A 110780-nucleotide genomic window follows, 5' to 3' on the forward strand; every position below is an offset into this window, starting at 1 on the left:
GCTTCCGTCAATGTTTCCCCTTCCGCGCATTTGGAAAGCAACCGCTTTAACATACGATCTGTTCCCCTTTCGCAAATAATCGTTCCGCTTGTTCGATGGCGTAAATGAGGGCGCTCGCCTTGTTGCGCGTCTCTTTCCATTCAAGCTCCGGAACCGAGTCGGCGACAATGCCGGCGCCGGCCTGCACGTACGCATAACCGTCTTTAATGACCGCCGTCCGGATGGCGATGCACGAATCAATGCTGCCGTCAAAGCCGATGTACGCGATCGCTCCAGCGTACAATCCTCGGGCGGTCGGCTCGAGCTCCTGCAAGATTTGCATCGCCCGCACTTTGGGCGCCCCGCTCACCGTTCCAGCCGGAAAAGCAGCCAAGAGCGCGTCGATCGGGTGGATGTCGTCGTCAAGCACGCCGACGACTTTGGAAATTAAATGCATCACATGAGAGAACTTGCCGATTTCCATCAACACCGGCACCTCGACCGTTCCGTACTTCGCCACCCGGCCGATGTCATTGCGCGCCAAATCGACGAGCATATAATGCTCCGCCCGCTCTTTCGGGTCATGGTACAGCTCGTCGGCGAGCTTTTCATCCTCCGCCGGCGAGCGTCCGCGCCGCCTTGTTCCGGCGATCGGGTCGATCTCGGCGCGCCGGTTGCGCACTTGGATGAGCTTTTCCGGCGAACTACCGACAATTTCAATGCCGTCAAGCCGAAAATAAAACATGTACGGCGACGGGTTGATGTGGCGCAAGATGCGATAAATGGCGAACCCACCCGCTTGCACCGGGACGGAGAACCGCTGCGACAGCACCGCCTGAAATACATCGCCGGCCGCAATATACTGTTTCACCGCCTCGACGTCACGCAAAAATTGCTCTTTTTCGTAATTGGACGACGCTTTCGAGAACAAGGCGGCCCGCTCGGCCTCGTCTTCGGCCGGCAGCAGCGGCTGTTCGGCCCGGGGGCGCGACGCTTTCGCTGCCAGCGCGGCGATGCGTTCTTCGGCGGCTCGGTATATCGCGATTTTCTCCCGCATCGTTTCATGACCCTTCAACCGGATATAATGAATGAGAGACAGCTCGCGTTTTTCGTGATCAAAAGCGAACAGCGACTCGCAAAACACAAAATGCCCGGCTTTCATGGCTAGGTCGGGGGCACGATGGCGCGGCACCTTTTCAATGGCGGAAATGAAATCATAGCCTAAAAAGCCGACCGCGCCGCCCGTAAACGGCGCCGCTTCGGCGAGCGGCTTAACGCAAAGCGCCCGCTCGACCGCTTGAAACGCTTCTTTCAACGTCGACGCCGTCATTTGGACATTTCCGTTCTCGTCTTTGATCAAAAACGTTTCTCCTGTCTCGCTCTCAAGCGTCAAAAATGGGGCCACGCCGATAAACGAATAACGCGCCCATGGCGATTCGTCGTCTTTGCTTTCAAGCAGAAACACCGCTTCCTCGCGCAAATTGGCAAACACTTGCAACGGTTCGATGACATCGGCTAAAAATTTGCGCATGATCGGGATGGTGCGAAACTGGCGAGCATCCGCTAAAAAAGCGGCTAGCCGATCAATGGACATCCCTTTCTCCTCCCTTTCTGATTCATCGGGCGGAGAATGAGAGTTTATGAGGCGAAAATGGGGAAAGAAAACGCCCAAAGACCATCGTCTTTGGGCAGATGCAAGCGAAAGGGAACCAATGCTCACCTCAGCTAAACTCGCTCATTCTCATCTACCCTGCACTCGTTCTCAGCTCTTGCTCGGCTTCTGGCAGCCCGCCGGCGGCGGGCAAAGAAGTTATTTTAACTATATTACATTTCTGTTTTTTTTGTCAACGACAAATCCGGCCGCAGCATGGCTGCATCCTTTAAATAGACGTGGCAAATCTCATCTTGCCGTTTGTCTGTCTCCACCGTCATCATGACGCGGATGCAGCGCGGCAGCGAACCGGGCACTGGAATTTCTCGCGTGCACATGACAGGCACGTACGTCCAGCCGTCAAGGCGGCGCAAAGCTTGAGCCGGAAACGCAGCCGTGATGTCGTCAGTGACGGAAATGAGCACGAACGAAACGTCATGGGCGGCAACATCGTTGGCGCGGACCATTTCGCGCAGCAACGTTTCCGTTGCCGCTATAATTTCTCCGGCCTCGTTTCGCTCCACTGTAATCGCCCCGCGAATGCCGCGGATCATCGCTCTCCCCCCTGTCCAGCAAACTCGCACAGCCACGCGAGCAGCTTGTCATCTTCGAGTTCCACGACTTCCACATCGCCGATTTCACGCAAAAGAACCATCCGCACCGTCCCAGCGTACGCCTTTTTGTCGCCTTTCATTTTCTCGAGCAACCGGTGAGGCGCCAGCCCGTCGGGGAGCGAAACCGGAAAGCCGTACGCAGCGAACCATTCGGCAAAGCGGTGCTCGGCAAATGACCGGCCGTAAAGCCGCTCGCTGACCAAGATGGCAAACAGCATGCCGACCGCCACCGCCTCCCCATGGGTCAGCACGCCGTAGCCGAGCTCGCTCTCGAGCGCATGGCCGAGCGTATGGCCGAAATTCAAATGGGCGCGCACCCCGGTTTCTTTTTCATCTTCACGCACGACGGACGCCTTAATATCAATGCCCTTTTCAATGCAATAGGCGAGCTTGCCGCCCTGCAAGTCGGCGAGCGTCTTGATTTCTGCGCGCAGCCAGTCGTAAAAGCGGCGGTCGCGGATGAGCGCATGTTTGATCACCTCGGCAAATCCTGAACGGAGCTCGCGCTCAGGCAGCGTGCGCAAAAAGGCGGTATCATAGACGACCGCTTCCGGCTGGTGGAAAGCGCCGATCATATTTTTGCCAAGCGGATGATTGATGGCGACTTTGCCGCCGACGGCGCTGTCGTGGGCCAAAAGCGTCGTCGGCATTTGAATGTAGCGGATGCCGCGCATATAGGTGGCGGCCACAAATCCGGCCAAATCGCCAACGACGCCGCCGCCAAGCGCGACAATGAGCGAGCGGCGGTCAAGGCCGCACTGAAGAGCCGCCGTCTGGCAGGCGTAATAGTTGTCAAACGACTTCGCCGCCTCGCCGTTTGGAATGATGTAGGCATACACATCATAACCGGCAGCGGCAAGCGTGGCGCGCACTTCATCCAAATAAAGAGGCGCCACCACATCGTCGGTGATGATCAACATCTTCGTCCCCGGCGGGCAGGAGAGCGCCCGAAGCAGGCACGGCAACGCGCGGACCGCTCCGTCGCCTAAGAGGAGCGGGTATTGCTTCGTCGCCGTTTCAATCGTCCGTTCGATCATCGTTAAAACTCCTTTGCATAGCGGCGGGCGCGCTCGATGTTTTCTTTAATCAAATCGATCCGGTCTTGCCCGAACTGGCTGACGATCGCCGCCGCCACTTCCCAGGCGACGACCGCTTCGGCGACGACGCTCGCCGCCGGCACAGCGCAGCTGTCCGACCGCTCGATGCTTGCCGCAAACGGTTCTTTCGTGTCGATGTCGACGCTTTGCAGCGGTTTGTACAGCGTCGGAATCGGCTTCATTACACCGCGCACGACGATCGGCATTCCCGTCGTCACCCCGCCTTCAAAGCCGCCCGCCCGGTTCGTCCGGCGCGAAAAGCCTTGTTCCGGGCTCCAAATGATTTCGTCGTGCACTTCGCTTCCCGGGCGGCGCGCCGCTTCAAACCCGATCCCGAATTCGACGCCTTTAAAGGCGTTAATGCTGACGATCGCCGCCGCGATTTTCGCATCGAGCTTCCGGTCGTAATGAACGTAGCTGCCGACCCCGGCGGGAACGCCTTCGACAATCACTTCGACGATGCCGCCGATCGAATCACCGTTTTTCTTTGCCAAATCGATCGCTTCCATCATTTTTTGTCCCGCTTCCGGATCAAAACAGCGCACCGGCGACTCTTCTGTCACATTTTGCAATTCCTCCAGGGAGCGGTAATCAAGCTTCTCGGCGCGCACCCCGCCGATTTCGATGACATGCCCGGCGACGCGGATGCCCACTTCCTCCAAAATGCGCTTCGCCACCGCTCCGGCCGCCACGCGCACCGTCGTTTCCCTTGCCGATGAGCGTTCAAGCACATTGCGCATATCGCGATGTCCGTATTTCAGGGCGCCGTTTAAATCGGCATGACCCGGGCGCGGACGCGTCACTTTTCGTTTGATCTCCGTTTCATCATCGATCGGTTCAACGGCCATAATCGTTTGCCAATGTTTAAAATCACGGTTTTCCACAACCAGCGCAATCGGCGAGCCGAGCGTTTTCCCGTGCCGGACGCCGGCGGTGATATTCACCACGTCCTTTTCGATTTGCATGCGCCGCCCGCGCCCATACCCTTTTTGCCGGCGCGCCAGCTCCTTGTTGATATGCTCGGCGCGCAGCTCAAGCCCAGCCGGCACTCCTTCCAAAATCGCCGTCAATTGCGGCCCGTGCGACTCCCCTGCTGTCAAGTAGCGCATGTTTGTCTCTCCCTTCAGCTCTTTAACGCGTTTATGTAAAAATATATCATAAATTTGAAAAATGAAAATAGTTTCTGTAAAAAAAAGAGCGCGGCACCCGCTATTTTCTCCGATAAAAAAACGTCTCCTCGACTTCGAAACCGTATAAGGACGGGTTAAAAATTTGCTCCGTGCTCCCCACAAACAGCACGCCCCCGGGCCGGAGCGCATCATGAAATTTCCGATACAGCATCCGCTTCGCCTCTTCAGTGAAATAAATGAGCACGTTGCGGCAAACGATCAAATCCATGTTGCGCGGAAACGGATCCGCGAGCAAGTTGTGCTTTTGAAACTTGACCGTTTGTTTCAGCCTTTCGTCTATTTTATAATACTCGCCTTCTTTCGTAAAAAACTTTTTTCTCATTTCCTCGGGCAACTCTACAAGCGACCGTTCGCTGTACAAGCCGAGGCGCGCGCGGGCGAGCGCATTATCATCAATGTCGGTCGCCAACACCGACACGCGGTGAAGCGGCAATCGTTTTGCGAGCACCATCGCGAGCGTGTACGGCTCCTCGCCGGTTGAGCAGGCGGCGCTCCACACGTTCGGGCGCGGATGTTTCGTCAACAGCCGCGGCAAAATGACGCGTTCAAGCACCTCCCATCGTTTGGCGTTGCGATAAAACTCGGACACGTTGATCGTCATCCGATCAAGACATTCATGCCAGAGCGACAAGTCTTTTTCCATCGCTGCAAACAGCTCGGCAAAGCTCTTTAGCCCTTTTTTCATGTACAACGACGCCAAACGCCGCCTCATCTGGGCTTCCTTATATAGCGATAAGTCAATGCCGGTTTTTCGCTTCACTTTAGCAATGAATTGCGCATAATCGTCCATCTTCCCCTGTTCCTCTCTCCTGTCAATGTACAAAAACGGCAAAAACCGGCCGATGGGCGGCCGGTCTTTTTGTTAATAGAGCCATTCGTTCAACAATTTTGTATAGTTGAGAAGCTCTTCTTCTTTGAAAAACAGGTTGATCTCGCGTTCCGCGCTTTGCGGCGAATCGGAGCCGTGAATGACGTTTTTGCCGACCGTCAAGCCGAAGTCGCCGCGAATCGTGCCCGGTGCGGCTTCCTGCGGGTTCGTTTTCCCCATCATTTGCCGGGCGGCGGCGATTACATTTTCGCCCTCCCACACCATCGCAAACACCGGTCCGGATGTAATAAAGTCGACAAGCTCGCCGAAAAACGGACGCTCTTTATGTTCGGCATAGTGCTGCTCAGCCAGCTCGCGCGACACTTGCATCAGCTTCGCGCCAACAAGCTGGAAGCCTTTTTTCTCAAAGCGCGAAACAATTTCGCCGATCAAATTGCGCTGAACCCCGTCTGGCTTTACCATTAAAAATGTCCGTTCTGCCATTCATTCTCCCCCCCTACTGTCGTATGTACTAGGAAACGGATTCCCAACCACCATAGTATCATTGTTTCGCGCCATTAGCAACAACGTCCTTGAAAGCGTTAATAATCCCTTTTCCCGATGTAAAGGGCGAGGTCGCGCAACAGGCCGCGCGCCTCATTCATCGGCAGTCCGTCAAGAAGGTGAAGCGCCTTGTCAAGGTAACGGTCGCTTAACGCATACGACCGCTCAATGGCGTCCGTCCGCTTAATGGCGGAAATGACCGCCGCCATTTCCGCAACGTCCGTTTCCGGACCGACAGCTGCAATGGCCGCCTTCACCCGCTCATCGCTCAAGGCATACAGCACAGGAAGGGTGACGTTTCCTTGTAGCAAGTCGCTTCCGGCCGGTTTGCCGAGCTGTTCCTCCGTCCCAGTGAAATCGAGAATGTCGTCGGTAATTTGAAACGACATGCCGACATAATGGCCGAACCAGTACAGCCGCTTCACAATCGGCTCCGGCGCGCCGGCAGCGAGGGCGCCAAGCTGGCAGCTCGCGGCGATGAGCAGCGCCGTTTTCCGACGGATGCGCCGCAAATACGTGCGCAGCGGCTGATCAAACCGGTACTTGTCTTTAATTTGCTCAATTTCCCCGCGGCACACTTCCACGATCGTTTTCGCCAACACTTGATGGGCGCGCGGGTTGCCGAGCTCCGCCATCCGTTCGAGCGAGCGGGCAAACAAATAATCCCCTGTGTACATGGCGAACCGGTTGCTCCATTTCGCCTTGATCGTCGGCCGGCCGCGGCGCAAATCGGCGTCGTCGATCACATCGTCGTGGACGAGCGAAGCCATATGAATGAGCTCGAGCGCAACGGCAACATGCTTCATCCGCTCAAGGTCATATTGGCCGAAGCGGGCGGCAAGCAAGACAAAAACGGGACGGATCCGCTTTCCGCCCGCCTGCAACAGATGGAGCGCCGCTTCCCCAAGCGGCCCGTATTCCGACTGAACCGCCCGCTCAAGCTCCTCTTCGACCGCCGCTAAATCATCGCTTAAAAACGAATACATCGCCTTTAACTTCATGTTGTTCACCTTAACTCACCGTTTATAGCCCAAGTGCATCGCCGCCACGCCAAACGTGTACGGTTTGACCTCGACATCGACAAAACCGGCGGCGCGGAACATCTCGGCCAGCTCGTCCCGCCCCGGAAACTCGCGCGCCGATTCCTGCAGCCACGAGTACTCCTCATAGCTTTTCGCCAGCAGCTTGCCAAATAGCGGCATAATAAACCGGAAGTAAAAATAGTAAAGCTGGCGAAACCCGAACAGCGTCGGCTGCGACGTTTCCAGGCAGACGGTTATGCCGCCCGGCTTCGTCACCCGGTGCATTTCCTTAAGCACGGTCATATAGTCAGGGACGTTGCGCAAACCGAAGCCGATCGTCACATAATCGAACGAATTGTCAGGAAACGGCAGCTGCATCGCATTGCCGTGAATGAGCTTCACATTATGCAACCCGCGCGCTTTTACCTTCTGTTCGCCGACTTTCAGCATGTTTTCGCTGAAATCAAGGCCGTACACTTTCCCTTCCGGACCGACCGCCTCCGCCAAGGCGATCGTCCAGTCAGCCGTCCCACAGCACACATCGAGCGCTTTTTTGCCTTTTTGCACATTCATCCGCCGCATCACGTCTTTGCGCCACTTCAAGTGGCGGCGGAAGCTGATGACGGAGTTCATCCGGTCATAATGCGCAGAAATGTTTTCAAATACGCGATGGACTCGCTCTTCTTTCGATTGATGCATCGTTCTACCCTTCTTCCACCGTCTTTTTGGCGATGGCTTGAAACCCGCCGGAAAGCTCGGCCACGCGGAGCTGCAGCAGGCCGTTGACCGGCAGTTTCGCCGCAAACAGCGCCTCCCGGCAGCCGTCGATATAGCGGCGGCAAAAGCGGAGCAAATGCCGCTTTTGCTCTTTCGTCAACGTTTTCGCGCGCGGGAACGCGATTTGCGCCATTTGCTCAAAGAGCACCGAAGCTCCCGTGCGGATGAACGCTTCCTGCTCGAGCAGCAGACGCCGCATCAGCAAATACGAATAGGCAAACTGCCCCCACTGCGGCGCCGCCATGCGGTCGGCGAGCTTGACAAGCAACGCCGATTCGATCGTGCCGACCGCCGCAAACAACGACTCGATCCGCTCTACTTTTTTTTCGTAAAGCCGCACTTTTTGCTCGTTAATATCGCGGACCGCCTCGGCGAACGAGCGGATGAGCGCCGTTTCGCCCGAACGCGCCAACAACTCATAGTACAGCCCGCTGTACAAGTCGCCGGCCAGGACGACAAGCTGCCGCGCCCGCAAGTCGCCGCCGTCATCTGTCACCTCATCGTGGGTATCAAGGGCGATCTGCATGAGCATCATGGCGATGATGCACCGCTCCGCCTCACTCGGCGCCGTTGAAGCGCCATCGAGCATTGACAGCGAGAGCAGCAGGCGATCTTCATCGATCGCCGGCGCCGGCAAATGCTCGCGCAAATATGGGTGATGGAGCAGCTGCTCAATTTGTTCTTTCAATGACGCCAATTTCACCGTGATGTCATCCACATGAACCACCCTTGTCCCCGAAAATATCCGCACCACCATAACGGACTCATTATAACATAATTTTGTCGAAAACGCTCTAGTTTGCTAGACATTTGCCAACTTACTTTTTCCCTTCCGACTCAATGACGCCATGGCGCGTTTGAATATACGCCTTGCCTCTCACTTTAATCGCCGACGTGTGCTCTGTAAACTGGGCGATCAACACTTCGCCTTTATCGAGCTTTTCCGAGTGATGGAACCGTGTATCCGCCCCGCGCGTCAATCCAATGACGTTCACTCCGTCTTCAAGCGCTTTAATGACAACAAAGTCGCTGTTCGTATACATCCTTTCCCCCTCCTTATGCTTTAATGAGCGAAAGCACTTCCGAACGGGCGGCAACATCCGTTTCAAACACGCCGCGCACTGCCGTTGTCACCGTTTTCGCCCCCGGCTTTTTCACGCCGCGCATCGTCATGCACATATGTTCCGCCTCGACGACGACCATCACCCCGTGCGGTTCGAGCGCTTCGACGATCGAATCGGCGACTGTCGCCGTAATGCGCTCCTGTAGCTGCGGGCGGCGCGCCACCGCTTCGACCGCCCGGGCGAGCTTGCTTAGCCCGGTTACTTTTCCTTCCCGTGGGATGTAGGCGACGTGGGCAACGCCGAAAAACGGCACTAAATGGTGCTCGCACATCGAGTAAAACGGAATATCTTTAACGAGCACAAGCTCCTCATGTTCCTCGCTGAATACGGTTTGAAAATGCTCCTTGGGGTCTTCGTGCAGTCCGGCGAACACCTCGGCGTACATTTTCGCCACTCGTTTCGGCGTGTCGACAAGCCCCTCACGGTTTGGGTCTTCCCCAATCGCTTCCAAAATCAAGCGGACTGCATATTCAATTTGCGCAAAATTGATCTCCGGCATGCAAACAACATCCTCCTGCATTAGAAAAACTGCATGTAATCCGATTCTAACATAGAGAGCAAAAAAAAACAAAAAAGAAGGGCGGTGCAACACCAGCCCTTTCCTCCTAGCTCCTGCCTCAGCTATGTAGGCTTATTTTACGGCATCTTTTAACGCTTTACCCGGTTTGAATGCAGGAACTTTGCTCGCCGGAATTTCCATTTCTTCGCCCGTTTGCGGGTTGCGTCCTTTCCGGGCAGCGCGCTCGCGCACTTCAAAGTTCCCAAAGCCGATTAATTGCACTTTATCGCCTTTTCGCAACGCTTCTGTAATCGAGTCAAATACCGCATCAACGGCTTTTGTTGCATCTTTTTTGGAAAGACCGCTTGTTTCGGCTACCGCGTTGATCAATTCCGTCTTGTTCATGTCATTCACCTCCTCCCAAGGAGCTGTTCTTGTTTACTACCATTTGTGCACACTTTTCTGCTTTTCTATACATAGACGTTGACGGCTTCGGCGGCGAAAAGGCCGGCGCATGAAAGGCGTCGCACCGGTGCAGCCAATGATTCTGCCTTCGTTCAGAAAGACTGACAGAACATGCGCCCGTGCCGCCGATGGAAGCGTCCCCTTGACCGTTCAGCGCCGCCCGCCGCTTTTAGGCGGAACTGCCTTGATTCCGCCAAGATGCAGTGACATGTCTAATCTTAACCAATTTATCGCGATAATTCAACATTTTTTTCGCCAAAGCGGCCAATTTTAGGCATATTTCACCAAAACAACGATTTCAGATAAAAGATTACCATAACGCCATGCGCATAATCAAGTGCCAATCCTTATTTCTCAAGGGTTTCAACGATTTTTCCCCCGTGAAAGATCCATGATTCAAAAAAAACAAAAAAAAGCCCCCGACCGGGGGAGCAAATCTCGACGCCTCCGCTTTTCTTATTGTCTAGCTCCGGCTCGCCGCCGCTTTTCTATAAAATAATCGCGATGAGGCCGCCGGAGCCTTCGTTGATGATGCGTTCAAGCGTTTCTTTCAGCTTGTAGCGGGCGTTTTCCGGCATGAGCGCGAGTTTCGCCTGAATGCCTTCGCGGACGATCGAGCTGAGCGAACGGCCGAAAATGTCGGAGTTCCAAATCGACAGCGGATCGTCTTCAAAATCTTGCATCAAATAGCGGACAAGCTCTTCGCTCTGTTTTTCCGTTCCAATAATGGGAGAAAATTCGGATTCGACGTCGACTTTGATCATATGGATTGATGGAGCCACCGCCTTGAGGCGGACGCCAAAGCGCGACCCTTGGCGGATGATTTCCGGTTCGTCAAGACTCATGTCAGACAAAGCGGGCGCAGCGATGCCGTAGCCGGTTTGTTTGACCATTTTCAGCGCGTCGGCGATTTGGTCATATTCCGCTTTCGCATGGGCGAAGTCTTGCATGAGCTGAAGCAGATGGTCTTTGCCGCGAATCTCGACGCCGACGATTTCTTTTAAAATTTGATCGTACAACTCATCCGGTGCATACAAGTCAATTTCGGCGATCCCTTGCCCCATTTCGATGCCGGCAAGCGCCGCTTTTTCGATGAAATCGTACTCGGCAAACTGCTGCACAACCTGGTCGACGTCGCGCAGCCGTTTGATGTCTTTGACGGTGTCGCGCACCGCTTCTTGATAGCTTTCGCGCAGCCAATGATCTTCGCGCAGCACCATCACCCAGCTCGGCAAGTTGACGTTCACTTCAAGCACCGGGAATTCATATAATGCTTCACGAAGCACGTTATACACGTCGGCTTCGCGCATGCTTTCCACACTCATGGCGAGCACCGGAATGTCGTACTTTTCGGCGAGTTCGCGGCGAAGCGCCTCGGTTTCCGGATGGTGCGGCCGAACGGTGTTGACGATCATAATGAACGGCTTTCCGACTTCTTTGAGCTCGCTAATGACCCGTTCTTCCGCTTCTACATAGGCTTGGCGCGGAATTTCCCCGATCGTGCCGTCCGTTGTGATGACGACCCCGATCGTCGAATGTTCTTGGATGACTTTTCTTGTCCCGATTTCCGCCGCCTCTTGGAACGGGATCGGCTCTTCATACCAAGGCGTGTGGATCATCCGCGGCCCGTTTTCGTCTTCGTACCCTTTCGCGCCGGAAACAGCATAGCCGACGCAGTCGACAAGACGGATGTTGACTTCAAGCCCCTCGTCGACTTTCACCGTCACCGCCTGGTTGGGCACGAACTTTGGCTCCGTCGTCATGATCGTTTTGCCCGCGGCGCTTTGCGGCAGTTCGTCCTGGGCGCGCGCCTTGTCGGCTTCGTTTTGAATGTTCGGAATGACGACAAGCTCCATAAACCGCTTAATAAACGTCGATTTCCCGGTGCGGACAGCACCGACGACCCCTAAGTAAATGTCGCCGCCGGTCCGCTCGGCGATATCTTTAAAAATATCGACCTTTTCCAAATGACTCCCCTCCAGTCTTTCGGTCGTTATAAGAAACATTGGAATGAGCTAGCATAGTCGGACACTATATGCATATGATGTTGTCCGATTCGGTTATGACTAAAAGCCATAAATAAAAATCCCTTCTCTAGAATGTATTTTTCCAGAGAAGGGATGATGACTCATTTCGTGAAAAAAATCGGCTCGTTCGTCTTGGCGTCGATCGTGTACGGAAGGGAGTACGCCGGCACGAACAGCGAATGGTCGGTCAAAATCGGGCGAATATCGTCACCCGGCTTGTAGTGATGCGGATATTTTTTCAACGCCGCATACAAATCAGAACGGTAGTCAATGTAAATTTCTCCATTCCCGTCGATGACAAACGGCAAGTTGTTGCCGGAAAACGGGCTGACGACATAAGGCGGCTCTTTATAGCCGAGCTTTTTGTAATCGAGCGTAAATACGCCCGGTGCGACGACATCTTGAAATGGCGGATAACCGTGCCGATCCGTATACATCGAAAGCCGCAGCTTCAAATCGCGGATGCGCTCAGCCAGACGCAGGTCAAGAAGCTTGACCGTCGGGTTCGTTTCCGCATCGATGATCATATACTGGAAAACACCCCCGCTTTCATAGGCGTTTCCCGGCGGTTCCTGCATGTAGCGGGGAACGAGCTTTTGAAAGTCAACCGGATATTTTAAATACATCGGTGTTTTCATGTCGCGCGTCTTGATCGGCAGCAATCCGCCGGTCGCCTTCCGGTATTCGTCAACCGCCGATTGGACGGCCGCCACTTGGTCTTTGTATGGAATTTGGTTTTGCTTAAGCCGCTCTTGCGAATACAAGCAGCCGGAAAGCGGCACGAGAAACAAACAGGCTAAAAGAAAGCGAGCAATCCATTTCATAGTTCCTCCATCCTTTGCCTATTGCTGCGTCGGTCCGCTGAACACGACAAAAATAATGATGATGCCAGCGAGAATCAACAGGACGTAAGCGATAACCGCCAGCAAAAAGCGAAGCCAGCGAATCTTGAGCTTGTAGCGGCTCAAATAAATGAAACCGACGGAAATAAACATGAACACCATTGAGGCGATGGCGATCCACATTTTCGCTAAAGCCGGTGACATACGTGTTCCTCCTTTTTTCGACAACTATTATATCATCGCCATAAAAAAAGCTGAAGTAAAGCGGGGCTTTCTTTACTTCAGCATCACCTTATACCCTTCCGGAAGCTCAAGCCGATGATGGTTCGTCATATTGTATGCAAAACAGGGACGACTTGTACCGCCATCCGCCTATTTTCAGCGTTACGGCTCGGCAAAAATGTTTATGACATCGTCCATTTCCTGCTTTTTTCCGCGCGCCATGAGCGAATCGACTGCTTCTTTCGGCTCTTTCCCTTCGAACAAGACTTCATAGAGCGCCTCGGTAATCGGCATTTTGACGCCGAGTTCTCCCGCCAGCTCGTACGCCGCTTTTGTCGTCCGCACCCCTTCGACAACCATCCCCATGCTTTCGAGCACCTCGTCAAGTTTTTTTCCTTGGCCAAGCATATAACCGGCCCGCCAGTTGCGGGAATGGGTGCTTGTGCACGTGACAATCAAGTCGCCGACTCCGGCCAGCCCGGAAAAGGTGAGCGGGTTGGCGCCAAGCGCACAGCCGAGCCGGGCAATCTCGGCCAACCCTCTTGCGATGAGGGCTGCTTTCGCATTATCCCCGTAGCCGAGCCCGTCGCTGATGCCGGCGGCCAAGGCGATGATGTTTTTCAGCGCCCCGCCGACTTCGACACCGACTAAATCCGGGTTCGTATACACGCGGAAATAGTGATGGTTCATAAATAGATCTTGAATGCGCTGCGCCGCCTCCATATTCGGCGATGACACCGCCACCGTCGTCGGATGGCGGAGCACCACTTCTTCCGCATGGCTCGGCCCCGAAAGAACGACAACGTCTTCCAGCCATTCGCCCATTTCCTCAGCGACAATTTCCGATACGCGCTTGTGCGTCCCCGGCTCGATGCCTTTGCTGACGGCGACCACGGTGACCGGCGCCGCCAGGCACGCGCGCGCTTTTTGCAGCACGCCGCGGATCGCCTTTGTCGGCACAGCGAGCACCGTTACGGACACGCCGTCGAGCGCAGCGCAAAGATCATGATAACCGATGATCGCTTCCGGCAGGCGGACGCCCGGCAAATATTTTTCATTCGTCCGCCGTTGGTTGATTTCCTCGATCTGTTCAGCCCGCTGCCCCCAAAGCCGAACGCGGTGCCCGTTGTCAGCCAGAACGAGCGCCAGCGCCGTCCCCCAGCTTCCTGCGCCCAATACAGCAATGTTCTCCATCGTTTCCCACTTCCTTTATCCGATTGTCGCAGCCTTCCGCTTTTCTTATTTCCGCGGGCGGGCGATGATTTTGATCGGTGTACCCTCGAAGCCAAACGCATCGCGGATGCGGTTTTCCAAAAATCGTTCGTACGAAAAGTGCATCAATTCCGGATCGTTGACAAAGGCGACGAACGTCGGCGGCTTGACGGCGACTTGCGTCATATAATAAATTTTCAAGCGCTTGCCGTTATGCGTCGGCGTCGGGTTCATCGCCACCGCATCCATAATGACTTCATTGAGCACGTTCGTCTGAACGCGCATCGCATGGTTGTCGCTGACAAGCTGCACGAGCGGCAGCAACTTATGGAGCCGCTGTTTCGTCTTCGCCGACACAAATAAAATCGGGGCATAGTCCAAAAATGGGAAGTGGTCGCGAATCTTCCGCTCAAATTCAGCCATCGTTTTGTCATCCTTTTCGATGGCGTCCCATTTGTTGACGACGAGAATCACCCCGCGCCCGGCTTCATGCGCATAGCCAGCGATTTTTTTATCTTGCTCGAGAATGCCTTCTTCGGCGTTTAGCACGACAAGAACGACATCCGACCGTTCAATGGCCCGCAACGCGCGCAGCACGCTGTATTTTTCCGTGCTTTCGTAAATTTTTCCGCGTTTGCGCATTCCTGCCGTATCAATAATAACATATTCCTGCCCTTCACGCACAAACGACGTGTCCACCGCATCCCTTGTCGTCCCGGCAATGTCGCTGACAATGACCCGCTCTTCCCCTAAGATGGCGTTGACAAGCGACGATTTGCCTACATTCGGACGGCCGATGAGGCAAAACTTAATCACGTCCTCTTCATACTCTTCGGCGGCCCTTTTTGGAAAATGGCGGACGACGGCGTCAAGCAAATCGCCAAGCCCCGTCCCGTGCGCCCCGGAAATCGGATACGGCTCCCCGAATCCAAGCGCGTAAAAGTCGTAAATCAAATCACGCATTTCCGGATTGTCGATTTTGTTCACGGCTAGCACGACCGGCTTGTTCGACCGGCGGAGCAGCTTGGCCACCTCTTCATCAGCCGCAGTCACACCGTCGCGGCCGTTCGTCATAAAGATGATAACATCCGCCTCATCGATGGCGATTTCCGCCTGTTGGCGAATTTGCACAAGCAGCGGCTCATCGCCGATGTCGATGCCGCCGGTGTCGATTAAGTAAAATGTATGGTTCAGCCATTCGGCTCTGCTGTAAATGCGGTCGCGCGTCACCCCAGGCACGTCTTCCACAATGGAAATGCGCTCTCCGACAATGCGGTTGAAAATCGTTGATTTCCCCACATTCGGACGGCCGACAATCGCTACAACTGGATTTGCCATGCTACCACCCTTTTGATCCTCATTTTTATTTCGTTTGCTCTTGAAGAGGCGCCTTTTTCCAGACCAGACATCCATCCCTGCCAAGCACGCTTGGGCGATCCGCGCCTTTGCCGCCCACCCGGCTTGAAAAGCGGGGAAGGCGCTGGGCGATGAACCAAAACGTGCTGCAACTGCTTTATTTTATCAAAAAGTGAAACACCCAACAACCGCCTAATGCTTGACGATCACAAGCAGCCCGTCGCTGAGCTCATGGGCGATGCCGTCCAAAATCGCCTCCAAATTGGCGGCGATTCGCTCCATCTCCTCCTTCGTGCGGCAAACAAAGATCGGCGCACCCCCAGCGACGGCTTCACCGTTGATCGTAATGACCGCCAAAATCATTTTTTCATGCGTCATCACCGCTGCCCCCTCTCCGTTTCCAACGCCGCTCGCCCGGCATGCGGATCGCGCTCTCCAACACCGGAACATTCTCAATGACCGCTTTCGCCTTCTCGATATCCTCCACTTGCGGCAAAATGAAAATGCCGACGCGCCCGTCGTTTAAATCACGTTTGGCGAGCGGCACGAGCGCCGGCGTCCCGGAGTCGCGGTAAATGCCGAGCGCCGTCGACACATCGTGCAAAATTGCCTGCCGCTGCCCAAGGTTGGCGATCGTTGTTCGGGCGTTGAAGTTTTTCGGCGTCAAAATAAACCCCATCCCGTAGCGCAAAATTTCTTCCCTCCGCGCCGGCAAGCCGATATTCATAATGTAAATGTTGTCCACATACAGCCCTGCCCCCTCAAAATGGGGTTTGACATATTTCACATCGGCGATATCTTTCAACCGGCTCCCGCTCATAAATCGCCGCGCCACCATCATGCCGATGGCGCTGGCCGCGAGCGCCGCCCAAACGTTCCACACTAAATAAAAAAGAGTCGATAAAAACGAAACGAAAATGACCAAATAGTTCCGCCCTTCAAACACAATCGCAATGCCTTCAATGTATGTTTTTCCGCGCGGCACTAATTCATACTGGTCAAGCTCGTTCAACGTGTTGCGCTCCATGTTGCGCACATCGCGAAACTGTGAGGCGGCCAACGCCAAAAACGTGATGGCGGCAAACTCCTTTTCCATGATCGCCGGCACGGCGACCGTCCCTAGACCGGCAGCGATCACCCCCAATGCGATATGGATCGTCCGCCCGTGCAAGTATGTCGGATACTGCCGGTAATCGGTGCGCAACAAATAAAGGCGGGTCAGCACTCCGACAGCGACACCGTATAAAATGGGAAACGTATATTCGTTCACGACTGTCTCGCCCTCCTTACAGGCCGTTTTTCCTCGAGCTGAAGCGACAGGAAGCGGATCATTTCCCAAATAAGCAAACACGACGCGCTGATCGCCGCCGCGTCGAAAAACGAGAACGAACCGAGCACATAGTCGGGCGCCATGCGGTGAATGGCCATGGCGTATACCGCTTCCCCTTGGCAGCCGCCAAACGCCAGACAAAGAAGACGGGCGGCAAAGCGGCGATGAAACAAACTGCTGACGATAACGAGCCACCAAGCGAGCATCCACTGGCCGTCAAGCCAAATCCAAACCGGATCAAACAAGGCAAGCAGGCGGAAGGCGGCATAGGCAAACGCCAAGCCGGACGCCGACAGCGCCAGAAACGGAAGGCGGCATGGCCGCCGCTCGATGGCCGCATAACATGAACATAAAAAAAGAACGAAAAACGCCAACGTGGCGCGGACAACACCGATTTCCACCGTCAACGACGCGGAACTGATCATCACAAGAGCGAACGCCGCCAGCCTCGTCCGTTCGCCCGTCTTTTTCATCAAAAAGGTGGCGACAATCCATATGAACCAAAAAAAGAGATAAAAATAAGTCCCTTCCATCTTTTCCACCCCTTATTATGTCCATTATGTCATCTTTTATGGCCGTTCATTCATGCATAGAAAAAAGAACGCCCGGTCATAGTAAAAATGATATTCATCAAGAAAGGAGCGGGGTGTATGGGAAAAGACCGTCAGGAGAAAAAGCTGAAACAATCGCGGCGCGTCGAGTCCGACCGCGACCAGTCATTCGCCTACAAAGGCGCAGCCCGGCTTGATACGCCGGAAGAAGCGCGCGAACGGAACGGGCAGTAACAACGCGCCGCCTGTGGAAAACCTCGCTATACGCGATCATAATAAGAAAAGGGTGTTCCGGCCTTTCTCGGACACCCTTTTTTTACACTTAGGTTATTTCAATTTTTTCAACTGCTCGCCGATCACTTCGCCGAGCTGGAAGCCGCGCGATTCCGCCGTTTTCGTATACTGGCTGTAATCTTCCGCCGGAGCGGCCGTTTCTTCCTCAAGCAGCGCGCGGATGCTTAAGGAAATGCGGTGCTCGGCCTCGTTGACATCGAGCACTTTCGCTTTCACTTCATCGCCTTCTTTCAGCACTTCATGCGGCGAACCGATGCGGCGGTTGGCAATTTGCGATACGTGGACCAATCCTTCGACGCCCGGGAAAATCTCCACAAACGCGCCAAATGAAGCAAGCCGCTTCACAGTCCCGGTGACGACATCGCCCGGCTTCACTTTTTCGCTGATGCCTTCCCACGGACCCGGAAGCGCCTCTTTGATGGACAATGACAGACGCCCGTTCTCCGGGTCGACGGCCAGCACTTTCACTTTCACCGCATCGCCTTCTTTCACCACCTCGGACGGATGGGCGACACGCGTATGGGAAAGCTGGGAAATATGTACGAGCCCATCAAACCCGCCGACATCGACAAAGACGCCGAAATCGGCAATGCGGCGGACGACGCCCTCGAGCACTTGGCCCGGCTCAATGCGGGAAAGCAGCTCTTTCTGCTGCCGCTCTTGCTCTTCCTCAACAACAGCGCGGTGTGACAAAATGACGCGGTTTTTCTCGCGGTCAAGCTCCACCACTTTGACGGCGAGCGTTTTTCCTTTGTAATCGGAAAAATCTTCAACATAGTGCGGTTCAACAAGCGACGCCGGAATGAAGCCGCGCACGCCGACATCGGCGACAAGCCCGCCTTTGACGATGTCTTTGATGACCGTTTCGAACGCCTCGCCGTTTGCGAACTTGCGCTCAAGCTCTTCCCACGCCCGCTCGGCATCGACTGCCTTTTTCGATAAAATGAGCAGCCCTTCTTCCCCGTCTTTGCCTTCTTCCACTTTTTTGACTTTCGCCGTCACTTCATCCCCAACAGCAACGGCATCGCTCGGCTTCTCGATATGCAAATTCGACAGCTCGCTGATTGGGATGATGCCATTTTGCTTGCTGTTTTCGACTTCGACAAGCACTTGCTTGTCCTCAAGCTTCACCACTTTGCCGCGGACGATATCGCCCACTCCATACACATTCACTTGCACATTCATTTCTTCTGTCATCGTAAAAACCCCTCCTTCATCGACTGGCGATCCTGCCAAAAGCGCGACTCGCGCCGAGGCCGCGGCCGGCTGTCGGCAAAATAAGGACGCTTTTCTAATTAGTATACCATATTTTCTCAATCAAAATGTACTATAATGCTTACTGATGTTGTTCAAGCAGTTGGCGGATATGATCCATAATGTAGTCGGCCGCCTCCTCCGGGCTCGCCTTCCGCGCGCGCAGCGGCGCCATATCAATCGGCGCCCCGTACACGACTTTGAGCGGCACAAACGGCCGGTACGGGCCAATGATCGCACATGGAACGACAGCCGCATCGGTGCGCAAAGCGAAAAAGCCGACGCCGGGCAGCGCCTTTTTCAGCCGGCCATCTTTGCTGCGCGTCCCCTCGGGAAAAATGCCGAGCACTTCGCCTTGTTTCAGCACCTCAAGCCCTATGCGCAACGCCTGGCGGTCGTTCATGCCGCGCTTTACGGGAAACGCGTGCAAGTTTTTGACGAGCGTTTTCACCACCGGAACGCGAAACAATTCTTCTTTCGCCATAAACCGAATCGGCCGCGGCGCCGTAATGCCGACGACCGGCGGATCTAGGTTGCTGATATGGTTGGCGCAAAGAAGCACCGCGCCTTCTTTTGGAAAGCGGTCAACCCCGATCGTTTGAATGCGGTACAAAGGGGTGAGCACTCCTTTGACGATTCCTTTGGCGAAGGAATAAAAATCCACCGTCATCCAATCCTTTCATTGACAACTTCCATAATGCGCGCCGCCACTTCTTCGACCGACAACGACGTCGTGTCGATTTCCACGGCATCCGGCGCCTTGCGCAGCGGCGCCGTTTCCCGCTCCGAGTCAAGGCGGTCGCGGCGGGCGATCTCTTCTTTCAACGTTTCAAAGTCGGACGGAAAGCCGCGGGCGATGTTTTCCTCATGCCGGCGCCGCGCCCGCTCCTCAACCGAAGCTTTTAAGAAAATTTTCACCTCGGCATTCGGCAGCACGTTCGTTCCGATGTCGCGCCCATCCATGACGACGCCGCCGCCTTTGGCCATGGCGCGCTGGCGGGCGACCATCTCCTCGCGCACCAGCGGATGCTGGGCGACGAACGACACCGCATTCGTCACCGCCTCGCCGCGAATGATGTCCGTGACGTCTTCGCCGTTGACAAACACGAGCTGCCCTTGCGGCGAAGGCTGCAGTTCAATATGCGTATGGCGAAGGAGCGACAAGAGTGCTTGCTCATCATGGACATCGACGCCGCATTGGAGCGCCCGGTACGTCAGCGCGCGGTACATCGCGCCCGTATCAATATACACGTAGGAGAGGCGTCGGGCGATCAGTTTGGCAACCGTGCTTTTTCCGGCTGCCGCAGGTCCGTCAATGGCGATGTTAATCCGTTGTTTCATAGTTCCTCCTGCTTTGTCTAAATCATTTGATCAGGGCACAAAGAAAAATGCAGGAAACTCCTGCATATTCTCATGTTCATTGTACCATATCCGCCGTCAGCGGTCGACGGCCGTTTCGATCGTTTCTGTTTTTGTCGGCTTGGCGACTCCCTCATACTCATATACTTTGCCGATATAAAGCGCCGCCGGCGTGTACAGAACAAGCCATTGGGCGATGAGCAGACAAATCGCCTGAATCGCGACAAGCTTCCATAACAGCTCTTCGATCCGCTTCATGGCGAACAACCCCGCCTTCCGTTTTTTCTAGCAGTATTCCACGCCGTCTCCTTATTTATTCCCTTCTCTTCAAGCTGCCGTTCGAAGTTGTGGCGGATGAGCCGGACGCGATCTTGCGAGGCGAGGCCGGCAAACTCGACCGCCATTCTCGCCCCGCTGTGCTCGTCGACAGCCATGCGGACGACCGTCGCCTTCGTGCGCACATAATGACAGTCGCCGGAGCGCATCGTCAGCACGAGCCAAAGCTCGACTGACATGCCGGGGCGCAGAAGCGGCGCGTGCGTCATCGGAATGTAAAGAACGGCCCCGCCTGCGCTAATATCGGCTGTCATCGTCACAAACGGGGCAAACTCGCCTCCACCAAGCGGGTGGACGGCAGCGTCAACATTCGCTCTCACCCGCACATAGCGGCGGCGCTGAATGCGGATGACATATTCGTCGCCTCGGTAATCCAAGACCACCATTGGCAACGGATCATGCACTTTCCCTTTTACCTCGGTGTCAAACATGTATAACGTTCCTTCTTGGCTGACAAAACTTGCCTTAAACTGCATCCCGTTTAACAAATACACTGTTTTTCCCGTCTGCTCGTCAACGGGGTAGCCAATATGGATCGCCCCGCCGTCGACGGCAAGCACTTTGCTTCGGTATTGGCGTGCCGAGCCATCAAGCGGCTCAAGCCGAATCGGATCCCCAATTTTGATCATCATGTTTCCGCTTCCCCTTTTCAGCTGGATGCCGTTTTTGTACGATCATTATACCACAGAGTGGGCGCTTGAGGCGGACGGAAACAAAAAGGAAGCCTTGTTTCAGGCCTCCCTCTGTTTTCATTCGTAATTCGGTTCGACGCTTTCAAGCTTTTCCACTTTTTCCTCTATGCCGGTTGACGCGTTCATAAACAGCTGATACGTATCATCACCGAGCGTCCCTAAAAACTCGTAGCAAAGCACTGGCTTTTGCAAGTCGTTCATAATGACCGCCTGGCGCTGTTCCATTACCTTTAGATGCGGATTCAACTTTTTCTTCACTTCTTCGGCAGTGATCGCCGGTTTCGGCAGCGGGCGCGGGATGGACGACGACAAATAGTCGCGCGCCGTAAAGCCGACGACATGGCCGTTGTCAAGCGCCACTTTCATTTGGATCGCTTCCGGGTAGATGCGGACGCCGTTTTCGCTTTTCACAAACGTGAGCACGGCGACGTTATCGTACTGTGTGCTGTCATACAGCTCAAACCCGGTGAATTTGTGCCGCTTCAAAAACGCCATTCCGCGGTTGGTCGCCTCATGCAGGCTGATCGTCGGTTTGCCAACCGGCCGGCTGTTTAACACCCAAATCGGATAGCCGCCGTTTTTCGTTATATCCATGTAAATATCGCCTTTTGTTTTCGGATCGTGAATCGTCAAACTGTAAAAGCGTTCGTCGGCCCCTTTGCCGCTTTCCGTCACCTTGATCTTCTCCGTTCCTTTCAAGCCGAGAAAATCGCGTGCGATCCGCTTTGCTTCATCTTTGGAAACCGGGCGGCCCTTCGCGCGGACGAACCCTTTTTCCTCGTTGGCCAGGCCGATGAATGACGGACCAAACTCGGACGAACTTGAGAACGTATCAACATTTTTTTCGACCGCTTTGAAGCCGTCAATGATGATGTTGTCTTCTTTTTGATCGTTCGTTGCCAGCGCCAGTTCGACGTCCATCCAGCGCAAATTGTTTTCCAAGACTAAATGCTGCACATTGCGCAGCTCTTGGCGGATCGCCCCGGCACTTTTATACAGCCCTTGCAGCGTCTTATACTCTTCTTTTGTCAACGGCTCCTCTTGCAAATCACGCACTGCGGTCCGGTAGGTGAATTCACCGATTTGCGACAAAAATTCTTGCGTTTTGTTAAACGGCAAAAGCGACAGCGGCAGCTGGCCGACATCGGAATGGGCTTCCGAGGCAATTTTCCATATTTCAGCGAGCGCCGGCGACAATGACGCATGCGAGTTCATCGCCAGCGTGGCGCCCAGTTTATCGTGAAGCAAGTCAATTTGATTGGCCAGATCGTGAAAGGCGCGCTGATAGTTGTTCTCCGCCTGAATCAAGATCGCATTTTTCTCTTGATGCTCGCGGTAGCCCCAGTAACCAGTGCCGACGACAGCGACGACAAGCGCTGCAATCAGTAAGTTTCGCACCATCTCGTCCCCCTCCTTTATTTGCAGAAAATATGGTTTCCAATCCGTTTGATTTGCGGCCGGCTCCAAATCCAAGCGCTTGTCGCCGTCGCCGGATTAAAGTAGTAAATGGCCCCGCCGGTCGGGTCCCAGCCGTTGATGGCATCGAGCACCGCTTTTTTCGCCGTTTCGTTCGGCGTCAGCCAAATTTGTCCATCGGCCACTGCGGTGAACGCCCCAGGCTGAAAGATCACCCCGGCAACCGTGTCCGGAAACGACGGGTGTTCGAGCCGATTCAAAATGACGGCCGCGACGGCTACTTGCCCGATGTACGGCTCACCGCGCGCCTCGCCGTAGACAGCATTCGCCATGAGTCGAATGTCATTTTGCGAAAACCCTTTCGGCACATTGGATGCTGTCGTTTTCACCGTTCGCCTGCCGCCTCCGCCGCGCTTTTTCACCTGCTGGCTGAGCGGAATGCCGCCGTAATGGGTGAACTCGTTTCCTTGACGGATTTGCTCTTTCACAAACGACTCGTAATATTTCGATGCGTTCACGAGCTTTCGTTTCGTCTCGGCGCCGGCCAGACCATCGACCGGCAGCCCGTATTCGTATTGAAAGTTGCGCAGCGCCCAATACGTGCGCCAGCCGAACACGCCGTCAATCTTTCCGTTGTAAAAGCCGAGATACTGCAGCCGCGCCTGCAATTCAATGACATCGTCGCCAACCGCGCCACGCTGAATCACCTGCGGGGAAAAAGCAGCCGCATGGCCGGCCGGATGCATCCATGTCATCAGGCCGATCAACATGAGCATGACCAATTTCCTTGTCATATGCAAACCTCCCGTCAACCATCGCCGTTTTTACCCCTATTTTTCTTCAACTTCTCCTTTTTATGCAGAAAAAACAAAAAAAGCCAAGCATGTTACGCCTGGCTTTTCACGGATGGCATCTTCTCAACGCGGACGGATTCTTTCGCTTGTTTCACTTTGCGCAACGCCACCCACCATAAGATGAGCATGAACGGCCCCATGTAATACCCCCACTGCTTTTGGGCGAGCAGAATCCAGTCGTAAACGCCGTGAAGGAAAAACGGCAGCAAAAACGACGCCCATAAATAATAGCGGCGCTTTCGGCCGGCAAATTTGGCTTTGCCAAAATAAAACCCCATAATGACGGCAAACAGGGCATGGCTTGAGACCGGCAAGAGCGCCCGGGCGATTACCGTGTCCACTCCGTTGGCGAGCAAATACAAAATGTTTTCGAGCGTCGCAAATCCGAGCGAAACGCTGGCGCTGTACACAATGCCGTCATACGGCTCATCAAATTCGTCATGGTCGTAGACAAAAAAATAGACGACAAACCATTTGACGAACTCCTCAAGCAGCGCCGCCGAGAAAAACGCCTCGGCAGCCGGCGAGGAGACGATCCCTTCGGCAGCGAGCACATACTCAATAAACATAATCGGAAAAACGAGCAAGGCGCCGAAAAAAAACATGCGCAGCACAAAGGAGAGCGGCTCGGCCTCATACTCGTCCTTTAAATAAAAATAGCTAAGCAGCGCCACCCCGGGGGCGACGCCGGCAGAAATCAACGAAAACATGCCGATCCCCGTTTCTTTGTCGGTTTATCTCTATCGTACCACGAAACAGAGCGATGAAAAAGACGAAATTGCCAAGCGGCCCGCCGACCTAATAGGCGAACAAGCCGTCAACGGCGGCGCCGGCGGCGAGAGCGACGGCGAGCTTGATGCGCGCTTTTTTCGCGTCATAGTCGCTACCGAGAATGACCCCTTTTTTATGCAAATCATAGGCGCTTCCCACGTAATCGTACGTTGTATACACCGCCCCCTCCTCAGCGCTCGTCGTCACCACGACCTTAATCCCGTCGTTGACGGCCTTGACGATTTCATCCACCATGTTCGGCGCCACTTGCCCGCGGCCGACTCCTTCAAGCACGATTCCGGCGACGCCGCTTTCCCGGGCCGCTTTAATAAACTTGCCGTCCGCCTCCACGTAACATTTCACAATGTCGACAGGCGGAAGCGGATGCACGAGCCGGAAATGCTCGCGCCGGATCGGCTTTTGGTACACGTACACTTCATCGTTGTCGATAATGCCCAAATAGCCGAACCCGAATGCGTTGAACCCTTGAATGTTGGAAGCATGCTCCTTTTTCACATATTTCGCAGCAAAAATGCGCTCGTTGAATACGACAACCGTCCCCGCCCCGCGCAGCGTTTCAGCGCACGCGGCATAAATGGCATGGCGGATGTTGATATACACATCGCTCCCTAAATCAAACGGAGCTCGCTGCGAGCCGGTGACGACGATCGTCCGCGGATCGTCAATGGTCAAATCAAGAAAATACGCTGTTTCCTCGAGCGCGTCCGTCCCGTGGGTGACGACGATGCCATCCACAGACGAATCGGCGAAATGCGCCTCAATCCGCCTTTTCAATTCAAGCCAATGCGAAAACGTCAAATGCATGCTCGGGAGCTGAAACACGCTCTCAACCACCACTTCAATTTCCTTTGGCAAATGGCAGAGCGAAGCGAGCTCTTCGCCGCTCAATGCCCCGGCCTTTAGGCGGCCGGAGCGCTCATTTCGTTTGCTGGCAATCGTGCCGCCAGTCGTCAGCAGCACAACTTTCCGTTCAGCCACATTCGTCCCCCTCACTTTCCCGTTTTCCATCACAGCGCCCGTTTCCGCCGTGCGGATGCAAGTATAGCGGCTTTCGGGCCGCCGCTTCCCGCTCGCGCCGGGCGATGCAGGCGGCGATAGCGTCCCCATGGAAACGGCCGTTTTCAATAAAAATTTCGTTCGCATTATTGCCGGCCGCAATCACCCCGGCGATAAACACCCCTGGGACGTTCGTTTCCATCGTTTCCGGGTCGTAGTGCGGCCGGCCGCTGTCCGGATCGACGCCGACGCCGATGTTCATTAAAAAGCGATGGTCCGGATGGTAGCCGGTCATAGCGAACACGAAATCATTTTTGATCGTTTTCGTCTCCCCGTTCACTTCGTAAATGACCGCATCTTCCGTGATCTCTTTCACATGGGCATGAAATTCCATGCGAATGACGCCTTTTTTCACAAGGGCGTCAAATTCCGGCAAAATCCACGGCTTAATGCTTTTGGAATATTCCCCGCCCCGGTAGAGAACCGTCACGCGCGCCCCGGCTTTGACGAGCTCCATCGCCGCATCGACGCTCGAGTTTTTGCCGCCGATGACAACACAGTCCGTGTTGAAGTACGGATGCGCTTCTTTAAAGTAATGCATCACTTTCGGCAGCTCTTCCCCCGGCACGTTCATATAGTTCGGATGGTCGTAATAGCCGGTGGCGATGACGACGTACTGCGCGCGGTACGTCCTTTTTGTCGTTTCAATCAGAAATGCTCCGTCTTCCTGCGGCTTGACGGTTTTCACTTCTTCAAAAGCATTGACGCGCACTTGCTTGCGAACCACGACTTCCCGGTAATAAGCGAGCGCTTGATTTCGCGTCGGCTTCCGGTTTTCTGTAATAAACGGCACCCCGCCGATCTCGAGCCGGTCGCTCGTACTGAAAAACGTCTGATGCGTCGGAAAACGGTAAATCGAATGGACGATGTTCCCTTTTTCGATTACAAGCGGCGAAAACCCGGCGTCTTGCAAGGCAATCGCCGCCGCCAGCCCGCACGGTCCGCCGCCGACGATGATGATTGTTTCTTTCCTCATGTTTTTGTCACCTCGCACGAAGCAAAAAATCCCCTATCTTATGATAGGGGATTTCGCGAAAGCTTGCAAACATCACTTGCTTGCTCGCCTCACACCCAGCCGCGGAATCGGCACGCTTCCGCCATTTTGCGAACGCCGACCATGTAAGCGGCAAGGCGCATGTCGACGCGGCGCGTCTGCGCCATTTCATACACGTTATTGAACGCTTTGACCATCACTTTTTCAAGCCGCTGTTCCACTTCTTCTTCCGTCCAATAGTACCCTTGGTTGTTTTGCACCCATTCGAAATACGACACCGTCACGCCGCCGGCGCTCGCCAGCACGTCCGGGACGAGCAAAATGCCACGTTGCGTCAAAATTTCCGTCGCCTCGAGCGTCGTCGGCCCGTTCGCCGCCTCGACGACGATGCTCGCCTTAATGCGCGGGGCGTTTTCAGCCGTAATTTGGTTTTCGATGGCCGCCGGCACTAAAATATCGCAATCGAGCTCAAGAAGCTCTTTGTTCGAAATCGTATTTTTAAACAGCTTCGTCACCGTGCCAAAGCTGTCGCGCCGTTCGAGCAGATAGTCGATGTCAAGGCCGTTCGGATCGTACAGCGCGCCGTACACATCAGAAATGCCGACGACTTTCGCTCCGGCGTCGTGCAAAAATTTGGCCAAATAGCTGCCGGCGTTGCCGAACCCTTGGACGACGACGCGCGCGCCTTCGAGCGACAGGCCGCGTTTTTTCGCCGCTTCACGAATGCAAATCGTCACTCCTTTGGCCGTCGCCGTTTCCCGGCCATGCGAACCGCCGAGGACAAGCGGTTTCCCGGTGATGAAGCCCGGCGAATCGAACTCGCGGATGCGGCTGTACTCATCCATCATCCACGCCATAATTTGCGAGTTTGTAAACACATCCGGCGCCGGAATGTCTTTTGTCGGCCCTACGATTTGGCTGATAGCGCGCACGTAGCCGCGGCTTAAACGCTCCAGTTCGCGGAACGACATCGTGCGCGGGTCGCAGACGATCCCGCCTTTGCCGCCGCCATACGGCAAGTCGACGATGCCGCACTTTAAGCTCATCCAAATCGACAGCGCTTTCACTTCGCGCTCGGTGACGTCTGGATGGAAGCGCACCCCGCCTTTCGTCGGGCCGACGGCATCGTTATGCTGCGCCCGGTAGCCGGTAAAAATTTTCACCGATCCGTCATCCATGCGCACCGGAATGCGAACGGTCAGCACGCGGATCGGCTCTTTCAAGAGCTCATACACCTCTTCCGGATAGCCGAGCTTTTCCAACGCTCTATGTATAACAATTTGTGTCGACGCCAGCACGTCGTCTTGTTGCCCCTTCTCCTCCGTATGCTTATCGGCTGCCATACGTAAACCTCCTACAAGCTCGCTATAATAGTTTGTCGCCTTCCATGTCATAGTATACACCTTCTGTCGGCGTCTGCAAAGGAAAAATGATGAAACGCGCAAACCGCTTTATGGAAGCCTTTCGCGCGAAAAAATAGACTCCTTGTCCATATAAAGGAGTCTTGGCTACGCCCTAGTTGGCCCGAAAATAGTGAACGAGCTGCGCAATGGCGCGCCGTTCGATCAACTGTTTTCCATATTCTTGCACACGGTGTATCGTTATCGTGGCTGGGTTGCCAAACTCGGCCAGCAAGGCGACAAAGTTGTCGAGCGGAATCGGCGGTTCCTCGGCAACGTGCAAGTAAAAGCGGCCTTGATACGAATAAAGCGTGCCGTCGAGGCAGCCGACCGCATGCAGGCGATGAGCGAGCTGGATGACATCTTCGAACGCTTGGAATTCGTAAAATATGTCATCGCTCTCATCGAGCGTTACCTGCATCTCAATGTAATCGTCGGCGAATTCTTCTTCCATGTCGTCGTAGTCGCCTTCATTCGTGACGATAACGACCATGCCCTGTGCCGGTAAAGAGTAGACTTCGACCGCGATCGATCCGTTCACCTCAAAGCCGAGCTCTTCGCTCGCTTCCTCGATCATATCGCGGAACAGCTGATGGACTTTAAACGTGTCCTTCCACAAATCGTCTTTCGTCAACCCGCGGTCCAGCAAATCGTCAAACGTCAAGAAAATTTTAATTTTGTTGTGGGTCAAGCGCTCAAGACGCATCGACACCCCTCCTTACCTACAGAGCCATCTCTTACCGTTATTGTATGACGCAATCGGCAATTGGTTCGTTTATTGTGTTTATTGTTATTAATGAGTTTACATCGTTTTCCCGGTTTTAGACAAGCATTTTTTCTCAGGTGTCGGTTTTCCGGGCACAATCGTGATGAGATGAGTCTCTGCCGGCGCTCCGAGGCGAAGCGGCACCCCGGTCGTCCCGTAGCCGTTACTCGTTAACACCGCCGTGCTGCCCTGCCATTTGAGCCCTCCTTTTTCATACAACCCAATGGAAAAGAAGCGAATTTGTCCTCCATGCGTATGGCCGCTCAGCACGAGTGAAATGTGCTGCTCCTCTCTTAGGCGAGCGACGATCGCTGGGTTATGGCAGGCTAATATACGAAATGATTGAGGCGGAACGTGTTCGAGCGCCCGATCGATATCCGCCTCCTTTCGGCTTACATCGCCGACGCCGATGAGCGCGACCGGCACACCGCCGTGCTCCCATACTTTCGCTTTGTTTTTGAGCACGTGGACGCGCTCTTCCTCAAACACTGATTGAAGATCGTAGTCGACTTCGTCATCATTGTTTCCCCAAACAAAATAAACAGGAGCGACCTCGCGCAACCGACGCACATTTTCACGGACGCGCGCTTCGGGCACCCCTCTTTCGGCCAAATCCCCGCCAATCACGACAAGATCCGCTTTTCCCCTTACTTCCTCAAGCATGCGTGACGAAACGATCCGCCAATGAATATCAGAAATAAAAAAAATCGTAAGCGGCGGCCAATGATCGGGAAAATGAGGAAACGACAGGATCACGTGACGAACCCAGTTGCTGTGCGCTTCTTTCCACATATAACCAAGCAAAACAAGAAAACTCGTGATCATTCCCCCGATGATCATACTTCCTCCTGCTAAAGCCGATCATCTTTGGTCAACCGGCGGTCTCTCATCGTCATCATACCATAAAAAAAGGAAAAAACGAAAAAAAGCGCCGCCAGCGGCCAATGAAACCGAAACGCCCAATAAAAATGGCCGAGCGCCGCCAAACTAGCCACCCATTCCCCGACACGAAACCGCCGGCCGGACAACAGGCGCACCGTCCCGCCGACTGCCACGCGGATGAGCGCCCCGTTGGCAGCCGTCCCGAACCAAAAGCAAACGAGCGCAAGCCATGTCCGCAGCGGGGCAAACAGCAAATCGGTCAAAAACCGCTCCAGCGAGAACGGCTCGAGCGGCGGCAGCCAGCGAAAAAACAAATACGTGCACAAAACAGCGGCCATGGCGGTCATCGATAGACGGCCCATGGTTTCCTCCTTAGCCCGATCCTCATTATTCGTCATGGCAAACAGGCATGAACGACATGGCTCCATCATACATATAGACTGAACTTTGCCAAAAAAGGGGGGGTTTTATGTTTACAACGCGCAAACAATATGAGCCGTACATCAGCCCGTTTGACCCGTGCCCGCCGATCCGCGTCAAAACGTACGTCACCGCGCCCAACTTGTATGTCGGCTTCCAACCGCCGAATTTGCCGCAGTTTCCGCTGCGCGAGGCGTTGATGAAAGGAACGCTCTGGCAAGTGTTTTACGATCCTTACTACAGCCCTTACGAAGGGAAAAGGTGATGGTTCATGAAACAAATGCCCAAGGAGTATTACGAGCAGCTTGAGGAGCTGCAAGCCGTCGATTTTGCCCTCGTCGAGCTGACGCTTTATTTGGACACCCACCCGAACGATTATCAAGCCATTCAACAGTTTAACCAGCTCGCGCAAAAGCGGAAGCAGCTGAAAAAACAGTTTGAAGCCGCCTATGGCCCGCTTGAGCAGTTCGGCCATAGCTATTCGAACTACCCGTGGAACTGGGACGACGCGCCTTGGCCTTGGCAAGTGTAGCTGATTCATCACGAACGCAAGGAGGAACGGATCATGTGGATTTATGAAAAAAAACTGCAATACCCGGTTCGCGTCAGCACGTGCAACCCGCGATTGGCGAAGTATTTAATCGAACAGTACGGCGGGGCGGACGGAGAGCTGGCGGCGGCGCTCCGTTACCTAAACCAGCGTTATACGCTGCCCCCGAAAGTGATCGGGCTGCTTAACGACATCGGCACCGAAGAACTCGCTCATTTGGAAATGATCGCGACAATGGTGTACAAACTGACGAAAGACGCGACGCCGGAGCAGCTGAAAGAAGCCGGCCTTGAGCCTCATTACGTCGATCATGAGCGCGCCCTCTTTTACCATAACGCCGCCGGCAACCCGTTTACGGCAACGTATATTCAAGCAAAAGGCGACCCCATCACCGACTTGTACGAAGACATCGCCGCTGAAGAGAAAGCGCGCGCCACCTACCAATGGATCATCAACATGAGCGACGATCCGGATTTAAACGATGGGCTCCGCTTTTTGCGCGAGCGGGAAATCATTCATGCGCAGCGATTCCGCGAAGCAGTGGAAATTTTGAAAGAAGAGCGCAACCAGAAAAAAATATTCTAAACAAAGCACAGCTGGATGGGCTCCCATTCAGCCGTTTTCATAATATAGGTTGATGTCGTACTCCCGCTTCAGCCATTCAAACAGCCGGTGACGCCCATTCCATTGTTCTTCATTTTTCCATAAATCGATGCTTTTCTGGATAATTTCGCAACGGAGGGCATGAAAGTCGTCTTCCGCCTTTTCACTTTTTCCTTTATAATAATAAACAGCCAGCCAATACACCGTACATAACAGGAGCAAGATGAAAAGGTGGGCCGGGGCGGCAAAAAACCAGGCGAATCGTTCACTCCACGCCGTGATCGCTGCAGCGTTGGCAATGATATAAAGAAGGAACGCGGCCAAGCCGGCCAACGCGGCCGCCTGCAAAAGCGTCGACCGCTTTTCAAGCCGCTCCCATTTTTTCTTTTTTTCAATGACGGCAAGCAACATTTCTTTTGTCACTTCATCGAGGGAAAATTCATCCGGAAACCGGGTCATGGCGCTCTCCCCTTGTCCGTATTCTATTGTCCATCATATGCGGGCAACAGACAGATTAGAACAAAGGGGAACGCGCGCGGCCATTTTTTCGGCCGGCGGGCGCAACCGCTTATTCCGTCTGAGCGGGGAACGGAATGCGCAGCGTTTGCCCCGGCTCGAGCCGGCTCGTTGACAAGCCGTTTTCTTTTTTGATGATCTCCATGGCGGCAGGCGTTCCGTAATATTTCATCGCAATGCTATAGAGCGTTTCGTTCGCCGCCACCACATGGGTGATGGTCTGCGCGTCGGATTCGCTTTTTGCCCCGTCACCCGCGGCGCGCTTCGGCTCTGATGTTTGTTCCGCCTTCGCGCCATCTTCTTGAATAATGCGCACCGTCTCCCGGCTGCCGCTTTCTTCATGGCGGACGACTGTGATCGTTCCAGGCTTTGACTGGGCATAGTAAACAGCCGTCACCGCAGCCGGCAGCGTTAAAAACAAAAACGCGAGCAAACGGATGGGAATGTATTTTCGTTTTTGCTCCTCTTTTTGCCGCCGCCGTTTTAGGCGCGATGGCGGCGCCCCCGCGCTTGACGCCGGGCGTTTTTTCCGCGCCAGGCGCCCCGATGCCTCTTCCATCGCTTCACTCCCTTTCTTCCTCTGCCCCCCGTTTGAACCGAACATGTAAGGCAAGCACAAAATCGATCAAAAAGTGAGCGGTGATGGCGGCCCATAAGCTGTCAGTCTGCTCGTAAAGGACGCCGAGAAAGAGACTGAGCAGCACGACGACCATAAACAAAAACCATTTTTCCAAATACCGGACGTGCAGCACGGCAAAAATGGCGCTTGCCGCCCATAGCCCCCAATGCGTCTGCACAATGCCGCGAAACAGCCATTCTTCCGTCACCGCAATGAGCGCACATAAAAAAAAGAGATGCGGAATCGAGCGGCCGCGGAATATTTTTTCATTGACGCCGCCGTCATCATGCCAATCGTCCGGCAAATAGCGCATCGCCAAAAACTCGGCAGCGAGCACGAACGCCGCCCCGCCGGCTCCGTACACGAGCACATCGCGCAGCTCAAACTGCCAAAGCCGACGCCACTCCTCCCGAGCAAATAAAAACAGCGAGCTGCCGCCGGCCAAAAGCAGCAGCAACCCTTGCGTGATATAAAGATGGATGAGCACTTCGCGGTCTGTCATCTGTTTGATTTGTTCACTTTGCCGCCTCATCGCGCCGCCTCCCGCCAAAAAACATATGCCATAGCTCCTCGCGCCAAGGCCGGACGGGCGCCGGCTCGGGACGGCGCCCGTCCGCCATGAAACGGTCCGTCTCCAGGCCGCAGTTGTCGCAGCAAGCATCCGGTTTGTCCGATAGCTCCTCCCCGAACGCGCGGACAATCGCCGCGCGCCGGCATGAAGAGGCGTGCACCCATTCCTCCATTTCGCGCAATTTTTTTCGCTTCCAACGCCGCCGCGCCTCGATGGCAGCGGCCATCCGTTCATACAGCCGCTCCTTCGCCGCGGCCGTCAGCTGTTCGGGCGCCGCTGTTTGTCCCCATTCTAAAAAGTACGCCAACAGCCGTTTTTGTATGTCCGTAAATCCGCCGGCATCAACCATAGCGCGCCATCCACCGCCGACGGCGTCTTCCGGCAGCCGCCGGCACCACTCGCGGAGCGCAGTCGAGTCGGGAAGCTCCGCTTCGGCGACCGCCTGGGCGATCGCCCGGTCGCCGTCCGCGTAAAACAATACCGCAAGGCTTGGCGCCCCATCACGCCCGGCGCGCCCGATTTCCTGCACATACGCCTCAAGCTGGGCCGGCATATGAAAGTGAAGCACAAAACGGACGTTTCCTTTGTCCACCCCCATGCCGAACGCGCTTGTGCAACAAACGATGTCGAGCTCGTCATATAAAAACTGCTGCTGCACAAGCAGCCGTTGTTCCCCATCCATGCCGGCGTGGTAATAGGCGACCCGACCCGCCCCGTTTTGCGCTAGCCGGCGCGCCATTTCTTCAGCCCACTGCCGGCTTGAAAAGTACACGATCCCCGGTCCTCGGAGCCGTTTCGCGCATTCGGCCAAGCGCGCAGCTTTGTCCTCAACCGATAAGCAATGTTCCACCGCCAAGGCGATGTTCGGGCGGTCGACGGAATAAATATGGCGGCGCGTCCGCTCCATCCCGAGCGTGCGGATGATGTCCTCCTGCACTTCCGGCGTAGCCGTCGCCGTCAGCGCCAGACACGGCGGCGAACCGAGCGCATGGCGGACCGCTCCGAGCTTCAAAAAGTCCGGGCGAAAATCATAACCCCACTGTGAAATGCAATGCGCCTCATCGACGACAAACAACGAAACACGAGCGCGCCGGAGCGCCGCCAAAAACGTTTCAGATTGCAGCATTTCCGGTGAGGCATAAATAAAGAGAAAATCTGGAAGCGAGGCGAGGGCTTGCCATTTTTCTTCCGCATCGAGCAAACTATGGAACGCGACAACGCGCTTTTCACCGCGCCGGCGCAGCTGCTCGACTTGATCTTCCATTAAGGAGACGAGCGGCGAGACAATGAGCACGCTCCCCGGGAGGAAATACGCCGGCAGCTGATAGCAAAGCGATTTGCCGCTTCCAGTCGGCAGCATCGCCAGCACATCGCGCCCGCTGAGCACGTCTTCGATCACATCGCGCTGTCCGGGCCGAAACGACGCGTGCCCGAACCGCTCATGCAATGTTTTCGTTAATTCATCCAACGTCCCACTTCCTTTGCCAACACGAGCCGAATTTCAAAATAACTCGCTATTCCGCCAAGCGCCTCGCGAATACGCTTCAGCTTGCGCGTCCCGAGCGCCCGCGCCGCGGCCTGGATCGCCGCCGCCCTTTCAGCGGCGACAAACGGGTCGATCGAAAAATCGGGCACATTGGCGGCCAACTCGACGACATGATCCTCGATTGTACTTTTTTTCAAGCGCCGAAGGGCGGCGATTTCGTCGATCGTCTTTCCTTTTTGCAGCCATTCGTACGTTTTTTGCGCCGATTGTGTCAGCTGCACCGGCGCCAGCCCGGCCATCAGCTCGGCCATCACCGGGGCGCGCCCGGCTTCGGCTTCAGCCATCATATAATGAAGCGCGTTGCGAAACTGAAACTGCACATACAGCACATCCTTTTGCAGCCAAGCGGCAATTTGCTCCGCCGTCCAGCCGATGCGGCGGGCGCTTGTCAGCCGGAGCGCAAACACCGTCGCCGCTTCTTCAGAAACAGCCGCAAGCAGCCGGATGAGCTCGTCATAAAGCGCCCGCGCCAACGTTTGGCGCGATCCCTTGCCCAGCAAATACTGCTTCACCCATAACAGCGTCCGCTCGTCGCGGCAAATGGGGATAAAACGCTGTCCATGGGAGAGGTTGGACAGCGTCTGCCCAATGAGCGACAGCCGCTGCCAAAAAAGCGGCTCGACCTCATGGTAGCGCCAGCCGTTCACATAGCGGGGGAACGATGCCGCCTGTTCATCGAGCCAATGCCGCCCTTTTTCCGTCAATATATATGTCCGATCATGGACGGGCGCGGCCCGCTGCTTCCGAACGAGCACGAGGGCCGCCTCCTCCAATCGGTCCATCGTCACGTCTTTCCATGTGCCGAAAAACGGCGCAAGTTGAAACCATTTGCAGTCTTGCAGCGTCTGGGCTGATTTTTTTCCAGACAACAAATGGTACACCGCTGCCAGCGTCCGTTCACCGTTTAGGCGGCGCAAGCAGTGGGCAAGCAAAAACGAGGCGTAACCGTGCCGCATCTTTGATTCCTCCCCGCCTCTATTGTAACAAAAATCGCACAAGCCGTTTGCAATGAAAAAACGATTTTGGAACAAAAATAAACAAGGGACATATGTGTAAAAATGGCTCTTCACCACAAGTTGTACTTGATCATTGAAGATCGGTGTGCATAGAGAAAATAGAGGGTACAAAAAATGCGAATTTTCCTGTATGGTAAAGGTGTCCAAACCAAACCATTGGAGGAAAATTCGCATGTACGCTCAGTTTATCAAAGAACTCATCGATTTACCAGATGTTTTGATTCAAAAGGTGCGAAAAGAAGAAGAACGTTGGATTTTCGAACTTTCTCTTCCTGAACAATGCCCGTTATGTCCTGTTTGCTTGAAACGCACGATCAAAATGACAGGAAAAAAGAAGCAATGGATGCATGGGTATGCTCAACGGATCGGCATCTTTTGGGTGGAACTCCCTGTGGAGCGTAGACGTTGTTGTACATGTGGCATGACATTCAGCACGTCTTATCCCGGAATTTCCCCTCGAAGTGCAGCGACGGATGCGTTTCAGCAATGGGTGGCGCAATCTTGCATCGGAACATCCATTCAGGCGGTGGCTCGTATGCTCAAGCTTCCGTACACGACCGTTGAACGCTGGTTTTATACCCATGCCCCTTCCTTCCTATCGAATGACATCCAACCAAAGGCAGTTTGTGTCGATGAGTTTGCGTTTCGAAAAGGACATGATTACGGAGTGGCAGTCATGGATGCCGAAACGGGAGAAGTGTATGCCGTTGAAGCAGGAAAGAACGAGGAAGCCATTGGACGTGTGTTGGCTCCTGTGTCTGGTTCTGTTCAGTATGTCGTGAGTGATTTGGCTCCAGCGATGAAAAAAGCCATTCAAGGGGTGTGTCCGGAAGCGAAGCATGTGGTCGATTATTTTCATGTGATTCAATTGTTTACGGAAGCGTTGGATCGATGCCGCAAATCCTTCGGAAAAGGGAACAAGAAACATGGGCATGTTCGGCATGTTTGCCGCTTATTGACCCAGTGCCCCGAGAAACTCACCGAGGAGGAGCGCCAAACGGTGCGGGAGTGGCAGAAAGAGAGTGATTCCTTGCAGGCTGTCTATCAATCCCTTCAACATTTTCGTTATGTATCCAAAAGCCAAAACGAGCGACAAGCGAAACGTCGTTTGAACGCCTGGGTTCATCGGTATTTGTTTTGTCCTTGTTCTGCTGTTCGCGCCATCGCAAAATCACTCGTCAAACGAACAGACGAAATCATATCGTGCATTTTATCCCCTTATTCAAATGGGAAAATGGAGGGAACAAATAACAAGATCAAGCTGATGAAACGTCGGGGATACGGATACAGAAATATCCAGCGTTTTGCATTGCGGGTTCGGCTAGAAACAGCTAACATACTTTCATGACAGGTGCAAGTACAACTTTTGGTGATGAACCGTAAAAATACAGGAGAGCGATTTTTTTAGTTGAAAAGCGGGGCGAACGGTCTTATTATAAAAAAGTGAAAAGTTCATTTCCGAGCAGGTAACACGGAGATGACCCGTCCGTTTCCAAAAAAATTGGGGAGGTTCGATTTTTATGCCAAAGTATACGATTGTCGATAAAGAAACATGTATTGCCTGCGGAGCATGCGGCGCGGCAGCTCCGGATATTTACGATTATGACGAGGACGGCATTGCCTACGTCACGCTTGACGACAACCAAGGGATTGTCGAAGTTCCGGACATTTTAATCGACGATATGATGGATGCGTTTGAAGGCTGCCCGACCGAGTCGATCAAAGTCGCTGACGAGCCGTTTGACGGCGATCCAAATAAATTCGACTGAAATCTCCCCTCTTGCCGAATCAGCAAGAGGGTTTTTTGACGAAAGCGTGAAAAAATGCCATTTGACAAGTGGCGCGCCGCAAGGGAACATGCTACAATAAGATTGTCTTGCCCGCCCTGGGCGCCGGCGGGCGAGTTTTCATGCGTACATAACAACCAAAAAAGGAGGAACGGGTTGTGGCATTCGAAAATAAAATTGTCGAAGCGTTTATCGAAATTCCAACCGGCAGCCAAAACAAATACGAGTTCGACAAAGAGCGGGGCGTTTTCAAACTCGACCGCGTCTTGTACTCCCCGATGTTTTACCCGGCTGAGTACGGCTACTTGCAAAATACGCTGGCGCTCGATGGCGACCCGCTCGACATTTTGGTCATCACAACGAATCCGACATTCCCGGGCTGCGTCATCGATACGCGTGTCATCGGCTTTTTGAACATGGTCGACAGCGGTGAGGAGGACGCGAAGCTCATCGGCGTGCCAGTCGAAGACCCGCGCTTTGATGAAGTCCGCTCGATTGAAGACCTGCCGCAGCACAAGCTGAAAGAAATCGCCCACTTCTTTGAACGGTACAAAGACTTGCAAGGCAAGCGGACGGAAATCGGCACATGGGAAGGGCCGGAAGCTGCGGCAAAACTGATCGATGAGTGCATCGCCCGCTACAACGAACAAAACAAAAAATAATCGCCTAAAACGTTGTACTTCCAATGCGAACCTCAGCTATTTCCGAACAATCCCGCCTATATCTTTGGATATGGGCGGTTTTCTTTTGGAAACACGAACATTCCCCAAAACAGAAAGCGTTGTCATTGGTATGACTTCTTCGCTTTCCATTGACAGAAAGCGCTTTGCTATGTTAAATTATCAGAAATTTAACATCTTCGAAACAGAAAGGGGCACCTGCTGTGGTTCGCGTACTCGTTTCCGACGCCATTAGCGAAGAAGGCTTGGCGCCGCTCCGCACATCGGCGCACATCGACATCGTTCAAAAAAACGTGAGCGAAGCGGAGGACGAATTGCACACGTTTGACGCCTTGCTTGTGCGCAGCGCAACGAAAGTGACGGAAGAATTGTTGGCGAAAATGCCGAAGCTGAAAATTGTCGGCCGCGCCGGGGTCGGCGTCGACAACATTGACGTCGACGCCGCGACGAAACGCGGCATTGTCGTCATTAACGCGCCGAACGGCAATACGATTTCCGCCGCAGAGCATACGTTTGCCATGATGGCTGCGCTCGTCCGCCGCATCCCGCAAGCGCACATTTCTGTCAAATCGCGGGAATGGAACCGCTCGGCGTTTGTCGGCAACGAGCTGTTCGGCAAGAAATTGGGCATCATCGGCTTCGGCCGCATCGGATCAGAAGTAGCAAAGCGGGCACGGGCGTTCGGCATGACCGTGCACGTCTTCGACCCGTTTTTGACGAAAGAGCGGGCGGAGAAGCTCGGCGTCTCCATCCATTCACTTGATGAGGTGCTGGCAGTCGCCGACATCATCACCGTTCATACACCGCTGACGAAAGAAACAAGAGGCTTGCTTGGCACGGAAAATTTGGCGAAGACGAAAAAAGGGGTATACTTAATCAACTGTGCTCGCGGCGGCATTATTGATGAGCAGACGCTCATTCCGTTTTTGGAAAGCGGCCATGTCGCCGGTGTCGCTCTCGACGTCTTTGAACAGGAGCCCCCGGGCGACCACCCGCTGCTGGCGTTTGATAATGTCATCGTTACGCCGCATTTAGGGGCGTCGACGGTTGAAGCGCAACTGAACGTCGCCACCCAAGTCGCTGAAGAGCTGCTCCACTTTTTTGAAGGGCAGCCGGTCACATCATCGATCAACCTGCCGGCGCTGTCGAAAGACGTCTATGAGAAAATTCAAGCATTCTATCATTTAGGCCGAAAGCTCGGTTTAATTGCTTCGCAGTTTATGAACATTCCGGTTCAAGAGCTGTCGGTCACCTACGCCGGCACGGTCGCCGATTTGGAAACGACGTACATCACTCGCAGCTTGCTTGCCGGCTTCCTGCGGCCGCGCGTCGCTTCCACCGTCAATGAGGTAAACGCCGCCATGGTCGCCAAAGAGCGCGGCATCACATACGGCGAAAAATTCTCTGATGAGACGCACGGCTATGCAAACTGCATTTCGCTCACTGTCCATGGCGAGAACAAAACGTTTACGATCAAAGGAACGCATGTGCCGAACTACGGCGACCGCATCGTCCATTTTGACGGCGTCACGATCGATTTCGCGCCGGAAGGCCATCTCCTTTACATTCAGCACCACGACCGCCCGGGGATGATCGGGAAAGTCGGGAACGTGCTCGGGGCGCATAACGTCAACATCGCCACAATGCAAGTCGGCCGCCAAGAAGCGGGCGGAAAAGCCATGATGATCCTATCGCTCGACAAACCAGTCGATGACGCGGTATTAAAAGCGCTGGCGCAAATTGACGATATTGAAACCGTCAAACGGCTCGAAGCGTAACGAAAACAAAAAAAGCAGGGTTCCCAAACGGGAAGCCTGCTTTTTTTCATCGTTGGCGGCGCAGCGCCTTGCAACAGGCGCCCATGGCTGCCTTCTGTGCATGGCGGCCTGTTTCCGCCGTCCATTCTGCTTCTCATATTTCGCAACCTTTGCATAATATACAAAAAAACACCCCGGATATTCGCATCAAAATAATTTTTATACAAAAATTGTAAAAAAACTAATTTTTATTCGGTCAAATCGGGCTTATTTCGAATTTTTATTCAAGGTGCGAAATGTGAGCTGCTTAACCGAGCGGCACCGCTTTCCGCTCGCCTTTCGAGAACGTCATGAGTTCGGTATAGCCGACGCTGCGGGCGAGTTCAACCGCCTTGTCAAAGTCGGCGCCGACATCGCCCGGCACGTGCGCGTCCGAGGACAACACGATCGGAATGCCTTTGTCATAGCACATTTGCAGCAGCCGCGGATCGGGATACAGCTCGCCGACCGGCTTGCGCAGCCCGGCCGTGCTGATCTCGACGCACGTCTTCGAATTGGCGAGCGCTGTCGTTGCCCGGTCGTATTGCTCAAGCAAAAACTCTTCATCTTCCGGAACGTATTTAAAAATTTTCACCAAATCCAAATGGCCGATAATATCAAATAAGTTCGACTCGGCGAGCGTTACGACTTGGTCAAAGTATTTGCGATATGTATCATACAAATCGCGCCGTTCCCATTCACGGCGGAACTCGACTAAGTCGATGCCGAAATCGTCGACCCAATGGATCGAACCGATGACATAGTCAAACTCGTACGAGCGGATAAACTCAGCCATTTCCTCATGTTTGCCGGGAGTGTAATCCATTTCAATCGACATTTTCACGTCGATTCCGGCATCCCACGCTTCGTGGAACAAGCGGACATAGTCGGCCATATCGTAGCACCGGCGCGCCTCCACCCACGGGTTGGACAAAATGTTTTTCGTTTGGTAAAAATGATACGCATGCTCGGAAATGCCAAAATGCTGAATGCCTTTTTTCGCGGCTTCATCGGTGAACTGGCGCAAATAATCGAGCGTCAGCGTCCCCCGCTCCAAATGGTTGTGATAATCAGTCAGCACAGTGTTTCTCCCCTCCTGCTGTTTTTTTCATTATAACGCATCACCGCAAGAAAGGAAAACCGTTTGGCGAATCATCACCCAATCATCCGTTCGCGCCGACGAGAAACAACAGCCCGACACATACCGCGACGCCGGCGACCGCCAAGAGCCGTGTCATGAGATCATCCATCTGCCACCCCTCCTTGCCTTCTTTGCGCCATATATGTCTTATGCCAATATCATCTCCGATAGAACAACAAAGTGAAGATCGTAACAAAACGACGCAAACGGCGGCGGCTACCAGCCGGCCGCCATCAACAGAGTGTTCGGCTCGGCCGGCACGCGGATTCGCATTCCAACCAGATACGGGCCCAAGTTCGACAACCCGTCAGCCGCAAACGTCACCTCACGGAAGCCAAACTCTTTCGCTGTCAGCAGCACAGCCTCCGCCATGCGCGCCGCGTCCTCTTCATGTGGCTGAGCGGTCAGCTGAATCCGGACCGTCGCATGCCGCGCATCCATATTAGCCAGCTCCACGTTTACTCCTGGCGGAATGGCCGGCTCGAGCCCGCGGATCGTCGATGTTTTCATCTGCTTCAGCGCCTTCGAAAACGTGCGAGCGCTGCCCGGAGCCGGAACGAGCACTGTATAGCCGAATGAAGCGCTGTTTTTATCATACATTCGTTGCCGCTCCTTGATTTTTGTCGCTTTTACCATTCCGAGCGCCGGCAACTCAAGCCCTTCCTTCTCTCCGGTGAAAAAGCGGAGGCGCCGCTCCCCCATTTGTCGCGCTGTTTCGACGAGGGCGTCGACAAACAGCTTCTGCTCTTTGCGGCTGGCCGAAAACACGCGGTGCTGAGCCGGGACGTGCACCATCCATTCCCCCTTCCCCCCGGCGGCCGGCTGAATGACCACTCCATCAAACCAAGCGGACGCCGCCCGCAGCGGAGAGCGCCCAAGCACGCGCAGCGCTGCCGTGAACAGCTCTTCGGGGGCCAATCGGCCGCTGAGCGGAACCGCCACTGGCACCACCCGGCCGTTTGCCGCATCAGGCAAGCCGACCACCATGACGCCGGCATCTTCCTGCGCCGGCGCCGCATCAGCGGCCATTATCGTCTCAACTTGGGGGGGAGAGCTCTCGGCTCCTAGCGTTTTGACGGTAGAGGATCGCTGCTGCTGTTCCGCGCGCTCCGGAGCGGCCGCATTCATTCCGACAGCAACAACCGCAAGAAAGAGGGCCATCGATGCCGCCGAAAGCCAACGCCGTCTCCAGCGCATCTTGCGCTGGGTGCGCTGAAGCCGTTCGTAAACATCTTCTTTTGTGCGCCGGTCTTTCACCATGGGCAGCTGCTCAAGGCTATGTTCGATGCATCGCTCATTCCAGGGAAATTTTTTTCATGCCGCCACTCCTCCCATTCGGCCTCTTCCTCCATATGTTGTTTCAGCGCCTTCAACGCGCGATGCTGCGTTGTTTTCACTTTGCTTTCCGTCCAGCCGAGCGCAGCCGCCGTTTCAGCAATCGACAGCGACTGGATGAATCGGAGGACGAGCACAAGCTGTTGGTCGACCGTGCAGCGCGCCAAGCAGCGGTACATGAGTTGAATTTCCTCGTTTTGAATCGCGATTTCCTCCGGCATCGGCTCGTCAGCGCCGAGCTGCTCCTCGCTCCACTCCGATGCCTTCACCCACTGGCGTCGTTTTTGCTTGCGAAAAAAATCGACCGCCACATGGCGCGCAATGGACAGCAGCCACGTCTTTTCACTACATTGCCCTTTAAACCGTTTGTACGAACGCAGCACTTTCACATACACTTCTTGCACTAAATCTTCGGCATGCTCTCGATTTCGCACCATGTAATATAAAAAATTAAACAAATCATCGTGATATTGTTCGTACAACTGTTCAAAAACGGGGTCCATCTTGTCTCTCCCCCTATTCGTTTCCATGGACCAAAGCCGAACCATTCCATTATCTTCATGATAACGGGTCTCATGCAAAAAGGGAACCATTTTTTTGGACGAAAAAGGAAGAAGGCCGAGCGAACCGGCTATCGCTCGGCAAAGAGCGAAAAAAAGAGGTGGCCGGCTCGCTTCCGCAATGCGCCCTCTGCCGCCCGGTCATAGCTGATCAAAAACGACGTCGCCGGACCACCAGAGGCAAAGAGCGGCAACGGGCAGGCGCAGGCCCGCCCTTGGCGGCCGTTGGCGGCCGACAGTTGCATCCATTCGTAGTAAATGCCTTTGGAACCGATCGGGACGAGCTCATAAACAGACGGAGAGGCGAGAAGCTCAACAAACAGCGAAAGCGGCGCGATCCATTGAGGATGCGCCAGCACGGCCGGGCCGACGAGCGGGCGGCCGATGACGGCAAACTTCGCTCCCTCCGGCGTGACGCCGATCCGCTTCCGTTCGGCCGCCACCGTTCCGACCGCCATCCAAGCCAGGCGACGGCTCATTGCTTCTCCTCCTTGTCGCGGAACACAATGGCGCTCCGCTCATATTCGACATCCTTCACCCCTAAGCGGGCGTTCACAACCCGGGCGGCAGCGAACAAATAGTCGGACAGGCGGTTCATATATTTCAGAACAACGTCGTTGATCGGCTCCGCTTTTTGCAACGAAACGATGCAGCGCTCCGCCCTTCTTATCACCGTGCGCGCCAGATGAAGCGCGGCAGCCGCCTTCGACCCTCCCGGCAAAATAAACTTTTCAAGCGGCGGCGCCTCTTGGACATAGGCGTCAATGCGCTGCTCCAAAAAGGCGACCATCTCCTCGGTCGCTTTATACGGCAGCTTGCCGTTGACGATGGCCAAGTCGCCGCCGCAGTCAAACAGTTCATGCTGAATTTTTTGCAATTCGGCGCAAAGATCGTCAAACCGTTCATCGTCAGCGAGCAGAGCCAGCGCCCAGCCGATGAACGAGTTCGCCTCATCGATCGTCCCATACGCCTCGACGCGCAAATGATCTTTATCGACGCGCCCGCCGATTAAGCTTGTTTTTCCTTTGTCTCCAGTCCGTGTATACAATTTCATAATTCTTCTCCCCTTTATTTTAATCGTTCCGCCAACCCGCACCAAAGCCGGTCGACGCGATGGCATACGGCGGCAAGCCGTTGATAGCACAGGCCGACGGCGTCGCGCCAGCGCCGTTCTTGCCGGTCAGTCGGAACGACGCCTTGCGTTACGTCTGTCCCGATCCAGACGACCGTGCGGCCGGCCGCTCCTTCCTCCCACTGCTTCCAAGCGCAGAAAAACCGCTCCCATTCCTCTGGGTCCGGAAGGCGGCGGATGGCGGCTTCGAGCCCATCCAAGACAACTGTTTTCGCCGTCTTGGCACCATCCGGCCACCCGTATGGCTCCTGATAGCCGTCATGCCATACGATATGAACACCGTCGCTTATTCCGTACCGTTCCCGCACCCATTTTCGCTTTCCTTGGAACGCACCGCCGACAACGAAATGCATCGTTCTCCCCCTTTCCAACGCTCGATCGTTGATTCGAGCGTATACCCGCCGGAAAACGGCACCTTCCATTCCCAAAACGGGCGAACGTCCGGCGCATATTGTTCAAGCACGAAACGGATCGGACCGCTGTGGGTGACGATCGCCACATGGCGGGCGCCCATCCGCTCAGCCAACGCAACCGTCTCAGCGAGCGCCCGTTTGATGCGCGCTTGAAACGAAACATAGCTTTCTCCGGCGGGCGGCGCCGTCGAAAATGGCGACTCGAGCCATCGGTTGTACGCGAGATCCGTTTTGAGTTCGGCGAACGTTTTCCCTTCCCAGACGCCAAAAAAAAGCTCGCGCCATCCGCTCGTACACCAGTCCGGCTCGCGGCTGCCAAACAGCAGCGCCGCCGTCTCCCAGCAACGGCGAAGATCGCTTGTCACGATGCAGTCGACCGGATATGGCCACTCGACCCGCAAACGGCGCAGCCTGCTATGTTCCGCGGCCGAAAGCGGCGCGTCCGTCCAGCCGATATATGCATTGCGCCGATTCAGTTCCGTCATCCCATGACGGATAAGCGTAACAGCCAAAGGACGCCCCATAGCACGGTCTCTCCCCCTTCGATGAGCGCGCCGAGCACATCGCCGCTCACGCCGCCAAACTGCTTTTCCGCCCACGGCTTTGCCGCGAGGGAACAAAGCGCCATCGCCGCAGCCAACACCACAACCGCCGCCGGCGGAACGCCCGCCGCCGGAAGAAGCAAAAGCACAAGGCATGCCAATCCCAGCGCCCATGCTGCATCGCGCCATGAACTATATTCGCGAAGCGAGGCCGCCATTCCTGTCGATTTGGCCAGCTTACCGGCGGAAAGAAGCCAGACAGCCCCGGCTCTCGACAGCAGTGGAATGGCAATAAACAGGGCAGGGGAAATGCCCGCTTTGATCGCTTCATGCAAAAACAGCCAGCGGAACGATAACAAACAAATGAGCGACAACACAGCGAACGCGCCGACGCGCGAATCGGCCATGATCTCTTGCCGCCGCTTGGCGTCCCGGTACGAAAAAAAGGCATCGCTCACGTCCATAAAACCGTCGGCGTGCAGCCCGCCGGCAAGCCAAATGCCAAGCCAAAGAAGAAGGAGAGCCAAAAAAGAAGGCGGACCGAACGAAAGCGCCGCACAGGCGCCGTACACCAAGGCAGCCAGCGTCCCGAGCAGCGCTCCAGCCAGCGGCATTGTGCGCACAAGCCAGCGGACATGAGGGGCATTCCATTCAATCGAACGCTGAATGGGAATGATCGTAAACAGCTGCAGCGCCAGCAGCCAGCCATTCCATGCCCGCTTCATTGCGGCCACCGTCCTTTCTTCACGCGAAGAATACCGCATTCCACCACGGCGGCGGCTTCTGCTTCCGCGACCAACTGTTGATGAAGCCAACCGAGCATTTTCATGTAGCGAAATGTGCCGAGGTCATTCGGCACGCCGCCAGAAAACAACTCATTGGACACAATGACAACAGCGCGGCATGCCGCCGCCCACGCCCGCACTTGGTCGAGCAGGCAACGGGCAGCGGCGAACGCTCCTTCCTCTGTTTTCCATTCATCTCCGGCAAATAACACATTCGCCCACCACATAGTCAAGCAGTCGAGAAGGACAACATCAGGCGGACGAAGTGCAGCCAACAACTGATCAGGCCCTTCCGGCGCTTCCCACACCACCCAAGGCGCCGTCATCCCCATGCGCCGCTCTTGATGGCGGCGAATGCGCTCTTCCATTTCCACATCGGCAGCCCGGGCGGTGGCAACATAATGAAGCGTCTCGCCAGCGGCCAGCCGGATGGCGCACACCTCTGCCGCTTCACTTTTGCCGCTGCGCACCGCGCCGCTCACAAACACGATCATCCATCCCACCTCTCAAGCGCCTCAAGCAGCCGGTCATTCTCCACCTGCGTTTTGACGGCGAGCCGGATGTAGCGGCCGTCAAGCCCCGGGAAATTCATCGTATGGCGCGGCACAACCCCTTCCTTCAACAAATGAAAAAACAGCTCCTCTGTCCGTCCTGAACACGGACGCAACAAATAAAAGTTCACGACCGATGGCGAGACGTCATACCGCCCGGCAGGCAGCGACCGAAACACCCGCTCCCGCTCGGCGGCGATCTGTTCTTTCGTCCACTTGACAAACGATTCCATCGCCATGAAACGAAGCGCCAATTGTTGGGCGATGCCGTTTGTGCTCCATGGCGGCTGATGCGTTTTCAGCGAAGCGATCACCGCCTCGTCAGCAGCGACATAACCAAGGCGCGCGCCGGCCAGGTGATGGATTTTCGTCAACGATCGAAGCACAATGAGGCGCGGATAGCGTCCCAACCAGCGCATCGCCGTAAACCCGCCGCGCCAAAACGGATAAAATGCTTCATCGATGATTACATAGGTGCCAGCCGTGTGCGCCGCGTCCACCAGTGATCTCAATTCACCTTCCTCCATCACTGTCCCCGTCGGATTGTTCGGATGGCATAAAAAGATAATGTCTTGCTTGCCTGCCCAGGCAGTCGCTTCATCCAAGTCATAAGAAAAGCCCCGCGCTTCATCGGCCGCGAATCCCTCCACATCGCATCCATAAGCGAGACAGGCGCGCCGATACTCGGAAAACGTCGGCTCCAAGATGCCGACGCGCCGACCGGCAAATAGCGCGGCCAACAAATAAATCGCCTCCGCCGCCCCGTTCGTCATCAGCACTTGTCCGGGTCGAATCTGCTCCTGCTTGGCAACGAGCTCCCTGAGCGCCTTCGCTTCCGAATCCGGATACTCCCCGGCCCAGCGAATCCACTCCTCACCGCTCGGCCAAGCTGACGGCGGCAGCCGGTACGGATTCGTATTGACGCTGAAATCAATGTATTCGTCTGGAGGGGCCAATCCGCATTGCTCATACAACGCGCGCGGATTCGCCCCATGCGCCGGCCAACGCAACGATTATCCCCCCAATCCATAGCAATAATGTAAACACTAGCACCGTTCCAATCATGATGCGGACCGCTTGGCGAATGTGGGCGGCGCGAAGCGGGGCGGCCGGGTCACCGAGCGTCGGCCTCCTCGAGACCACACCGCCGTATGTATTCGTTCCGCCGAGCTGCACCCCAAGCAGCCCGGCCATCGCCGCCTCAAGCCAGCCGCTGTTCGGGCTTGGGTGGCGGCGGGCATCGCGAAATAAGATCGACAGCGCCAAACGAAAGCGGCGGCCGCCAAAGACCAACACCATCACAAGCGCCGTCAGCCGCGCTGGAATGTAGTTGAGCGCATCGTCCAGCCGCGCGGCCGCCCAGCCAAATTCGCGATACTTCTCATTTTTGTATCCAATCATGGAATCACACGTGTTCACCGCCCGGTACAATAACGCGAGCGGCGCACCGCCCAAGGCCGCATAAAAGAGCGGAGCGGTGATGCCGTCGCTCGTGTTTTCCGCCACCGTCTCCACGCAGGCGCGGGTGATGCCGGCTTCATCGAGCCGCTCGGTGTCGCGGCCGACGATCATGGACAGCGCGCGGCGCGCCGCAGGAAGATCGCCTGCTTCCAGCGGCCGGCGCACGTCCTCAGCCGCCTCAGCGAGGCTTTTCGTCGCAATGGCGGTGAAAATGAGGGCCGCCTCGATCGCCACCCCTACGTATACGGACAGCGCGTAGCCCACATAAACGATGAACGCCGATATCCCGTAAACAGCGGCCAACACGACCGCCACGGCCGCCGCCCCTTTCGTCCGCCGCTTTGTTCCTTGATTCCAGCGGCGATCAAGCCACGCAATCATCATTCCCATCCCGCGCACCGGATGCGGCAGCCAGCGCGGATCGCCCACGAGGGCATCGAGAAACAGCGCCAACGTCAATGCGGCCAAATGGGTCATCGCCGTTTCCTCCGCTTCTCCCAGCGGCCAAGCGCCTCAACTGTTGCCTCATACACAAGCCGGCCGAGCGCCCGGCCAAGCTCCGTCGCCGTTCCGGCATAGGCAAAGACCTGCCCGGTTTGCGTCGCCGCCACAGCGAGCGAATCGGTCGACGTACCGGTGGCAAGCGTCCCGGTTTCCGGGTCGCAAACCGAACGGTCGGCGAGCGCTTTTGCCTTCGCTTCTGTCGCTGTCATCACCGCCTGGACAAACGCTGCTTCCGTCAGCACTCCGTCAATGACCACCACCATGTTGATCATCCCCGGTCTTGCCGCTAGCGGCTGATGCTGGCACGCCCGAGCGGCATCGACGGCATTGCCGACGCCAGCGGTCGCCATGACCGCAACCGAAAACGCTTCCCCTTCTTTCTGAAGCCAAACAGCATCCCGGACATCAACCGCTGTCATCATGCCGACCGTTCGTTCCGGCGGAAACCCGTGCTGCTCCAAATAGCGGCGCATGTCTCCTTCCGCATCACTGCAATCGTAATCCAACCCGACTTGGCGGTTGACAAAATGGGTCGCCCATTGAAATCCGGCGCCGATCAATGCCGAGGACAGGACGCGAAGCGGCGCGGCCGCAGTAAGCACAGCGGCGTCATCAAGAAAGGAAAGCCGCAGCCCGCCGACCGGCGATTCCCCTTGCTTCTTGTTCGGCATGAACGAAAACATCGGCGTTGCCGACGCCGGATGGGCCAGACGCACAATCGGCGCGGCAAACACTTCCTCAAGCAACGCCGGCGTCATGACATCCGCAGGGGCGCCGAGCGCAGCTATTTTCCCTTTGTTCAGCACGAGCACCCGATCGCAATACAAGCTCGCCGCATTCATATCGTGGAAAACGGCGACGACCGTCAAGCCGCGGGCGTGCGCCGCTTCGGCGAGCCGGTCCAAAAGCCGGACTTGGCCGCTCACATCCATATGGTTCGTCGGCTCATCGAGCAAGAGCAGCTTGGGCTCTTGGGCGAGTGCGCGGGCCAAATAGGCGCGCTGCCGCTCGCCGCCGCTCAATCGTTCGAGCGGTTCATCGATTTTCCCCGTCAGGCCGACGGCCGCAAGCGCGTCTCGGAGGGCGGCTTCATCGTCCTCCGTCCACGTCGGAAAGAAGCCGCGCTGATGAGGATAGCGGCCGAGCGCCACCGTTTCCCTCACCGTATAGCCGGGCGCCGCCTCCGCTGTCTGCGGCAAGACGGCGGCCATCCGCGCCCATTGCTTCGCAGACAGCGCCGAGAGCTTTCGGCCATCGATGACGATCTCCCCGCTTGCCAGCGGCAGCTCTTTGCTGATGAGTTTGATCAAAGTCGTTTTCCCGCTTCCATTCGGCCCTAAGATGCCGAATATTTCGCCTTTTTCCACGGCAAACGTCACACCATCAAGCACTTGTTGCTGCCCGTATCGATGCGATACGGCCCGCACCTCGAGCATCGTCATCCCATCTTTCGTTTCGTTTTTCGGAAAAACAAGACGGCAAATAGCGGAGCGCCGATCAGCGACGTAATGACGCCGATCGGCAGTTCGCGCGGTTCAATGATCGTCCGCGCCGCCACATCGGCAAGCACAAGAAACGCACCGCCGTACAAGAGCGACAGCGGCAACAGCACCCGGTAGTTCGGCCCGCACACAAGCCGAACCATATGCGGAACGACAAGCCCGACAAAGCCGATCGTCCCTGACACCGACACCGCCGCGCCGGTGAGCAGCGCCGCTGCCGTCAAAATGATGACTTTTCGGCGCGTAACATCAACGCCGACATGAAGCGCCGCCTCCTCGCCAAAGGCAAACGCGTTCAACTCGCGGCTGTTGGCGATGAGCACTGCGGCCCCAACGAGAAAAAACGGCAGCAACAGCCCGCTGTATTTCCAGCCGCGCATCGCCACGCTCCCCATCAGCCATGAGATGATTTGCCGCAATTCTTCCCCGGTCAACGCGATCATGAGCGAAATGAACGCGCTGAAAAACGCGCCGAAGATAATGCCGGCTAAAATGATCGTCTCAACCGACATGCGCCGCTCCACAGTGCGAGTGAACGCCAAAACGGCGGCAAGCGTCGCCATGCCAAACAAGATGCTCACGACCGGCAGCGTGAACGTGCCAAAGAACGGCCATTGCCAGCCGAGAAAGATGACGAGCACCGCCCCGACCGACGCGCCGGACGAGACACCGAGCGTGTACGGATCGGCGAGCGCATTTTTTAACAGCCCTTGAAACGCGGCCCCGGCCAGCGCCAATGACGCCCCGACCAAAAACGCAAGCACGACGCGCGGCAAGCGGATCGCCATCACGATCGGCACCCAATCAGCCGGAATGTGGCGAGGCAGCGCCGCTCCGAACCATTCAGCCGCCAAAATGCGGACAATAGAAGAAAAGGGAATCGACAGCGATCCTGTCGATACCCCTACGAGAAGCGATAACACGGCCGCGGTGACGGCCAATATATACATCCACATTTTACTTGAACACATCCGGGTAAATGGCTTTGGCAAGTTCCTCGACCCCTTCGACAAGGCGCGGACCCGGTCGGCTTACTAAGTCGGTGTTGACGTCATACACCCGCTTGTTTTTCACCGCCGGCACGTCTTTCCAAGCGGCGCGCGCCAACACTTGCTTCGCTCCGCCGTATGTCGTGATGATGACATCCGGCTTATAGGCCACGGCTTTTTCTTCCGTCACCATCGGCCAGCCTTCCAAGCTGCCGGCGACGTTTTTCGCCGAAATCACTTGAAGCATCTCATCCATAAACGTCCCTTTGCCGGCCGTATAAATTTGCGGCGGCGGCGACACTTCAATCCAGACATTGGCCTGTTTGTCCGCCGGGATTTGTTTCGCTTTTTCTTTGATTTTCGCAAGCTTCTCTTTCATCTCATCAATCACTTGCTTCGCTTTGTCTGTCGTCCCGGTCGCTTTGCCGATCAAGTCGATGGACGCATATACATCGTCGAACGACTTCGCGTCATTGACGACAAGCACGGTAATGCCGGCGTCTTTCAATTGCTTGAGGCCATCGCGCGAGTTATGGGCGCTTGACGCGTGGGCCAAGACGAGATCCGGTTTGAGCGAAATGATTTTCTCGACGTTGAATTCCATGCCGCCGATTTTCGTTTTCGTTTTGACGTCTTCCGGATAATTGTCAAAATCGCTGACGCCGACGATCTTATCGCCCAACCCCAACGCATAGGCGATTTCCGTATTGCTCGGGATGAGCGAGACGATTTTTTTCGGTTCCGCTTTGATCGTGACATCCTCGCCAAGCCCGTCTTTCACCGTCACCGGAAACGCCGCTTGTTCCGTTTTCGGTTCTTCTTTTTTCGCAGGCTGGACGTTGCTATTGGCTCCACTGCTGCAGCCGACCAGCACGGCGGCCAAAAGGAAGAACACCGCCACCACCGCCGGCCATGTCCAACGTTTCATCCGTCATTCCCCCTTCGATGATGTATGTACAACAAAAAAGCCCATTCCGTCCGAACGGGGAATGAGCACGAAACAGACCGCCAATGGGCACAACAATGCCCTGTACGACTGTTTCCACGTCTCACCCCCCGAAGATTCGGAAACTGCGGCAAGCAAGGCAGGTCTACTGGCTCATGCTTCATCCTACTCTGAAGCCTTCCCGTACGGAAAACAGCGCAAGCCATCTGTCCGTACAGTGGCGATTTCATTTCGTCCGCATTGACAGTTGCGGGGACAGCTCCGGATTCCCACCGGATTCCCTATTAAGCCTTTTCGGCGCCTTGCTGCGAGTTGATGAATTTGTCGGATATGGACATTTTTATATTAAAGCAAGGCCTGGCATTTGACAACTGTGAATTTTACAGTGGGCTGGCGGCAGGCGGTCATCGATCACTTTTGCGGTCAGGCAGCTCGGCTCCAGTGTCCGTGTTTTGTACGGAACTCCGCATGCGCCGTTGCATCGAGCTCCGCGATGTCAAATGCCGCCATGTTGCCTATTCATCGATTCCCACAAACCTCATCTTTTGAGTTTCTTCCGGCTGCGGAGAAACGTTCCTTTTCCATATGTCGCTAAAAAAATTAGGAAAGACGCCCCACCTCTGGCACGGCGTCTTTCCCCGATACAACCTTCATCTCGTCACTGTTGAATATATTTGTCAAACACAAAGCCGAAATCCTTCACCGTATAGTTCTTTTTCGCTTCCGTCAGCCAGCGAAAAGCGTATTCATTCACGGCTTGAAAATCCGCCGATACATTGGCGCCGTCACCGCGCATGTTGGCCAACACCTTGGCCGCCAGTTCCAAACTCCGCTCCGCATAGTGGAACTTCGTTTCGTTTTCATGGCAAATCTCCGCGATCGCCAACAGCGATTTATACAAATCTTTCAGTTCCTCAATATGCTTTTTATGCACATCAATGGAGTAGGAATGCGGTCCAATTTTAAATTTAATTTCCGCATCCAAATCGACCGTCCCGGCCGTTTCGAGCGATACGTCGGAAATCGGATGCTTGTAGTAATCGTAGCGGCGCAGCGTCCGTTTTTTGCTCGCGGCGCTCGTGCCGTCCAAATGAATGAGCGCGCGGTTGGTGAAGCAATACTCATCCGATTTTGATTTGATAAGAAAATAGATTTTCTCCCCATCCTCGTGCATCACATAATCATCGGCATCGACTTTGTCATAGTCTTTCGGCTGAATGACCGAACCGATGTCGCTTAACCCAAGCACATCGGCGGCGACTTTTCCAAACATGCTCATGTTCCTCCGGCTCCTTCCACGTTTTATCGGCGCCCGCCTATTGGCGGATGAACGGCGTTTTGCCTTAACAAGGCGCCGTAATCTCATACCTCTCATCTATGTAATACGTCGAGATCGGAAAAACGTTTCATCGCCTCTAAAAATCAAAGACCCAACGCCTTTTATGACGGCGTCAGGCCTTACAAGCGACTACAGTTCCCCGCTTAGACGGGAGTCTTTGTTCGTGAGCCGCAAAAAGATCAGGTAAACGAGTCCAATCGCGATCCAAATCAATCCGAGCTTTTTGCTGAGCGGGTCAAGATTGACCCACACATAACCGATGATGATAAAGCCGATAAGCGGGAACAAGAAATGATTGATGTAATCGTTGCTCTTTTGTTTGTGCAAAAAATAATTTATCACTAACGAGAATAGAGAAGAGCCGGAACGAAAATGTAATCAAGCAAAATGCCCCACCCTGCCATAAAACCGACATATTCATTCCCCGCTGGGCGTAGGAATACACGGAACCAGCGATTGGAAACGCTTCGGCCATTCTAGCGTAGCTCAGGGCAGTGAAAATCATCCCCACCATTCCGATTAAGTATGCTAAGGCGACCATCCCTTTTGACCCTTGCGCTACATACCCGTAAATGCCAAAAGGGGCGATCGGCACCATAAACACCATCCCGTAAATCAACAAATCAACAAATGTGAGCGACCGTTTTAATTCCTGTTTATAACCGAGCGACTCAACCGATGTGTTCGTTTCAAGTTGCGCCATCGCCGTTCCCTCCTCAATCCTCAAACAGGCGGATGCCATACGCTTCAAGCACAAATCGCGGTACAAAGAAACGCGCCGTGACGAGCGGGTCAACGACTTGGCTGATTTGTGTCTGACCGGCAGCGCTGAGCACCATCGTCAAATGGTTCAGCGTCAACGGAGTATGCGGCAACAGCAAATCAACCATTTCCGCAACCGACTGTTTGACCGCTTCATCCAATGTTTTGGCCGAGACGATCGTCGCAATGCCATCATCGTTTTGCAACAGTGGATGGTTGAGCGAATATCCTTTCATCACCCGGACGGTAACCGTCACTTCCCCTGGAATTTCAATTCCAGACACACCGATTTCGCCGTCCCCCATCGCCGCATGCAAGTCACCCAATGCAAACAATGCACCTTTTACAAATACAGGAAAATAAACGGTTGCTCCTGTTGTAATGAGCTTTGTATCCATATTGCCTCCATGCGGCCCGGGCGTCCCGCACGACACATCCTCACCGCTCGGCGCTACCCCGATGACGCCAATCATTGGATTTAATGGAATAGAAAGATGCTCGTCAAATATAGCCCGGTTTTCTTCTACTGGAATCATTTTTGCTTCAAACTGCGGAATCCGGTCTCCAAGCACCCCGAGCCCTGGTCCGACAGTCATGACCCCCTGTCCTTTGAGGCGAATCTGTTCAATTTTTACCGCTAAAATGTCACCGGGTTCCGCCCCTTCAATATAGATCGGTCCGGTCGCCGGATTGATATGATTCCAATCGATCGAGTCAAACGACGTTTCACTTGAAGTAATTTGATTTTGGAAACAGTCGTACGTTTCGATGACAAACGTTTCCCCTGACTGGACTGTTCGAACCGGTTGGTGGTTTTTGCTAAATGCATAAATGGCAGTCGTGCATGGAACAAATGACATGTCCGCTTTCCTCCCTTTCGTTTTTGTCTCATTATAACAGGGAGCAAACAAACGGTTTTGCATTTTTTTAATTCATTGATGCCGCCCAACACAGACATATTGATGTCTTTATCAATCGCGGCGGCCCCTTTTGTCAAGACAAAGTAACCGATCGCGCCGGCCAGAGCGGCGGCGCCGTTGCCGTCTTTCGAAAAACCGATCGCCACGCCGATGGCGAAAATGAGCGCTAAATTGGAAAACACTGCATCGCCTGCGGCTGCGATAAACGGAATATTCAGTGAACTACCCCCACTTAATTTTCTAGCGAAAATTTGAAGTGGGGGCTTCCAAAGAAGTTTGACTGCTTCAAGCAATCCTTATTCTTTGAGGCGTGTCCACTTCGCCGCTAGAGCATAAGACACTCAGGTCTACAGCTTTACTTTTCTTTAAGATGTTTAATGCGCCATTGACATCAGCATTCATTAGTTTGCCAGACTTTGTTCGATACAAGCCGCGCTTAATACGTTTGCCGCTGAACTTATATTCTTTTGGATTGTCGGCATTATATTCAGGAATCTCATCGCCGTCAAAAAAGCTGGCTTGAGACGTATAGGATTCTTCCTGTTTCAAGAATTCAATGCCGTAAAATTCACAAAGATATTCTAGTTTTTCTTTTATGTTACCGAGAGGAATATTGACAAAGTTTTGATTTGTCTTTTTTCCTAGATTCATATTGCGTTGCCATGTTTCCGCATAGCCAATGACAAGTTTGCCAATTTGATTTTCAATACAGTAGTTAATGATGTAACGGCAAGTCTTGTTGATATAATCATTCACTTTATTATTGCGATTCATAGCAAGCAAAGCCTGTTTACGAGTGGTGCCTTTGATTTTTTGCTTATCTTTTATGCTTTGAAGTCTGGCATTTTCTTTGTTAAACCATTGATTTATACTTTTTAATCTCCGCCCATCAATGATGAATGATCTGCCGTCTGATGTGACACAAGTGGCAAAATTGTTTAATCCTAAATCAATTGCCAGTGCTTTTTGGTCATTTAATTCTCTTTGATCTTCAGGCATTTCATATTTGTACTGAATCTCAAAGAACCTGGCATGATGCTTAGGAATGATTTCAATCTGCTTAATCTTTTTGTCCAGTAACACAGGCGGAATCGTTATCGTGATAGGCTTGTGAGTCTTTTTAAATAGGCGAGAATACGGTATCGTGAATTTGTTGCCGTCTATACGAATCTGGCCAATGATCAGTGAATGAAAGCCATCTTTTTTAAGATATTTTGGAATACTGATAGCCTTGTGGTCATATTTTCCTTGTTTGGCAAGACTGATCAAACCAAAGAAAGATTTAAAGGCTTCATTGACCTTTTTTAAAATTTGCTGTGCCATGTTGCTGTTTAACAGCTTATAGTTTTCGTTAGTTTTGGCAAGATGATAATTTTTCTCATAATTAAGAAATTCCTTGTGTTCAAAATAGTATTGTCTGACATTGTACAATCCGACGTTGTACATGTTCTTGGCAATATGGCACAGTTCTCGAAGAGTCAAGTATTCTTCTTTGGTCAAACCATTTAGCTGTTGTTTGATACAAAAATACATTTTTTCACCTCCCATCTAACTATATTATACTATATTTTACTGAATCTATCCTATTTTCAGCAAAATATAGTTAAGGCGATTCATCTCCCACTTACTCCGCTTCGCTTCGTTGAAGTGGGAGTCTTCTCGCCTAATTAAGATAAATCAGACTGACCGAGCCGAAGCAACAATCCTGCCGCCGGCAAAACGGCAATCGGCAGCATTAACGCTTTTCCCAAACGCTGTAAAAAACCTAACATCATGATCCTCCCCTTTTCATCTCAATCATAAATTTGTACCGGTCGCCGCGGTACACCGATTTGACGACTTCAAGCGGCCGGCCGTCGACAAGGTGCGTGCGCCGCTCAAGCAGCAGCACCGGCGCTCCTTCTTTCATCTTCAGATGCTCCGCCTCCACCTGGCGGGCGACCGAGGCTTCCAATGTTTGAACTGCAGAGCCGATGACCAGACCTTTTTCTTTTTCGATAAATTCATAGACGGAACCGCTTACAACATCACGCGTCAGTCCGGGGACGAGATGGACAGGAATGTACAGCGTCTCCAACGCCATCGGCAAGCCATCGGCCAACCGAAGGCGGCGGACTTTGTAAAGATCATCGCCTTCCGCGACGCCAAGTCCTTCAGCGAGCTTCTCGGAAGCCGGAACCGTCTCAAAGCTGAGGACGATCGTGCCCGGCTCCATGCCACGCGCCCGCATATCTTCGGAAAAGCTCGTCAGCCCTTTCAGTGGCTGCTCGATTTTTTGGGCGGCGACAAACGTCCCCTTCCCGCGCCGGCGGATGAGATAGCCATCGTTCACTAAATTGTTGACCGCCTGCCGAACGGTCATTCGGCTGATGTCATACATTCCCGCCAACTCGCGCTCAGACGGGATTATCTCGCCCGGCTGCCATTCTCCTTTTTCAATCTTTTCTTTTATATATTGCTCGAGCTGATAGTAAATCGGAATCGGCGATTGTTTATTGATCATGGCGCATCCACCCGCCGCTTTTCCTTCGGAATGAGCGAGAGCGCCTCCCGGTCGGCAATGATCGTCACGTCCGGATGAAGGTGAAGCGCGGAAGCCGGCAAGTCCGGGGTGACAACGCCTTCTAAAAGCCGAGCCATGGCCTCTGCTTTTTCTCGTCCCGACGCCAACAGAACGAGGCGGCGGCTGCGCAAAATGGTCGCAATCCCCATCGTAATGGCACGGCGCGGCACGTCATCCAACGACCCAAAAAAGCGGGCGTTTGCCTTGCGCGTAGATTCGGCAAGCTCGACGACATGGGTCGGCGATGAAAACGGCGTCCCTGGTTCGTTAAAGCCGATATGGCCGTTGCGTCCGATGCCCAAAAGCTGCAAATCGATGCCGCCCACTTCATCGATGAGCCGTTCGTAGCGGCGGCATTCTTCGTCAAGATCAGCAGCCAAGCCGTTCGGCACATGCGTCTCGTGAAGCGGAATGTCAAGCTTTGAAAACAAATGCTCATTCATATAATGGCGATAGCTGTTCGGATGATCCGGACCAAGGCCGATGTATTCATCCAAATTGACCGTGCGCACAAGCCGATACGATGTCCCATGCTGCCGATGATCGGCGGCCAATTCGCGGTACACGCCGAGCATCGTCGAGCCGGTCGCCAAGCCGAGAACGGCGGTCGGCTTTTCCTTGACTTGTTTGATGATGATGTCCGCCGCCTGACGGCTCATCTCTGCGTAGTCAGCAACTTCCAAAAGCGTTATGGCCATCGCTCTTCCTCCCTCTAGAAATGTTGATTTATCAAGGCTTTTCGGCCCCTCAGGGGTGTCCAAAAAATATTTTTCGACAAAATCCCTTACATCCTTTTTCAGTTTTGTGGATATCTTACAGACCTAGGGTGCGCTTCGCGGCCACGGATGGGTATATTTTCCTTCCGTGGGGAGAAGCGTATTCGATGCACCCTTTGGATCTCCGCGTCGCTGATGAGGACGAACCCTCCCATGTCTCCGGGCGTCTTCGCGCCAACATTCCCTCGTTCGGTCTCGTCATCAGGCGGAGGCCGGCCAAGCTCCTTTAGGGACTCAAGGTCGAATGGATGAAATCACGCCAGCTTCTCCGGTGTCATCTCGTTGTCCAACGATTCTTCCGTTCGCAGGGGGAGGCCTTAGGCCGCCCGTTGCACCTGGGACAAGACGTCCTGTTTCATTCGCTCCGCGTCAAACGCTTGTTTCTTCGTACAAATCGCAAACAGCACATTCAACAGCTTCCGGCACAAGGCGACGATGGACTGCTTTCCGGTCAGCGGATTGACGGATCGGGTCGTATAATACTCATGCAGCTCGCGAAACGCCTCGTTATGCCGAATCAGCGGAATCATCGCCCGAAACAGCACCGAGCGCAACCGTTTCCGTCCCCGTTTGGAGATGTGCTTTTGCCCTTTGCGCTGGCCGGAGGAGTTCTCCTTGAGCGTCAGGCCCGCCAACTTCACCAATTGGCGCGGGTCCCGATAATGGGCGAAGCTGCCGATCTCCGCCAGCAGATCGATGATCGTGGCGTCTCCCAACCCGTCGACCGTTTTCAACCATTGGTACTCCATCGTCGTTTGAACCAATGCCTTCAACTCGGCGTCCAGTGCAGCGATCTCCGCCTCCAATTGGCGGTATCGGCGGACGAGCGCGGCGATCTCAAACCGGGCCATCGCTGTCCCTTCCGTCACCCCAATCGAGTCCTTCGCGGTGTTGATCAACGCCTGAATTTTGGCCTTCTGCGGGCATTTCATCCCTTTGCTTTGCCGGTACACCTCGATGAGCTCCTCGGCGGTCCGACCGGCCATATCAGCCGGAAGCGGCGTCCACTCCAACACCGAAAGCGCCGTTTTCCCCAAGTCACGAAACACGGTCCAAAACTCTGGAAAATACCGATCCGTCCAGCGGACGATCGCGTTTTTCACCGCCGTCTGTTCCTTGCGGAGCTTCTCTTTGAGCGTGCTTCCCACGCGCAAATCGGCTTCGATCTCGTGCAGCAGCCGGGGAACGAGGAATCGTCCGTCTTTTGCCAGTCTGGCAATGACCAGGGCGTCTTTGGCGTCGTGTTTCGTCGGCAGGTTGTCATCAAGTTCTTTCGACCGGCACACATGCGCCGGGTTGACCATGACCAACGGGATCCCGTGCTCCTCGAGGAAGTAGGCCAGGTTCAACCAGTAGTGCCCGGTCGGCTCCACCGCGACGATCACCTCTGACTTCCCAAACGCTTGCATCGCCTCCTGAATCGCTTTATACAGCTGCTGAAACCCCTCTTTCGACTGGAAGATCGGGAACGACTTGCGAAGCACGCGCCCCCGGTCATCCACGAAGCAGGCGTAGTGGGTTCGTTTCGCGATATCGATGCCCACGACAAGCGTTTGTTCCGTAACTTGATCAATTTTATAGTTTTGTGTACAATTCATCTGAAGTCCTCCTTGGCATGATGGTAGGTATTGTTTGACACCCCTGCATCATACCAAGAGGGCTTTTTTTGATCAAGTCCCCGGAAAAGCTCCTAACGGGAATGCTCCTTTCATCCGGTTTGCGATAGGCAAGGGCGCCGCGGCAAAACGTCATCATGACTTCATATCGTTCATTCAACACGACGACATCGGCGTCTTTGCCGGGCCGCAAGCTGCCTTTCCGATCAAGCAAGCCAAGCTGTTTCGCCGGATTCCAGCTCGCCATGCGGATCACCTCTTCCAACGTGCAACCCGTATAGTCGAGCACACGGCGGATGGCCTCGCCAAGCTTGAGCACGCTTCCCGCCAGCGTTCCGTCGGCAAGCCGCGCCTCCCCGCCGCAGACTTCCACCTCTTGGCCGCCGAGATCATACTCCCCATCGCCGAGACATTTCGCCCGCATGGCGTCGGTGATTAAGATAAGCCCCTCGCTTCCTTTATTCCGGTAAGCGAAGCGGACCATCGGCGGCGCAACGTGCAACCCGTCGGCGATCAGCTCGCACATCACTTCTTCAAACATAAGCACCGCACCGGCGACACCCGGTTCACGGTGATGGATGCCGCGCATCCCATTGAACAGGTGGGTCGCATGCGTCACCCCTGCATGGACCGCCGCTTTTACTTCGTCGTAAACGGCATCGGAATGGCCGATCGAAGCGATCACACCCGTCTGTTTCAAGTAGGAGGCAAGTTCCAGCCCCCCGTTCCGCTCTGGGGCAAGCGTGACAAGGCGGATATGGCCGCCCGCCTCCTTTTGCCAGTGTTGGAACAGTGAGATGTCCGGATCGGCGAGATGGCGCGGGTGCTGCGCCCCGGCGCGCTTCGGCGACAAAAACGGTCCTTCCAGATGAACACCGAGCACCTCCGACACCCCTGGGCGATTCTCCTCGGTCATATAACGGGCGACATTTCGAAGCGCCGCTTCGATTTGTTCGCTTGGCGCCGTCATCGTCGTCGCCAGGAAACTGGTCGTCCCTTCCGCCGGCAAGGCGTTGGCCATCTTGTCAAGCGCCTCCGGGGTCGCATCCATAACATCCGCTCCAGCCGCCCCGTGGATATGAACGTCAATGAAACCAGGCACGACAGCAAACCGTGGAGAAAGCTCGATCACTTCCGCCCCCGCTTCTGCCGGGCACGACGACATCGGGCCAATGGACGCCACTTTTTCCCCTTCGATCAGCACATACCCTTGTTGAATGTTGTCTGCTTCTGCATACACCGCAGCATTTTTCAATATCCATCGTTTCATCGCGATTTCCCACCTTCTGTTTTTATAATAATATTATATATTCTAGTTGTCTATACCACTATAAAAAAACTTCAACGTGAAAGAAGCAGGGAAGCTGTGGCTTCCCCGTTCTTCCAAACGGCGCTACGCTCCTTTCGGCCCGCGGGCCGGCAAATAAAACGAAAACGTCGTTCCTTCGTTCAGTTTACTGTGGACAGTGATGAGCCCTTTATGCGCTTCGACGATGTTTTTGGCGATGGCAAGGCCCAATCCCGTTCCGGAACGGCCGCGCGTGCGCGCTTTATCCGCTTTGTAAAACCGCTCGAACACAAACGGCAAGTCTTCTTCCGGGATGCCGGAGCCCGAATCTTGGACATGGATCGTCACGCCGTCACCGCTTCGTTCAGCGATCAAGCGGACCGCGCCGCCTGATTCTGTATGACGGATGGCGTTATCGATCAAGTTGGTCAGCACTTGCTCAATCCGATCGGGATCAAACGCGATGTCCATGTCGCCATCGCGGAATTCGGCCTCCAGCTCGATCCCTTTTTCTCTCGCCAGCCCGTGAAACTTGCGGATCACCCGCTCAATATACGGAGCGAGCTTCACCTGTTCATAGTGCAGCTCGATATGCCCGGCTTCCATGCGCGCTAAATCAAGCAAATCATTCACTAGGCGGCCCATGCGCAGCGACTCGTCATAAATGACTTTCGCCATCTCTTTTTTCTCGTCTTCGCTTGCCGCGATATCGTCGATGATCGCCTCGCTGTAGCCTTGAAGCATGGCAATCGGCGTGCGCAATTCGTGCGAAACGTTGGCGATAAAGTCTTTACGCAACTTGTCAAGCCGCCGCTCTTCGGTCATATCGCGCAAAACAGCCACCGCGCCGCGCACCATCGTTTTGCCGTACAGCGGCGTCATTAAAATGACCCACGTCCGCCCCTGCAGCGTCACTTCGGTCGATTGCTCCTTCTCCTCGCGAACGACGCGGGCGAACAGCTCTTTCACTTGCGGCGGCAACGGCGCCATCGCTTCCGCGTCGTTTCCTTGCTCAAAATACCACGCCTGCAAAAACCGCTCAGCCGGCGGGTTCGTAATCAAAATTTCCCCGTCGCGGTTAAACGTCAAGACGCCATCGGCCATGCTGCTTAAAATGCTGGCGAGCTGTTCTTTTTCCTGGTTTAAGGCGTTGATGTTAAACTGCAGACGCCGTCCCATTTGGTTGAACGCCATCGCCAGCCCACCGATCTCATCGTTCGTTAAAATCGGCACTTTCATATCGAAATGGCCCCGCGCCATTTCGAACGCGGCTTGCCGCATTTTCCGGAGCGGAGCGGTGATACGCGTCGACAAGAAAAAGGCAAAAAACGTCGTCATGACAATGGCGATAAACGCGGCAAGAAAAATGAGCTCTTTCGTATGCTCCGTTGCATCGGCGATCGCCTCAAGCGACTGGTAAATGAAAACAGCGCCGCGGCTGCCGCCCGGCATCGATAGCGGCACGCCGACGATAATCATGTCGTAAGGCAGCTCTTCATTGTGCTGCCACTCCGGCGCATACAGACGTTTTTTCACCGTCGTCCGATCGGTGAAGACGCGGCGCAAATCGGCATCTTGGCGGATGAACGACAGCGGCACGTCATGCAAGTCAGCGCCATCGGGTGAATACCAATAGTGCGACTCATCGGCGACGATGACGGCTTTCGTTCGATTGTCCACAAGCGTCCAAGCGATCGAGCGGGCAAGCTGCTCATCGCGGTAATCGTGCATCACCTCGGCCACTTTTGCCGCCAGGCGGGTCAAGTCGTTTTCCGCTTCCTGCACATAATAATCTTCCAAAAATTTAATAAGCAAAATGCTTAAAATAAACAGCACGCACGAAACGAGCAACAAAATCGTAAACCATAGCTTGCCGACGACGCTGCGAAACAGCCACATCAGTCGTTCACTGCCTCAAACTTGTAGCCGACGCCCCAGACGGTGACGATCATTTTTCCCGCCTGCGGCGACGCTTTATTCAACTTTTCGCGCAACCGTTTAATGTGGGTGTCGACCGTGCGCAAGTCGCCGAAAAATTCGTAATGCCATACTTCCTTCAACAGCTGTTCGCGGTCGAACACTTTGTCGGGCGAGCGGGCCAAAAAGAGAAGCAGCTCATATTCTTTCGGCGTTAAGCTGACTTTCTTGCCGTCGACCGTCACCCGGTGGGCGTCGTTGTCAATCGTCAAATGCGGAAACACAAGCACGTCTTTCGCCGTCGTCTCCACCGGCGCGTAAGCGGCATTCGCCGCGCGGCGCAACAGCGCTTTTACGCGCAGCACGACTTCGCGCGGGCTGAACGGCTTGACAATATAGTCGTCCGTGCCGACTTCAAATCCTTGAACGCGGTTCGACTCCTCGCCTTTGGCCGTCAGCATAATGATCGGCGTCGTTTTTTGCTCGCGAATTTCTTTGCAGACGTCAATGCCGTCTTTGCCCGGCAGCATCAAATCCAGCAATATAACATCGTAGTCGTTGGTCAACGCCTTCTCCAACGCTTCATTGCCGTCGCCGGCCTCGTCGATCACATAGTTTTCCCGCTCCAAATACATTCTCAACAGCCGGCGGATGCGCTCCTCATCATCCACCACCAAAATACGAACCGGCTTTTCTTGCTTTTCCATGCCAAAGCACCCTCCTTCATCAGCTATATAGATGCAACGAAATCGTTTAACATATCCTTGACGGAAAAGTGGCTCATCCATTTTTGACTGTCGAAGGCAAGCCGTAGGCTTGCCTCCGTCACGCTAAGGCGTGACGGAAGACCGAACAACGACTCGCTTAAAGACCCATTCATGGGTCTTTAAGCGGTGTTGTTCGGTCACTCGACAGTTGGATGAAATGACCGGTCAAAACGAAAAATGTTAAAGCTTTAAATTGCATCTATCCTGAAAATACCCGAACTCCAAAATGTGTAAAGTTGTAAAATTCAACATAGAGGTCTTTTCATCCTTCCGATGGTGACGAAATTTTTTTGTCATGGGAGTCTATATAGAAACAGTCCCCCATTTTCTAGTTTACTGAAAAAACGGATGCCCGCCAATAGGGCATCCGGTTGTTTTCCATTATGTTCCAGCGTACGAGTGCAGCCCCGCGATGACGAGGTTGACCGCTACTAAGTTGAACATGATGATGGCAAAGCCGATGACAGCAAGCCATGCCGACTTTTCCCCATGCCAGCCTTTTGACAGCCGGAGGTGCAAAAAAGCGGCGTAAAACAGCCACGTAATGAGCGCCCACACTTCCTTCGGGTCCCAGCCCCAAAAGCGGGTCCAGGCGATTTGCGCCCAAATCATCGCGAAAATGAGCGCCCCGAGCGTAAACACCGGAAAGCCGATCGCCACCGCCCGGTAGCCGATTTCATCGGTCAAATCCAAGTTGACGTTTTTCACAAGCGGCTTGAGCGCGGCGGCGATGCGCTTGCGCAGCACAAGACGAAAAGCGGCATACAGCACCGCACCGGCCATGAGCGACCAAATGACCGTGTTCAGCTTTTTCGCGTTGATGATCGCCGGCATTTCAACAAGCGGCTCCATGCGGCCGGCGCTTTCTTTCACCAGCTCTCCTTTATGCGGCCCGACAAGCGCCGGCATATGGTACTCGACTTCAGCCGCCTGGCCGTTTTTATCAACCCACGTGAACTTCGCTTCGTACCCGGAAAGCCCAAACGCTGTTGAGACGATGACAAAGCCGAGCGTCGCCACAAGGCAAAACATGACGACTTCCAGCCAAAACGTGCGCTTGGACGGCTTCGACTGATCGACGACGCGAATCAAATAAATCAAACCCGCGACAAAACTGATCGCCAAAATCGCTTCCCCGGCGGCCGCCGTCGTCACATGGATGTGCAGCCAATCGCTTTGCAAGGCGGGAATGAGCGGCGAAATTTCCCGCGGAAACATGCTCGCATAGGCGATGATCAGCAACGCGACCGGAAGCGCAAACAGGCCGAGCACGCTCAACCGGTAAATGAAATAAACAATGATAAAAGCAGCGACAAGCATCATGCCGAAAAACGTTGTAAACTCGAACAAATTGCTCACCGGAGCATGCCCGGCAGCGATCCAACGCGTGATGAAATACCCGACCTGGGTGAGAAAACCGATGATCGTCACGGCAATGCCAAGCTGCGACCAACGATCCTTTCCTTGCCGCTCCTTCCGTTTGTCGCGAATGGCGCCGCCAAAAAAAAACGTGCCGATCAAATATAACACAAACGAAATATAGAGCAATGTGCTGCTAAGCTGTGCCATGTCCATGAGCTTGCCCCCCTTGTCCGGCCTGTTTCCCTTCTTCGAGCTGATCGGCCGGCATATTCACACCAGTGCCGTCAAGCAAACGGCGCAGCTCGTTTTTCAAGCCGAACCAATTTTTATTCGTGTGCGCGGCGATCCATAGCTCGCCGTTGACCCGTTGCACCCAAATGCGGCGGTGGTTCCAATACATCCCTTGGATGAGCCCGATCATGAAAATCGCGCCGCCTACCCCTAAAATCCAAAGCGTGAAATCGCGGCGGACGGTCAAGCCGGAGACATTGCGCGTCTCAAACCCCGCGAACGCCATTTTGTACTTGTTGTTGCCAAACGGTTCGATCGTTTGTTGGATGGCGACGAAGCTGACTTCCCCTTTCGGACGGTCCGGCGCGTACATTTTGAACACGAACGCCGGATTGTTCGGCACGCGCGACTTCGTTGACGGATTGCCGTCTTCATCAAACTCAAAATCAGGAAAATAGCTTAATAGCTCAACGCGATACCCATGTCCGAGATTGTACAACTCTTTCGGATCATACAAATCGACCGTCACCGTGCCGAACGTTTTCCCCGACTGTTTGTCCGCCAACTGAAATGACATCGCTTTCGGCTCATTCAAGCGGAAATCGACTTGATAGAGCGCATAATGATCGAACTCCAGCGGCTCGTTGACGCGAATCGGATACTCCTTCACTTTTTCAAGCTTCGGCTTGGCGCCGGGGATCACAGGACCGACGCGCTTATACAACACAACGTTTGTTTGATAGTTTTTGGCGATCATCCCGTTGCCGACGCGGTCGATGGCAGCGTTGAACACTTCGTTGTCTTTGCCTTTCTCATATGTTTCAAAAATAAATTTTTCACTCTTTAAAAAGTAGCGGCCGTTTGTCCCCGGAATTTCTTTCGTCTCCCCTTCCGGAATCCACATCACCCGATCGATGTACATGCCGGGAACGGAACGAAGCATTGCCCCGATCAAGAAAATGATGAGGCCGATATGATTGACGTACGGCCCCCAACGGGAAAACCGCCCTTTTTCAGCGAGCAAATGCCCGTCTTCCTCACAGACATGGTAGCGCCGCGCAGCCAGCCGTTCTTTCAACACGGCCATCGTTTTGTCGAGATCGCTCACATGCGAGACGCCAAACAACCGCTGCCGCTCCAAGAAATGCGGATGGCGCTTCACCCCTTGCCGCTTCAAGGCGCGATATAGCGGCACGACCCGGTCCAAGCTGCAAATGACAAGCGAAACGCCGATTAAAGCGATGAGCAGGATGTACCACCATGAGCCGTACAAGTTGTTAAAGCCGAGCTCATAATACAGCTTCCCTGCCCAACCGTACTGCTGCTTATAATACTCCGCCGGATCGACGTTCGGCGGAATATACATTTGCTGAGGGAAAATCGTGCCGATCGCCGAAGCAATGAGCGTAATGACGATGAGTGCCACTCCGACTTTGACCGACGAGAAAAACGCCCAAATTTGATCGATGAATGTTCGCTTGTACGTTTGCGACCGGCGCGCGCTTCCTTCGTAGCGCATGTCCAAAAGCGTTTTCCCCGCCCGCTCCTCGAGCGGTTTGCCGCATGATTCGCAAAACGCCGTGCCATGCGGGTTGACGTGCCCACATTCACATTTGACTTGTTTCATGATGCAAAACTCCTTACGGTTTGATGCTTTCCAAATGGCGCTGAATGTCTGCTTTTGTCATCGTGCCGGTGATGATTTTCTTCACTTCGCCGTTTTTGTCAATCAAAAACGTGGTTGGCAGCGGGCCGACATTATAGGCGTTCAACACTTGATCTTGACGGTCGATCACAATCGGAAAGGTCAGACCAAACCGCTCCGCAAATTTCTCGACGCTCAGCTTCGGTTCGCCGACATTGACCGCCAAAATTTCGACACCTTGCTTTTGATAGAGCGGGTACAGTTCGTTCATATACGGCATTTCCCGCTCACACGGTTTGCACCACGTCCCCCAAAAATTCAAAAAGACGCCTTTGCCGCGATAGTCTGAAAGACGATGTTCATGCCCTTTCAAATCGGCCAACACAAAATCAGGCGCCGTCGAACCAACAGCGACAGCCGTTTTCTCCGTGAAAAAATTCGTGTAAATCGTATAGCCGATCGCCGCGAGCAACACGAGCAAAATCGCTGTCCTCATCACTAAGCGCTGTTGCTTTTTCATCGTTCAAACCCCTTTACGCTTCTCCTCCCCCACAGCCAACGCTAGAGGGGGAGGCAAGCGGTTCACAATCTCCCATTTTCCATCATAGCAAAGTCCCTCGCTCGTTTATGCGCAAGGATATGAACATTATGTGACAATCTTCGTCATTTTCTTCCCCCGGATTGGGCAAGGACGCGCAGCAACTTTACCTCATGCGGTGTCAGCTCGCGGTATTCGCCGGGGCGCATCCCTTTCAAATCGAGAAACGCGTACCGCTCCCGCTTCAGCTTCAGCACCTCGCAGCCGATCGCCTCAAACATGCGGCGCACTTGCCGGTTTCGTCCTTCGTGGATACGGATTTCCACAATGGCTGTCCCCTTCTTCCGGTCGGCGGAGAGCAGCTTCACTTTGGCTGGCGCCGTCATGCCATCTTCCAGCTGCACTCCTTGTTCGAGCCGTTTCAGCTGCTCGTGCGTTGGAATGCCTTTCACTTTGGCAATGTACACTTTTTCAATTTCATACCGCGGGTGCATAAGCAGGTTGGCAAAGTCGCCGTCATTCGTCAACAAAAGAAGTCCAGACGTATCGTAGTCAAGCCGCCCGATCGGATAAATGCGTTTGTCCAGATCTTTGAAAAAATCGGTCACCACTTTGCGGCCTCTGTCATCTTTGACGCTGGAAATCACCCCGCGCGGCTTGTACAGCAAATAATACACCGGCTCTTCGCGCTCGATCGGGATGCCGTCGACTTCGACATCATCGCGCGGCCCGACCTTGACGCCAAGCTCCTTGACGACGCGGCCGTTCACTTTCACCCGCCCTTGCAAAATGAGTTCTTCCGCCTTGCGCCTTGACGCGATGCCGGCGCGGGCGATCACTTTTTGCAACCGTTCCATTCTCTCTCACCTCTTTCATCATCTTACCCTTTCCGTCTAACAGATACAAGTACGGCACTTTTATTTTTCACCTTTCCCGTCCCCTTTGCAAACAAAAAACCCGCCGGACGGCGGGAACGAAAAAAGGCGCCGCTAGCGCCCGAATACAAACAAAACGATGAAAACAGAAACAATAAAGCTGAGAATGTCGGCCAAAATGCCGACTTTTAACGCATCGCCCATTTTTTTGACGCCGACGGCGCCAAAATAGACGGTGAGCACGTAAAGCGTCGTCTCCGTACTGCCTTGGATCGTAGAAGCAAGGCGCCCGATGAACGAATCCGGGCCGTAAGTAGCGATCAAATCGGTCGTCATGCCGAGCGCCGCCGTGCCGGAAAGCGTGCGGAGAGCCGCAAGCGGAACGACTTCGGCCGGCAGTCCAATGGCATCAGCCAGCGGTTTGATCACTTCCATCATGGCATCAAGCGCCCCTGAGGCTCGGAAAATGGCGACCGACACCAACATGCCGACCAAATACGGGATGAGCGAAAACGCGATCTCGATCCCTTCCTTGCCGCCTTCCACAAACGCTTCGTACGTCGGCACTTTCTTTGCTGTACCGTAAAGCAAAATAAAAGCAATGAGCGCAGGGATCAGCCAAACAGAAAGAAGTTGGACGATAGCCATTATGGCTTCCTGCCTTTCCGCATCCGTTTCCAATAATAGTACCGGTCAATCAATACCGCCCCAATCGTCGAAATCGTCGAAGCGACGATCGTCGTCCCAATGATCTCGCTCGGCGCCGCTGAACCGTACGTCATGCGAATCGAGATGACAGTCGTCGGAATGAGCGTAATGCCTGATGTGTTCATGGCCAAAAACGTCACCATCGACCGGCTAGCCTCGTCGCGGCCGCCGTTGAGCTTTTTTAGCTGCTCCATCGCCTTTATGCCCATCGGCGTCGCCGCATTGCCAAGGCCGAACATGTTGGCGACCATATTCGAGACGATATAGCCAAGCGCGGGATGGCCGGGCGGCACCTCTGGAAACAAGCGGCGTACGAGCGGCATAAACAGGCGCGCCGCTTTGTCAAGCAAGCCGGCGTGTTCAGCGATCGCCATCAGCCCGAGCCAAAACACTAAAATGCTGACCATGCCGATGCTGATCGTCACCGCTTCTTTGGCGCTTTCAAACACCGCTTTGTTCACTTCGTCCATCGTGCCGTTGGCCGCCGCAAAGACGATGCCAATGACCGCCATCATCACCCAAATGAGGTTAACCATCGCTTCTCACACCTAAAAAGCGAAATACTTGCCATAAAAACCCTCGGCCGCTTTCTTCCTTTCCCGGTTCATACAGCAGCGGCACCGAATCAACCGCCTTTTGATGCAAATAAAGCACCACCTTTCCGATCTCTGTCGGTGCCTGTTCTGGGTGTTCTTTCCATTCTTTGCGCGGCTTCAGCAAATACACTTTCACCCGCAGCCCGCTCTCCTCTTTATCGGTCACCGGATATCGCAAATCGCGGACCGCCTGCAGCCGCCCGCGGTAAAACGGATCAGAAATTTTGTCGATCACCCGCTCGCTACTCACTTTGGCGATGTGATAATGAGAAAATCCATATTCGTACATAGCGATATGGTCATTCCAATCGTCCGGTGCATCCAACGTCACGGCGATCAAATCGATGCCGCCTTTGGACGCCGTCGTCACGAGCGTGCGATGGGCTCGTTTCGTATAGCCGGTTTTGCCGCCGGTGCAATATTCGTAAAGACTTGTCAACAACTTGTTTTTATTTCGCCACACACGCGCGCCGTCTTCGCCGGGCGGAGCGGGGGCGCGGTACACTTTCGTTCCGGAAATGCGGCGAAACTCTTCGTTTTTCATCGCGTATTGCATGAGCAACGCCATATCATAGGCCGTTGAGTAATGGTTTTCCGCATCGTCCAATCCGTGCGGATTGGCAAACTCGGTATCGCGCATCCCGATTTCAGCCGCCTTTTTGTTCATTAAAAACACAAACCCCTCGACGCTACCGCCGACATGTTCAGCGATGGCCACCGCCGCGTCGTTGCCGGAACGAAGCATCAGCCCATATACCAAATCGCGCAGTTTGATTTTCTCCCCTTGGCGCAAGTAAATTGACGACCCTTCGGTCCGGACAGCGCGGGCGCTGACCGTCACCGTGTCGTCCATCTTCCCCGATTCAATCGCCAAAATGGCGGTCATAATTTTCGTAATACTGGCGATGCGCCGTTTTGTATAGGCATCCTTGGCAAACAAAACCCGCCCGGAATGCTGCTCTATCAAAATCGCGCTTTTTGCGCTCACCCCATCCATAGCGCGCATCCGCTCTGGAACAAATGCCATAATCCCCGCAGCGAGTGCAAGAATGAGCGCAATGAGCCGCTTCTGCTTATTCATCTCATATCGGCGAGGATCCCCCTCCTTTAAGGAGCGGAGAGGAATCGCCTGTTCCTCCTTTCCATTCAACCTGAAATGAGTGCAATAGAGGGAAGATCGCGACATACCAAGGCCATGTTCTGTACAAGTGTATGCGCCGGTGGGACAAATATGATGAAAAATTGCGGCAAAACCTACCGGGGCGGCGCTTCCGGCGAACTACCCCCGAAACGGCCTTCATCTAAAAAAAGAAGCGGGGTCTTCCCCGCTCGGGTGAACTCCCCACCGCCTACGCTTCGCTTAGAGGCGGGGGACTTCAAGCGACTTGTGCGTGTTCGCCGAACGGTAAGCCACACACAATTACGCTTCCCTTCATTCCGAAGGTGTCCGTTCTAACCATATTCGATCGTATGGATTGGCTAAAGCCTACCAACATTCAGCTGAGGCTGTCCCAAAAGATCGTCCTCTTTGAGAGAGATACAATATATCGTGTCGCCGAAGTGATTTGTTCCTACCTCTTGTAATAAAAAAGGGTGTCCCGTTATGTTTGGGACACCCTCAGACTTCTTTCGGAAAGATGTTAAAACGGCTGCCAGCGCAGCTTCCGCGCCTCATGAAAACGCGCTTCGACATCGCGCCAATTGACGACGTTCCACCAATGTTCGATGTATGCCGCTCGGTCGTTTTTATATTGCAAGTAATAGGCGTGCTCCCATACATCGAGCACAAGAAGCGGAATCACATCCCATTGCGCCATGTGCTGGTGTTTTTCCGCCTGCAAAATTTCCAGACGGTGCGCTCGCGGCGCCCAAACGAGCAGCGCCCAGCCGACCCCTTCGGCGCTTTTCGCCGCTTCGGTGAAATGACGGCGAAAGGCGGTAAAACTGCCAAAATCGCGCTCGATTTGCGCCCGCAGCTCCCCGCGCGGCTCGCCGCCGCCCTCTGGATGCATGTTGTACCAAAAGATTGTATGCAAATAATGCCCGGATCCGTGGAACGCCGCTTCCCGCTCCCAATGCTTCAGCAGTTCAAAATTGTTCGTCCGGCGCGCTTCGGCCATCATGCGCACCGCCTTGTTCAGACCATCGACGTAGCTTTGATGATGCTTCGTATGGTGAAGGCGCATAATTTCTTCGGAAATATGAGGTTCAAGCGCATCATAGCTGTACGGCAAAGGCGGCAGCACATGCCTGCCAGGCGGGATCGGCTGTTGCCGCTCTTCGTCATGAAGGTCCGAAGGGAGCGACGAAGCCGGTTCTGCCTGTGCTGTTGCCGAATCAAAAGGCTGCTCCGACTCTTCCTCCCGCTTCCCCTCTTCGCCGACGTCCAGCCGTTCTTCCTCGCCGTCTTCGCCAACACCGCCCGATTCAACCAGCGGCGCTTCCTCTTCCAGAAACAGCGCCTCTTCGTCTTTTTCGGCGGCCGAAAAGTCCGCAAGACGGACGGCCCGGTTGTACACGTCGTCAACAAGACGCTGGAGTTCGGAAACCGCTTCCTCTGTCCACGCACCGTTCCGTTCGTCAATATACGCCAACAAGGAAGAAAGGCCAACATCCTCAGCTGCCCCGCGCACGGACAAGGCATGCTCCACCTGCCTTCCCCATTCGGCCGACTCTTCGGCATAGCGGCAAAGCGCGGCGGCGTATACGTCATCAACAAGGCGCTGAAGCTCGCGGACGGCCTCTTCCGTCCACTCGCCGTCATGCGCGGCAATGAACCCGCACAGCGACGAAGCGCCATCCGTGCTGGCTCCGCGCAACGCCAACGCTTTCTCAACTTGTCTTGCCCATTCGTTCACCTCAGCGGCATACTGGGCGAACTTCTCTTGATCGTTCATTTGGTAAAAACCTCCTCCTGCTTTTTTCGCCATATCGTATGCCTGCTTGCGGAAATCGTTCTTGTCCGCATTCACCCAAATTTTTGGCTGCTCATACATAGAGGAGCGAGGGCATACTCAGCTGAAAAAACAGAAGGAGGGGAAAAGCATCTATTACGTCCAAGGCATGCAGTCGCCGCTGATGGCCGACCATATGGCGCGCGAAGAATGTTACTACTTGCAAAAGCTGGCGGAAACGACCGGCGAAGTGAAAGCTCCGGCCTGCGATCCGACCAAGCCGCGCACACAATAGTCCATAAGAAAAAAAGCGGTTCGCCCGAAGGAACCGCTTTTTCTTGCCCGTATAGCCGTTTTGCCGGCCCCGCCAAGCACGGAACACACGGCTTTTGTTTCACTGCGGCGCGCGCTCTGGCAGGCGGCATGCGCCGGTTTCGCCCATTCGCCGACAAGCGCCTCGAGCGCCTCGGTGTCAAGAGCGGCAAAATAGCGGCGCAATTCCTCTTCATCATGAATGTAGACGCGCTTTCGCTTCCGATACGCCGGATTTTTCCATAAACAGACAAAAGCAATGATGTCGCGCAAACGAATGTCACGCCCGTTAGCCGTAAACAGTGGATCGCTTTCATACGGCAGCCAATCAAGCAGCGCCGCCTCAAAATGGCGCAAATACAACACAGACAGCGTCCGCTCTTCGCCGCCGTCGCGGTACGTGACTTCCGATCGGTTGAAGTAGTCCTCAAACGTATTCGACTGCGATTTTTGCAATTCTTCGCCGTGCAGGCGGCAAATGTTCATGAGCGCACCCCTTCCCGGTCAGTCGTTTTTTCTTTAGTTTACCATATTACGGCTGTCCGTCGCTCAAATTTTCCGCCAATTTTCCGAAAAACAAGTCAGCTTCCCGCTCAACCTCGCCATCGTCCGTCCATTCTGGCAGCGGCGGCAGTTCTTCAATCGTTTTCAGGCCGAAATAGTCGAGAAATTCGGCCGTCGTCCCGTATAAAATCGGCCGCCCAGTCCCTTCGGCGCGGCCGACTTCTTTAATGAGCGCCCGCGCCATGAGTGTCTGCAGCGGCTTGTCGCTTTTCACGCCGCGGATTTCCTCGATTTCAGCGCGCGTAATCGGCTGGCGGTAGGCGATAATGGCGAGCGTCTCGAGCGCCGCCTGCGACAGCGGCGACGCTCCCGGCGCTTCGACCAGCTTTTTCAAATACGGAGCATACTCTTTCTTCGTCGCCAATAAAAACACGCCGCCCAGCTCGACCAGCTGAATGCCGCGTTCTTCGCGGCAGCAGTCTTCCTGGAGCGCCGCCATCACTGCTTTCGCCTCCGGCTCGCCAATATCCAAAACAGCGGCAATTTGGGCAAGCGACAGCCCCTCGTCGCCAGCGGCAAACAACAGCGCTTCCACGATCGCTTTGAATGGAGCCGGCGCACCAGCAGCGCTGTTTGTTTTCATTTCCTTTTGGTCCATTCTCCCTTCTCCCCTTTCCTTTTTCACCGTTTTGATCGCAACTGCAGCCATCTTGCGGCTTCCCGGCATTTTCCGCGAAAATGCAGGACTGACGCGTGATTTTCATCCCTGGGTGAAGGGCAAAACGTTGCCCATGAGACTTTTTCGTGAAGATGCGCATGCCTTGAGCAGACATTTTCACGCCTGGGCGAAGAGCAAAACTTGCTCATGAGCCTTTTCCGAATCAGCAGCTGTCCGTCTCGCCTTCGCACCGACCATCAGCCGATGGGCCCAGCAGGCAAAAGGAAAGCGGTCCGCCATCGCGAACCGCCTCAACCGGCCAGATGATTGGCGGCGAGAAACAAATCGCTGAAATTCCGCTCTTGCTCAACGATGATTTTATTTTGTTTCATTAATTCCAAAATAGCCAAAAAAGTGACAACGATATACGAACGGTCGCAGGACGGAAATAACTCATAAAAGTTTTTCCGTTCTTTCGCCTGCTGCAGTTCATGCAAAATTTCCGCCATCCGCTTTTCAACGGAAATATCTTGGCGGGCAATTTTCGTCCGCATCGGTTTTTGCAGTTTTTTGCGGCGCAACAGTTTTGACAGGGCGCCGAGCATATCGTAGACGTTGACATCAAGCGGCGCGGACGCTTTTTTTTCATCGGCGTACGCGCTCAAGTCACTCGGGGGTTTTGTAAACAGAAGCGCCCGTTCTTCTTCGCGCCGCTTCAGCTCGCGTGCAGCTTCCTTAAACTTTTTGTACTCAAGAAGCCGCTGCATCAGCTCTTCGCGCGGATCGTCCGCCTCGGCGAATTCCAAGCTGTCGTCTTCGGCGTGTTCGTCGGACACCGGCAGCAGCATTTTGCTTTTCATCGCCAACAGCGTAGCCGCCATAACCAAATATTCGCTGGCGATATCAAGCTCAAGCTCTTGCATGGCGTGAATGTACGCCATATACTGTTCCGTAATTTGCGCCACCGGAATGTTGTAAATATCGATCTCATAGCGGTTGATTAAATGCAAAAGCAAGTCAAGCGGCCCTTCAAACGCTTCAATTTTGACGTTATACGGCACTTGCACATCCATCCCACCATTTTTCCGCAGCCATTCCCCGCGCCGATGCGCACATTGGAGAACCTTGCTGGCAATATACTTATTGTATCATAATTCCGCGGCGAAGCGAACGGAAATGAGACGGTTTTTGCCTCGAACGCCATGAAAACGTATAATACAAGGAGAGCCCTGCCGCAACGCCGGCAGTTGCACGGCTTTGCCTGGCAACAAGGTCGCCTACCGCGAAACACGCCTCGGCGAAAGGAACGATGGCCCATGTATCCAAAAGCATATATCGACTATTTAGTCCATTTCCATGGCAACCGCGATTATTTCGAATGTCATGAGATTTTAGAAGAACAATGGAAGCGCGACGGACGGAAACGGGAATGGCTCATTCTCATCCAAATTGCCGTCGCCTTTTACCACTACCGGCGCGGCAACAGTTCCGGCGCGCTCCGCCTTATCAAACGGGCGCGGACGTTGCTTGAGGAGGCGCGCGGGATGATCCGCCGGCTCGGCCTTGACGAGAAGGAGTTGGCCGTGCTGCTTGAAGAGGCCGCCGAGCGGATTGCCCGCGGCGAACCGTATGAAAGCATTGAGCTGCCGATTCGCGACCGCTCCCTGTACGAACAGTGCCAAGCCGCCTGCGCCGAGCGGCAGCTTGTTTGGGGGCAGGCGAGCGATCTCACTGATATCGACCTTGTAGACAAACACCGGCGGCGCGACCGTTCGGACGTCATCGCCGCCCGCGAACAAAAAAAGCGGGCGAAAGCAGAAGGGACATAACCCCTCTGCCGCCCGCAACAGCGCGGCGTTGCGCCGATTTGTCTCGTTGGGCTAGCACGTTTGGCATTTATCGAAAAACGAGGCGGTCCACTCGTTCGCGCATAGCCGACGGTCGGGGTACGCCTCTTTCAACGCCTTGACCATCTGTTTTCCGATCCCTTGGTGGCGATGCGATGGATTGACGCTGATGTGCTGGATTTGCACAACATCAGGAGCGCACAACAGGACGCCGATAATGCCGACGATATCGTCCCCTTCCTTCCATAAAAACAGCTGCCAGTCGCTGTTCGTTTCATACTGTTTGATCGTCTGCTGGAGCCGTTTCAAATCTTTTTCCGTCGGCATAAACGACAACAGTCCCATGGCGATTTTCTCATAGTTTTTTCGATAACGGATCAACATAAAAATCCCTCATTATCGACAAACGCTTTTCCGAAAAGGAAAACACGTTGTCATTTTCTCTATACGTATTATAAACATTCTCACTGATATTGTGAACCATTTCATGCCTTTTTACACAAATGTCCGCAAAACGTTCGCCATCTCAATGGCCGAAACGGCCGCTTCCCAGCCTTTATTGCCCGCCTTTGTGCCGGCCCGTTCAATGGCTTGCTCGATCGTATCGGTCGTCAATACGCCGAAAATGACCGGGACGCCGCTTGAGAGCGCGGCGTGGGAGACGCCTTTGGCCGCCTCGCTGCACACGTAGTCAAAATGGCTCGTCGCCCCGCGGATGACGGCGCCGAGCGCAATGACGGCATCAAACTGCTTCGATTCCGCCATTTTTTTCACGAGGAGCGGAATTTCAAATGCGCCCGGCACCCAGGCGACCGTGATGTCATTGTCGCTGACGCCATGGCGCGTCAAACCGTCGATCGCCCCTGACAAAAGCTTGCCCGTAATGAATTCATTAAAACGAGAAACGACGATGCCGATTTTCAACCCGGTGCCGACTAAATTTCCCTCAAGAACCCGCATGTTTTTTCTCCTCCTGTTTTCAAAAATGAAGCATATGCCCTAGTTTTTCATATTTCGTGCGCAAGTATTTTTCATTTTCTTTTTTCGCTGGCATTTGAAGCGGCACCCGTTCGACAACTTCAAGCCCGTGCCCTTTCAAGCCGGCGATTTTGCGCGGATTGTTCGTGAGCAGACGCATTTTCGTGACGCCAAGGTCTTTTAAAATTTGCGCACCAATGCCGTAGTCGCGCAAATCGGCCGGGAAGCCGAGCTTTTCGTTCGCCTCGACCGTATCGTAGCCTTGCTCTTGCAGCTTATAGGCGCGCAGTTTGTTCATCAGGCCGATGCCGCGCCCCTCTTGACGCATGTAAAGCAGCACCCCACGCCCCTCGGCTTCGATTTGCCGCAGCGCCGCATGCAGCTGCGGACCGCAGTCGCACCGATACGAACCGAACACATCACCGGTTAAACACTCGGAGTGGACGCGCACAAGAATCGGTTCGTCGGGAATAATGTCTCCCTTGACGAGCGCCACATGCTCCTTGCCATCAAGCACGTTCGTGTAGCCGACGGCGCGAAACTCGCCGAACTCAGTCGGCAGCCAAATGTCGACCTCGCGCTTCACTAGTTTTTCCCGCTGGCTCCGATAGGCGATCAAATCTTTGATCGTGATCATTTTCAATCCGAATTGGTCGGCGATTTGCCGCAAATCCGGAACGCGCGCCATCGTTCCGTCCTCTTTCATGATTTCGCAAATGACGCCAGCCGGCTTCGCCCCGCAAAGGCGGGCCAAATCGACCGCCGCTTCCGTATGGCCGGCGCGCCGCAGGACGCCGCCTTGTTTGGCAATCAATGGAAAAATATGGCCAGGCCGTTTAAAATCGCTCGCTTTCACATTTGGATCGAGCAACGCCCGAATGGTCGCCGCCCGCTCGTAGGCGCTGATTCCGGTCGTCGTCGTCTTGTAGTCGATGCTGACGGTAAACGCCGTCCCATGAGCGTCGGTGTTATGCGCGACCATCGGCTCAAGCCCGAGCCGCGCCGCCAACTCTTCCGTAATCGGCACGCACACAAGCCCGCGGCCATGGGTGATCATAAAATTAACGACATCCGGCGTCGCTTTTTCAGCCAATGCGACAAAATCGCCCTCATTTTCCCGGTCTTCGTCGTCGCAGACGATGATCACTTCGCCGTTTTTCAGCGCGTCCAGTGCCGCTTCAATCGTGTCAAACATCTGAAGTTGCCCCCTATCCCGTTTATTTATAGCCATGCCGCTCCAAAAATTCGCTCGTCACTCCAGAAGGCAGCTCCTCTTTCGCGGCAAGAAAAGCAGCGACGTATTTGCCGATCATATCGCACTCGATATTGACGAGGTCGCCCGGCTGCTTTTCGCCTAAAATCGTCGCTTCACGCGTATGCGGAATGAGCGAAATGGTGAACGTGCGCTCGCTCAGACCGAAAATCGTCAAGCTCGTCCCATCGACGGCGACCGATCCTTTATAAATCATGTACGGGCGAAGCGGGGGAGGCGCTTCAATTTCATAGTAGACGGCGTTCGCCTTCGGCCATCGGCGGACGATGCGCCCGACGCCGTCCACATGACCGGTGACGAAATGGCCGCCAAACCGCCCGCCAGCCGCCATCGCCCGCTCTAAGTTCACTTTCGATCCCGGCTTCAATGTTTTGAGCGCCGTCGCCTTGACGGTCTCCGGCATGACATCGACGGTAAACCGCCGGTCAGTAAACGACGTGACGGTCAGGCAGACGCCGTTGACGGCGATGCTGTCGCCGAGGCGAACGTCTTCGAGCACCCGGCGGGCGCCAATCGCCATCACGATGGCGTCGCCCGTTTGCCTCATTTGTTCAACCGTGCCGACCTCTTCAATAATACCGGTAAACATCCTTACTCCCCCCTCTTTTTCACCGCAGCAACGACTTTTATATCCGGGCCGACCATCTCCAACTGCCGGATGTCAAGCTCCATCGCCTCTTCAAGGCGCGAGAAGCCGAGGCCGCCGACCGGCGTCGGCGCTTCGCGGCCGCCGATCAGCTTCGGGGCGATGTAGGCGACCACTTCATTGACCGCCCCTGCCCGGAGGAAACTGTCATGAACGCGCGAGCCGCCTTCCACAAACAGCGACGTAATGCGCTGCTCACCGAGCAGCCGGAGCACGTCGCGCACATGAATGTGCGCAGCCGCCATCGGGATGATGCGCACCCCGAGGCGCTCGTATGCCTCGGCCTTTTCCCAGCTGATGCCGCTTCCGGTGATGATCCACGTTTCCGCCTCCCGGTCGGTGACGACATGGGCGTCAAGCGGCGTATGCAAGTTTGTATCCAAAATGATGCGGAGCGGATTTTTCCGTTGCTCCCCGATGCGGACCGTCAACTTCGGATTGTCCGCCAACACGGTGTTGACGCCGACCAAAATGGCGTCATGCTGGGCGCGAAGGCGGTGCACATCTTGGCGCGCCGCCTCGGACGTAATCCATTTGCTTTCCCCGGTCGCCGTCGCAATTTTCCCATCGAGGCTGCACGCGTATTTTAACGTCACAAACGGCGTTTTTGCCGCGATATAGTGAAAAAACACCCGGTTGAGCTCATCCGCCTCTTCTTTCAGCAGCCCGACATCGACCTCAATGCCCGCCCGTCGCAGCTTGTCGATCCCTTTCCCGGCGACGAGCGGATTCGGGTCGGTTGTCGCGATGACGACGCGGCGGACGCCGGCTTGAATGAGCAAATCCACGCATGGAGGCGTTTTGCCGTAATGGCTGCACGGCTCAAGCGTCACGTACACCGTTGCCCCGCGCGCCTTCTCGCCGGCCATGCGGATCGCATGCACTTCCGCATGCGGCTCTCCCGCTTTTAAATGGGCGCCAAGCCCGACGACCGCTCCGCCATTGACCACAACAGCACCGACGACAGGATTGGGGGATGTTTGCCCGATTCCGGCTTTCGCGACATCGAGCGCAAGCCGCATATAATGTTCATCGCGATACACCACACTCCCCCCTTTTTTCTAAAAAAATAAACCCCCGGAACTTCCCCGGGGGTTCGTTGATGAGAGAATGAACCATGATGTGCAGCCAAACAAACAAGAACACTTGTTCGTTAACTATGTCATACCGACCGACACAAAGCGGCCGCCGCTACACCAAACCGGCGCCGGCCGTCCAGGCCGGCCGAAAACAACCGTGCGCACATCGCCATCCTTCTCCCATCCAGACTATACTGTCGGCTCCGGAATCACACCGGATCGTGCCGATACGGCTCGCGGGCTGAGAGGCATAGCGTCTCATCACCGCCGGTCGGGAATTTCACCCTGCCCCGAAGGAGGCTTCACTATATTGTTAGGTTTATTATACCACAAGAGCGGCCGGAAATCATCATTGTACGACCCAAAACCAGTACGCCGCTCCCCACAATAGGCTCATCCCCAGCAAAATGAAAAACAAAAGCCAATTGTTCCGGCTTGTCCGCTCCTCGTCTTCCGTCCGTTGCTTACGGTTCGTCAAATACTTTCACTTCTTTCATCACGTCGCCGTTTTTCATCGTCTTCACGACGTCCATGCCCGATGTCACTTGGCCAAAGACGGTGTGCACCCCATCCAAGTGCGGCTGCGGCTCGTGGACGATAAAGAACTGGCAGCTGCCGGTGTCGCGGCCGCGGTGCGCCATGGACATCGCGCCGGTGACATGTCGGTGTGGATTGTTGTCCGTCTCGCACGGGATCGTATAGCCGGCATCGCCCGTTCCATTGCCGCGTGGACATCCTCCTTGGCTGACAAATCCAGGGATGACGCGGTGGAACGTCAACCCGTTATAAAAGCCTTCGTTTGCGAGCTTCTCAAAATTGGCCACCGTCACCGGCGCTTCGTTCGGGAATAGTTCAAATTCGATTTTCCCACCGTTTTCCATCAAAATATATCCTTTTTTCGCCATGGTACTTCAGCTCCTTTTTTGCGCTTCAACCGCTTTTATCATATCATGATTCGAAAGGGAAAGAAAGCCAAAATGCCGCCTCGTCGAACTGCTCATTGTTTTTTTAATATAATATATTTATTATAATTATTTATATGGAATCGGAATGGGTACACTAGTGATGAATGATAGACGTAGCAAAACTGGCAAGGGGGCGTCCGACGGTGTTGTTGATGGCGGTGACGGTAATCGTCTTTTCTGTTTCGTTTCTCCTCATGCCAAAACGGCTTTCAGGCCTTGAAATGTATACAACTTCGCTGTTTGCGGTTTTCTTCGGCCTTTCAACGGATTTGTTTCTCGATGTCAAGTACCATTTATACGGGTATTTTGATGTTGGAGTCGACGGACTGGCCTATGTATTTATTGTTTTCATTTACGTCACCGTCAACCTCCTTGTTTTTAAACGGATACCCGATACATCATCCGATTTGGGTGCAGGCCGCCTATATCGGCGGATGGTCGCTCTTTTCCTTTTTGTATGAAATGGGGCGCTGAGGACAGAAATTTTTTACTACCACGGCTGAAAGCTTTCCTATTCAGCCGCCTTATATCCGCTTCTGTTTCTGATTTTGCTTTGGCATTTGTTGTTCGTGCGCCGCTTGGCGGCGAAGGCAAAGCGCCGTTCCGAATAGAAATTCACGCCAGCGTACGTTATAATGGTAGTGCATGGTTGGTAGATAGGAGGCGAGCAATGTGAAACGAACGATTGCTTCATCGCTGCTTTGGGCGATGCTGCTGGCGTTTCCGGCCATCGCAGCCGCCGATGCCGCGCCGGGTGATGTCATCGTCACGCTTGGTGAAAATTTGACCGCTGAACAAAAACAAAAAGTGCTGGAAGAAATGAAAGCGCCGGACGGAGCGCAGACAATCACGGTCTCGAACGCCGAGGAGCATAAATATTTGGATGGACTCATCCCGAAGGCACAAATCGGCACGCGCGCCATCTCATCGTCCATGATCACCATCGGTGAACCGGGATCAGGGCTTCACGTTGAGACGCACAACATCACATGGGTGACGAAAGAGATGTATACAAACGCCTTGATCACCGCTGGGGTGAAAGATGCCGATATTTATATCACGGCTCCGTTTCCGGTTTCCGGCACCGCAGCGCTGACGGGGCTGATGAAGGCGTACGAAATTTCGTCCGACAAGGTGATTCCAGATGACGTAAAAAAGGTAGCCAACGAGGAAATGGTGCAAACGGCCAAGCTCGCTGATTCGATCGGCGCGGACAAAGCGGTCGCCTTGCTGGCGAAAATCAAAGAGGAAATCGCCAACAACCCGCCGCAAACGGACGCTGACTTGCGCGCCTTGATTGAAAAAATCGCCAATGATCTTGGCATCACATTAAGCGCCGATGAAATCAACGCTCTCGTCTCCCTTTTTCACAAAATGCAAAACGCCGACATCAATTGGGACCAAGTGAACGACCAGCTGAGCAAGGCGAAAGAGCAGCTGTCTGCGTTTTTGCAGTCAGAATAAGGGAAAACATTCATCCAAAATTTGATCGACATCCTCAAAGAAATTTGGAATGCCATCAAATCGGCCTTTTCCGCCAACCAACAATGAGAGAAGGCGCCCTGCTGCATTAGGGCGCCTTCTCTTCTTGGCGGCGGCCGTTCTTTTCCAGGGCCGCCTTCATTGGTTGACTTTCGCCTTCAACGGCAAGTCATATTGGATCAAGTCTTCATACGTTTCCCGTTTGACGACGAGCTGGGCGTCGCCGTTTTCGACGAATACGACCGCCGGACGCGGCAGACGGTTGTAGTTGTTCGCCATCGAATAGCCATAAGCACCGGTGCAAAAGACGGCTAAATAATCGCCCGGTTTCGCTTCCGGAAGTGCGATGTCCCAAATGAGCATGTCGCCTGATTCACAACACTTCCCTGCAATGGACACAACTTCCATCCGATCGCCCAACACCCGGTTGGCCAGCACCGCTTCGTATTTCGCTCCATACAGCGCCGGGCGGATGTTGTCGCTCATGCCGCCGTCAACGGCGATATAGGTGCGGACGTTCGGCACCTCTTTTCGCGAGCCGATCGTATAAATCGTCGTTCCGGCATCCCCCACGAGCGAGCGGCCGGGCTCAATCCAAATTTCCGGCAGCGGAAGTTGATGCACTTCCGCCTGTGTTTTCACCTCATCCACGATACAGTCGACATACGCTGACACCGGAATCGGGTCGTCTTCATCTGTATAGCGGATGCCAAAGCCGCCGCCAAGGTTGACGACCGCAGGAACGAACCCACACGTTTTGTGCCATTCGGCCAGCTTCGCAAACACTTTTCGTGCGGCGAGCACAAAGCCGGTCGTTTCAAAAATTTGCGATCCGATATGGCAATGGACGCCGAGCAGTTGAAACGCAGCCGACGCCATGACGCGCCGGAACGCTTCATCCGCTTGACCGTTATTCAAATCAAAGCCGAACTTCGAGTCTTCCTGTCCGGTTAAAATGTAATCGTGCGTATGCGCCTCAACCCCTGGCGTCACGCGAAGCAAAACCGGAACCGCTCGACCGGATGGCCCCACCAATTGTTCAATCAGCTCGAGCTCGTAAAAGTTGTCGGCCACGATGCAGCCGACCCCGTGTTCAAGCGCCATCGCCAGTTCATCCCAGCTTTTGTTGTTGCCATGGAAATGGATGCGCTCCGGCGGGAACCCGGCGGCCAAAGCCGTATACAGCTCCCCGCCTGAGACGACATCGAGCGACAATTGTTCCTCAGCGGCCAGCTGCACCATGGCAACTGAAGAAAACGCCTTGCTGGCGTAGGCGACTTGCGCCTGCACGCCATGGCGGCGGAACGCTCCCTTAAACGCGCGCGCCCGCGCGCGGATCAAAGCAACGTCATAAATATAAAGCGGCGTTCCATACGTTTTCGCCAACTCGACCGTATCGACGCCGCCAATTTCCAAGTGCCCTTTTTCATTGACGCGGCTCGTCCCATGAAAAAACATTGAAATCCCTCATTCCTCATCAAAGTGGCGCAAACATGCATACCAAAAGCAAAAAAGACAGTTTCGCAACCGGCGCCTGCCTTGAAAAAAACAAAGCCGCAGAGCAATCAGCCCCGCCGCATGGCAGGCTGTCATACAGCCGCGTGCGCCCTCTGCATCGAGCGCCCGCCCTCCTTAGGCGGACGGACGACTTGCCAATGGCGCTTGCAAAGGTGCGAAACGTCAAGTATAACGTATCATAATTATAAAAAAGTTTCAATAGCGCCAAAAGGGAGAAAGCGGCCGTCCATATATGCCAATGGAAACGGCCGCTTGTGCGATGACGATCTGCGTCATGTCGGTTGCTTTCGCACGTCCTGCGGATGAACGATGCTCGGACGCACTTTCGCCCCGGCCGCCGAGCGGCGGACGACAATTTGCATAAATGCCGCCGGGTCAAACGGAATGAACGGCCATAAGTACGGCGTGTTGAGGGAACGGATGCTAACGAGCCAAAGCAAATAAACCGTCGCGCCGATGACGAATCCGGGCACCTTAAACAAGAAGACGAGCACGACGAGCGCCAGGCGGGAAATTTTATTGGCCACGCTCAGCTCATAGCTCGGCGTTGCAAATGAACCGATCGCCGCGACGGAAACATACAAGATGACTTCCGACACAAACAGCCCAACGTCAATCGCGATTTGCCCGATCAAGACAGCGGCGATCAAGCCCATCGCCGTAGAGAGCGGCGTCGGCGTATGAATGGCTGCCATCCGCAAAAGCTCAATTCCAAAATCAGCGATCAAAATTTGCACGATGATCGGAATATTCGTTTGCTTGTTCGGACCGATGAACCCCCACTCTTTCGGCAGCAGTTCAGGCTCAAGGACAAACAGCACCCAAAGCGGCGGCAAAAACAACGACGTCAAAATGCCTAAAAACCGCACCCAGCGCACAAACGTCCCGACCCCTGGCGACTGCCGGTATTCCTCGGCATGCTGGACGTGGTGAAAAAATGTTGTCGGCGTGATGATGACGCTTGGCGATGTATCAACCATAATGAGCACGTGCCCTTCAAGCAGGTGCGTCGCTGCTACATCTGGCCTCTCGGTGTAACGGACGAGCGGGTACGGGTTGTATCCTTGCTTGACTAAAAACTCTTCAACTGTTTTGTCGCCCATCGTCAGTCCATCGACGTTGATTTGCTGCAACTCTTTCTTGACGAGTTCAACAAGCCCCGGGTCAGCGACGTCTTTAATATAGGCGATGCATACGTCCGTTTTTGACCGCTCGCCGACTTGCAAAATTTCAAAGCGCAGCCGCTCGTCGCGGATGCGGCGGCGGGTGAGCGCCGTGTTGACAATGATGTTCTCGACATAGCCGTCGCGGGCGCCGCGCACAACTTTTTCCGTATCCGGCTCTTGCGGCTGCCGACCCGGATAGCTGCGGACGTCGACAGCAAATCCGGTCGATTCGCCTTCAATTAAGACGATGATCAAGCCCGACAGCAGCTTGTCAACCGCTTCGTCGAGGCTCGTCACCGGACTGACTTGCTGATGAACGAGTCGATTTTCGATGATCTGCCACGCTTGGGACGCCTGGCGTTCATCATCGTTGACGTGCACAATTTGTTTTAACAATTCGATAATGTATTGCGTATCGCATAAACCGTTGCAGTAGTAAATATGTACTTCCCGGTTTAGGATATAGATTTTCCGCACGCCTAAATCAAAGCTTGTCCCGACGCCGATCCGCTGTTGCAAAAACTTCGCGTTGTCAACGAGCCGCTTCGCGATCGGCGCTTTCGGTTTCTTTTCTTTTTCCGGCATGGCCACCACTCCTTTCGAGAATCAACTCGACCGCCTTGCGCGTAATCGGCGCTCCGTATTTCGCATGGTCTCGATATCCCATTTTGCCGATGTCGCCGATGCCGACGATGAGCGGAATGTTCAGCCGGTCAAGGCAGTAGACGGTATCGCCATTGATCCGCCCGATCTCGAGGTCCCGGACGCCTTCTTTATCGACCCCATATTCGGTCATCACGCCGTCACGGTCGATGCTCACATGCACTTTTGTCCATTCATGCTGGTGCGTATTGGAGGCAACCGCCAGCGCCCCGAGCACTTGGATTTGCTCATGCGTCGCCACATAGCGAAGCGCCTGCTCTCCGGCCCCCTCCCCGAGGGCGCCGCAATCGTCAAACATGACAAACACTGGATCGTGCGGCGTTTGCAAAATGAGTTCGACCAACTGTTCACCGCTCAGTTTCGTTGGATTGCCTTGCGAGCGAGAAATGCAACGGCCGCCGATTTCGGCTGCAACCCGCTCAATCGCCCGGCAGGCGAACTCGTCCCCATCCGTTACTAAAATGACTCGTCGTTTTTCCATCATCTCTACCCTTTCGGTTTGCAAGTGAGCGCCGCGGCAAAAGAGCCAGCCACGATAAAAGCGAACAAGGCGCCGGCAAATCGGAACACCGCTGCTCCGGTTTCGACAAATCCCTCCGGCCGCGGTTCTACCATGGCCCCTTTCGCCAACCAATACCCAAATCCGCATAGCGGCATCGTCGCCCCGGCGCCAGCCCAAGCGACGAATGGATCATAGACGCCGCCAAAGCCAAGGAGTACGCCAAAGACGACAAGCGAACCGGCGACGCCAGCCGGCGTCCATTTGCCGCGGTCGATGATGAGCTGAACGATGGCGCACAGCAGCCCGCCGGCGAGAAAGGCACGGACGTATTCCATATCACATTCCCTCCTGATCGTTCCCAAATAAAAGACGTCCTACGGCGGCAAATCCGACTCCTGTCCAGCCGCTTCGATGACGACGCCGTGAGCGATCGCTGGGATCGACTGTTTTTGCTGCACCATCGTTTGACTCAAGAGCGCCCCGGTAGCGACGACAAACAGGCGTCGAAACGTTCCGCGGGCGAGCTCTTGAAGCAAATACCCGTACGTGACGACCGCCGAGCAGGCGCAGCCGCTGCCGCCGGCGAACACCTTTTGATCTGGCCGGTAAATCATCATCCCGCAATCGTTGTAAACGTCGGTCACATCGTAGCCTGATTCAGCAAGCAACTCGCGGACGATGACGCTGCCGACGCGCGACAAGTCGCCGGTGACAATCAAATCGTAATCGCCCGGCGAGACGCCTAAGTCACGGAAATGCTGCTCGATCGTATCGGCCGCCGCCGGGGCCATCGCCGCCCCCATGTCGAGTGGGTTTTTCAGCCCGGCGTCAACGACTTTGCCGATCGTCGCCGCCCGGACGCGCCAACGTCCCGGCGCGCGGCCAACGAGAGCGGCACCGGCGCCCGTGACGGTGAACGTCGCCGTTTTCGGCTTTTGCACCCCCAGTTCAGTCGGGTAGCGAAACTGCCGTTCGGCCGTCGCGTTATGACTGCTTGTCGCCGCAAGCGCCCGATCAGCCAATCCACCAGCGACAAACGCAGCGGCTGCCGCCAACGTTTGCATCGAGGTCGAACAGGCGCCGAACAAGCATAAAAACGGAATCGGCAGCTCGCGGGCGACATAGTTCGATGTCGCATTTTGGTTTAACAAATCACCGGCCAAAAATAGATCGACTTCTTCGGCAGAGACGCCCGCCTTTTGCAAGCAGCAATCCACCGCCTCCCGCATCAGCCTCCGCTCGGCCAGCTCCCACGTCGCTTCGCCGCAATATAAGTCGCGATGACAAACATCAAAATAACTTCCGAGCGGCCCGTCGGCTTCAAGCGGCCCGACTGCGGCAGCGGCCGCTTGGATGTAAACACCATCGTCAAACACCCATGTCTGCTTTCCGACACGTTTCATGGCCAATCCCTCTTTTCGTCACGGCCAAACAAGGCCAAGCACATAGGCGGCAATCAGACCATAAATGACCGCTGCCCCACCGGCTTTCAACATCTGCCCGGCCACCCCGGCCGTCCATCCTTCGCTGCGATGTTCGATGGCAGCGCTCGCGATGGCATTGGCCAGCCCTGTAATGAGCATCGTCGCCCCCGCACCGGCAAATTGGCTGAAATCATCATATTTCCCGACGGCCGTCAGCACAATCGCCAATCCGGCCATCACCATAGACGCCCACAGATGAGCCTCGAGCGGCGAAGCGGCAAACGTGCCGCCATACCAATCAACGAGCCATTGCGCCAACGCACAAAGCGCCCCGCCGACAAGAAACGCTTTTACCGCATTGGCGGCGTATGGGGGAGAAGGCTGAAACGCCTTCACCTCACGGACATAATCGGACTTTAATCCCACGTTTCCTTCCTCCTTTGTCAGCGAAAGTGATCGACAAAATAAAGCCAATGAAACAACGAACCGGCCACTTTGCCAAAGGCGATGGCCATAAGTAAAATGACGATTTTATCATCGACGCCGATCCGCTTCGCTAAAATCGGCCAAACGTTCAACACCTCTGTTAAAGCGGCAGCGAGCATTCCGATAAACACACCATGAAACAATCCGATCGGCACAAGCCAATATTTGGATAAATGCCACACCGAATTGCACAGGCTCATCCAGCCGCCGACAATGGCACCCGCGACAGCACTCCACTCATAGGCGTGAATGCGCTTCGTCGTTTTCGTCAGCTGCGTCAAGCGCGGAATGACGCCAAGCACAACCAAAAAGGCGACAAACCCGGTTCCGACCGCCAGCCCTCCAGCAAAGCCGACGAACACTACCAGCAACACCTTAAGCGTCGTCAAGATGCCTCATGCTTTCTTTGTTTTCGTGCAAAATGACGTATTGATCGATCGCCTGCTGGTAGTTGAACATTTCGACTTCAAGAGGGCTGGGCTCCTCGTTGATTCGTTTGCGGAACCAATGGTTGAAAAATAAAATCATCCCGATGCCGAGCCCAAGCGAATATGGAATTTGCAAAAGCAGCGGTTTATCGACCGATTGGCCGGTCATCATCTGGTAAAGATGGCGATGCGCTTGCTGCATGCTCACATCTTCGTGGAAATTCATGATCGCCATGGCTGAACCGACGAACAAAAGAAGCCAAACGAGAAGAAAAGAAGCCATTGAAAACCGCCGTTTTTCGTACACAACTTCCACGATCGTCTGTGAGGGGCCGACCATCTGCACATCAAGCGACGGGTCGGCATCAAGCACAGCCCGAACAATGTGCATCATATCGATAATGACGATGTTCTTGTCGCTCGGCTGGATGCGGTAGAGCGGAATCGCCTTCAGCCGGCGAATCAGCCCGCCATCTCCTCCCGTCATTTGGGCCACTTCTCCGAGCGTGACGACCGCTCCCGGTTTCACTTGCACGCGATGGCGTGGCTTAATAAACACAGTGGTTGCCATCTGCTTCACACCTTTATCCCCATTTTGTTTTTCTTTAGTTTGGTTGGCAAAAACACCGATCATGCGGCCTGTCGGCGTTCACCATCGATTTCATAAAAATAGAAAAGAATGGGCAAAAAATGCCCATTCTTTTTTAGACTTTTGTTGCTTGCTCTGGAAAAAGCGTTCCAAAATGCGCTTACAGACCAAAAGACGGATGCGATTCATGGTTCACCGCCGATGAATTGACATCCGTCCATTTTGAGAACACTTTGTGCGGACAAAATGGACTATCCGTCCATTTTGTTGCCCACTCCGTGCGGACAAAATGGACTATCCGTCCATTTTGTCCTTTATGTGCTGCAATATTTTCTTTTCCAGCCGGGATACTTGCACTTGAGAGATGCCGAGCCTCGATGCCACTTCGGACTGGGTTTGGTCTTTGTAATAGCGCAAATAGACGATCAGCCTCTCACGCTCGTCGAGTTCTTCGATCGCTTTTTTTAAGGCGATTTTGTCAAACCATGACGCCTCGTCGGCGTCAGCAATTTGATCAAGCAACGTAATCGGATCGCCGTCGTTTTCGTACACCGTTTCGTGAATCGATGTCGGCAAGCGGACCGCCTCTTGAGCCAGAACAACGTCTTCTGGCGAAATGCCTAAATGGTCGGCGATTTCCGTAACCGTCGGCGCCCGCCCGCGCGTTTTCGACAGCTCATCTTTCGCCTTGCGGATTTTGTTGCCCATCTCTTTCAGCGAACGGCTCACTTTGACGGTGCCGTCGTCGCGAAGAAACCGCTGAATCTCCCCAATGATCATCGGCACGGCGTACGTCGAAAACTTGACGTCATATGACAGGTCAAACTTGTCGACCGACTTTAACAAGCCGATGCAGCCGATTTGAAACAAGTCATCCGCTTCATAGCCGCGGTTTAAAAAACGTTGAACGACCGACCAGACGAGGCGCATGTTTTTTTCAATAATTTCATCACGCGCTTCTTGATCGCCTTCTTGGCTGCGGCGGATCAGCTCTTTCATCTCCTGATCTTTGATTGGCGACTGACCTTGCTTGACATCGACATCCATAGGCATGTCTCCCTCAGTTACATAACGCTTTGCTTTTCACAATATGCTTTTTCAAATACACAGTCGTCCCTTTATTCACTTCCGATTCGACGATGACTTCGTCCATGAAGTTTTCCATAATGGTAAAGCCCATCCCTGACCGCTCGAGCTCGGGCTTTGTCGTAAACAACGGCTGGCGCGCTTCTTCGATGTCAGGAATGCCGACTCCTTCGTCTCTCACCGTCAAATGGACGACACCGTCTTCAATGATGACCGAAATGGAGACGATGCCGTTCGGATCGTTGTTGTAGCCGTGAATGATCGCGTTTGTCACCGCCTCAGAGACAACCGTTTTAATTTCCGTCAGTTCGTCCATCGTCGGGTCAAGCTGGGCGACGAACGCCGCCACAGTCACACGGGCGAACGATTCATTTTCGCTGCGGGCAGAAAATTGGAGGTGCATTTCGTTGCGCATTTACGCCACCCCCAATGCTTGCAAGGCGAATTGCTCATCCGCCTCAACGCGGATGATTTTAAACAGACCCGACATGTCAAACAGCCGTTTGACGGCCGGCGATACGGCGCATACAACCATCTGCCCGCCGACGTTTTTGATTTGTTTATAGCGTCCGAGAATGACGCCGAGGCCAGAGCTGTCCATGAACGTCAATTGTCCTAAATTGAGCACGATATGGCGGATCGCTCGGTTTTCGAGCACATCCGTCACTTGTTCACGCAATTCTTCGGCTGTATGATGGTCAAGCTCCCCAGACAGGCGAACGATGAGCACGTCTTGCTTCACTTCCAAGTCGATCGCGAGACTCACAGCGTGTTCCCCCTTGTCCATTTCAGGATATGGAGACATTTCGCTGCTGTCCGCCCGAAATCCTGCCGCCCGACAAAACTAGTGGTCGTTCGCCAAAGAGAGCGAAAAGACCGCAAAACTTGACATTATCCCACTTGCACGAAGCGGCCAAACACCCGCTTAAACAAATCCCAAAAGCTCGCTTCTTCGACCGTTTGCTTGGCGACGATCGGGCTGTGCAAAATTTCTTTTCCATCCTGTTTTAAAATGAGGACGCCAAGCTCATCGCCTTTGCGAACGGGTGCTTTCACATTGTCTTTCACTTTGATCACTTTTTCGATCTGCTCGACCGACTGTCCTTTTTTCGTCAGCACCGACACCGACTCCGACGTCACCGCTTCGACGGATGACCGTTTGCCTTTGCTTATGTTGACGCGGGCGACTGTTTCATTCCGTTTGTACACCTGGTGAGTTCGATATTGGGAAAACGCGTAATCGAGCATCTTCGTAATTTGCGCATTGCGCGATTTCGGCGTCGGTGCTCCAAACACAACAGCGATGACGCGCATGCCGTTCTTTTTCGCCGTGGCGGTCAAACAATATTTCGCTTCGGCTGTATATCCGGTTTTCAGGCCGTCAACGCCCGGATAAAATTTGACAAGCCGGTTCGTATTGACGAGCCAAAATTTTTTGTCCGTATTTTCGCGCAAATAGTCTTCGTACTTGCTCGTATATTTCGTAATATCTTCATATTTCAACAGTTCGCGCGCCATCATGGCCATATCATAAGCGCTGCTGTAGTGATGTTCCGCCGGCAGGCCGGTCGCATTGACGAAATGGGTGTTTTTTAAGCCAAGCTGTTTCGCTTTTTTATTCATCATCTCGACAAATGCTTCTTCCGACCCGGCGATCTGCTCAGCCATAGCGACCGACGCGTCGTTGGCCGAACCGATGGCAATGCCGTGCAGCATCTCATCGACGGTCATTTCCTCGCCCGGCTCGAGGAAAATTTGCGATCCACCCATTGACGCGGCGTATTCGCTCGCCCGCACTTTTTCATCGTAGGACAGCTTTCCTTCATCGATGGCTTCCATGATCAACAGCATCGTCATAATTTTCGTCATGCTCGCCGGCGGCAATGGTTCATGGGCATTTTTTTCATACAATACTTTGCCGGTGTCGCGTTCAATCAAAATGGCTGATTTCGCCTCATCGGCCAGCTTCACTTTCGCCTCCTTCATCTCTTTCGCCTCGGCATGGGCAGAAAGAGGAAGAAAAAGAAGAAACGGCAATAAAAGAAGACGAGTGACTTTCGTTTTCATCTCCCAAACCTCCATTCTTTATACATGCCATTTTTTCCAGGCGAGATATTTTTATACAAAAAACAGCTCATTTTCCAAAAAACAAAAAAAAACGCCCGAAACACGCGTTTCAGGCGTCTTCTACTTGAACAACTGCTTTTTTCCTTGCGGATCGCCAGCGTCCCTCTCTATACGATGGTCTCATAAATGAGCGGCGGCCGAGCAACCGGCTGCGGCGACAGACGAATAGCCGCCTCGATCTTTTCTTTCACGTCAAGCACATCTGGCCGGTTGCTGTGAATCGTGGCGAGCGCTTCCCCTTTCTGCACGCGATCGCCGATTTTTTTATGGAGCACAATGCCGACCGCCAAATCGATCACGTCTTCTTTTTTCGCCCGGCCGGCGCCGAGCCACATGGCGGCCGTGCCGATGTCATCGGCGGCCATCTCGGCGACATAGCCGTCGGCAGCCGCCGTGACGGTCGACGTATAGGCCGCCTTGGGCAATTTATCCAGATCGTCGACGACCGATGCATCTCCACCTTGAGCGGCCAAAAACGTTTTGAACGCCGCGATGGCGGCCCCGCTGCGAATCGCCTCTTCAAGCAAACGGCGCGCCTCATCAAGCGATGGCGCCTTCTCCGCCAAATAGACCATATGGCTGCCGAGCGTCAAACAAAGTTCGGTTAAATCGTGCGGCCCGTTTCCTTTTAACGTTTCGATGGCCTCTTTCACTTCCAAGGCGTTGCCGACGGCATAGCCGAGCGGCTGGCTCATGTCAGAAATGACCGCCATCGTCCGGCGGCCGACGCGCTTGCCAATGTCGACCATCACTCGAGCGAGCCGGCGCGCCTCGTCAAGTTTCTTCATAAACGCTCCGGCGCCCGTTTTCACATCCAAGACGATGGCATCAGCCCCAGCGGCGATTTTTTTGCTCATGATCGACGAGGCGATGAGCGGAATGCTGTTGACGGTCGCCGTCACATCGCGAAGCGCATATAGCTTTTTGTCAGCCGGTGTCAAATCGCCCGTTTGGCCGATAATGGCGATTCCGTTTTCATTCACGAGTCGAATGAACTCGTCTTTGCTGATCTCGACATGAAACCCGGGCACGGACTCGAGTTTGTCGATCGTGCCGCCCGTATGGCCGAGGCCGCGCCCAGACATTTTCGCCACCGGCACGCCGACAGAAGCGACAAGCGGCCCTAAAACGAGCGTCGTCGTATCGCCGACCCCGCCGGTCGAATGTTTATCGACTTTCACGCCGCGAATACTCGACAAATCGAGCATTTCGCCGGAGTGCACCATCGCCATCGTCAGCGCGGCCGTTTCTTCCTCGGTCATGCCGCGAAAATAAATCGCCATCGCGAGCGCGCTCATTTGGTAATCGGGAATGTCCCCGTTTGTATACCCTCGGACGATCCACTCAATTTCTTCCTTCGTCAGCGCCTTTCCGTCGCGCTTTTTCGCAATCAAATCGACCATTCGCATCGCGGTCACCTTTTTCGTTTTGATTTCGCCATTTCGGCGACAATCGCTTTCACAAGCCGCAAAAAGTCCGTCTTCACCCGCTCGGCCGTTTCAACCACTTCGTCGTGGTGAAGCGGAGCATCCGACATCCCTGCAGCCATATTCGAAATGCACGAAATGCCGAGCACCTCAATGCCGCCGTGGCGGGCGACGATCACTTCCGGGACGGTCGACATGCCGACCGCATCGCCGCCGAGCGTACGAATCATGCGGATTTCCGCCGGCGTTTCGTACGACGGCCCCGTATTGGCGACATATACTCCTTCATGCACGCGAACGCCAAGTCTCGCCGCCGTTTCCTTGGCGAGCTCGCGCAGCCGCCGGCTGTACGCTTCCGTCATGTCTGGAAAGCGAGGACCAAGCTCCGGATCGTTCGGACCAATGAGCGGATTTGTGCCCAGCAAGTTGATATGGTCGGAAATGATCATGAAATCGCCGGGCTGGAACCGTTCGTTGATGCCGCCCGCAGCGTTTGTCACGATCAATTCGCGGACGCCAAGCGCCTTCATCACCCGGATGGGAAACGTCACTTCTTGAAGCGAATACCCTTCATAATAATGAAACCGCCCTTGCATGGCGACAACGGTCGCCCCCTCAAGCCGCCCATATACGAGCCGTCCAGCGTGTCCTTCAACGGTCGACACTGGAAATCCGGGAATATCTTCATACGGAATGCGAACCGCCTCTTCGATTTCATCAGCGAGCACGCCGAGCCCCGAGCCGAGAATGAGACCGATTTCAGGCGGAGTTGGCATCAATGGGCGCAAATGACCGGAGGTTTTTTCAATCGCTTGTCGATCCATTCTTTTCCCCCTCATCGTTCTTTATGAAGTTAGGCCAAATCAGCCAAAAAGCTTGTTCCGTACGGCGGCCGGTTGACTTGGAAGTTATCCGCAATCGTTGCGCCGACATCGGCAAACGTCTCGCGGACTGGGAGCGGCTTGCCGCCGCGAAATCGCGGGCTGTACACAAGAAGCGGCACATATTCGCGCGTATGGTCAGTTCCATGGTGAATCGGGTCGTTGCCATGGTCAGCGGTGATGATAAGCAAGTCGTCCGCTGTCAAGCGCGGCAACACATCGGCAAGCCGGGCGTCAAACTCTTCGAGCGCATCGCCGTAACCTTTTGGGTCGCGGCGATGGCCGTATTTAGCGTCAAAATCGACGAGATTGACGAAACTCAACCCGGTAAAGTCCATGCCGAGCGTGTCGACGAGCTTATCCATTCCGTCCATATTGGATGTCGTTCGCAACGACTGGGTAACTCCTTCATTGTCGTAAATATCGGCGATCTTCCCGATGGCAATCACTTCATAACCGGCGTCTTTCAATTCATTCATCACCGTTTTGCCAAACGGCTTAAGCGCATAGTCGTGCCGGTTGGCGGTTCGCTCAAAATGGCCGGGTTTGCCGATGAACGGTCGGGCAATGACGCGCCCGACCATATACGGCTCGTCGCGCGTCAATTCACGAGCGATTTCGCAAATGCGGTACAATTCATCAAGCGGCACAACTTGTTCATGGGCGGCGATTTGCAAGACGGAGTCGGCTGATGTATAGACGATGATTGCCCCTGTTTTCATATGCTCTTCGCCAAGCTCTTCGATGATCGCTGTTCCGCTCGCCGGTTTGTTGCCGATCACGTTCCGGCCGGTGCGCCGCTCGAGCTCAGCGATCAATTCATCTGGGAACCCGTTCGGAAAGACGCGGAACGGCTTGTCGATGCGAAGGCCCATCAGCTCCCAATGGCCTGTCATCGTATCTTTTCCAGCCGATGCTTCCTTCATTTTTGTATAGTACGCGAGCGGTCGCTCGACTTTCGGCACCCCTTTGATCTCACGAATATGGCTTAGGCCGAGCTTCGCCATGTTCGGCATATAGAGGCCGCCGCGATACTCAGCGATATGGCCGAGCGTATCCGCTCCTTTGTCGTTGTATTTCTCGGCATCTGGCGCCTCACCGATGCCGACTGAATCCATCACAATCAAAAAAACACGCTGGTATGTCGTTTTCACATTCATTCCCCCTGCCTGCAATGAAAAATGGAGTCTCTTTCTATCGTTCCCGTATTTTCGCGAAAACACGCCTATGGCCAATTGGTCAGAAGTCTGACAACTAAAACGACAGGCAAGCGCCTAGCATACGGCAGCTGCTAGGCGCGCGGGTGGTACTGTTTGTACACGTCTTTTAGGCGCGTTTTCGTAACATGCGTATACATTTGCGTCGTCGAAATGTCGGCATGCCCAAGCAACTCTTGCACAGCGCGCAAATCGGCTCCGTTCTCAAGCAGATGCGTCGCAAACGAATGCCGAAGCGTATGCGGCGTCAATTCTTTTTCGATGCCGGCTTCTTTCGCGAGCCGCTTTAAAATTTTCCAAAACCCTTGCCGTGTCAACCGCTGGCCATAATGGTTCAAAAACAGCGCCTCCGTTGCCCGTCGTCGCGGATTGACAAGCTGCGGGCGCCCTCGCTCCAAATAGTGGGCAAGCGCTTCAATCGCCATGCGCCCGATCGGCACGATCCGCTCTTTCCGCCCTTTTCCATAGCAGCGGACAAACCCCATCGTCAAATGCACGTCGCTTAAGTTGAGCTGCACAAGCTCACTGACGCGCATGCCGGTCGCATACAACAGCTCCAGCATCGCCTTGTCGCGCAACCCAAACGGTGTGCTCACTTGCGGCGCTGCAAGCAGCGCCTCGACTTCCTCGACCGACAGCACTTTCGGCAGCGTCCGTTCAAACTGCGGCGTTTCGATATGGACGGTCGGGTCTTGCGCCGCGATTTTCTCCCTTAGCAAAAACTGATGAAACGAACGGATCGACGCCAAATGGCGGGCGATCGTCCGCGCCGATTGCCCTTGTTCGCTTAAAAACTTTAAAAAATGGAGAATATGGAGGCGCTCCACTTCGCCCCACGCCTGAAGCTGCTCGACTTGACGCAAATAGCGGACGTATTTTTTCAAATCGCGTTCATACGAAACGATCGTATTGTGCGCCAAATTCCGCTCCACCGTCAAATAATGCAGAAAATCTTTCAACTCGTATTCCAACGCTCTCTACTCCCCGTCGCGATAAAAAAATATCAGCCGGTCGAGCCAACTTGGCGGCGCACTCTCCGCCGCCGATACTTTGACCGCCGATCCCTTCGGCTCATCGTATCGGTGGTAATACTCGTACTCGCGGTTAAACCATACAAGACTATAATAAAATAAAATGGTGCATCCCGTAAATAAAAGAAACACTTTCACCATTTGCCAAACGGTTTTCATGGCATCCTCCCTATCAGTTGCTTGTCAGCTTGGTAGTATGAGGATATGCCATTTGTTTCGTTGTTTATACGCAAAAAACCTTTCCCGTTGGAAAAGGTTTTATTTTTCTTCATGCTTTTGCTGGCAACGGTGACAAATGCCGTGGAACGTCAAACGATGGTCTTTAATTTTAAATTTCCACTTCTCCTCAACAATCGCTTCGACATTCTCAAGCAAATCTTCTTGAATTTCCGCCACCGACCCGCATTCTAAGCAGATGAGGTGGTGATGAAAATGGGCCGCTCCTTCCTTGCGGAGGTCATAGCGCGACACCCCGTCCCCGAAATTGATTTTATCGACAATTTTCAACTCGGTGAGCAGCTCGAGCGTCCGATATACGGTCGCCAGTCCGATCTCTGGGGATTTTTCTTTCACGAGGAGGTAGACGTCTTCCGCGCTTAAATGGTCTTCTTCATGTTCAAGCAGGACTCTTACTGTCGCTTCCCGCTGTGGCGTCAGTTTATAGCCGGCTGAGTGCAGCTGCTTCTTAATTCGTTCCACACGATCTTCCATGTTTTCATTCCTCCCTCGCCATTCACCTCCCATTATAACAAATGTGCGCAGGAAGGTTCAAAGTATAATTACTATCACAAAAAAACAAAAATGATTACTACATAATAATTATTATTAAATTAGCGACCCATTTCACCACCTGTTTCATCAAGACCGGCGAAAGGTACGCTTCCACCGCCGAAGAGACAAGCAGCCCGAAGGCGGCCGCGGCCATCGCCGCGGCATAGCGCATCACCATCGGGAACACTGGCTCGTGCGGCCGTTTCATAAACTGATTGCGCACCATCCGCAAGGAAAACGATATCGACATCACGCCCATCACGATCATGAGCGGAATAACAAGCAAATTTTGCGGCATCACCGAAACAAATGACAATAAAAACCCTTTCCAGCCCATTTGATTGACTAAAAAGCCGACGGTGAAGCCGACGACAATGCCTTTTAAAAACAGTAAAACCAAAATGACCGGCAGTCCGATGACGGAAATGCCGAGCACCCACATGAGGACCATATATTTGACGTTATGCATGTAGCTTTGACGGAACATGTCGTGGGCGCTTGCCACGTTGTCTTTTGATACTTGTCCAAAAAATTGCGCCAAGTAATAATACAAATCTTGCTTTTGGCTGAAGCCGAGGCTGTTGACGACAATGGCGCCGAAAATGACGCCCATGAGAAACAGGACGATGACAAACACGTACAGCGAAGCATGTTCACGCCAATGAACAGCGATAGCCGATTTCAGCGGATGGGTTCTCATTGTGCTTCGTCCTCCTACTTTGTCTCTTAGTAGATTGTATGTCCATCCGCTTTCGGTATGACTGTTTTTCTAAAAGGCTGGTGATGGAATAAAAAAGCAGCTCAACACCGACGTGTGACCAACTCCACGGGCGGCACGCCGCCTCGGTCCATTGGCGCATGGCTGGGCCAAGCAGCACGCACGGCATGATGATGAACGGCAGGAGCGCTGCCCGAGTGGTTACCCCTCCCACACTTTCCCGTATCTCCCACCGCCCCCGGCCTCGATATGGAGCGCACCGCTGCGGGCAAGGACGATCAGTTGGGCCAACTTTTCTCCCACCGTCTCCGCGATCTCTTCCTCCGCCGCCTCATGAAGAACGCTCATTTCCGTGCCAAAACGGGCGAGCAGCTTTTCATACGCTTTTGAACCAAGGCCGGGGATGAATTCAAGCGGCACTTGATAAATGTACGGCGGCCGTTTCGGCCCGCGTTCCGCCGTTTTCAGCTCCGCAAGCCGGTCAAACACGCCTTTCACGAAGCGATGATGGCCGCATGCCGCACAGCGGTCGACGTCCGGTACAACCGGCGCAAGGCAGCGCTCGCACACCGTCTGGTGATATTTTCCGAGTTTGGGATTTAAACCGTAGTTGGCGACAATCGCGCGCCCGTCTTCACCGCGCAGCGCTTTTTCCAATTCAGCAAACGTCGGGGCGGCGAGCCGCACTTCTTCATATTCGCGGGCGATTTTCCGCAGCGAATGGGCATCGGAATTCGTCAAGTACGGGTAGCGATGCAATTCGGCGATCTGGTCCGCCATCGCCGTGTCGGCGCTTAACCCAAGTTCAATGGCATCAATCCAATCCGGGTCAAACACTTCTGTCAGGCTGTGCTTGACCCCTTTTCCGTACAAGCTTTTAAACGGGGTGAACGCGTGCGCGGGAATGAACCAGCCGCCCTGCTCTTTCGCGGCAGCTTGCAGCTCGCGGCCGGAGGCGTAAACGCGCTGTGAACTGAGCGACATGTTCTTTACCCGTTTGCCAAGCCAGCCGGAAAACGTGCGCATCGTCTGCACAGTCGGCAAAAAAACGAGCACGTGGATCGGTCCATGGCAATGGTCGTCATATACTTCGATTTCACTGCCTAACAAAAGCGTCACTTTCCCAGCGCTGACGCCGCCCCCCTCATGTTCGCGCCAACCGTGCTTCTCCATTGCCCGCTCGAGCTCGTCCAGCACTTCGGGCACATGGCTGTCAATGACGCCGACGAGGTCGATCCCTTTCACCTCAGCCGCCTCATGCAAGATGTTCTCAAGCGTCAACGTCCGCGCCCCAGTAATTTTCACCGGGCGGCCCGAGGCGGTGCGGCCGATGTGAATATGTAAATCAGCATAATAACAGCCGAGGCCGCGCTCGTTTTTTTTATTCGGCATTTTGCTCCCCTAGCGCGCGGCGCAGCTGCAAATATTGCAAGGCGTATGCCGTTTTCGCATCGTAAATGTCGCGTTGTTGAAGCATCTCAAGCGCCTCCTCCAATGTCACTTCCAACAGCTCGACAAACTCATCTTCATCCAAACCGGCGCCGTCCTCCGCTTTTTCCAGCCCCTCGGCGACATACAAATGGATGAGTTCATCGGCAAACCCTGGGGATGTATAAAAGGAAATGAGATGGCGCATCGAATGGGCGCGGTAGCCGGTTTCTTCTTCGAGCTCGCGGTGTGCGGAAGCGAGCGGCTCTTCCCCATGTTCTAGCTTGCCCGCCGGAATCTCGACTAATGCGCGCTCCAGCGCTTTTCGGTACTGGCGGACAAGAACGATTTTCCCGTCCGGCAACAGCGGCAGCACCGCCACCGCCCCCGGATGTTTGATCACCTCGCGCCGGCTCGTTTTCCCATTTGGCAGCTCGACTTCCTCGATATACAAGTCAATGATGCGGCCGCTGAACAATTTCTCTTTGTGGACGGTTTTTTCATACAACTTCTCCATTCTTCTTCTCCCCTATCGATTGATGGACTCTTTTCCATTGTACTACATGTTTGGCCATTTTTTCGCTTTCGTTGTACAATGAACATATCATCATCGATCGCGAAAGGGGGCGCAAAAGATGAACAAACGCCGCATCGGCACATCAGACTTATACGTCAGCGAAATTGGACTCGGCTGCATGTCGCTCGGCACTGATGAAAACCATGCCATCTATCTCATCCATGAAGCATTGGAGCGCGGCATCAACTACTTGGATACAGCCGATTTATACGACCGCGGCTTAAACGAGGAATTTGTCGGCAAAGCGGTGAAAGGAAAACGCGACCAAGTCATCATCGCGACAAAAGTCGGCAACCGTTGGCGCCGAGACGGAAGCGGCTGGGACTGGGATCCGTCAAAAGCCTATATCAAACAAGCGGTCAAAGAGAGCCTGCGCCGCCTGCAAACGGACTACATTGACTTATACCAGCTCCACGGCGGCACGATCGACGACCCGATCGATGAGACGATTGAAGCGTTCGAAGAGCTGAAGCAAGAAGGCGTCATCCGTTGGTACGGCATCTCCTCGATCCGCCCAAACGTCATTCGCGAATATGTGAAGCGCTCGAACATCGTCAGCGTCATGATGCAATACAGCTTGCTTGACCGGCGGCCGGAAGAATGGTTCCCGCTTCTTCGCGAACATCACATCAGCGTGATCGCCCGCGGTCCGGTCGCTAGAGGCTTGCTCACGAGCCGCTCGCTTGAACAAGCGAGCAGCGCGGTGAAAGAACACGGATACCTCGATTATTCCTACAAAGAACTGCAGGCGCTCATCCCGAAGCTGAAGGAAAAAACGGCCGGGCGCCGTTCATTGACCGCGACCGCGCTGCAATTTTGCCTGTATGACCCGGTCGTTGCCGCCGTCATTCCGGGCGCAAGCCGGCTTCGGCAGCTTGAAGAAAACATCGCCGCCGCTTCCGCCCCGCCGCTTGATGCCGACGAATACGAATGGCTGAAACAAACGACAAAACGCTCGGTGTACGACGTGCATCGGTGAACTACCCCCACTTAATTTTCTAGCGAAAATTTGAAGTGGGGGCTTCCAAAGAAGTTTGACTGCTTCAAGCAATCCTTATTCTTTGAGGCGTGTCCACTTCGCCGCTAGAGCATAAGACACTCAGGTCTACAGCTTTACTTTTCTTTAAGATGTTTAATGCGCCATTGACATCAGCATTCATTAGTTTGCCAGACTTTGTTCGATACAAGCCGCGCTTAATACGTTTGCCGCTGAACTTATATTCTTTTGGATTGTCGGCATTATATTCAGGAATCTCATCGCCGTCAAAAAAGCTGGCTTGAGACGTATAGGATTCTTCCTGTTTCAAGAATTCAATGCCGTAAAATTCACAAAGATATTCTAGTTTTTCTTTTATGTTACCGAGAGGAATATTGACAAAGTTTTGATTTGTCTTTTTTCCTAGATTCATATTGCGTTGCCATGTTTCCGCATAGCCAATGACAAGTTTGCCAATTTGATTTTCAATACAGTAGTTAATGATGTAACGGCAAGTCTTGTTGATATAATCATTCACTTTATTATTGCGATTCATAGCAAGCAAAGCCTGTTTACGAGTGGTGCCTTTGATTTTTTGCTTATCTTTTATGCTTTGAAGTCTGGCATTTTCTTTGTTAAACCATTGATTTATACTTTTTAATCTCCGCCCATCAATGATGAATGATCTGCCGTCTGATGTGACACAAGTGGCAACATTGTTTAATCCTAAATCAATTGCCAGTGCTTTTTGGTCGTTTAATTCTCTTTGATCTTCAGGCATTTCATATTTGTACTGAATCTCAAAGAACCTGGCATGATGCTTAGGAATGATTTCAATCTGCTTAATCTTTTTGTCCAGTAACACAGGCGGAATCGTTATCGTGATAGGCTTGTGAGTCTTTTTAAATAGGCGAGAATACGGTATCGTGAATTTGTTGCCGTCTATACGAATCTGGCCAATGATCAGTGAATGAAAGCCATCTTTTTTAAGATATTTTGGAATACTGATAGCCTTGTGGTCATATTTTCCTTGTTTGGCAAGACTGATCAAACCAAAGAAAGATTTAAAGGCTTCATTGACCTTTTTTAAAATTTGCTGTGCCATGTTGCTGTTTAACAGCTTATAGTTTTCGTTAGTTTTTGCAAGATGATAGTTTTTCTCATAATTAAGAAATTCCTTGTGTTCAAAATAGTATTGTCTGACATTGTACAATCCGACGTTGTACATGTTCTTGGCAATATGGCACAGTTCTCGAAGAGTCAAGTATTCTTCTTTGGTCAAACCATTTAGCTGTTGTTTGATACAAAAATACATTTTTTCACCTCTCATCTAACTATATGATACTATATTTTACTGAATCTATCCTATTTTCAGCAAAATATAGTTAAGGCGATTCATCTCCCACTTACTCCGCTTCGCTTCGTTAAAGTGGGAGTCTTCTCGCCTAATTAAGATAAAAACCAAAGGAGCGGAAAGAAAGCCGACATGCCTTGCTGAAAAATAGATCGAGCCAAAAAATGCAAACAAATCGAGAGCCCGGCGGCCGTTGACGGCCGCATACGGGCTCTCGTTCGGTACGTGCGGCCGCTCATTTGTGACGAGCGGGCCGACCGTCGTAAGCGGCGCGCGCAAATTGACGGCCAACGCGACGACTGCTCCGGCCGTCCAGAATGGAAAAGAAGAGGGGCGCGTCGCTGCCGCATTCGATTTCATCGTCCATCCCCTCCGCTACTTAAATTTCCGCCAGTCTAGCTCGCTTTCCTCAAGCAGCTCGGCAAACGATTTCTGTTCCTCACGGCGGCGCGCTTCCTCTGCCGCTCGCCTCCGCGCTTCTTCCTCGGCAAGTGCGCGCTTTTTCTCAAGCAGCTTCGCTTCCACCGCGGCGCCAAGCCGGTCGGCGATCGTCAAAGCCTCCGTCCCTTGCTCTTTTTTTCGCCCGATTTTCTTCATCATGTCCGCCCCCTTGCATAACAATCGTTCATTTGTCAAACGATACAACTACACGACAAAGAAAAGGAGAGATGATGGATGGCGAAAAACCGCGCCCAAAAAGGGAAACCGTCCGCTGATACGGTCAAGCCGGTGATCGCAAAAGAAGAATTGGAAAAAGCAATCCACCCGACCAAGCGGCAAAACAGTCCTCAATAACCGCAACATGGACGATGCAGCTTTTATCAAAAGGGGCGCCCTGCAGCCCAAACCGGCTTTCAGGGCGTCCCCTTTACAACACTTCGGTGATGTGCGGCATATGCTCACCAAGCCAAGCAATGGCCGCCTCCAGCGTCGGAAACTCTTTCGTTTCAAACGTCATTTCGTTTTGCAGCAGCCAGACGTCTTTCGCCTCATGATACGGGCCGGCGACCGACCAATGAAGCAAGCTGTACGGATCGTTTTCATGGGTGAACGACACCCATGTTTTTTGCTTCGCCGTCTTTGCGAGCTGCTCTAACTTACCGTTCATCGCCGGATTTCACCTCAACAAGCGGCATATGACCATTCAACGTTTGCCCTAGGCTTTTGAGCTGAAAAACGGTTGTTCCCGGCTTGACGTCAATCGTCATCGCTTCATCAAAAAAGATAAGGCGCGACCGTTCCACGAGCACCGGCACGAAATTCGTCTCGACGGCCAAATCATCGTCATCGGCCTTGTCGACAAGCCATAGCACCGGAACGCCGTCGACCAAACAGCCGCAGCCGTCCGTGTCAAACGCCAGCTTTAACTGCCGCTCGGATTGCGCTACAATAGAGGCAAGCGCTCGCTTGGCTGCATCCGTAAACGTGATCGATACACTCATGCTTGACTCCTTTTTCCTTATTGATTTTCTTTTTCATTTTACCTGCCAACACGCGAAACTGTCAAAGCAAAGAAGGAACAAGCGATGGCAAACGTGCAAATCAAAGTGAATGACAACGGTTCGCTGCGCGTCACCGGCGATGTGGAACTGCTCGATGGAGAAGGAAAGCCGTTTGTGACGAAATAAACGTTTTCTGCCGTTGTGGGCTGTCGAACAATAAACCGTTTTGCGACGGTTCACATAAAGGCCGATTCCAATCGGTCGTCCGCGCCCCTTTGCCGGAAACGGATAAACAATAAGGCGGTGAGAAGCCGATGGACGAACGATGGCTGCAAAAACAAGTGCGCAACTGCCTGCGGCATTATGGCTATGATGATGACATGATGCCGCTTGGCGAAGACGACTGGCGCGAGCTTTGCGCCCGCATTGCCGCCGCCAAAGAGAGGCAGCCAAACGCGGACATGTATGAACTTGTCCATGACGCCGTCTACCGGTTCATCACCAGCGCTTGACCCGGCTCGTGTCAAACGAACACGGGGTTGGCCCCAAAGGCCATCTTTCTTCAAGAAGAGGAAAGGCGTTTCGCGCGTCTAGACGATGATCAGAAAGGGTGCCCCTTATATTTGGGACACCCTCGCTTACTTTTGGAAAAACGCCCCTTTCGCCACCTTTTCCACCAAACTCGGCGCAAGGCGATACAGCCGGCTGCCGAGATCCATCCAACGCGGCATGTTCACTTCGCGCGTCGGCGTCATCATCACGTCGACCACACGCTTCGCCACCGTCTCCGGGCGCAGCATCCAACGCGACACGTTGCGCACATACTCTCCCGATTCATCAGCGGTTGAAAAAAAGTTCGTCTCCACCGGCCCCGGATTGACGGCCGTGACAAAAATGCCAAAGCGCCCCGCCTCGAGGCGAAGGCTGTCAGTAAAGCCGATGACGGCATGTTTCGTCGCGGAATAGACGCTCGACTTCGGCGTCGCGATTTTGCCGGCTTGCGACGCAATGTTGATAATATGACCGCTTCCTCTCTCTTTCATATGCGAATACACCGCCTTCGTACAGGCGATGAGGCCGAAGACGTTGACGGCAAACATCCTCTCCATTTCATCCAAGTCGATGTCCTCGACATAGCGAAAGACACCAAACCCGGCGTTGTTGACCAACACATCGATCGCGCCAAGATCCGCAATGAGCTGGGAAACAACCGCCTCGATCATGCCGCGGTCGCTGACATCAAGCGATGCATACGGGGCGCGAATACCGGTTTGCGCTTCGATCCGCGCGCTCGCTTCTTTCAGCCTTTCTTCACTGCGCGCCAAGAGCACCGGCACCGCCCCTTGGCGCGCCGCTTCATAGGCGATTTGCTCGCCAATTCCTCCCGACGCTCCGGTAATGACGACATGGCGCCCCTTCAGCCGCACACCGACACCCCCGCCGCTTCGTAGACGTATCGGCCGGCTTCCTGCTTTTTCGTCACATACCCGTTCGCCTCGAGATAATCAAGCTGGCCGATCGTCTCTGACATCGTCAGCATGAGCTGGCGTTCGTAAGCGGTCGGGAACAGCTTTTGACAAACGTCAAACACCGTATGCGGGCGTTCTTTCACCATTTCGAGCACCCGCTCGGCGCGCTGGCGCTGCTTACCCAGCCGCTCTCGAACGAGCGCCGGAATATCGGTCGCATCGTCGCCATGGCCGTTTAGCGAGCGAACGATATCGTATTGCAGCATTTTTTGCAGCGACTCGTTGTACTGCAACAACGGTTTCGGCCGTCCCGTCTCCCCTTCCGCCGGCGGCTCCATCATTGGATTCGGGGAAATATGAACAAGCAAATGATCGCCGCCGATCAGCAATCCGTCCGCCTCGCGGTAGAGGGCGATATGGCTTTGCGCATGCCCCGGCGTTTCGATGACCTGCCACCCGGGCATCCCCGGCACCGCGTCCCCTTCCGTCACCATGATGTCAAGCCCGCGCCGGCTTGCGTAGCGAAGCGATCCGCCTTCTTTGGACAGCTGACTGAACAAACGGCGGTCGACGCCGCATTCCGTAAAAAATTCCTGAAAAAATTGGACGTACCGCTCCATAAACGAACGTTCGCGGCGCAAAAACGGATCCGCTTTCGGATGGCCGATGATCGGCGCATGCGGAACATAATCAAGCAAGCCGACATGATCCGGATGATGGTGAGTAATGACGATTTGTTCAATATCCTCTGGCGCATAACCGACCTCGCCAAGCTGCTTCACAAACAGCTGCCATGCTTCCTCTGTTTTCACTCCGGCATCGACCAGCGTCAACCGATCGCCGGCGATCACGTACATATGCACATCGCCGACCGGAAACGGCGTCGGCACTGTGATCCGATACACTCGTTCCTCGTTCATTGCATTCCCTTCTTTCCTCAAGTTCATGAACCATCCCGTTCGAACCGTTTCATCAGTCAAAATGAATAGTTATTCATTATATTTTATTTTACAGTTTACATCGATTTCATCCATTTGTCATGCCTTTTTCTTCCGCACGACGAAATTGCAAAAAAATTCGCTCTCCTCTCTTGACAACAGCGCCTGTCCCGCGGCATAATGACTAATAACATCACGGATACGGCAAACCGGCGATGAACAGGGCCAGTAAACCGCAAACGGCACCAGAGAGCGAAGCCCGCGGCTGGAAGGCTTTGCGGCCCTCTTTGCGGTTGAACCTACCCTAGGAGCTGTTAGGCCAACCTAAACGCCTCCCCGGCGTTATCGGGGCAGAGTCGGGCCTGTTTGGCGCTTGGGCCAAATCGGGCCAAAAAAGGTGGTACCGCGGAAACGAAGGTTTTCCGTCCTTTTGCAGGACGGGAAACCTTTCTCTTTTGGATGGATACACCAAGGCAAGGAGGAGTGGAATGATGAACAACGAACGATCGATCGCGCTCATCGGCGCCGGCTCGATGGCGGAATCGCTCATCGCCGGCATGACGAAAGCGTTTTGCCATCCGGCGCACATTGTCGTCGCCAACCGACAAAACCGCGCTCGGCTTGAGGAGCTGGCGCGCCAATACGGTGTTTGCACGGCAGGTTGCGCGCAAGAAGCCGTCAAACAAGCGGATATCGTCATTTTGGCGATGAAGCCGAAAGACGTCGTCGAAGCGATGAACGCCATCGCACCGACCCTCCGCGCCCATCAGCTCATTCTTTCACTGCTCGCGGGCATCACGACCGAGACGATCGAACGGCTCGCTGGACGCAACATCCCTGTCGTGCGCGCCATGCCAAACACATCCGCCGCCGTCGGCTTATCAGCGACCGCCATCGCCGGCGGCCGCTTCGCCGCGAAAGAACATCTTGAGGTCGCCAAACAGCTGTTTGAAACGGTCGGCATCGTCGCTGTTGTGCCGGAGCGCGACTTGCATGCGGTCACCGGCCTGTCCGGGAGCGGTCCGGCGTATGTGTATTACTTGGTCGAAGCGATGGAAAAAGCGGCGGCCGACATCGGCCTTGAGCGAGATGTCGCCAAACGGCTCATTTTGCAAACGATCATCGGCGCAGCCGAGATGCTAAAAGCGTCCGACAAGCACCCATCCGTCCTGCGCCGTGAAGTCACGAGCCCAGGCGGCACGACCGAAGCCGGCATTGGCGTGCTTGAGCAATACCGGTTCCAAGAAGCGGTCATCGCCTGCATCCGCCGGGCGACGGCCCGCTCCGAAGAGCTCGGCAGCGCTCTTCTCTCTGCCATCGCCGAAGCGTAAAGAGCGGACCTCCGGAGCGCGCCGCTCCTTTTCCCGCCTAGCCCGAACACGGCGACAATCCGTTTTATTTTGTTTTTGATAAGCAGCGTGCTATCATCAGTCATGAACCACTCATCGGCCTAGAAAGGAGCTGCTTGTCATGAACACGGTATTGTTTTCGCCGTATACAATCCGCGGGCTGACGCTGAAAAACCGAATTGTCATGTCGCCGATGTGCATGTATTCGTGCGACACGAAAGACGGCGCCGTACGCACGTGGCATAAAATCCACTACCCGGCTCGCGCTGTCGGCCAAGTCGGCTTGATTATCGTTGAAGCGACCGGCGTGACGCCGCAAGGTCGCATTTCTGAACGCGACTTAGGCATTTGGAGCGATGACCATATCGCCGGGCTTCGCGAACTCGTTGGGCTTGTGAAAGAGCATGGGGCGGCCATCGGCATCCAGCTTGCCCATGCGGGGAGAAAATCGCAAGTGCCGGGAGAGATCATCGCTCCGTCAGCCGTCCCGTTTGATGATTCGTCGCCGACGCCAAAAGAAATGACGAAAGCCGACATTGAAGAAACGGTGCAAGCGTTCCAAAACGGCGCACGGCGCGCGAAGGAAGCCGGCTTTGACGTCATTGAAATCCATGCCGCCCACGGCTACCTCATTAACGAATTTTTATCGCCGCTCTCCAACCGGCGCCAAGACGAGTACGGCGGCTCTCCGGAAAACCGTTACCGTTTCTTAGGCGAGGTGATCGACGCTGTCCGCGAGGTGTGGGACGGACCGCTTTTTGTCCGCATCTCGGCGTCCGACTACCATCCGGACGGGCTGACGGCCAAAGACTATGTCCCATACGCCAAGCGGATGAAAGAACAAGGAGTCGACCTCGTCGATGTCAGCTCCGGCGCTATTGTTCCGGCGCGCATGAACGTCTATCCCGGCTACCAAGTGCCATTTGCCGAACTGATCCGCCGTGAAGCAGACATCCCGACCGGCGCTGTCGGCCTCATTACGTCCGGCTGGCAAGCGGAAGAAATTTTGCAAAACGGCCGCGCCGATCTCGTCTTTTTGGGGCGCGAGCTGCTGCGCAACCCGTATTGGCCATACGCCGCGGCGAGAGAGCTGGGCGCAAAAATCTCGGCGCCCGTCCAATATGAGCGCGGCTGGCGGTTTTAACCGCGCGGGATCGAAAACGAGGCGAAATCAACGGCGAGCTCGGTGTTCGGAAACACGCTGCGCGCCTCGGCGACGAGCTGCAGCGCCGCCTCACCTTGGTAGCGAGAGCTGATATGGGTCAAAATAAGCCGCTTCGCCCCGGCCCGCCTCGCCACCTCGGCTGCGTCTGTGGTCGTGGAATGGAAATAGTCATGGGCCAGCCGCTGTTCCGCCGCGGCAAACGTCGCCTCGTGGACGACGACATCGGCATCGCGGGCGAGTTCAATCGCCGCTTCGCAAAAACGGGTGTCGCCCAACACGGCGACGATTCTCCCCTTTTGCGGCGGCCCGACAAATTCGCGCCCGTCGATGACCGTGCCGTCATCCAGCACGACCGTTTTTCCTTGCTTAATTTCTTGATAAATCGGGCCGGGGCGGACGCCGAGTGCTTGCAATCGCTCGACCAAGAGCGGGCCGGGCAAATCTTTTTCAACGACGCGGAAACCGTATGACGGCATGCCGTGATCGAGCCGTTTGGCGATGACGGAAAACCGTTCATCGTCAAAAATGACGCCCTCATCGATCTCCGCAATGTTCAGTTCATAGCGGAGCTTTGTCCCGCTGACGGCAAGGGCCGTTTCGACAAACGCGCGAATGCCTTTTGGGCCGAAGACCGTAAGCGGCGTCTCGCCGCTTTGAAACGAACGGCTGCCTAGCAGTCCAGGCAATCCAAACAAATGGTCGCCATGCAAGTGCGTAATAAAAATATGCTCGATGCGGCGCGGGCGAATGGCGGTATGCAAAATTTGATGCTGCGTCGCTTCGCCGCAGTCAAACAGCCATGTCGCCCCGCGTTCACCAAGCAGCTGCAGGGCGACGGACGATACGTTGCGCTCTTTGGCCGGCACGCCGGCACCCGTGCCTAAAAACAACAGTTCCAACGCGCTTCACTCCTTTTTCTCGCTCAATATGGCCTGTTGTTAGCGTACCAATGTCAAAACGGCTTTTCAACTTTCTTTTGCGCTCAAAAACGCCGGGTTGGCGCCCGGCTCTTTCATGAACATAAACGCTTTCCCGCCGGAAAGCAACAAAGTGTTTGCGTTCCGACCGGCAAACCTCTACAATGGTTTCATTGAAGAGACAAATTTGGTTAAAGCGAGGTACATACGGTGGACAACATGAATCCGAAATCGATCATCGTCATTTTCGGAGCGACGGGAGATTTGGCGAAACGGAAACTGTTTCCGTCCCTTTACCGCCTGTATGAAAAAGGGCATTTGAACGAGCAATTCGCTGTCGTCGGCGTCGCGCGCCGCCCGTTGTCGGCCGACGAGTTCCGGAACTATGTGCGCGACTCGGTCGAAACGGCGTTTCACCAAAAGCTCGCCGACGGCCGATTCACCTCCCATTTCTATTACCATCCGTTCGACGTGACGGAAGCCGAGTCGTATCAGCGCTTAAAGTCGCTCCTCGAACAGCTCGACGGCACATACAAGACCGAAGGCAACCGCATCTTTTATTTGGCGATGGCGCCGGAATTTTTCGGCACCGTTACTTCCCGCTTGCAGTCGGAAGGATTGACGGAAACGCACGGCTTTAAGCGGCTCGTCATCGAAAAGCCGTTCGGGCATGACTTGGCGAGCGCCGAGAAGCTGAATGACGAGATTCGCCGCGTCTTTTCCGAGCGGGAAATCTACCGGATCGACCATTACCTCGGCAAAGAAATGGTGCAAAACATCGAGGTCATCCGCTTTTCAAACGCCATTTTCGAGCCGCTTTGGAACAACCGGTTCATCGCCAACATTCAAATCACATTGAGCGAAACGCTCGGCGTCGAAGACCGCGGCCGCTACTACGACCATTCCGGGGCGTTGCGCGACATGGTGCAAAACCATATGCTGCAAATGGTCGCTCTGTTGGCGATGGAACCGCCGATCAAATTAACGACCGATGACATCCGCCATGAAAAAGTGAAAGTGTTGCGCGCCTTGCGCCCGATTGCGCACGATGAAGTCGACCGCTATTTCGTGCGCGGCCAATACGGGCGCGGGGTGATCCACGGCAAACACGTGCCGGCGTATCGCGAGGAGCCGAACGTCGATCCGGACTCGAACACGGAAACGTTCGTCGCTGGAAAACTCCTGATCGACAACTTCCGT

123 protein-coding genes, 7 pseudogenes and 2 riboswitches (2 of these 132 cut by a window edge) are annotated in these 110780 nt (G+C 54.3%); of the genes and pseudogenes, 18 read left to right on the forward strand and 112 right to left on the reverse strand.

Going from position 1 to position 110780, the window contains the following annotated elements:
• The 21 genes from trpD to NSQ51_RS10065 form a co-directional block, all read right to left on the reverse strand.
• A protein-coding gene (gene trpD, locus NSQ51_RS09965; RefSeq protein WP_049624821.1) for an anthranilate phosphoribosyltransferase crosses the window boundary here: on the reverse strand, positions 1-53 show its beginning. It extends 967 nt beyond the left edge of the window; the window shows 53 of its 1020 coding nt (coding positions 1-53); it begins with the start codon at positions 51-53; the stop codon falls past the left edge of the window.
• Positions 47-1573: an anthranilate synthase component I gene (gene trpE / locus NSQ51_RS09970; RefSeq protein ID WP_049624820.1), complete on the reverse strand. Its 1527-nt coding sequence runs from the start codon at positions 1571-1573 to the stop codon at positions 47-49. Before trpE ends, trpD begins: the two co-directional genes overlap by 7 nt.
• Positions 1574-1803: 230 nt before the next feature.
• Positions 1804-2184, reverse strand: a complete 381-nt coding sequence (gene aroH, locus NSQ51_RS09975; protein ID WP_033010070.1) for a chorismate mutase — start codon at positions 2182-2184, stop codon at positions 1804-1806.
• On the reverse strand, positions 2181-3281 hold the full coding sequence (gene aroB / locus NSQ51_RS09980) for a 3-dehydroquinate synthase (RefSeq protein WP_033014002.1): 1101 nt from the start codon (positions 3279-3281) through the stop codon (positions 2181-2183). The genes aroH and aroB overlap by 4 nt, the downstream gene beginning before the upstream one ends.
• Positions 3282-3283: 2 nt before the next feature.
• Positions 3284-4450, reverse strand: coding sequence for a chorismate synthase (aroC, locus tag NSQ51_RS09985; protein ID WP_033014001.1), 1167 nt, complete (start codon positions 4448-4450; stop codon positions 3284-3286).
• Between the two features lie 100 nt (positions 4451-4550).
• Positions 4551-5321, reverse strand: a complete 771-nt coding sequence (locus NSQ51_RS09990) for a protein-glutamate O-methyltransferase CheR (protein WP_049624819.1) — start codon at positions 5319-5321, stop codon at positions 4551-4553.
• A gap of 72 nt (positions 5322-5393) precedes the next feature.
• Complete coding sequence (gene ndk, locus NSQ51_RS09995) at positions 5394-5843, reverse strand: nucleoside-diphosphate kinase (RefSeq protein ID WP_033013999.1); 450 nt, start codon at positions 5841-5843, stop codon at positions 5394-5396.
• 98 nt (positions 5844-5941) lie between these two features.
• Positions 5942-6904: a heptaprenyl diphosphate synthase component II gene (hepT, locus tag NSQ51_RS10000; RefSeq protein ID WP_033009740.1), complete on the reverse strand. Its 963-nt coding sequence runs from the start codon at positions 6902-6904 to the stop codon at positions 5942-5944.
• A gap of 15 nt (positions 6905-6919) precedes the next feature.
• Positions 6920-7624: a demethylmenaquinone methyltransferase gene (gene menG / locus NSQ51_RS10005; RefSeq protein WP_033013998.1), complete on the reverse strand. Its 705-nt coding sequence runs from the start codon at positions 7622-7624 to the stop codon at positions 6920-6922.
• 4 nt (positions 7625-7628) lie between these two features.
• The gene (locus NSQ51_RS10010; protein WP_049624818.1) at positions 7629-8459 is read right to left on the reverse strand and encodes a heptaprenyl diphosphate synthase component 1; all 831 of its coding nucleotides are present in this window, start codon (positions 8457-8459) and stop codon (positions 7629-7631) included.
• A 61-nt stretch (positions 8460-8520) separates the two neighbouring features.
• Positions 8521-8745, reverse strand: coding sequence for a trp RNA-binding attenuation protein MtrB (mtrB, locus tag NSQ51_RS10015; RefSeq protein ID WP_033013997.1), 225 nt, complete (start codon positions 8743-8745; stop codon positions 8521-8523).
• 13 nt (positions 8746-8758) lie between these two features.
• The gene (gene folE / locus NSQ51_RS10020; protein WP_033013996.1) at positions 8759-9325 is read right to left on the reverse strand and encodes a GTP cyclohydrolase I FolE; all 567 of its coding nucleotides are present in this window, start codon (positions 9323-9325) and stop codon (positions 8759-8761) included.
• 132 nt (positions 9326-9457) lie between these two features.
• A complete protein-coding gene (locus tag NSQ51_RS10025) occupies positions 9458-9730 on the reverse strand; it encodes an HU family DNA-binding protein (protein ID WP_008879623.1) in 273 nt (90 codons plus the stop codon).
• Positions 9731-10278: 548 nt separating this feature from the next.
• Complete coding sequence (gene spoIVA / locus NSQ51_RS10030) at positions 10279-11757, reverse strand: stage IV sporulation protein A (protein ID WP_033013994.1); 1479 nt, start codon at positions 11755-11757, stop codon at positions 10279-10281.
• A 161-nt stretch (positions 11758-11918) separates the two neighbouring features.
• Positions 11919-12641 (reverse strand): hypothetical protein, encoded by a 723-nt coding sequence (locus tag NSQ51_RS10035; RefSeq protein WP_049626184.1) that lies wholly within the window; start codon positions 12639-12641, stop codon positions 11919-11921.
• Positions 12642-12659: 18 nt separating this feature from the next.
• Positions 12660-12863 carry a DUF2768 domain-containing protein gene (locus tag NSQ51_RS10040; RefSeq protein ID WP_049624816.1) on the reverse strand — a complete coding sequence of 68 codons (204 nt, stop codon included), beginning with the start codon at positions 12861-12863 and terminating at the stop codon, positions 12660-12662.
• 180 nt (positions 12864-13043) lie between these two features.
• Positions 13044-14075 carry an NAD(P)H-dependent glycerol-3-phosphate dehydrogenase gene (locus tag NSQ51_RS10045; protein WP_033013991.1) on the reverse strand — a complete coding sequence of 344 codons (1032 nt, stop codon included), beginning with the start codon at positions 14073-14075 and terminating at the stop codon, positions 13044-13046.
• A gap of 45 nt (positions 14076-14120) precedes the next feature.
• Positions 14121-15431, reverse strand: a complete 1311-nt coding sequence (gene der, locus NSQ51_RS10050; RefSeq protein WP_049624815.1) for a ribosome biogenesis GTPase Der — start codon at positions 15429-15431, stop codon at positions 14121-14123.
• Positions 15432-15641: 210 nt separating this feature from the next.
• The gene (locus tag NSQ51_RS10055) at positions 15642-15827 is read right to left on the reverse strand and encodes a hypothetical protein (protein WP_033010543.1); all 186 of its coding nucleotides are present in this window, start codon (positions 15825-15827) and stop codon (positions 15642-15644) included.
• Positions 15817-16719, reverse strand: coding sequence for a YIEGIA family protein (locus NSQ51_RS10060; RefSeq protein WP_033013989.1), 903 nt, complete (start codon positions 16717-16719; stop codon positions 15817-15819). The genes NSQ51_RS10055 and NSQ51_RS10060 overlap by 11 nt, the downstream gene beginning before the upstream one ends.
• On the reverse strand, positions 16716-17312 hold the full coding sequence (locus NSQ51_RS10065; protein WP_033013988.1) for a hypothetical protein: 597 nt from the start codon (positions 17310-17312) through the stop codon (positions 16716-16718). The genes NSQ51_RS10060 and NSQ51_RS10065 overlap by 4 nt, the downstream gene beginning before the upstream one ends.
• Before the next feature lie 117 nt (positions 17313-17429).
• Here NSQ51_RS10065 and NSQ51_RS10070 point away from each other — a divergent pair, with 117 nt between their 5' ends.
• Positions 17430-17564, forward strand: coding sequence for a YpzI family protein (locus NSQ51_RS10070; RefSeq protein ID WP_064502497.1), 135 nt, complete (start codon positions 17430-17432; stop codon positions 17562-17564).
• Positions 17565-17657: 93 nt separating this feature from the next.
• Here NSQ51_RS10070 and rpsA read toward each other — a convergent pair whose 3' ends face one another.
• From rpsA to NSQ51_RS10140, 14 genes and pseudogenes are all read right to left on the reverse strand, one after another.
• Positions 17658-18821 carry a 30S ribosomal protein S1 gene (rpsA, locus tag NSQ51_RS10075; RefSeq protein ID WP_033013987.1) on the reverse strand — a complete coding sequence of 388 codons (1164 nt, stop codon included), beginning with the start codon at positions 18819-18821 and terminating at the stop codon, positions 17658-17660.
• A gap of 139 nt (positions 18822-18960) precedes the next feature.
• Positions 18961-19548 (reverse strand): lysophospholipid acyltransferase family protein, encoded by a 588-nt coding sequence (locus tag NSQ51_RS10080; protein ID WP_033010535.1) that lies wholly within the window; start codon positions 19546-19548, stop codon positions 18961-18963.
• Positions 19545-20219 carry a (d)CMP kinase gene (gene cmk / locus NSQ51_RS10085; protein WP_033010534.1) on the reverse strand — a complete coding sequence of 225 codons (675 nt, stop codon included), beginning with the start codon at positions 20217-20219 and terminating at the stop codon, positions 19545-19547. The genes NSQ51_RS10080 and cmk overlap by 4 nt, the downstream gene beginning before the upstream one ends.
• Before the next feature lie 96 nt (positions 20220-20315).
• Complete coding sequence (locus NSQ51_RS10090; protein ID WP_033010533.1) at positions 20316-20495, reverse strand: YpfB family protein; 180 nt, start codon at positions 20493-20495, stop codon at positions 20316-20318.
• Entirely contained in the window at positions 20492-21202 is a 711-nt protein-coding gene (locus NSQ51_RS10095; RefSeq protein ID WP_033014053.1) for a flagellar brake domain-containing protein, read from the reverse strand. Before NSQ51_RS10095 ends, NSQ51_RS10090 begins: the two co-directional genes overlap by 4 nt.
• A gap of 120 nt (positions 21203-21322) precedes the next feature.
• Positions 21323-22666: a germination protein YpeB gene (gene ypeB / locus NSQ51_RS10100; RefSeq protein ID WP_049624484.1), complete on the reverse strand. Its 1344-nt coding sequence runs from the start codon at positions 22664-22666 to the stop codon at positions 21323-21325.
• A 14-nt stretch (positions 22667-22680) separates the two neighbouring features.
• Positions 22681-23475, reverse strand: a complete 795-nt coding sequence (sleB, locus tag NSQ51_RS10105; protein ID WP_033013985.1) for a spore cortex-lytic enzyme — start codon at positions 23473-23475, stop codon at positions 22681-22683.
• A gap of 92 nt (positions 23476-23567) precedes the next feature.
• A complete protein-coding gene (prsW, locus tag NSQ51_RS10110; RefSeq protein WP_033013984.1) occupies positions 23568-24245 on the reverse strand; it encodes a glutamic-type intramembrane protease PrsW in 678 nt (225 codons plus the stop codon).
• Between the two features lie 88 nt (positions 24246-24333).
• Positions 24334-25305, reverse strand: coding sequence for an asparaginase (locus NSQ51_RS10115; protein ID WP_033013983.1), 972 nt, complete (start codon positions 25303-25305; stop codon positions 24334-24336).
• Positions 25306-25375: 70 nt separating this feature from the next.
• Positions 25376-26359: pseudogene (locus NSQ51_RS10120) on the reverse strand (YpdA family putative bacillithiol disulfide reductase); the annotation flags it as partial.
• Between the two features lie 89 nt (positions 26360-26448).
• Positions 26449-27720: a Glu/Leu/Phe/Val dehydrogenase gene (locus NSQ51_RS10125; protein ID WP_033013982.1), complete on the reverse strand. Its 1272-nt coding sequence runs from the start codon at positions 27718-27720 to the stop codon at positions 26449-26451.
• Between the two features lie 172 nt (positions 27721-27892).
• Positions 27893-28483, reverse strand: coding sequence for a genetic competence negative regulator (locus NSQ51_RS10130; protein WP_033013981.1), 591 nt, complete (start codon positions 28481-28483; stop codon positions 27893-27895).
• Positions 28484-28579: 96 nt separating this feature from the next.
• Entirely contained in the window at positions 28580-29383 is an 804-nt protein-coding gene (locus NSQ51_RS10135; RefSeq protein ID WP_033013980.1) for a metallophosphoesterase, read from the reverse strand.
• An 11-nt stretch (positions 29384-29394) separates the two neighbouring features.
• On the reverse strand, positions 29395-29787 hold the full coding sequence (locus tag NSQ51_RS10140) for a hypothetical protein (RefSeq protein WP_121649938.1): 393 nt from the start codon (positions 29785-29787) through the stop codon (positions 29395-29397).
• A gap of 107 nt (positions 29788-29894) precedes the next feature.
• Here NSQ51_RS10140 and NSQ51_RS10145 point away from each other — a divergent pair, with 107 nt between their 5' ends.
• The 3 genes from NSQ51_RS10145 to NSQ51_RS10155 are packed head-to-tail and all read left to right on the forward strand — an operon-like array spanning position 29895 to position 30980.
• Positions 29895-30110, forward strand: a complete 216-nt coding sequence (locus tag NSQ51_RS10145) for a spore coat associated protein CotJA (RefSeq protein WP_121649939.1) — start codon at positions 29895-29897, stop codon at positions 30108-30110.
• Between the two features lie 6 nt (positions 30111-30116).
• Positions 30117-30377: a spore coat protein CotJB gene (locus NSQ51_RS10150; RefSeq protein ID WP_031408620.1), complete on the forward strand. Its 261-nt coding sequence runs from the start codon at positions 30117-30119 to the stop codon at positions 30375-30377.
• Positions 30378-30410: 33 nt separating this feature from the next.
• Positions 30411-30980, forward strand: a complete 570-nt coding sequence (locus NSQ51_RS10155; protein ID WP_033010523.1) for a manganese catalase family protein — start codon at positions 30411-30413, stop codon at positions 30978-30980.
• Between the two features lie 27 nt (positions 30981-31007).
• On the opposite strand, the gene NSQ51_RS10160 is transcribed toward NSQ51_RS10155, so the two are convergent.
• From NSQ51_RS10160 to NSQ51_RS10180, 5 genes are all read right to left on the reverse strand, one after another.
• The gene (locus NSQ51_RS10160; RefSeq protein WP_121649940.1) at positions 31008-31457 is read right to left on the reverse strand and encodes a YpbF family protein; all 450 of its coding nucleotides are present in this window, start codon (positions 31455-31457) and stop codon (positions 31008-31010) included.
• A 109-nt stretch (positions 31458-31566) separates the two neighbouring features.
• A complete protein-coding gene (locus NSQ51_RS10165; protein ID WP_033013975.1) occupies positions 31567-32073 on the reverse strand; it encodes a LysM peptidoglycan-binding domain-containing protein in 507 nt (168 codons plus the stop codon).
• A 4-nt stretch (positions 32074-32077) separates the two neighbouring features.
• Positions 32078-32665, reverse strand: a complete 588-nt coding sequence (locus NSQ51_RS10170) for a CPBP family intramembrane glutamic endopeptidase (RefSeq protein WP_033013974.1) — start codon at positions 32663-32665, stop codon at positions 32078-32080.
• Complete coding sequence (locus NSQ51_RS10175; protein ID WP_033013973.1) at positions 32649-34172, reverse strand: ATP-dependent DNA helicase RecQ; 1524 nt, start codon at positions 34170-34172, stop codon at positions 32649-32651. Before NSQ51_RS10175 ends, NSQ51_RS10170 begins: the two co-directional genes overlap by 17 nt.
• Positions 34160-35206, reverse strand: a complete 1047-nt coding sequence (locus tag NSQ51_RS10180; RefSeq protein ID WP_033013972.1) for a helix-turn-helix domain-containing protein — start codon at positions 35204-35206, stop codon at positions 34160-34162. The genes NSQ51_RS10175 and NSQ51_RS10180 overlap by 13 nt, the downstream gene beginning before the upstream one ends.
• Before the next feature lie 232 nt (positions 35207-35438).
• Between NSQ51_RS10180 and NSQ51_RS10185 the strand changes: the two genes are divergently transcribed.
• The 4 genes from NSQ51_RS10185 (at position 35439) to serA (ending at position 39511) form a co-directional block, all read left to right on the forward strand.
• Positions 35439-36614, forward strand: coding sequence for an ISL3 family transposase (locus NSQ51_RS10185; RefSeq protein ID WP_050367390.1), 1176 nt, complete (start codon positions 35439-35441; stop codon positions 36612-36614).
• A gap of 172 nt (positions 36615-36786) precedes the next feature.
• Complete coding sequence (locus tag NSQ51_RS10190; protein ID WP_008879661.1) at positions 36787-37035, forward strand: ferredoxin; 249 nt, start codon at positions 36787-36789, stop codon at positions 37033-37035.
• Between the two features lie 176 nt (positions 37036-37211).
• Positions 37212-37715 (forward strand): inorganic diphosphatase, encoded by a 504-nt coding sequence (locus NSQ51_RS10195; RefSeq protein ID WP_020754674.1) that lies wholly within the window; start codon positions 37212-37214, stop codon positions 37713-37715.
• Between the two features lie 221 nt (positions 37716-37936).
• Complete coding sequence (gene serA / locus NSQ51_RS10200) at positions 37937-39511, forward strand: phosphoglycerate dehydrogenase (protein WP_033013971.1); 1575 nt, start codon at positions 37937-37939, stop codon at positions 39509-39511.
• A 286-nt stretch (positions 39512-39797) separates the two neighbouring features.
• Here serA and NSQ51_RS10205 read toward each other — a convergent pair whose 3' ends face one another.
• The 34 genes and pseudogenes from NSQ51_RS10205 to NSQ51_RS10370 all read right to left on the reverse strand — a co-directional run bounded on the left by NSQ51_RS10205 (position 39798) and on the right by NSQ51_RS10370 (position 72190).
• On the reverse strand, positions 39798-40610 hold the full coding sequence (locus NSQ51_RS10205; RefSeq protein WP_033013970.1) for a histidinol-phosphatase: 813 nt from the start codon (positions 40608-40610) through the stop codon (positions 39798-39800).
• A 276-nt stretch (positions 40611-40886) separates the two neighbouring features.
• A complete protein-coding gene (locus NSQ51_RS10210) occupies positions 40887-41930 on the reverse strand; it encodes a hypothetical protein (RefSeq protein WP_049624479.1) in 1044 nt (347 codons plus the stop codon).
• On the reverse strand, positions 41924-42508 hold the full coding sequence (gene sigX, locus NSQ51_RS10215; RefSeq protein ID WP_049624478.1) for an RNA polymerase sigma factor SigX: 585 nt from the start codon (positions 42506-42508) through the stop codon (positions 41924-41926). Before sigX ends, NSQ51_RS10210 begins: the two co-directional genes overlap by 7 nt.
• A gap of 128 nt (positions 42509-42636) precedes the next feature.
• The gene (locus tag NSQ51_RS10220) at positions 42637-43044 is read right to left on the reverse strand and encodes a hypothetical protein (RefSeq protein ID WP_233434052.1); all 408 of its coding nucleotides are present in this window, start codon (positions 43042-43044) and stop codon (positions 42637-42639) included.
• On the reverse strand, positions 43041-43619 hold the full coding sequence (locus tag NSQ51_RS10225; RefSeq protein WP_049624477.1) for a cob(I)yrinic acid a,c-diamide adenosyltransferase: 579 nt from the start codon (positions 43617-43619) through the stop codon (positions 43041-43043). The genes NSQ51_RS10220 and NSQ51_RS10225 overlap by 4 nt, the downstream gene beginning before the upstream one ends.
• 14 nt (positions 43620-43633) lie before the next feature.
• Positions 43634-44050 carry a bifunctional adenosylcobinamide kinase/adenosylcobinamide-phosphate guanylyltransferase gene (locus NSQ51_RS10230; protein ID WP_033013967.1) on the reverse strand — a complete coding sequence of 139 codons (417 nt, stop codon included), beginning with the start codon at positions 44048-44050 and terminating at the stop codon, positions 43634-43636.
• Positions 43984-44634, reverse strand: a complete 651-nt coding sequence (locus tag NSQ51_RS10235; protein ID WP_033013966.1) for a histidine phosphatase family protein — start codon at positions 44632-44634, stop codon at positions 43984-43986. Before NSQ51_RS10235 ends, NSQ51_RS10230 begins: the two co-directional genes overlap by 67 nt.
• Positions 44592-45377, reverse strand: a complete 786-nt coding sequence (locus tag NSQ51_RS10240) for an adenosylcobinamide-GDP ribazoletransferase (RefSeq protein WP_033013965.1) — start codon at positions 45375-45377, stop codon at positions 44592-44594. The genes NSQ51_RS10235 and NSQ51_RS10240 overlap by 43 nt, the downstream gene beginning before the upstream one ends.
• A complete protein-coding gene (locus NSQ51_RS10245) occupies positions 45374-45931 on the reverse strand; it encodes a bifunctional adenosylcobinamide kinase/adenosylcobinamide-phosphate guanylyltransferase (protein WP_033013964.1) in 558 nt (185 codons plus the stop codon). Before NSQ51_RS10245 ends, NSQ51_RS10240 begins: the two co-directional genes overlap by 4 nt.
• The gene (gene cobD, locus NSQ51_RS10250) at positions 45928-46998 is read right to left on the reverse strand and encodes a threonine-phosphate decarboxylase CobD (RefSeq protein WP_033013963.1); all 1071 of its coding nucleotides are present in this window, start codon (positions 46996-46998) and stop codon (positions 45928-45930) included. Before cobD ends, NSQ51_RS10245 begins: the two co-directional genes overlap by 4 nt.
• Positions 46955-47926 carry an adenosylcobinamide-phosphate synthase CbiB gene (gene cbiB / locus NSQ51_RS10255; protein ID WP_020754603.1) on the reverse strand — a complete coding sequence of 324 codons (972 nt, stop codon included), beginning with the start codon at positions 47924-47926 and terminating at the stop codon, positions 46955-46957. The genes cobD and cbiB overlap by 44 nt, the downstream gene beginning before the upstream one ends.
• Positions 47923-49395: an adenosylcobinamide amidohydrolase gene (locus NSQ51_RS10260; RefSeq protein WP_049624474.1), complete on the reverse strand. Its 1473-nt coding sequence runs from the start codon at positions 49393-49395 to the stop codon at positions 47923-47925. Before NSQ51_RS10260 ends, cbiB begins: the two co-directional genes overlap by 4 nt.
• Positions 49392-50426, reverse strand: a complete 1035-nt coding sequence (locus NSQ51_RS10265) for an iron ABC transporter permease (protein WP_183085368.1) — start codon at positions 50424-50426, stop codon at positions 49392-49394. The genes NSQ51_RS10260 and NSQ51_RS10265 overlap by 4 nt, the downstream gene beginning before the upstream one ends.
• Complete coding sequence (locus NSQ51_RS10270; protein WP_033013959.1) at positions 50413-51372, reverse strand: ABC transporter substrate-binding protein; 960 nt, start codon at positions 51370-51372, stop codon at positions 50413-50415. The genes NSQ51_RS10265 and NSQ51_RS10270 overlap by 14 nt, the downstream gene beginning before the upstream one ends.
• Before the next feature lie 138 nt (positions 51373-51510).
• Positions 51511-51710: riboswitch (cobalamin riboswitch) on the reverse strand.
• Positions 51711-52048: 338 nt separating this feature from the next.
• On the reverse strand, positions 52049-52663 hold the full coding sequence (locus NSQ51_RS10275) for a PH domain-containing protein (RefSeq protein WP_121649942.1): 615 nt from the start codon (positions 52661-52663) through the stop codon (positions 52049-52051).
• Positions 52664-52964: 301 nt separating this feature from the next.
• Positions 52965-53432, reverse strand: a complete 468-nt coding sequence (locus tag NSQ51_RS10280; RefSeq protein WP_053093041.1) for an APC family permease — start codon at positions 53430-53432, stop codon at positions 52965-52967.
• A gap of 13 nt (positions 53433-53445) precedes the next feature.
• Positions 53446-54351 carry an acetamidase/formamidase family protein gene (locus NSQ51_RS10285; RefSeq protein WP_049624487.1) on the reverse strand — a complete coding sequence of 302 codons (906 nt, stop codon included), beginning with the start codon at positions 54349-54351 and terminating at the stop codon, positions 53446-53448.
• Between the two features lie 77 nt (positions 54352-54428).
• Positions 54429-54629 (reverse strand): annotated as a pseudogene (locus NSQ51_RS10290) (PTS transporter subunit EIIC); the annotation flags it as partial.
• A 67-nt stretch (positions 54630-54696) separates the two neighbouring features.
• Positions 54697-55944, reverse strand: coding sequence for an RNA-guided endonuclease TnpB family protein (locus NSQ51_RS10295; protein ID WP_050367512.1), 1248 nt, complete (start codon positions 55942-55944; stop codon positions 54697-54699).
• Between the two features lie 140 nt (positions 55945-56084).
• Positions 56085-56183: pseudogene (locus NSQ51_RS10300) on the reverse strand (PTS N-acetylglucosamine EIICBA subunit); the annotation flags it as partial.
• Entirely contained in the window at positions 56183-56914 is a 732-nt protein-coding gene (locus tag NSQ51_RS10305) for a GntR family transcriptional regulator (RefSeq protein ID WP_049625518.1), read from the reverse strand. The gene NSQ51_RS10305 and the pseudogene NSQ51_RS10300, both read right to left, overlap by 1 nt.
• Positions 56911-57672 carry a glucosamine-6-phosphate deaminase gene (gene nagB / locus NSQ51_RS10310; RefSeq protein ID WP_049625745.1) on the reverse strand — a complete coding sequence of 254 codons (762 nt, stop codon included), beginning with the start codon at positions 57670-57672 and terminating at the stop codon, positions 56911-56913. Before nagB ends, NSQ51_RS10305 begins: the two co-directional genes overlap by 4 nt.
• Before the next feature lie 395 nt (positions 57673-58067).
• Positions 58068-59348: an IS110 family transposase gene (locus tag NSQ51_RS10315; RefSeq protein ID WP_033013870.1), complete on the reverse strand. Its 1281-nt coding sequence runs from the start codon at positions 59346-59348 to the stop codon at positions 58068-58070.
• Between the two features lie 106 nt (positions 59349-59454).
• Positions 59455-60636 (reverse strand): annotated as a pseudogene (gene nagA, locus NSQ51_RS10320) (N-acetylglucosamine-6-phosphate deacetylase); the annotation flags it as partial.
• Between the two features lie 123 nt (positions 60637-60759).
• Entirely contained in the window at positions 60760-62553 is a 1794-nt protein-coding gene (locus tag NSQ51_RS10325) for an ATP-binding protein (protein WP_033013955.1), read from the reverse strand.
• Positions 62553-63278: a response regulator transcription factor gene (locus NSQ51_RS10330; protein WP_033013954.1), complete on the reverse strand. Its 726-nt coding sequence runs from the start codon at positions 63276-63278 to the stop codon at positions 62553-62555. Before NSQ51_RS10330 ends, NSQ51_RS10325 begins: the two co-directional genes overlap by 1 nt.
• 441 nt (positions 63279-63719) lie before the next feature.
• Positions 63720-64907: a c-type cytochrome biogenesis protein CcsB gene (gene ccsB / locus NSQ51_RS10335; RefSeq protein WP_049624254.1), complete on the reverse strand. Its 1188-nt coding sequence runs from the start codon at positions 64905-64907 to the stop codon at positions 63720-63722.
• Complete coding sequence (locus NSQ51_RS10340) at positions 64894-66558, reverse strand: cytochrome c biogenesis protein ResB (RefSeq protein WP_033017124.1); 1665 nt, start codon at positions 66556-66558, stop codon at positions 64894-64896. Before NSQ51_RS10340 ends, ccsB begins: the two co-directional genes overlap by 14 nt.
• 13 nt (positions 66559-66571) lie before the next feature.
• Positions 66572-67096 (reverse strand): thiol-disulfide oxidoreductase ResA, encoded by a 525-nt coding sequence (locus tag NSQ51_RS10345; RefSeq protein WP_033017125.1) that lies wholly within the window; start codon positions 67094-67096, stop codon positions 66572-66574.
• A 143-nt stretch (positions 67097-67239) separates the two neighbouring features.
• A complete protein-coding gene (locus NSQ51_RS10350) occupies positions 67240-67971 on the reverse strand; it encodes a pseudouridine synthase (RefSeq protein ID WP_049624251.1) in 732 nt (243 codons plus the stop codon).
• A gap of 132 nt (positions 67972-68103) precedes the next feature.
• On the reverse strand, positions 68104-68637 hold the full coding sequence (locus NSQ51_RS10355) for a spore maturation protein (RefSeq protein ID WP_011231766.1): 534 nt from the start codon (positions 68635-68637) through the stop codon (positions 68104-68106).
• Positions 68637-69233: a nucleoside recognition domain-containing protein gene (locus NSQ51_RS10360; protein ID WP_049624250.1), complete on the reverse strand. Its 597-nt coding sequence runs from the start codon at positions 69231-69233 to the stop codon at positions 68637-68639. Before NSQ51_RS10360 ends, NSQ51_RS10355 begins: the two co-directional genes overlap by 1 nt.
• The gene (locus tag NSQ51_RS10365; protein ID WP_049624249.1) at positions 69226-70374 is read right to left on the reverse strand and encodes a D-alanyl-D-alanine carboxypeptidase family protein; all 1149 of its coding nucleotides are present in this window, start codon (positions 70372-70374) and stop codon (positions 69226-69228) included. The genes NSQ51_RS10360 and NSQ51_RS10365 overlap by 8 nt, the downstream gene beginning before the upstream one ends.
• Positions 70375-70933: 559 nt before the next feature.
• Complete coding sequence (locus NSQ51_RS10370) at positions 70934-72190, reverse strand: superoxide dismutase (RefSeq protein ID WP_033017165.1); 1257 nt, start codon at positions 72188-72190, stop codon at positions 70934-70936.
• Positions 72191-72362: 172 nt separating this feature from the next.
• On the opposite strand from NSQ51_RS10370, the pseudogene NSQ51_RS10375 reads away from it, so the two are divergent.
• Positions 72363-72482, forward strand: a pseudogene (locus NSQ51_RS10375) (DUF2935 domain-containing protein); the annotation flags it as partial.
• A 549-nt stretch (positions 72483-73031) separates the two neighbouring features.
• Here NSQ51_RS10375 and scpB read toward each other — a convergent pair.
• Together scpB and NSQ51_RS10385 are read right to left on the reverse strand one after the other, a co-directional pair.
• Complete coding sequence (scpB, locus tag NSQ51_RS10380; protein ID WP_047818634.1) at positions 73032-73661, reverse strand: SMC-Scp complex subunit ScpB; 630 nt, start codon at positions 73659-73661, stop codon at positions 73032-73034.
• A 311-nt stretch (positions 73662-73972) separates the two neighbouring features.
• A complete protein-coding gene (locus NSQ51_RS10385) occupies positions 73973-74734 on the reverse strand; it encodes a segregation/condensation protein A (RefSeq protein ID WP_033017133.1) in 762 nt (253 codons plus the stop codon).
• 243 nt (positions 74735-74977) lie between these two features.
• Between NSQ51_RS10385 and NSQ51_RS10390 the strand changes: the two genes are divergently transcribed.
• Complete coding sequence (locus NSQ51_RS10390; protein ID WP_049624248.1) at positions 74978-75490, forward strand: DUF309 domain-containing protein; 513 nt, start codon at positions 74978-74980, stop codon at positions 75488-75490.
• Between the two features lie 51 nt (positions 75491-75541).
• Here NSQ51_RS10390 and NSQ51_RS10395 read toward each other — a convergent pair whose 3' ends face one another.
• The 7 genes from NSQ51_RS10395 to NSQ51_RS10425 all read right to left on the reverse strand — a co-directional run bounded on the left by NSQ51_RS10395 (position 75542) and on the right by NSQ51_RS10425 (position 80389).
• Complete coding sequence (locus NSQ51_RS10395) at positions 75542-75892, reverse strand: GNAT family N-acetyltransferase (protein ID WP_033008266.1); 351 nt, start codon at positions 75890-75892, stop codon at positions 75542-75544.
• A gap of 111 nt (positions 75893-76003) precedes the next feature.
• Complete coding sequence (gene ribE, locus NSQ51_RS10400) at positions 76004-76468, reverse strand: 6,7-dimethyl-8-ribityllumazine synthase (protein WP_049624247.1); 465 nt, start codon at positions 76466-76468, stop codon at positions 76004-76006.
• 19 nt (positions 76469-76487) lie between these two features.
• Positions 76488-77681 carry a bifunctional 3,4-dihydroxy-2-butanone-4-phosphate synthase/GTP cyclohydrolase II gene (locus NSQ51_RS10405; protein ID WP_033017135.1) on the reverse strand — a complete coding sequence of 398 codons (1194 nt, stop codon included), beginning with the start codon at positions 77679-77681 and terminating at the stop codon, positions 76488-76490.
• Between the two features lie 22 nt (positions 77682-77703).
• Positions 77704-78348: a riboflavin synthase gene (ribE, locus tag NSQ51_RS10410; RefSeq protein ID WP_033017136.1), complete on the reverse strand. Its 645-nt coding sequence runs from the start codon at positions 78346-78348 to the stop codon at positions 77704-77706.
• A 2-nt stretch (positions 78349-78350) separates the two neighbouring features.
• Positions 78351-79448, reverse strand: a complete 1098-nt coding sequence (gene ribD, locus NSQ51_RS10415; protein ID WP_080985682.1) for a bifunctional diaminohydroxyphosphoribosylaminopyrimidine deaminase/5-amino-6-(5-phosphoribosylamino)uracil reductase RibD — start codon at positions 79446-79448, stop codon at positions 78351-78353.
• Between the two features lie 204 nt (positions 79449-79652).
• A riboswitch (FMN riboswitch) is annotated at positions 79653-79786 on the reverse strand.
• Positions 79787-79833: 47 nt separating this feature from the next.
• Positions 79834-79962, reverse strand: coding sequence for a hypothetical protein (locus NSQ51_RS10420; protein WP_255350139.1), 129 nt, complete (start codon positions 79960-79962; stop codon positions 79834-79836).
• Complete coding sequence (locus NSQ51_RS10425) at positions 79949-80389, reverse strand: peptidylprolyl isomerase (protein ID WP_012820689.1); 441 nt, start codon at positions 80387-80389, stop codon at positions 79949-79951. Before NSQ51_RS10425 ends, NSQ51_RS10420 begins: the two co-directional genes overlap by 14 nt.
• Positions 80390-80592: 203 nt before the next feature.
• On the opposite strand from NSQ51_RS10425, the gene NSQ51_RS10430 reads away from it, so the two are divergent.
• On the forward strand, positions 80593-80910 hold the full coding sequence (locus NSQ51_RS10430) for a hypothetical protein (protein WP_049624996.1): 318 nt from the start codon (positions 80593-80595) through the stop codon (positions 80908-80910).
• A gap of 211 nt (positions 80911-81121) precedes the next feature.
• A pseudogene (locus NSQ51_RS10435) lies at positions 81122-82000 on the forward strand (DUF1002 domain-containing protein).
• A 69-nt stretch (positions 82001-82069) separates the two neighbouring features.
• On the opposite strand, the gene lysA reads toward NSQ51_RS10435, so the two are convergent.
• The 21 genes from lysA to NSQ51_RS10540 form a co-directional block, all read right to left on the reverse strand.
• Positions 82070-83389 carry a diaminopimelate decarboxylase gene (lysA, locus tag NSQ51_RS10440; RefSeq protein WP_049626210.1) on the reverse strand — a complete coding sequence of 440 codons (1320 nt, stop codon included), beginning with the start codon at positions 83387-83389 and terminating at the stop codon, positions 82070-82072.
• 332 nt (positions 83390-83721) lie between these two features.
• Entirely contained in the window at positions 83722-85200 is a 1479-nt protein-coding gene (locus NSQ51_RS10445; protein WP_049624999.1) for a spore germination protein, read from the reverse strand.
• Positions 85148-85759 (reverse strand): stage V sporulation protein AE, encoded by a 612-nt coding sequence (locus NSQ51_RS10450; protein ID WP_020278271.1) that lies wholly within the window; start codon positions 85757-85759, stop codon positions 85148-85150. Before NSQ51_RS10450 ends, NSQ51_RS10445 begins: the two co-directional genes overlap by 53 nt.
• 5 nt (positions 85760-85764) lie before the next feature.
• Positions 85765-86115, reverse strand: a complete 351-nt coding sequence (locus NSQ51_RS10455; RefSeq protein ID WP_033017142.1) for a SpoVA/SpoVAEb family sporulation membrane protein — start codon at positions 86113-86115, stop codon at positions 85765-85767.
• A gap of 39 nt (positions 86116-86154) precedes the next feature.
• Positions 86155-87183: a stage V sporulation protein AD gene (spoVAD, locus tag NSQ51_RS10460; RefSeq protein WP_033017144.1), complete on the reverse strand. Its 1029-nt coding sequence runs from the start codon at positions 87181-87183 to the stop codon at positions 86155-86157.
• A gap of 18 nt (positions 87184-87201) precedes the next feature.
• Positions 87202-87630, reverse strand: coding sequence for a SpoVA/SpoVAEb family sporulation membrane protein (locus NSQ51_RS10465; protein ID WP_011231787.1), 429 nt, complete (start codon positions 87628-87630; stop codon positions 87202-87204).
• Between the two features lie 17 nt (positions 87631-87647).
• Positions 87648-88079: a stage V sporulation protein AB gene (locus NSQ51_RS10470; RefSeq protein WP_049625000.1), complete on the reverse strand. Its 432-nt coding sequence runs from the start codon at positions 88077-88079 to the stop codon at positions 87648-87650.
• Complete coding sequence (locus tag NSQ51_RS10475; RefSeq protein WP_033017149.1) at positions 88066-88689, reverse strand: stage V sporulation protein AA; 624 nt, start codon at positions 88687-88689, stop codon at positions 88066-88068. Before NSQ51_RS10475 ends, NSQ51_RS10470 begins: the two co-directional genes overlap by 14 nt.
• A gap of 312 nt (positions 88690-89001) precedes the next feature.
• Positions 89002-89754, reverse strand: a complete 753-nt coding sequence (gene sigF, locus NSQ51_RS10480; protein ID WP_033017150.1) for an RNA polymerase sporulation sigma factor SigF — start codon at positions 89752-89754, stop codon at positions 89002-89004.
• 13 nt (positions 89755-89767) lie between these two features.
• Positions 89768-90208 carry an anti-sigma F factor gene (spoIIAB, locus tag NSQ51_RS10485; RefSeq protein ID WP_033017151.1) on the reverse strand — a complete coding sequence of 147 codons (441 nt, stop codon included), beginning with the start codon at positions 90206-90208 and terminating at the stop codon, positions 89768-89770.
• Positions 90209-90559: an anti-sigma F factor antagonist gene (gene spoIIAA / locus NSQ51_RS10490; protein ID WP_011231792.1), complete on the reverse strand. Its 351-nt coding sequence runs from the start codon at positions 90557-90559 to the stop codon at positions 90209-90211.
• A gap of 125 nt (positions 90560-90684) precedes the next feature.
• Positions 90685-91860, reverse strand: coding sequence for a D-alanyl-D-alanine carboxypeptidase family protein (locus tag NSQ51_RS10495; RefSeq protein WP_049625001.1), 1176 nt, complete (start codon positions 91858-91860; stop codon positions 90685-90687).
• A gap of 167 nt (positions 91861-92027) precedes the next feature.
• Positions 92028-93329, reverse strand: a complete 1302-nt coding sequence (locus tag NSQ51_RS10500; RefSeq protein ID WP_049625002.1) for a pyrimidine-nucleoside phosphorylase — start codon at positions 93327-93329, stop codon at positions 92028-92030.
• Positions 93330-93334: 5 nt separating this feature from the next.
• Positions 93335-94171, reverse strand: a complete 837-nt coding sequence (locus tag NSQ51_RS10505; protein ID WP_049625003.1) for a purine-nucleoside phosphorylase — start codon at positions 94169-94171, stop codon at positions 93335-93337.
• Positions 94172-94200: 29 nt separating this feature from the next.
• A complete protein-coding gene (gene deoB, locus NSQ51_RS10510; protein ID WP_183083998.1) occupies positions 94201-95388 on the reverse strand; it encodes a phosphopentomutase in 1188 nt (395 codons plus the stop codon).
• Positions 95389-95519: 131 nt separating this feature from the next.
• Positions 95520-96416, reverse strand: a complete 897-nt coding sequence (gene xerD, locus NSQ51_RS10515) for a site-specific tyrosine recombinase XerD (protein ID WP_011231797.1) — start codon at positions 96414-96416, stop codon at positions 95520-95522.
• A gap of 6 nt (positions 96417-96422) precedes the next feature.
• Positions 96423-96635, reverse strand: a complete 213-nt coding sequence (locus NSQ51_RS10520; RefSeq protein WP_033017156.1) for a YqzK family protein — start codon at positions 96633-96635, stop codon at positions 96423-96425.
• A 99-nt stretch (positions 96636-96734) separates the two neighbouring features.
• A complete protein-coding gene (locus NSQ51_RS10525; RefSeq protein WP_033017157.1) occupies positions 96735-97187 on the reverse strand; it encodes a Fur family transcriptional regulator in 453 nt (150 codons plus the stop codon).
• Positions 97188-97284: 97 nt separating this feature from the next.
• Positions 97285-97947: a stage II sporulation protein M gene (spoIIM, locus tag NSQ51_RS10530; protein WP_033017158.1), complete on the reverse strand. Its 663-nt coding sequence runs from the start codon at positions 97945-97947 to the stop codon at positions 97285-97287.
• Positions 97948-98166: 219 nt separating this feature from the next.
• The gene (locus NSQ51_RS10535; protein WP_049625004.1) at positions 98167-99357 is read right to left on the reverse strand and encodes an endonuclease Q family protein; all 1191 of its coding nucleotides are present in this window, start codon (positions 99355-99357) and stop codon (positions 98167-98169) included.
• Entirely contained in the window at positions 99347-99910 is a 564-nt protein-coding gene (locus NSQ51_RS10540) for an NUDIX hydrolase (RefSeq protein ID WP_049625005.1), read from the reverse strand. The genes NSQ51_RS10535 and NSQ51_RS10540 overlap by 11 nt, the downstream gene beginning before the upstream one ends.
• A gap of 118 nt (positions 99911-100028) precedes the next feature.
• On the opposite strand from NSQ51_RS10540, the gene NSQ51_RS10545 reads away from it, so the two are divergent.
• On the forward strand, positions 100029-100949 hold the full coding sequence (locus NSQ51_RS10545) for an aldo/keto reductase (protein WP_033017162.1): 921 nt from the start codon (positions 100029-100031) through the stop codon (positions 100947-100949).
• Between the two features lie 64 nt (positions 100950-101013).
• Here the strand turns inward: NSQ51_RS10545 and NSQ51_RS10550 are convergent, their stop codons facing one another.
• From NSQ51_RS10550 to NSQ51_RS10570, 5 genes are all read right to left on the reverse strand, one after another.
• Positions 101014-102261 (reverse strand): transposase, encoded by a 1248-nt coding sequence (locus tag NSQ51_RS10550; RefSeq protein WP_339239157.1) that lies wholly within the window; start codon positions 102259-102261, stop codon positions 101014-101016.
• A 45-nt stretch (positions 102262-102306) separates the two neighbouring features.
• Entirely contained in the window at positions 102307-102660 is a 354-nt protein-coding gene (locus NSQ51_RS10555; RefSeq protein WP_033016484.1) for a hypothetical protein, read from the reverse strand.
• Between the two features lie 15 nt (positions 102661-102675).
• Positions 102676-102900, reverse strand: a complete 225-nt coding sequence (locus tag NSQ51_RS10560; protein WP_033016482.1) for a DUF3886 domain-containing protein — start codon at positions 102898-102900, stop codon at positions 102676-102678.
• Positions 102901-103168: 268 nt separating this feature from the next.
• Positions 103169-103408 carry a YqkC family protein gene (locus NSQ51_RS10565; RefSeq protein ID WP_033009050.1) on the reverse strand — a complete coding sequence of 80 codons (240 nt, stop codon included), beginning with the start codon at positions 103406-103408 and terminating at the stop codon, positions 103169-103171.
• Positions 103398-103742, reverse strand: coding sequence for an iron-sulfur cluster biosynthesis family protein (locus NSQ51_RS10570; protein WP_033016481.1), 345 nt, complete (start codon positions 103740-103742; stop codon positions 103398-103400). The genes NSQ51_RS10565 and NSQ51_RS10570 overlap by 11 nt, the downstream gene beginning before the upstream one ends.
• A gap of 84 nt (positions 103743-103826) precedes the next feature.
• Between NSQ51_RS10570 and NSQ51_RS10575 the strand changes: the two are divergent.
• Both NSQ51_RS10575 and NSQ51_RS10580 read left to right on the forward strand, forming a co-directional pair.
• Positions 103827-104041: pseudogene (locus NSQ51_RS10575) on the forward strand (CDGSH iron-sulfur domain-containing protein).
• A gap of 15 nt (positions 104042-104056) precedes the next feature.
• On the forward strand, positions 104057-104254 hold the full coding sequence (locus NSQ51_RS10580; RefSeq protein ID WP_033016480.1) for a YqzH family protein: 198 nt from the start codon (positions 104057-104059) through the stop codon (positions 104252-104254).
• A 126-nt stretch (positions 104255-104380) separates the two neighbouring features.
• Here NSQ51_RS10580 and NSQ51_RS10585 read toward each other — a convergent pair whose 3' ends face one another.
• Both NSQ51_RS10585 and NSQ51_RS10590 read right to left on the reverse strand, forming a co-directional pair.
• The gene (locus NSQ51_RS10585) at positions 104381-105169 is read right to left on the reverse strand and encodes an SDR family oxidoreductase (RefSeq protein WP_121650070.1); all 789 of its coding nucleotides are present in this window, start codon (positions 105167-105169) and stop codon (positions 104381-104383) included.
• Entirely contained in the window at positions 105160-106131 is a 972-nt protein-coding gene (locus tag NSQ51_RS10590; protein ID WP_033016478.1) for an MBL fold metallo-hydrolase, read from the reverse strand. The genes NSQ51_RS10585 and NSQ51_RS10590 overlap by 10 nt, the downstream gene beginning before the upstream one ends.
• A 509-nt stretch (positions 106132-106640) precedes the next feature.
• Here NSQ51_RS10590 and proI point away from each other — a divergent pair.
• The gene (proI, locus tag NSQ51_RS10595) at positions 106641-107480 is read left to right on the forward strand and encodes a pyrroline-5-carboxylate reductase ProI (protein ID WP_049625499.1); all 840 of its coding nucleotides are present in this window, start codon (positions 106641-106643) and stop codon (positions 107478-107480) included.
• Positions 107481-107619: 139 nt separating this feature from the next.
• Complete coding sequence (gene namA, locus NSQ51_RS10600) at positions 107620-108642, forward strand: NADPH dehydrogenase NamA (protein WP_033016477.1); 1023 nt, start codon at positions 107620-107622, stop codon at positions 108640-108642.
• Here the strand turns inward: namA and rnz are convergent.
• Positions 108639-109562, reverse strand: coding sequence for a ribonuclease Z (gene rnz / locus NSQ51_RS10605; RefSeq protein ID WP_033016476.1), 924 nt, complete (start codon positions 109560-109562; stop codon positions 108639-108641). The genes namA and rnz overlap by 4 nt on opposite strands.
• Positions 109563-109790: 228 nt before the next feature.
• Here rnz and zwf point away from each other — a divergent pair, with 228 nt between their 5' ends.
• Positions 109791-110780, forward strand: partial view of a glucose-6-phosphate dehydrogenase gene (gene zwf, locus NSQ51_RS10610; RefSeq protein WP_049625498.1) — the 5' portion only. It continues 504 nt past the right edge of the window; 990 of the gene's 1494 nt are visible here — the first part of the coding sequence; its start codon is at positions 109791-109793; its stop codon lies off the right edge, out of view.

It is taken from the genome of Geobacillus sp. FSL K6-0789 (genome assembly GCF_038593135.1).
GTDB classification, from domain to species: Bacteria; Bacillota; Bacilli; order Bacillales; family Anoxybacillaceae; genus Geobacillus; species Geobacillus stearothermophilus.

Bases quoted from the DNA above. Each gene is read 5' to 3' on its own strand.
- NSQ51_RS10080 (WP_033010535.1), bottom strand. From the start codon at position 19,548: ATGACGGTGGATTTTTATTCCTTCGCCAAAGGAATCGTCAAAGGAGTG.
- NSQ51_RS10385 (WP_033017133.1), bottom strand. From the start codon at position 74,734: ATGGATGTGCAAGTGCCGTATAACGTCAAAATTGAAGCGTTTGAAGGG.
- NSQ51_RS10505 (WP_049625003.1), bottom strand. From the start codon at position 94,171: ATGGATCGACAAGCGATTGAAAAAACCTCCGGTCATTTGCGCCCATTG.
- proI (WP_049625499.1), top strand. From the start codon at position 106,641: ATGAACAACGAACGATCGATCGCGCTCATCGGCGCCGGCTCGATGGCG.
- NSQ51_RS10315 (WP_033013870.1), bottom strand. From the start codon at position 59,348: ATGAATTGTACACAAAACTATAAAATTGATCAAGTTACGGAACAAACG.
- folE (WP_033013996.1), bottom strand. From the start codon at position 9,325: ATGCCGGAGATCAATTTTGCGCAAATTGAATATGCAGTCCGCTTGATT.
- NSQ51_RS10155 (WP_033010523.1), top strand. From the start codon at position 30,411: ATGTGGATTTATGAAAAAAAACTGCAATACCCGGTTCGCGTCAGCACG.
- NSQ51_RS10130 (WP_033013981.1), bottom strand. From the start codon at position 28,483: ATGCGTCTTGAGCGCTTGACCCACAACAAAATTAAAATTTTCTTGACG.
- ypeB (WP_049624484.1), bottom strand. From the start codon at position 22,666: ATGGTGCGAAACTTACTGATTGCAGCGCTTGTCGTCGCTGTCGTCGGC.
- spoIIAB (WP_033017151.1), bottom strand. From the start codon at position 90,208: ATGCGCAACGAAATGCACCTCCAATTTTCTGCCCGCAGCGAAAATGAA.
- NSQ51_RS10365 (WP_049624249.1), bottom strand. From the start codon at position 70,374: ATGAATAAGCAGAAGCGGCTCATTGCGCTCATTCTTGCACTCGCTGCG.
- NSQ51_RS10010 (WP_049624818.1), bottom strand. From the start codon at position 8,459: ATGGTGGTGCGGATATTTTCGGGGACAAGGGTGGTTCATGTGGATGAC.
- NSQ51_RS10550 (WP_339239157.1), bottom strand. From the start codon at position 102,261: ATGTATTTTTGTATCAAACAACAGCTAAATGGTTTGACCAAAGAAGAA.
- NSQ51_RS10455 (WP_033017142.1), bottom strand. From the start codon at position 86,115: ATGGAATACGTCCGTGCCTTTCTCGCCGGCGGGCTGCTGTGCGCCATC.
- sigX (WP_049624478.1), bottom strand. From the start codon at position 42,508: ATGGACCCCGTTTTTGAACAGTTGTACGAACAATATCACGATGATTTG.
- NSQ51_RS10125 (WP_033013982.1), bottom strand. From the start codon at position 27,720: ATGGCAGCCGATAAGCATACGGAGGAGAAGGGGCAACAAGACGACGTG.
- ribE (WP_049624247.1), bottom strand. From the start codon at position 76,468: ATGCGGGTTCTTGAGGGAAATTTAGTCGGCACCGGGTTGAAAATCGGC.
- NSQ51_RS10095 (WP_033014053.1), bottom strand. From the start codon at position 21,202: ATGATCAAAATTGGGGATCCGATTCGGCTTGAGCCGCTTGATGGCTCG.
- NSQ51_RS10045 (WP_033013991.1), bottom strand. From the start codon at position 14,075: ATGGAGAACATTGCTGTATTGGGCGCAGGAAGCTGGGGGACGGCGCTG.
- rpsA (WP_033013987.1), bottom strand. From the start codon at position 18,821: ATGACAGAAGAAATGAATGTGCAAGTGAATGTGTATGGAGTGGGCGAT.
- aroC (WP_033014001.1), bottom strand. From the start codon at position 4,450: ATGCGCTACTTGACAGCAGGGGAGTCGCACGGGCCGCAATTGACGGCG.
- ccsB (WP_049624254.1), bottom strand. From the start codon at position 64,907: ATGGCACAGCTTAGCAGCACATTGCTCTATATTTCGTTTGTGTTATAT.
- NSQ51_RS10500 (WP_049625002.1), bottom strand. From the start codon at position 93,329: ATGCGAATGGTCGATTTGATTGCGAAAAAGCGCGACGGAAAGGCGCTG.
- aroB (WP_033014002.1), bottom strand. From the start codon at position 3,281: ATGATCGAACGGACGATTGAAACGGCGACGAAGCAATACCCGCTCCTC.
- NSQ51_RS10170 (WP_033013974.1), bottom strand. From the start codon at position 32,665: ATGAGGCGGCAAAGTGAACAAATCAAACAGATGACAGACCGCGAAGTG.
- NSQ51_RS10150 (WP_031408620.1), top strand. From the start codon at position 30,117: ATGAAACAAATGCCCAAGGAGTATTACGAGCAGCTTGAGGAGCTGCAA.
- NSQ51_RS10180 (WP_033013972.1), bottom strand. From the start codon at position 35,206: ATGCGGCACGGTTACGCCTCGTTTTTGCTTGCCCACTGCTTGCGCCGC.
- NSQ51_RS10040 (WP_049624816.1), bottom strand. From the start codon at position 12,863: ATGTCACCGGCTTTAGCGAAAATGTGGATCGCCATCGCCTCAATGGTG.
- NSQ51_RS10525 (WP_033017157.1), bottom strand. From the start codon at position 97,187: ATGGAAGATCGTGTGGAACGAATTAAGAAGCAGCTGCACTCAGCCGGC.
- NSQ51_RS10280 (WP_053093041.1), bottom strand. From the start codon at position 53,432: ATGGCGCAACTTGAAACGAACACATCGGTTGAGTCGCTCGGTTATAAA.
- NSQ51_RS10370 (WP_033017165.1), bottom strand. From the start codon at position 72,190: ATGAACGATCAAGAGAAGTTCGCCCAGTATGCCGCTGAGGTGAACGAA.
- NSQ51_RS10570 (WP_033016481.1), bottom strand. From the start codon at position 103,742: ATGAGTGTATCGATCACGTTTACGGATGCAGCCAAGCGAGCGCTTGCC.
- NSQ51_RS10090 (WP_033010533.1), bottom strand. From the start codon at position 20,495: ATGAAGCGGATCGAAGAGCTGTTATGGAAGCTTGTCGCGATTCAGGCG.
- NSQ51_RS10165 (WP_033013975.1), bottom strand. From the start codon at position 32,073: ATGGAAGAGGCATCGGGGCGCCTGGCGCGGAAAAAACGCCCGGCGTCA.
- NSQ51_RS10355 (WP_011231766.1), bottom strand. From the start codon at position 68,637: ATGGCTATCGTCCAACTTCTTTCTGTTTGGCTGATCCCTGCGCTCATT.
- NSQ51_RS10240 (WP_033013965.1), bottom strand. From the start codon at position 45,377: ATGAAGCGGGCATGGAATGGCTGGCTGCTGGCGCTGCAGCTGTTTACG.
- deoB (WP_183083998.1), bottom strand. From the start codon at position 95,388: ATGAATGTGAAAACGACATACCAGCGTGTTTTTTTGATTGTGATGGAT.
- NSQ51_RS10285 (WP_049624487.1), bottom strand. From the start codon at position 54,351: ATGTCATTTGTTCCATGCACGACTGCCATTTATGCATTTAGCAAAAAC.
- sigF (WP_033017150.1), bottom strand. From the start codon at position 89,754: ATGGATGTCGATGTCAAGCAAGGTCAGTCGCCAATCAAAGATCAGGAG.
- NSQ51_RS10220 (WP_233434052.1), bottom strand. From the start codon at position 43,044: ATGAGCCGTCGCCTGGCTTGGATGGCGGTCGGAACGGTGGCGGCCGAA.
- NSQ51_RS10445 (WP_049624999.1), bottom strand. From the start codon at position 85,200: ATGCCGGAAAAAGAAAAGAAACCGAAAGCGCCGATCGCGAAGCGGCTC.
- NSQ51_RS10160 (WP_121649940.1), bottom strand. From the start codon at position 31,457: ATGACCCGGTTTCCGGATGAATTTTCCCTCGATGAAGTGACAAAAGAA.
- scpB (WP_047818634.1), bottom strand. From the start codon at position 73,661: ATGGACCAAAAGGAAATGAAAACAAACAGCGCTGCTGGTGCGCCGGCT.
- NSQ51_RS10565 (WP_033009050.1), bottom strand. From the start codon at position 103,408: ATGAACGGTAAGTTAGAGCAGCTCGCAAAGACGGCGAAGCAAAAAACA.
- NSQ51_RS10345 (WP_033017125.1), bottom strand. From the start codon at position 67,096: ATGAAAAAGCAACAGCGCTTAGTGATGAGGACAGCGATTTTGCTCGTG.
- mtrB (WP_033013997.1), bottom strand. From the start codon at position 8,745: ATGTATACGAACAGCGACTTTGTTGTCATTAAAGCGCTTGAAGACGGA.
- NSQ51_RS10495 (WP_049625001.1), bottom strand. From the start codon at position 91,860: ATGAAAACGAAAGTCACTCGTCTTCTTTTATTGCCGTTTCTTCTTTTT.
- hepT (WP_033009740.1), bottom strand. From the start codon at position 6,904: ATGAAGTTAAAGGCGATGTATTCGTTTTTAAGCGATGATTTAGCGGCG.
- spoIIM (WP_033017158.1), bottom strand. From the start codon at position 97,947: ATGAGAACCCATCCGCTGAAATCGGCTATCGCTGTTCATTGGCGTGAA.
- NSQ51_RS10305 (WP_049625518.1), bottom strand. From the start codon at position 56,914: ATGATCAATAAACAATCGCCGATTCCGATTTACTATCAGCTCGAGCAA.
- NSQ51_RS10025 (WP_008879623.1), bottom strand. From the start codon at position 9,730: ATGAACAAGACGGAATTGATCAACGCGGTAGCCGAAACAAGCGGTCTT.
- cbiB (WP_020754603.1), bottom strand. From the start codon at position 47,926: ATGACCCATTTGGCCGCATTGACGTTGGCGCTGTTTCTCGATGCCCTC.
- NSQ51_RS10135 (WP_033013980.1), bottom strand. From the start codon at position 29,383: ATGATCATCGGGGGAATGATCACGAGTTTTCTTGTTTTGCTTGGTTAT.
- NSQ51_RS10590 (WP_033016478.1), bottom strand. From the start codon at position 106,131: ATGAACGAGGAACGAGTGTATCGGATCACAGTGCCGACGCCGTTTCCG.
- der (WP_049624815.1), bottom strand. From the start codon at position 15,431: ATGGCAAATCCAGTTGTAGCGATTGTCGGCCGTCCGAATGTGGGGAAA.
- NSQ51_RS10325 (WP_033013955.1), bottom strand. From the start codon at position 62,553: ATGTGGCTGTTTCGCAGCGTCGTCGGCAAGCTATGGTTTACGATTTTG.
- NSQ51_RS10560 (WP_033016482.1), bottom strand. From the start codon at position 102,900: ATGATGAAGAAAATCGGGCGAAAAAAAGAGCAAGGGACGGAGGCTTTG.
- lysA (WP_049626210.1), bottom strand. From the start codon at position 83,389: ATGTTTTTTCATGGGACGAGCCGCGTCAATGAAAAAGGGCACTTGGAA.
- NSQ51_RS10395 (WP_033008266.1), bottom strand. From the start codon at position 75,892: ATGTTGATCCGTTATCGAAAAAACTATGAGAAAATCGCCATGGGACTG.
- NSQ51_RS10145 (WP_121649939.1), top strand. From the start codon at position 29,895: ATGTTTACAACGCGCAAACAATATGAGCCGTACATCAGCCCGTTTGAC.
- NSQ51_RS10350 (WP_049624251.1), bottom strand. From the start codon at position 67,971: ATGGAACGGTTGCAAAAAGTGATCGCCCGCGCCGGCATCGCGTCAAGG.
- trpE (WP_049624820.1), bottom strand. From the start codon at position 1,573: ATGTCCATTGATCGGCTAGCCGCTTTTTTAGCGGATGCTCGCCAGTTT.
- aroH (WP_033010070.1), bottom strand. From the start codon at position 2,184: ATGATCCGCGGCATTCGCGGGGCGATTACAGTGGAGCGAAACGAGGCC.
- NSQ51_RS10035 (WP_049626184.1), bottom strand. From the start codon at position 12,641: ATGAAATGGATTGCTCGCTTTCTTTTAGCCTGTTTGTTTCTCGTGCCG.
- NSQ51_RS10425 (WP_012820689.1), bottom strand. From the start codon at position 80,389: ATGGCGAAAAAAGGATATATTTTGATGGAAAACGGTGGGAAAATCGAA.
- NSQ51_RS09990 (WP_049624819.1), bottom strand. From the start codon at position 5,321: ATGGACGATTATGCGCAATTCATTGCTAAAGTGAAGCGAAAAACCGGC.
- NSQ51_RS10340 (WP_033017124.1), bottom strand. From the start codon at position 66,558: ATGAAACAAGTCAAATGTGAATGTGGGCACGTCAACCCGCATGGCACG.
- NSQ51_RS10405 (WP_033017135.1), bottom strand. From the start codon at position 77,681: ATGTTTGACACGATTGAAGCGGCACTGGACGCGCTGAAAAACGGCGAA.
- NSQ51_RS10230 (WP_033013967.1), bottom strand. From the start codon at position 44,050: ATGCATTTCGTTGTCGGCGGTGCGTTCCAAGGAAAGCGAAAATGGGTG.
- NSQ51_RS10225 (WP_049624477.1), bottom strand. From the start codon at position 43,619: ATGAAATTGTATACACGGACTGGAGACAAAGGAAAAACAAGCTTAATC.
- NSQ51_RS10330 (WP_033013954.1), bottom strand. From the start codon at position 63,278: ATGGAAAAGCAAGAAAAGCCGGTTCGTATTTTGGTGGTGGATGATGAG.
- NSQ51_RS10275 (WP_121649942.1), bottom strand. From the start codon at position 52,663: ATGTTTGGAAAAGTCGCCGCCGATGTGCTTGGGTTAAGCGACATCGGT.
- NSQ51_RS10360 (WP_049624250.1), bottom strand. From the start codon at position 69,233: ATGGTTAACCTCATTTGGGTGATGATGGCGGTCATTGGCATCGTCTTT.
- NSQ51_RS10210 (WP_049624479.1), bottom strand. From the start codon at position 41,930: ATGGTGAAAGACCGGCGCACAAAAGAAGATGTTTACGAACGGCTTCAG.
- NSQ51_RS10540 (WP_049625005.1), bottom strand. From the start codon at position 99,910: ATGGAGAAGTTGTATGAAAAAACCGTCCACAAAGAGAAATTGTTCAGC.
- menG (WP_033013998.1), bottom strand. From the start codon at position 7,624: ATGCATCAATCGAAAGAAGAGCGAGTCCATCGCGTATTTGAAAACATT.
- ndk (WP_033013999.1), bottom strand. From the start codon at position 5,843: ATGGCAGAACGGACATTTTTAATGGTAAAGCCAGACGGGGTTCAGCGC.
- NSQ51_RS10520 (WP_033017156.1), bottom strand. From the start codon at position 96,635: ATGAAAACCGTTTGGCAAATGGTGAAAGTGTTTCTTTTATTTACGGGA.
- sleB (WP_033013985.1), bottom strand. From the start codon at position 23,475: ATGACAAGGAAATTGGTCATGCTCATGTTGATCGGCCTGATGACATGG.
- NSQ51_RS10580 (WP_033016480.1), top strand. From the start codon at position 104,057: ATGGACGAACGATGGCTGCAAAAACAAGTGCGCAACTGCCTGCGGCAT.
- NSQ51_RS10245 (WP_033013964.1), bottom strand. From the start codon at position 45,931: ATGATCGTGTTTGTGAGCGGCGCGGTGCGCAGCGGCAAAAGTGAAGCG.
- NSQ51_RS10185 (WP_050367390.1), top strand. From the start codon at position 35,439: ATGTACGCTCAGTTTATCAAAGAACTCATCGATTTACCAGATGTTTTG.
- NSQ51_RS10265 (WP_183085368.1), bottom strand. From the start codon at position 50,426: ATGTGTTCAAGTAAAATGTGGATGTATATATTGGCCGTCACCGCGGCC.
- nagB (WP_049625745.1), bottom strand. From the start codon at position 57,672: ATGGCCATAACGCTTTTGGAAGTTGCTGACTACGCAGAGATGAGCCGT.
- NSQ51_RS10545 (WP_033017162.1), top strand. From the start codon at position 100,029: ATGAACAAACGCCGCATCGGCACATCAGACTTATACGTCAGCGAAATT.
- NSQ51_RS10065 (WP_033013988.1), bottom strand. From the start codon at position 17,312: ATGGAAGGGACTTATTTTTATCTCTTTTTTTGGTTCATATGGATTGTC.
- NSQ51_RS10295 (WP_050367512.1), bottom strand. From the start codon at position 55,944: ATGTATTTTTGTATCAAACAACAGCTAAATGGTTTGACCAAAGAAGAA.
- NSQ51_RS10535 (WP_049625004.1), bottom strand. From the start codon at position 99,357: ATGCCGAATAAAAAAAACGAGCGCGGCCTCGGCTGTTATTATGCTGAT.
- namA (WP_033016477.1), top strand. From the start codon at position 107,620: ATGAACACGGTATTGTTTTCGCCGTATACAATCCGCGGGCTGACGCTG.
- NSQ51_RS10270 (WP_033013959.1), bottom strand. From the start codon at position 51,372: ATGAAACGTTGGACATGGCCGGCGGTGGTGGCGGTGTTCTTCCTTTTG.
- NSQ51_RS10260 (WP_049624474.1), bottom strand. From the start codon at position 49,395: ATGACGATGCTCGAGGTGCGGGCCGTATCGCATCGATACGGGCAGCAA.
- cmk (WP_033010534.1), bottom strand. From the start codon at position 20,219: ATGAAACAACGGATTAACATCGCCATTGACGGACCTGCGGCAGCCGGA.
- prsW (WP_033013984.1), bottom strand. From the start codon at position 24,245: ATGTTTTCGTTGATTTCTGCCGGCGTCGCCCCCGGGGTGGCGCTGCTT.
- NSQ51_RS10390 (WP_049624248.1), top strand. From the start codon at position 74,978: ATGTATCCAAAAGCATATATCGACTATTTAGTCCATTTCCATGGCAAC.
- NSQ51_RS10190 (WP_008879661.1), top strand. From the start codon at position 36,787: ATGCCAAAGTATACGATTGTCGATAAAGAAACATGTATTGCCTGCGGA.
- NSQ51_RS10140 (WP_121649938.1), bottom strand. From the start codon at position 29,787: ATGGGCCGTCTATCGATGACCGCCATGGCCGCTGTTTTGTGCACGTAT.
- spoVAD (WP_033017144.1), bottom strand. From the start codon at position 87,183: ATGAAACGTGTCGGAAAGCAGACATGGGTGTTTGACGATGGTGTTTAC.
- NSQ51_RS10235 (WP_033013966.1), bottom strand. From the start codon at position 44,634: ATGGGGCGTCCTTTGGCTGTTACGCTTATCCGTCATGGGATGACGGAA.
- ribE (WP_033017136.1), bottom strand. From the start codon at position 78,348: ATGTTTACCGGTATTATTGAAGAGGTCGGCACGGTTGAACAAATGAGG.
- NSQ51_RS10475 (WP_033017149.1), bottom strand. From the start codon at position 88,689: ATGGCAACCACTGTGTTTATTAAGCCACGCCATCGCGTGCAAGTGAAA.
- NSQ51_RS10070 (WP_064502497.1), top strand. From the start codon at position 17,430: ATGGGAAAAGACCGTCAGGAGAAAAAGCTGAAACAATCGCGGCGCGTC.
- NSQ51_RS10450 (WP_020278271.1), bottom strand. From the start codon at position 85,759: ATGGAAAAACGACGAGTCATTTTAGTAACGGATGGGGACGAGTTCGCC.
- NSQ51_RS10055 (WP_033010543.1), bottom strand. From the start codon at position 15,827: ATGACGCATGAAAAAATGATTTTGGCGGTCATTACGATCAACGGTGAA.
- NSQ51_RS10555 (WP_033016484.1), bottom strand. From the start codon at position 102,660: ATGAAATCGAATGCGGCAGCGACGCGCCCCTCTTCTTTTCCATTCTGG.